General features: G+C 69.7%; 112 protein-coding genes, 3 tRNA genes and 2 other RNA genes (2 of these 117 cut by a window edge). 65 read left to right on the top strand and 52 right to left on the bottom strand.

What is annotated here, in order from left to right; all coding sequences use genetic code 11:
- A protein-coding gene (locus CRO12_RS13055; protein ID WP_097064520.1) for a response regulator transcription factor crosses the window boundary here: on the bottom strand, positions 1–666 show its 5' portion. 42 nt of this gene lie to the left of the window's left edge; only the first 666 of its 708 coding nucleotides appear in the window; it begins with the start codon at positions 664–666; the stop codon falls past the left edge of the window.
- Positions 667–806: 140 nt separating this feature from the next.
- Here CRO12_RS13055 and CRO12_RS13060 point away from each other — a divergent pair, with 140 nt between their 5' ends.
- Both CRO12_RS13060 and CRO12_RS13065 read left to right on the top strand, forming a co-directional pair.
- On the top strand, positions 807–2,414 hold the full coding sequence (locus CRO12_RS13060) for a phosphoenolpyruvate carboxykinase (protein ID WP_097064521.1): 1,608 nt from the start codon (positions 807–809) through the stop codon (positions 2,412–2,414).
- Between the two features lie 255 nt (positions 2,415–2,669).
- Positions 2,670–3,740 carry a mechanosensitive ion channel family protein gene (locus CRO12_RS13065; protein WP_097064522.1) on the top strand — a complete coding sequence of 357 codons (1,071 nt, stop codon included), beginning with the start codon at positions 2,670–2,672 and terminating at the stop codon, positions 3,738–3,740.
- Here the strand turns inward: CRO12_RS13065 and CRO12_RS13070 are convergent.
- From CRO12_RS13070 to CRO12_RS13080, 3 genes are read right to left on the bottom strand one after another with little or no spacing between them, the layout of a single operon-like run.
- Entirely contained in the window at positions 3,730–5,529 is a 1,800-nt protein-coding gene (locus tag CRO12_RS13070; RefSeq protein WP_097064523.1) for a DUF885 domain-containing protein, read from the bottom strand. The genes CRO12_RS13065 and CRO12_RS13070 overlap by 11 nt on opposite strands.
- Complete coding sequence (locus CRO12_RS13075; RefSeq protein ID WP_097064524.1) at positions 5,526–5,984, bottom strand: NfeD family protein; 459 nt, start codon at positions 5,982–5,984, stop codon at positions 5,526–5,528. Before CRO12_RS13075 ends, CRO12_RS13070 begins: the two co-directional genes overlap by 4 nt.
- Positions 5,985–5,989: 5 nt before the next feature.
- Positions 5,990–6,958, bottom strand: a complete 969-nt coding sequence (locus tag CRO12_RS13080) for an SPFH domain-containing protein (protein ID WP_097064525.1) — start codon at positions 6,956–6,958, stop codon at positions 5,990–5,992.
- A gap of 73 nt (positions 6,959–7,031) precedes the next feature.
- On the opposite strand from CRO12_RS13080, the gene CRO12_RS13085 reads away from it, so the two are divergent.
- Together CRO12_RS13085 and guaB are read left to right on the top strand one after the other, a co-directional pair.
- The gene (locus tag CRO12_RS13085) at positions 7,032–7,844 is read left to right on the top strand and encodes an HpcH/HpaI aldolase/citrate lyase family protein (protein ID WP_097064526.1); all 813 of its coding nucleotides are present in this window, start codon (positions 7,032–7,034) and stop codon (positions 7,842–7,844) included.
- Positions 7,845–8,032: 188 nt separating this feature from the next.
- The gene (gene guaB, locus CRO12_RS13090; RefSeq protein WP_097065060.1) at positions 8,033–9,493 is read left to right on the top strand and encodes an IMP dehydrogenase; all 1,461 of its coding nucleotides are present in this window, start codon (positions 8,033–8,035) and stop codon (positions 9,491–9,493) included.
- A gap of 4 nt (positions 9,494–9,497) precedes the next feature.
- Here guaB and CRO12_RS13095 read toward each other — a convergent pair whose 3' ends face one another.
- Positions 9,498–9,884: a cupin domain-containing protein gene (locus CRO12_RS13095; RefSeq protein WP_097064527.1), complete on the bottom strand. Its 387-nt coding sequence runs from the start codon at positions 9,882–9,884 to the stop codon at positions 9,498–9,500.
- An 88-nt stretch (positions 9,885–9,972) separates the two neighbouring features.
- Between CRO12_RS13095 and CRO12_RS13100 the strand changes: the two genes are divergently transcribed.
- On the top strand, positions 9,973–11,151 hold the full coding sequence (locus CRO12_RS13100; protein ID WP_097064528.1) for an RsmB/NOP family class I SAM-dependent RNA methyltransferase: 1,179 nt from the start codon (positions 9,973–9,975) through the stop codon (positions 11,149–11,151).
- A gap of 35 nt (positions 11,152–11,186) precedes the next feature.
- Complete coding sequence (locus CRO12_RS13105; RefSeq protein ID WP_097065061.1) at positions 11,187–11,699, top strand: tetratricopeptide repeat protein; 513 nt, start codon at positions 11,187–11,189, stop codon at positions 11,697–11,699.
- A 95-nt stretch (positions 11,700–11,794) separates the two neighbouring features.
- Here the strand turns inward: CRO12_RS13105 and rsmA are convergent, their stop codons facing one another.
- From rsmA to CRO12_RS13125, 4 genes are all read right to left on the bottom strand, one after another.
- Positions 11,795–12,613 (bottom strand): 16S rRNA (adenine(1518)-N(6)/adenine(1519)-N(6))-dimethyltransferase RsmA, encoded by an 819-nt coding sequence (gene rsmA, locus CRO12_RS13110; protein WP_097064529.1) that lies wholly within the window; start codon positions 12,611–12,613, stop codon positions 11,795–11,797.
- Positions 12,610–13,692: a 4-hydroxythreonine-4-phosphate dehydrogenase PdxA gene (gene pdxA / locus CRO12_RS13115; protein WP_097064530.1), complete on the bottom strand. Its 1,083-nt coding sequence runs from the start codon at positions 13,690–13,692 to the stop codon at positions 12,610–12,612. Before pdxA ends, rsmA begins: the two co-directional genes overlap by 4 nt.
- On the bottom strand, positions 13,619–14,968 hold the full coding sequence (locus tag CRO12_RS13120; RefSeq protein WP_097064531.1) for a peptidylprolyl isomerase: 1,350 nt from the start codon (positions 14,966–14,968) through the stop codon (positions 13,619–13,621). The genes pdxA and CRO12_RS13120 overlap by 74 nt, the downstream gene beginning before the upstream one ends.
- A 75-nt stretch (positions 14,969–15,043) precedes the next feature.
- Positions 15,044–17,293: an LPS-assembly protein LptD gene (locus CRO12_RS13125; protein ID WP_425443034.1), complete on the bottom strand. Its 2,250-nt coding sequence runs from the start codon at positions 17,291–17,293 to the stop codon at positions 15,044–15,046.
- Between the two features lie 145 nt (positions 17,294–17,438).
- Here CRO12_RS13125 and CRO12_RS13130 point away from each other — a divergent pair, with 145 nt between their 5' ends.
- The 3 genes from CRO12_RS13130 to CRO12_RS13140 are packed head-to-tail and all read left to right on the top strand — an operon-like array spanning position 17,439 to position 19,676.
- A complete protein-coding gene (locus CRO12_RS13130) occupies positions 17,439–18,911 on the top strand; it encodes a leucyl aminopeptidase (RefSeq protein WP_097064532.1) in 1,473 nt (490 codons plus the stop codon).
- A complete protein-coding gene (locus CRO12_RS13135; protein WP_097064533.1) occupies positions 18,908–19,234 on the top strand; it encodes a DMT family transporter in 327 nt (108 codons plus the stop codon). The genes CRO12_RS13130 and CRO12_RS13135 overlap by 4 nt, the downstream gene beginning before the upstream one ends.
- A gap of 1 nt (position 19,235) precedes the next feature.
- Complete coding sequence (locus CRO12_RS13140) at positions 19,236–19,676, top strand: DNA polymerase III subunit chi (protein ID WP_097064534.1); 441 nt, start codon at positions 19,236–19,238, stop codon at positions 19,674–19,676.
- Here the strand turns inward: CRO12_RS13140 and CRO12_RS13145 are convergent, their stop codons facing one another.
- Positions 19,677–20,453, bottom strand: a complete 777-nt coding sequence (locus tag CRO12_RS13145) for a hypothetical protein (RefSeq protein WP_097064535.1) — start codon at positions 20,451–20,453, stop codon at positions 19,677–19,679.
- 89 nt (positions 20,454–20,542) lie between these two features.
- Between CRO12_RS13145 and ndk the strand changes: the two genes are divergently transcribed.
- On the top strand, positions 20,543–20,965 hold the full coding sequence (gene ndk, locus CRO12_RS13150; RefSeq protein ID WP_097065063.1) for a nucleoside-diphosphate kinase: 423 nt from the start codon (positions 20,543–20,545) through the stop codon (positions 20,963–20,965).
- Between the two features lie 127 nt (positions 20,966–21,092).
- Here ndk and CRO12_RS13155 read toward each other — a convergent pair whose 3' ends face one another.
- Genes CRO12_RS13155 through purM form a run of 4 tightly spaced genes read right to left on the bottom strand, consistent with a single transcriptional unit; the run spans position 21,093 to position 23,726 of the window.
- Positions 21,093–21,722 (bottom strand): hypothetical protein, encoded by a 630-nt coding sequence (locus CRO12_RS13155; RefSeq protein WP_097064536.1) that lies wholly within the window; start codon positions 21,720–21,722, stop codon positions 21,093–21,095.
- Complete coding sequence (locus CRO12_RS13160) at positions 21,719–22,096, bottom strand: MmcQ/YjbR family DNA-binding protein (RefSeq protein WP_097064537.1); 378 nt, start codon at positions 22,094–22,096, stop codon at positions 21,719–21,721. Before CRO12_RS13160 ends, CRO12_RS13155 begins: the two co-directional genes overlap by 4 nt.
- Positions 22,093–22,641, bottom strand: a complete 549-nt coding sequence (gene purN / locus CRO12_RS13165; RefSeq protein WP_425443026.1) for a phosphoribosylglycinamide formyltransferase — start codon at positions 22,639–22,641, stop codon at positions 22,093–22,095. The genes CRO12_RS13160 and purN overlap by 4 nt, the downstream gene beginning before the upstream one ends.
- Positions 22,638–23,726, bottom strand: a complete 1,089-nt coding sequence (gene purM / locus CRO12_RS13170) for a phosphoribosylformylglycinamidine cyclo-ligase (RefSeq protein ID WP_097064538.1) — start codon at positions 23,724–23,726, stop codon at positions 22,638–22,640. The genes purN and purM overlap by 4 nt, the downstream gene beginning before the upstream one ends.
- Positions 23,727–23,953: 227 nt before the next feature.
- Here purM and CRO12_RS13175 point away from each other — a divergent pair, with 227 nt between their 5' ends.
- From CRO12_RS13175 to CRO12_RS13190, 4 genes are read left to right on the top strand one after another with little or no spacing between them, the layout of a single operon-like run.
- Positions 23,954–25,198, top strand: coding sequence for a hypothetical protein (locus CRO12_RS13175; RefSeq protein ID WP_097064539.1), 1,245 nt, complete (start codon positions 23,954–23,956; stop codon positions 25,196–25,198).
- The gene (locus CRO12_RS13180) at positions 25,195–25,833 is read left to right on the top strand and encodes a P-loop NTPase family protein (protein ID WP_097064540.1); all 639 of its coding nucleotides are present in this window, start codon (positions 25,195–25,197) and stop codon (positions 25,831–25,833) included. The genes CRO12_RS13175 and CRO12_RS13180 overlap by 4 nt, the downstream gene beginning before the upstream one ends.
- The gene (locus CRO12_RS13185; RefSeq protein ID WP_097064541.1) at positions 25,830–27,986 is read left to right on the top strand and encodes an RNA degradosome polyphosphate kinase; all 2,157 of its coding nucleotides are present in this window, start codon (positions 25,830–25,832) and stop codon (positions 27,984–27,986) included. Before CRO12_RS13180 ends, CRO12_RS13185 begins: the two co-directional genes overlap by 4 nt.
- A gap of 1 nt (position 27,987) precedes the next feature.
- Positions 27,988–29,484, top strand: coding sequence for a Ppx/GppA family phosphatase (locus CRO12_RS13190; RefSeq protein WP_179641031.1), 1,497 nt, complete (start codon positions 27,988–27,990; stop codon positions 29,482–29,484).
- On the opposite strand, the gene CRO12_RS13195 is transcribed toward CRO12_RS13190, so the two are convergent.
- Both CRO12_RS13195 and rnd read right to left on the bottom strand, forming a co-directional pair.
- Positions 29,472–29,744, bottom strand: coding sequence for an I78 family peptidase inhibitor (locus CRO12_RS13195; protein WP_097064542.1), 273 nt, complete (start codon positions 29,742–29,744; stop codon positions 29,472–29,474). The two genes, CRO12_RS13190 and CRO12_RS13195, sit on opposite strands and share 13 nt — an antisense overlap.
- Positions 29,744–30,916: a ribonuclease D gene (gene rnd / locus CRO12_RS13200; protein ID WP_097064543.1), complete on the bottom strand. Its 1,173-nt coding sequence runs from the start codon at positions 30,914–30,916 to the stop codon at positions 29,744–29,746. Before rnd ends, CRO12_RS13195 begins: the two co-directional genes overlap by 1 nt.
- 167 nt (positions 30,917–31,083) lie before the next feature.
- Between rnd and aspS the strand changes: the two genes are divergently transcribed.
- On the top strand, positions 31,084–32,913 hold the full coding sequence (gene aspS, locus CRO12_RS13205) for an aspartate--tRNA ligase (RefSeq protein ID WP_097064544.1): 1,830 nt from the start codon (positions 31,084–31,086) through the stop codon (positions 32,911–32,913).
- Positions 32,914–33,275: 362 nt separating this feature from the next.
- On the opposite strand, the gene CRO12_RS13210 is transcribed toward aspS, so the two are convergent.
- The 5 genes from CRO12_RS13210 to CRO12_RS13230 form a co-directional block, all read right to left on the bottom strand.
- Positions 33,276–33,497 (bottom strand): DUF4170 domain-containing protein, encoded by a 222-nt coding sequence (locus CRO12_RS13210; protein WP_097064545.1) that lies wholly within the window; start codon positions 33,495–33,497, stop codon positions 33,276–33,278.
- Positions 33,498–33,558: 61 nt separating this feature from the next.
- Positions 33,559–33,963 carry a hypothetical protein gene (locus CRO12_RS13215; protein WP_097064546.1) on the bottom strand — a complete coding sequence of 135 codons (405 nt, stop codon included), beginning with the start codon at positions 33,961–33,963 and terminating at the stop codon, positions 33,559–33,561.
- 47 nt (positions 33,964–34,010) lie between these two features.
- Positions 34,011–34,316 (bottom strand): hypothetical protein, encoded by a 306-nt coding sequence (locus CRO12_RS13220; RefSeq protein ID WP_097064547.1) that lies wholly within the window; start codon positions 34,314–34,316, stop codon positions 34,011–34,013.
- Positions 34,313–34,660, bottom strand: coding sequence for a phage holin family protein (locus CRO12_RS13225; protein WP_179641032.1), 348 nt, complete (start codon positions 34,658–34,660; stop codon positions 34,313–34,315). Before CRO12_RS13225 ends, CRO12_RS13220 begins: the two co-directional genes overlap by 4 nt.
- A 22-nt stretch (positions 34,661–34,682) precedes the next feature.
- Complete coding sequence (locus tag CRO12_RS13230) at positions 34,683–35,219, bottom strand: hypothetical protein (protein WP_097064549.1); 537 nt, start codon at positions 35,217–35,219, stop codon at positions 34,683–34,685.
- Between the two features lie 134 nt (positions 35,220–35,353).
- Between CRO12_RS13230 and eno the strand changes: the two genes are divergently transcribed.
- From eno to CRO12_RS13250, 4 genes are all read left to right on the top strand, one after another.
- The gene (gene eno / locus CRO12_RS13235; protein WP_097064550.1) at positions 35,354–36,643 is read left to right on the top strand and encodes a phosphopyruvate hydratase; all 1,290 of its coding nucleotides are present in this window, start codon (positions 35,354–35,356) and stop codon (positions 36,641–36,643) included.
- Positions 36,644–36,675: 32 nt separating this feature from the next.
- Positions 36,676–37,008, top strand: coding sequence for an FtsB family cell division protein (locus CRO12_RS13240; RefSeq protein WP_245858507.1), 333 nt, complete (start codon positions 36,676–36,678; stop codon positions 37,006–37,008).
- A gap of 117 nt (positions 37,009–37,125) precedes the next feature.
- Positions 37,126–38,175 carry a pyruvate dehydrogenase (acetyl-transferring) E1 component subunit alpha gene (gene pdhA / locus CRO12_RS13245; protein ID WP_097064551.1) on the top strand — a complete coding sequence of 350 codons (1,050 nt, stop codon included), beginning with the start codon at positions 37,126–37,128 and terminating at the stop codon, positions 38,173–38,175.
- A complete protein-coding gene (locus CRO12_RS13250) occupies positions 38,175–39,614 on the top strand; it encodes a pyruvate dehydrogenase complex E1 component subunit beta (RefSeq protein WP_097064552.1) in 1,440 nt (479 codons plus the stop codon). Before pdhA ends, CRO12_RS13250 begins: the two co-directional genes overlap by 1 nt.
- Before the next feature lie 74 nt (positions 39,615–39,688).
- Here CRO12_RS13250 and CRO12_RS13255 read toward each other — a convergent pair whose 3' ends face one another.
- From CRO12_RS13255 to CRO12_RS13265, 3 genes are read right to left on the bottom strand one after another with little or no spacing between them, the layout of a single operon-like run.
- Positions 39,689–40,345 (bottom strand): TadE/TadG family type IV pilus assembly protein, encoded by a 657-nt coding sequence (locus CRO12_RS13255; RefSeq protein ID WP_097064553.1) that lies wholly within the window; start codon positions 40,343–40,345, stop codon positions 39,689–39,691.
- On the bottom strand, positions 40,342–40,950 hold the full coding sequence (locus CRO12_RS13260) for a TadE/TadG family type IV pilus assembly protein (protein WP_425443027.1): 609 nt from the start codon (positions 40,948–40,950) through the stop codon (positions 40,342–40,344). Before CRO12_RS13260 ends, CRO12_RS13255 begins: the two co-directional genes overlap by 4 nt.
- Positions 40,951–40,955: 5 nt before the next feature.
- The gene (locus tag CRO12_RS13265; protein ID WP_097064555.1) at positions 40,956–42,899 is read right to left on the bottom strand and encodes a TadE/TadG family type IV pilus assembly protein; all 1,944 of its coding nucleotides are present in this window, start codon (positions 42,897–42,899) and stop codon (positions 40,956–40,958) included.
- Between the two features lie 73 nt (positions 42,900–42,972).
- Between CRO12_RS13265 and CRO12_RS13270 the strand changes: the two genes are divergently transcribed.
- Positions 42,973–43,629, top strand: a complete 657-nt coding sequence (locus CRO12_RS13270; protein WP_097064556.1) for a squalene/phytoene synthase family protein — start codon at positions 42,973–42,975, stop codon at positions 43,627–43,629.
- A 62-nt stretch (positions 43,630–43,691) separates the two neighbouring features.
- Positions 43,692–44,162 carry an EF-hand domain-containing protein gene (locus CRO12_RS13275; RefSeq protein WP_097064557.1) on the top strand — a complete coding sequence of 157 codons (471 nt, stop codon included), beginning with the start codon at positions 43,692–43,694 and terminating at the stop codon, positions 44,160–44,162.
- On the opposite strand, the gene trmFO is transcribed toward CRO12_RS13275, so the two are convergent.
- Positions 44,098–45,465: a methylenetetrahydrofolate--tRNA-(uracil(54)-C(5))-methyltransferase (FADH(2)-oxidizing) TrmFO gene (gene trmFO / locus CRO12_RS13280; RefSeq protein ID WP_097064558.1), complete on the bottom strand. Its 1,368-nt coding sequence runs from the start codon at positions 45,463–45,465 to the stop codon at positions 44,098–44,100. The genes CRO12_RS13275 and trmFO overlap by 65 nt on opposite strands.
- A gap of 65 nt (positions 45,466–45,530) precedes the next feature.
- Between trmFO and CRO12_RS13285 the strand changes: the two genes are divergently transcribed.
- Positions 45,531–45,962, top strand: coding sequence for a DUF488 domain-containing protein (locus tag CRO12_RS13285; protein ID WP_097064559.1), 432 nt, complete (start codon positions 45,531–45,533; stop codon positions 45,960–45,962).
- A 151-nt stretch (positions 45,963–46,113) separates the two neighbouring features.
- Here CRO12_RS13285 and CRO12_RS13290 read toward each other — a convergent pair whose 3' ends face one another.
- The 4 genes from CRO12_RS13290 to CRO12_RS13305 all read right to left on the bottom strand — a co-directional run bounded on the left by CRO12_RS13290 (position 46,114) and on the right by CRO12_RS13305 (position 50,823).
- On the bottom strand, positions 46,114–46,785 hold the full coding sequence (locus CRO12_RS13290; protein WP_097064560.1) for a spermidine synthase: 672 nt from the start codon (positions 46,783–46,785) through the stop codon (positions 46,114–46,116).
- A gap of 102 nt (positions 46,786–46,887) precedes the next feature.
- Complete coding sequence (locus tag CRO12_RS13295; RefSeq protein WP_425443035.1) at positions 46,888–47,193, bottom strand: DUF952 domain-containing protein; 306 nt, start codon at positions 47,191–47,193, stop codon at positions 46,888–46,890.
- A 44-nt stretch (positions 47,194–47,237) separates the two neighbouring features.
- On the bottom strand, positions 47,238–50,000 hold the full coding sequence (gyrA, locus tag CRO12_RS13300) for a DNA gyrase subunit A (protein WP_097064562.1): 2,763 nt from the start codon (positions 49,998–50,000) through the stop codon (positions 47,238–47,240).
- Positions 50,001–50,124: 124 nt separating this feature from the next.
- Positions 50,125–50,823 (bottom strand): SDR family NAD(P)-dependent oxidoreductase, encoded by a 699-nt coding sequence (locus CRO12_RS13305; RefSeq protein WP_097064563.1) that lies wholly within the window; start codon positions 50,821–50,823, stop codon positions 50,125–50,127.
- Positions 50,824–50,995: 172 nt separating this feature from the next.
- Between CRO12_RS13305 and CRO12_RS13310 the strand changes: the two genes are divergently transcribed.
- A complete protein-coding gene (locus CRO12_RS13310; RefSeq protein WP_097064564.1) occupies positions 50,996–52,273 on the top strand; it encodes a hypothetical protein in 1,278 nt (425 codons plus the stop codon).
- A gap of 61 nt (positions 52,274–52,334) precedes the next feature.
- Here CRO12_RS13310 and CRO12_RS13315 read toward each other — a convergent pair whose 3' ends face one another.
- Entirely contained in the window at positions 52,335–52,796 is a 462-nt protein-coding gene (locus CRO12_RS13315; protein ID WP_097064565.1) for an Lrp/AsnC family transcriptional regulator, read from the bottom strand.
- A 174-nt stretch (positions 52,797–52,970) separates the two neighbouring features.
- Between CRO12_RS13315 and CRO12_RS13320 the strand changes: the two genes are divergently transcribed.
- The 3 genes from CRO12_RS13320 to CRO12_RS13330 all read left to right on the top strand — a co-directional run bounded on the left by CRO12_RS13320 (position 52,971) and on the right by CRO12_RS13330 (position 55,794).
- Positions 52,971–54,677 (top strand): sensor histidine kinase, encoded by a 1,707-nt coding sequence (locus CRO12_RS13320; RefSeq protein ID WP_097065067.1) that lies wholly within the window; start codon positions 52,971–52,973, stop codon positions 54,675–54,677.
- Between the two features lie 2 nt (positions 54,678–54,679).
- Entirely contained in the window at positions 54,680–55,666 is a 987-nt protein-coding gene (locus CRO12_RS13325; protein ID WP_097064566.1) for a polysaccharide deacetylase family protein, read from the top strand.
- Positions 55,667–55,717: 51 nt separating this feature from the next.
- A tRNA-Pro gene (locus CRO12_RS13330) sits at positions 55,718–55,794 on the top strand.
- A gap of 123 nt (positions 55,795–55,917) precedes the next feature.
- Here CRO12_RS13330 and CRO12_RS13335 read toward each other — a convergent pair.
- From CRO12_RS13335 to CRO12_RS13370, 8 genes are all read right to left on the bottom strand, one after another.
- A tRNA-Ile gene (locus CRO12_RS13335) sits at positions 55,918–55,993 on the bottom strand.
- Between the two features lie 48 nt (positions 55,994–56,041).
- Entirely contained in the window at positions 56,042–56,800 is a 759-nt protein-coding gene (locus CRO12_RS13340; protein ID WP_097064567.1) for a phosphoadenylyl-sulfate reductase, read from the bottom strand.
- Positions 56,793–57,248, bottom strand: coding sequence for a DUF934 domain-containing protein (locus CRO12_RS13345; protein WP_097064568.1), 456 nt, complete (start codon positions 57,246–57,248; stop codon positions 56,793–56,795). Before CRO12_RS13345 ends, CRO12_RS13340 begins: the two co-directional genes overlap by 8 nt.
- The gene (locus tag CRO12_RS13350) at positions 57,241–58,872 is read right to left on the bottom strand and encodes a nitrite/sulfite reductase (protein WP_097064569.1); all 1,632 of its coding nucleotides are present in this window, start codon (positions 58,870–58,872) and stop codon (positions 57,241–57,243) included. Before CRO12_RS13350 ends, CRO12_RS13345 begins: the two co-directional genes overlap by 8 nt.
- Entirely contained in the window at positions 58,872–59,168 is a 297-nt protein-coding gene (locus tag CRO12_RS13355; protein ID WP_097064570.1) for a DUF2849 domain-containing protein, read from the bottom strand. Before CRO12_RS13355 ends, CRO12_RS13350 begins: the two co-directional genes overlap by 1 nt.
- Positions 59,165–59,953, bottom strand: a complete 789-nt coding sequence (cobA, locus tag CRO12_RS13360; RefSeq protein WP_097064571.1) for a uroporphyrinogen-III C-methyltransferase — start codon at positions 59,951–59,953, stop codon at positions 59,165–59,167. Before cobA ends, CRO12_RS13355 begins: the two co-directional genes overlap by 4 nt.
- A gap of 89 nt (positions 59,954–60,042) precedes the next feature.
- Complete coding sequence (astD, locus tag CRO12_RS13365) at positions 60,043–61,458, bottom strand: succinylglutamate-semialdehyde dehydrogenase (protein ID WP_097064572.1); 1,416 nt, start codon at positions 61,456–61,458, stop codon at positions 60,043–60,045.
- 46 nt (positions 61,459–61,504) lie between these two features.
- On the bottom strand, positions 61,505–62,860 hold the full coding sequence (locus CRO12_RS13370; protein WP_097064573.1) for a protein adenylyltransferase SelO family protein: 1,356 nt from the start codon (positions 62,858–62,860) through the stop codon (positions 61,505–61,507).
- 18 nt (positions 62,861–62,878) lie between these two features.
- Here CRO12_RS13370 and CRO12_RS13375 point away from each other — a divergent pair, with 18 nt between their 5' ends.
- The 7 genes from CRO12_RS13375 (at position 62,879) to trxB (ending at position 68,142) form a co-directional block, all read left to right on the top strand.
- Positions 62,879–63,775, top strand: coding sequence for an alpha/beta fold hydrolase (locus CRO12_RS13375; RefSeq protein ID WP_097064574.1), 897 nt, complete (start codon positions 62,879–62,881; stop codon positions 63,773–63,775).
- A gap of 34 nt (positions 63,776–63,809) precedes the next feature.
- The gene (locus CRO12_RS13380; protein ID WP_097064575.1) at positions 63,810–64,571 is read left to right on the top strand and encodes an SDR family oxidoreductase; all 762 of its coding nucleotides are present in this window, start codon (positions 63,810–63,812) and stop codon (positions 64,569–64,571) included.
- Positions 64,568–65,704 carry a glycoside hydrolase family 130 protein gene (locus tag CRO12_RS13385; protein WP_097064576.1) on the top strand — a complete coding sequence of 379 codons (1,137 nt, stop codon included), beginning with the start codon at positions 64,568–64,570 and terminating at the stop codon, positions 65,702–65,704. The genes CRO12_RS13380 and CRO12_RS13385 overlap by 4 nt, the downstream gene beginning before the upstream one ends.
- The gene (locus tag CRO12_RS13390; protein WP_097065068.1) at positions 65,662–66,207 is read left to right on the top strand and encodes a 2'-5' RNA ligase family protein; all 546 of its coding nucleotides are present in this window, start codon (positions 65,662–65,664) and stop codon (positions 66,205–66,207) included. Before CRO12_RS13385 ends, CRO12_RS13390 begins: the two co-directional genes overlap by 43 nt.
- Positions 66,208–66,250: 43 nt before the next feature.
- Positions 66,251–66,327, top strand: a tRNA-Met gene (locus CRO12_RS13395).
- A gap of 41 nt (positions 66,328–66,368) precedes the next feature.
- Entirely contained in the window at positions 66,369–67,151 is a 783-nt protein-coding gene (locus CRO12_RS13400) for an enoyl-CoA hydratase-related protein (protein ID WP_097064577.1), read from the top strand.
- A gap of 22 nt (positions 67,152–67,173) precedes the next feature.
- Positions 67,174–68,142 (top strand): thioredoxin-disulfide reductase, encoded by a 969-nt coding sequence (gene trxB / locus CRO12_RS13405; protein WP_097064578.1) that lies wholly within the window; start codon positions 67,174–67,176, stop codon positions 68,140–68,142.
- An 18-nt stretch (positions 68,143–68,160) separates the two neighbouring features.
- Here trxB and CRO12_RS13410 read toward each other — a convergent pair whose 3' ends face one another.
- Genes CRO12_RS13410 through CRO12_RS13420 form a run of 3 tightly spaced genes read right to left on the bottom strand, consistent with a single transcriptional unit; the run spans position 68,161 to position 69,847 of the window.
- Entirely contained in the window at positions 68,161–68,940 is a 780-nt protein-coding gene (locus tag CRO12_RS13410) for a hydrolase 1, exosortase A system-associated (protein ID WP_097064579.1), read from the bottom strand.
- Positions 68,937–69,578: an alpha/beta hydrolase family protein gene (locus CRO12_RS13415; protein WP_097064580.1), complete on the bottom strand. Its 642-nt coding sequence runs from the start codon at positions 69,576–69,578 to the stop codon at positions 68,937–68,939. Before CRO12_RS13415 ends, CRO12_RS13410 begins: the two co-directional genes overlap by 4 nt.
- Positions 69,575–69,847, bottom strand: a complete 273-nt coding sequence (locus CRO12_RS13420; RefSeq protein ID WP_097064581.1) for an acyl carrier protein — start codon at positions 69,845–69,847, stop codon at positions 69,575–69,577. The genes CRO12_RS13415 and CRO12_RS13420 overlap by 4 nt, the downstream gene beginning before the upstream one ends.
- Before the next feature lie 94 nt (positions 69,848–69,941).
- Between CRO12_RS13420 and CRO12_RS13425 the strand changes: the two genes are divergently transcribed.
- The 12 genes from CRO12_RS13425 to CRO12_RS13480 all read left to right on the top strand — a co-directional run bounded on the left by CRO12_RS13425 (position 69,942) and on the right by CRO12_RS13480 (position 85,173).
- The gene (locus tag CRO12_RS13425) at positions 69,942–71,429 is read left to right on the top strand and encodes an AMP-binding protein (RefSeq protein ID WP_097065069.1); all 1,488 of its coding nucleotides are present in this window, start codon (positions 69,942–69,944) and stop codon (positions 71,427–71,429) included.
- The gene (locus CRO12_RS13430; protein WP_097064582.1) at positions 71,426–72,628 is read left to right on the top strand and encodes a pyridoxal-dependent decarboxylase, exosortase A system-associated; all 1,203 of its coding nucleotides are present in this window, start codon (positions 71,426–71,428) and stop codon (positions 72,626–72,628) included. The genes CRO12_RS13425 and CRO12_RS13430 overlap by 4 nt, the downstream gene beginning before the upstream one ends.
- 124 nt (positions 72,629–72,752) lie before the next feature.
- The gene (locus tag CRO12_RS13435) at positions 72,753–73,394 is read left to right on the top strand and encodes an XrtA/PEP-CTERM system exopolysaccharide export protein (protein ID WP_097064583.1); all 642 of its coding nucleotides are present in this window, start codon (positions 72,753–72,755) and stop codon (positions 73,392–73,394) included.
- 2 nt (positions 73,395–73,396) lie between these two features.
- The gene (locus CRO12_RS13440; protein ID WP_097064584.1) at positions 73,397–74,947 is read left to right on the top strand and encodes an XrtA system polysaccharide chain length determinant; all 1,551 of its coding nucleotides are present in this window, start codon (positions 73,397–73,399) and stop codon (positions 74,945–74,947) included.
- Positions 74,948–74,954: 7 nt separating this feature from the next.
- Positions 74,955–75,869, top strand: coding sequence for a P-loop NTPase family protein (locus tag CRO12_RS13445; RefSeq protein WP_097064585.1), 915 nt, complete (start codon positions 74,955–74,957; stop codon positions 75,867–75,869).
- On the top strand, positions 75,866–77,482 hold the full coding sequence (locus tag CRO12_RS13450; protein ID WP_097064586.1) for a hypothetical protein: 1,617 nt from the start codon (positions 75,866–75,868) through the stop codon (positions 77,480–77,482). The genes CRO12_RS13445 and CRO12_RS13450 overlap by 4 nt, the downstream gene beginning before the upstream one ends.
- Positions 77,483–77,520: 38 nt before the next feature.
- The gene (locus CRO12_RS13455) at positions 77,521–78,660 is read left to right on the top strand and encodes an ExeA family protein (RefSeq protein ID WP_097064587.1); all 1,140 of its coding nucleotides are present in this window, start codon (positions 77,521–77,523) and stop codon (positions 78,658–78,660) included.
- A gap of 9 nt (positions 78,661–78,669) precedes the next feature.
- Positions 78,670–79,509 (top strand): XrtA system polysaccharide deacetylase, encoded by an 840-nt coding sequence (locus tag CRO12_RS13460; protein ID WP_097064588.1) that lies wholly within the window; start codon positions 78,670–78,672, stop codon positions 79,507–79,509.
- Positions 79,506–80,570 (top strand): FemAB family XrtA/PEP-CTERM system-associated protein, encoded by a 1,065-nt coding sequence (locus CRO12_RS13465; RefSeq protein WP_097064589.1) that lies wholly within the window; start codon positions 79,506–79,508, stop codon positions 80,568–80,570. Before CRO12_RS13460 ends, CRO12_RS13465 begins: the two co-directional genes overlap by 4 nt.
- On the top strand, positions 80,571–81,776 hold the full coding sequence (locus CRO12_RS13470; RefSeq protein WP_097064590.1) for a TIGR03087 family PEP-CTERM/XrtA system glycosyltransferase: 1,206 nt from the start codon (positions 80,571–80,573) through the stop codon (positions 81,774–81,776).
- Positions 81,773–83,293: an exosortase A gene (xrtA, locus tag CRO12_RS13475; protein WP_097064591.1), complete on the top strand. Its 1,521-nt coding sequence runs from the start codon at positions 81,773–81,775 to the stop codon at positions 83,291–83,293. The genes CRO12_RS13470 and xrtA overlap by 4 nt, the downstream gene beginning before the upstream one ends.
- Positions 83,293–85,173, top strand: coding sequence for an XrtA/PEP-CTERM system amidotransferase (locus tag CRO12_RS13480; protein WP_097064592.1), 1,881 nt, complete (start codon positions 83,293–83,295; stop codon positions 85,171–85,173). The genes xrtA and CRO12_RS13480 overlap by 1 nt, the downstream gene beginning before the upstream one ends.
- Positions 85,174–85,229: 56 nt before the next feature.
- Here CRO12_RS13480 and CRO12_RS13485 read toward each other — a convergent pair whose 3' ends face one another.
- The 4 genes from CRO12_RS13485 to CRO12_RS13500 form a co-directional block, all read right to left on the bottom strand.
- Positions 85,230–85,415 carry a hypothetical protein gene (locus CRO12_RS13485; protein WP_097064593.1) on the bottom strand — a complete coding sequence of 62 codons (186 nt, stop codon included), beginning with the start codon at positions 85,413–85,415 and terminating at the stop codon, positions 85,230–85,232.
- Positions 85,408–85,839 carry an MAPEG family protein gene (locus CRO12_RS13490; RefSeq protein WP_097064594.1) on the bottom strand — a complete coding sequence of 144 codons (432 nt, stop codon included), beginning with the start codon at positions 85,837–85,839 and terminating at the stop codon, positions 85,408–85,410. Before CRO12_RS13490 ends, CRO12_RS13485 begins: the two co-directional genes overlap by 8 nt.
- A gap of 150 nt (positions 85,840–85,989) precedes the next feature.
- A complete protein-coding gene (locus CRO12_RS13495) occupies positions 85,990–87,069 on the bottom strand; it encodes a 1,9-bis(guanidino)-5-aza-nonane synthase (RefSeq protein WP_097064595.1) in 1,080 nt (359 codons plus the stop codon).
- A 111-nt stretch (positions 87,070–87,180) separates the two neighbouring features.
- The gene (locus CRO12_RS13500; RefSeq protein WP_097064596.1) at positions 87,181–88,410 is read right to left on the bottom strand and encodes a type III PLP-dependent enzyme domain-containing protein; all 1,230 of its coding nucleotides are present in this window, start codon (positions 88,408–88,410) and stop codon (positions 87,181–87,183) included.
- A gap of 162 nt (positions 88,411–88,572) precedes the next feature.
- Between CRO12_RS13500 and CRO12_RS13505 the strand changes: the two genes are divergently transcribed.
- Positions 88,573–89,541, top strand: a complete 969-nt coding sequence (locus tag CRO12_RS13505; RefSeq protein ID WP_245858509.1) for a threonine ammonia-lyase — start codon at positions 88,573–88,575, stop codon at positions 89,539–89,541.
- Complete coding sequence (locus CRO12_RS18045; RefSeq protein WP_179641033.1) at positions 89,541–89,696, top strand: hypothetical protein; 156 nt, start codon at positions 89,541–89,543, stop codon at positions 89,694–89,696. The genes CRO12_RS13505 and CRO12_RS18045 overlap by 1 nt, the downstream gene beginning before the upstream one ends.
- 17 nt (positions 89,697–89,713) lie before the next feature.
- On the opposite strand, the gene CRO12_RS13510 is transcribed toward CRO12_RS18045, so the two are convergent.
- A complete protein-coding gene (locus CRO12_RS13510; RefSeq protein ID WP_097064597.1) occupies positions 89,714–89,962 on the bottom strand; it encodes a hypothetical protein in 249 nt (82 codons plus the stop codon).
- Between the two features lie 56 nt (positions 89,963–90,018).
- Positions 90,019–90,675 (bottom strand): alpha/beta hydrolase, encoded by a 657-nt coding sequence (locus tag CRO12_RS13515; protein WP_097064598.1) that lies wholly within the window; start codon positions 90,673–90,675, stop codon positions 90,019–90,021.
- A 105-nt stretch (positions 90,676–90,780) separates the two neighbouring features.
- Between CRO12_RS13515 and CRO12_RS13520 the strand changes: the two genes are divergently transcribed.
- From CRO12_RS13520 to CRO12_RS13555, 8 genes are all read left to right on the top strand, one after another.
- Positions 90,781–91,884: a cysteine desulfurase family protein gene (locus tag CRO12_RS13520; protein WP_097064599.1), complete on the top strand. Its 1,104-nt coding sequence runs from the start codon at positions 90,781–90,783 to the stop codon at positions 91,882–91,884.
- Positions 91,881–92,963 (top strand): cysteine desulfurase family protein, encoded by a 1,083-nt coding sequence (locus CRO12_RS13525; RefSeq protein WP_097064600.1) that lies wholly within the window; start codon positions 91,881–91,883, stop codon positions 92,961–92,963. The genes CRO12_RS13520 and CRO12_RS13525 overlap by 4 nt, the downstream gene beginning before the upstream one ends.
- Positions 92,960–93,259: a 2Fe-2S iron-sulfur cluster-binding protein gene (locus tag CRO12_RS13530; protein ID WP_097064601.1), complete on the top strand. Its 300-nt coding sequence runs from the start codon at positions 92,960–92,962 to the stop codon at positions 93,257–93,259. The genes CRO12_RS13525 and CRO12_RS13530 overlap by 4 nt, the downstream gene beginning before the upstream one ends.
- Before the next feature lie 114 nt (positions 93,260–93,373).
- Complete coding sequence (locus tag CRO12_RS13535; protein WP_179641034.1) at positions 93,374–93,664, top strand: hypothetical protein; 291 nt, start codon at positions 93,374–93,376, stop codon at positions 93,662–93,664.
- A 39-nt stretch (positions 93,665–93,703) separates the two neighbouring features.
- Positions 93,704–93,801, top strand: an RNA gene (gene ffs / locus CRO12_RS13540) — signal recognition particle sRNA small type.
- 196 nt (positions 93,802–93,997) lie between these two features.
- The gene (locus CRO12_RS13545; RefSeq protein ID WP_097064602.1) at positions 93,998–95,620 is read left to right on the top strand and encodes a DNA polymerase III subunit gamma/tau; all 1,623 of its coding nucleotides are present in this window, start codon (positions 93,998–94,000) and stop codon (positions 95,618–95,620) included.
- Positions 95,617–95,940: a YbaB/EbfC family nucleoid-associated protein gene (locus CRO12_RS13550; protein WP_097064603.1), complete on the top strand. Its 324-nt coding sequence runs from the start codon at positions 95,617–95,619 to the stop codon at positions 95,938–95,940. Before CRO12_RS13545 ends, CRO12_RS13550 begins: the two co-directional genes overlap by 4 nt.
- Positions 95,941–96,014: 74 nt before the next feature.
- Positions 96,015–96,281: a hypothetical protein gene (locus CRO12_RS13555; protein WP_097064604.1), complete on the top strand. Its 267-nt coding sequence runs from the start codon at positions 96,015–96,017 to the stop codon at positions 96,279–96,281.
- A 321-nt stretch (positions 96,282–96,602) separates the two neighbouring features.
- Here CRO12_RS13555 and mtgA read toward each other — a convergent pair whose 3' ends face one another.
- The 3 genes from mtgA to CRO12_RS13570 are packed head-to-tail and all read right to left on the bottom strand — an operon-like array spanning position 96,603 to position 99,279.
- Positions 96,603–97,328: a monofunctional biosynthetic peptidoglycan transglycosylase gene (mtgA, locus tag CRO12_RS13560; RefSeq protein WP_179641035.1), complete on the bottom strand. Its 726-nt coding sequence runs from the start codon at positions 97,326–97,328 to the stop codon at positions 96,603–96,605.
- 41 nt (positions 97,329–97,369) lie between these two features.
- Entirely contained in the window at positions 97,370–98,275 is a 906-nt protein-coding gene (rpoH, locus tag CRO12_RS13565) for an RNA polymerase sigma factor RpoH (protein ID WP_097064606.1), read from the bottom strand.
- Positions 98,276–98,331: 56 nt separating this feature from the next.
- Positions 98,332–99,279: an RluA family pseudouridine synthase gene (locus tag CRO12_RS13570; protein ID WP_097064607.1), complete on the bottom strand. Its 948-nt coding sequence runs from the start codon at positions 99,277–99,279 to the stop codon at positions 98,332–98,334.
- Between the two features lie 12 nt (positions 99,280–99,291).
- Here CRO12_RS13570 and CRO12_RS13575 point away from each other — a divergent pair, with 12 nt between their 5' ends.
- The 9 genes from CRO12_RS13575 (at position 99,292) to rnpB (ending at position 106,687) form a co-directional block, all read left to right on the top strand.
- Complete coding sequence (locus CRO12_RS13575; protein ID WP_342747243.1) at positions 99,292–99,705, top strand: M67 family metallopeptidase; 414 nt, start codon at positions 99,292–99,294, stop codon at positions 99,703–99,705.
- 67 nt (positions 99,706–99,772) lie between these two features.
- Positions 99,773–100,414 carry a histidine phosphotransferase family protein gene (locus CRO12_RS13580; protein ID WP_097064608.1) on the top strand — a complete coding sequence of 214 codons (642 nt, stop codon included), beginning with the start codon at positions 99,773–99,775 and terminating at the stop codon, positions 100,412–100,414.
- A 55-nt stretch (positions 100,415–100,469) separates the two neighbouring features.
- Positions 100,470–102,779, top strand: coding sequence for a chemotaxis protein CheA (locus CRO12_RS13585; RefSeq protein ID WP_097064609.1), 2,310 nt, complete (start codon positions 100,470–100,472; stop codon positions 102,777–102,779).
- The gene (locus CRO12_RS13590; protein WP_097064610.1) at positions 102,776–103,207 is read left to right on the top strand and encodes a chemotaxis protein CheW; all 432 of its coding nucleotides are present in this window, start codon (positions 102,776–102,778) and stop codon (positions 103,205–103,207) included. The genes CRO12_RS13585 and CRO12_RS13590 overlap by 4 nt, the downstream gene beginning before the upstream one ends.
- A 70-nt stretch (positions 103,208–103,277) precedes the next feature.
- Positions 103,278–103,643, top strand: a complete 366-nt coding sequence (locus tag CRO12_RS13595) for a response regulator (RefSeq protein ID WP_097064611.1) — start codon at positions 103,278–103,280, stop codon at positions 103,641–103,643.
- A 3-nt stretch (positions 103,644–103,646) separates the two neighbouring features.
- The gene (locus CRO12_RS13600) at positions 103,647–104,726 is read left to right on the top strand and encodes a chemotaxis protein CheB (RefSeq protein ID WP_097064612.1); all 1,080 of its coding nucleotides are present in this window, start codon (positions 103,647–103,649) and stop codon (positions 104,724–104,726) included.
- Positions 104,723–105,559 (top strand): CheR family methyltransferase, encoded by an 837-nt coding sequence (locus tag CRO12_RS13605; protein ID WP_179641036.1) that lies wholly within the window; start codon positions 104,723–104,725, stop codon positions 105,557–105,559. The genes CRO12_RS13600 and CRO12_RS13605 overlap by 4 nt, the downstream gene beginning before the upstream one ends.
- Positions 105,560–105,599: 40 nt before the next feature.
- On the top strand, positions 105,600–106,289 hold the full coding sequence (locus CRO12_RS13610; RefSeq protein WP_097065073.1) for an N-acetylmuramoyl-L-alanine amidase: 690 nt from the start codon (positions 105,600–105,602) through the stop codon (positions 106,287–106,289).
- Between the two features lie 11 nt (positions 106,290–106,300).
- An RNA gene (rnpB, locus tag CRO12_RS13615) (RNase P RNA component class A) lies at positions 106,301–106,687 on the top strand.
- Here the strand turns inward: rnpB and CRO12_RS13620 are convergent.
- The gene (locus CRO12_RS13620) at positions 106,687–107,382 is read right to left on the bottom strand and encodes a carbonic anhydrase (RefSeq protein ID WP_097064613.1); all 696 of its coding nucleotides are present in this window, start codon (positions 107,380–107,382) and stop codon (positions 106,687–106,689) included. The two genes, rnpB and CRO12_RS13620, sit on opposite strands and share 1 nt — an antisense overlap.
- On the bottom strand, positions 107,379–108,956 hold the full coding sequence (locus CRO12_RS13625) for a SulP family inorganic anion transporter (RefSeq protein WP_097064614.1): 1,578 nt from the start codon (positions 108,954–108,956) through the stop codon (positions 107,379–107,381). Before CRO12_RS13625 ends, CRO12_RS13620 begins: the two co-directional genes overlap by 4 nt.
- A 121-nt stretch (positions 108,957–109,077) precedes the next feature.
- Between CRO12_RS13625 and CRO12_RS13630 the strand changes: the two genes are divergently transcribed.
- On the top strand, positions 109,078–109,561 hold the 5' portion of the coding sequence (locus CRO12_RS13630) for a J domain-containing protein (RefSeq protein ID WP_097065074.1). The gene runs 53 nt beyond the window's last position; only the first 484 of its 537 coding nucleotides appear in the window; it begins with the start codon at positions 109,078–109,080; its stop codon lies off the right edge, out of view.

A 109,561-nucleotide genomic window follows, 5' to 3' on the forward strand; every position in this document is an offset into this window, starting at 1 on the left:
GATCGCGTCGAACGCCGGATCGACCTCGCGGAACTTGCGGCGGACGCGCTTAATGTGGCTGTCGATGGTGCGGTCGTCGACGTAGATGTCGTCCTGGTACGCGGCGTCCATCAGCTGGTTGCGCGTCTTTACGATGCCGGGCCGCTGCGCCAGCGTCTCCAGAATCAGGAACTCCGTCACGGTCAGCGTCACCGGCCGCCCGTCCCACAGCACCTTGTGGCGTGCCGGATCCATGTTGAGCCGGCCGCGATCGATCGGCGGCTGCGCGTCCTCGCTGCTCGCCGCCTCGCTGCCGCCCGCGGTCTCGACCCGGCGCAGGATGGCGCGGATGCGGGCGATCAGCAGTCGCTGGCTGAAGGGCTTGGCGATGTAATCGTCCGCACCCATCGCGAGGCCGAGCGCCTCGTCGAGCTCGTCGTCCTTGCTGGTGAGGAAGATGACCGGCACGGCGCTGCGCTCCCGCAGGCGGCGGAGCAGCTCCAGCCCGTCGAGCCGCGGCATCTTGATGTCGAGAACCGCCAGGTCGGGCGGGTTGTCGATCAGCGCCTTAAGCGCCGCCTCGCCGTCCGAATAGACCCGCGTGAGGAAGCCTTCGGTCTGCAACGCGATCGACACGGAGGTGAGAATGTTCCTGTCGTCGTCGACGAGCGCGATGGTGGCTGTCATGCAAGGCGGGTTAGTCTAAGATCCTCCCCGCCTCAATCGCCGCGCGCACATTGGTTTGACGCATAACCAATCGCGGCGTAGAAGCAACAAAGCAGAACAGGCGGCCGCGATGTCGCCGGGAACCACTGGGAGGACCATCGTTGACCAATCGCACGCCTGCGCTCGGCCTGGACGCCGTCGGCATCCACACCGATGCCGAGCTGTTCTGGAACCTGACCACCGGCCCGCTGGTCGAGCATGCGGTCCGGCGCGGGGAAGGGCGGCTCGCCGCCGACGGTCCGCTGGTGGTCGAGACGGGGCGCCACACGGGCCGCAGCGCGCAGGACAAGTTCATCGTCCGCGATGCGGAAACGGATGGGACGATCTGGTGGGGCAAGTCGAACAAGGCGATGGCGCCGGAGGCGTTCGCCAACTTAAAGGCCGACTTCCTCGCCGCGCTCGCGGCCAAGGACACGCTGTTCGTCCAAGACCTGTACGGCGGCTCGCAGAAAGGCCACCGCGTCCACGTCCGGGTGGTTAACGAACTCGCCTGGCACAACCTGTTCATCCGCACGATGCTGGTCCGTCCCGAGCCGGGGGAACTCGCCGGCTTCACCCCCGAATACACCATCATCGATCTGCCGAGCGTCGTCGCCGATCCCGAGCGCCACGGCTGCCGCAGCGACACGGTGATCGCGGTGAACCTGTCGGAGAAGCTTATCCTGATCGGGGGGACGAAATACGCCGGCGAGATGAAGAAGTCGGTGTTCGGGCTGCTCAACTATCTGCTGCCGGCGGACGGGATCATGCCGATGCACTGTTCGGCCAACATGGCGCACGACGGCAGCAACACCGCGGTCTTCTTCGGCCTCTCGGGCACCGGCAAGACGACGCTCTCCGCCGATGCCTCGCGCACGCTGATCGGCGACGACGAGCATGGCTGGTCGGACGAAGCGGTCTTCAACTTCGAAGGCGGCTGCTACGCCAAGATGATCCGCCTGTCGGCCGAGGCCGAGCCGGAAATCTTCGCAACCACCAAGCGATTCGGCACGGTGCTGGAGAACGTGGTGATGGACTCGGAGACGCGCGCGCTCGACCTCGACGACAACAGCTTGGCCGAGAACAGCCGCGCCGCCTATCCGATCGACTTCATCCCGAACGCCTCGGCGCGGAACCTGGGGCCGGTCCCGACCAACATCATCTTCCTCACCGCCGACGCCTACGGCGTGCTGCCGCCGATCGCTCGGCTGACGCCCGACCAGGCGATGTATCACTTCCTGTCCGGCTATACAGCGCGGGTCGCGGGTACCGAGATCGGCGTGACGGAGCCGGAGGCGACCTTCTCCACCTGCTTCGGCGCGCCGTTCATGCCGCGACACCCGAGCGTCTACGGCAACCTGCTGAAGGACCGGATCGCGCGCGGTAGAGTCAGCTGCTGGCTGGTCAACACCGGCTGGACCGGCGGCAAGTACGGCGTCGGCACCCGCATGCCGATCCGCGTCACCCGCGCGCTGCTCAACGCCGCACTAGACGGCAGCCTGGCGCGCGCCGAGTTCCGCCGTGACCCGAACTTCGGCTTCCAGGTGCCGGTCGCGGTACCGGGGGTGGACGCAGCGATCCTAGATCCGCGCGCGACGTGGGCCGACCCCGCCGAATACGACGCCACGGCGGCGAAGCTGGTCGACCAGTTCGTCGCCAACTTCGCGCAGTTCGCGGATCATGTCGACTCGGGTGTGCGGGAGGCGGCGCCAGTGGTGAGGGCGGCGTAGGGCCCGGCGGGTCAAGTGCGGCTGAAGCCGTACTAGCCGCTTGCGCGGCGGTGCTTTGATACGCGCCTCCGCCTGCGCTCAATCGCTATTCAGCACGCACGATGTTGTCATAGTGCCGTTCGTGCTGCGTAGCCGCTGAGCTTGTTTAAGCGGCGTATCAAAGGACCTGCTTCAGGCGCCGATCCCTCGCTGACCTTTGCGGCGATGACCGGTGGTGCCAAGGAACGTGCATGACGCAGGGCCGTTTGCGGCCCCGTGCTGGACCTCGATCTCGACCGCCTGACGCTGCCGACCTCGGTGGAGAACCTGCTGATCGCCAGCGGGGCGGTGGTGATCGCGTTGGTCGTGCATGCGGTCGCTTTCGCGCTCGCGCGTCGGGTCGCTGCACGGACGCCCGACACGCTCGACGACGCTGCGGTCCAGCTTGCCAGGCGGCCGGTGCGGTGGATCACGGTGGCGGTGCTGCTGGCAGCGGCGCGGCGTTTCCTGTCGCTGCCAGCGTGGGCGGACGAGGCGTGGCAGCTTGCCGCGGCGATGATCGTGCCCGGGCTGGTCGGCTGGCTCTGCATCACGCTGGTCCGAGTGTACGTCCGCGCGGTCGAGCTGCGCTACGACATCAGCGTCGCCGACAATCTGCGCGCGCGGCGCCGCCGCACCCGTACGACGATCCTCGGTCGTATCGCCGTGCTGCTGGTCGCGCTGGTGACGGTCGCGCTCATGCTGCTGGCGATCCCGAGCATCCGGAGCGTCGGCATCACGCTGATGGCGTCGGCGGGCCTCGCCGGGCTCGCGGTCGGCGCCGCCGCGCAGCCCGCGCTGAAGAACCTGATCGCAGGCGTCCAGCTCGCCTTCACCGAGCCGATCCGGATCGACGACGTCCTGATCATCGAGGGCGAGTGGGGCAAGGTGGAGGAAATCCGCCTGACCTATGTCGTGGTTGCGCTATGGGACGAGCGGCGGCTGATCGTTCCCGTATCGCGCTTTCTGGAGCAGCCGTTCCAGAACTGGACGCGCAACACCAGCCAGCTGCTCGGCAGCGCCTTCTTCTGGCTCGATCCGACCGCCGACATACCGCGGCTGCGCGTCAGGTTCGAGGAGATCGTGCGCGCCAACCCGCGCTGGGACGGTCGCGCCTGCGTGCTGCAGGTGACGGACACCAAGCCCGACGCGATCGAGGTGCGGGTGCTCGCGACCGCCAAGGACGCGCCCACCGCCTTCGACCTGCGCTGCGACCTGCGCGAGGGCGTGCTCGCCTTCATCCGCGACGAGATGCCGGAGGCGCTGCCGCGCGGACGGCAGGTGGTGGAGTGGAAGGCTACGCCTTGATCCACCTTTCCACGTCGGCCGCGACCACGCTGAGCGGCCGGCTGCCGCCGCCGACCACCAGCTGGTTGTAGTCCCGCACGTCGAACCGGGCGCCCAGCGCCGCCTTTGCCCGCTCACGCTGGCGATTGAGCTCGTTGTGCCCGACCTTGTAGCCGCACGCCTGGCCCGGCCACACGCAGTAGCGATCGATCTCGCTGGCGACGCCTTCCACCGTGTCGCCATTGACCTCGGCGAACCACTGCCGCGCGCGGTCGCGGGTCCAGCGCTGGTCGTGGAGTCCGGTATCGGCGACCAGCCGCGCGGCGCGGAACACCATGGAGTTGAGGTAGCCGAGCCGCCCCACGGGATCGTCGTCGTACACGCCAAGCTCGCCCGCGGTCTGCTCGGCATAGAGCGCCCAGCCCTCCGAATAAGGATTGAAGTCCATCAGCGCGCGCAGAAGCGGCAGTCGCTGGCTGTACTCGCCCTCCCAGACATGCCCGGGGATCGCTTCGTGGTAGGTGAGCGTCGGCAGGTTCCAGCGGGTGTGCGCGGCCGGATCCTTGAGGTTGATCCAGAAGCGGCCCGGCACCTTGCCGTCGATCGAGCCCGGACCGCCGTACGCGCCGGGCGCGCCCGCTTCCTCGGCGATCGCGATGCGCCGTACCTCGACATTGCCGCGCGTCAGCGTGCGAAAGGCGCGGGGCAGGCGGGGGCGGAGATCGTCAAGACGGCCCTGGATGAACGCGATGATCTCCGCGCGTCCCTTGTCACCGGCCGAGAAGGCGAAGCGGGGATCGGTAGCGAGCGCCCGCATCCGCACACCGACGCTGCCCTGCGTCATGCCGAGCGAGCGAAGGATCGGCTCCATCTCGGCCTGGAGCTCGGCGATTTGGGCCAGGCCGGTCCGGTGCAGCTCGGCCGGTGGCGCCGTGGTGGTGGTCGCGGCGCGCAGTGCCCAGGCGTAATAGCGCGCGCCGTCCGGCAGCTTCCACACGCCGGCGTCCGAGCGGGCGAGGCGGCGGTGCGCCTCCAGCTCCGCGATCTGCCGATCGAGCGCGGGGCCGACCTGGTCGCGCACGAGCGCCTCGGCTTTCTCTACCCGATCGCCGCCGTACGCGGCGGCGCGGGTCGCGAGCGAGGTGACGACGCGCGCTTCTCCGGGCGCGGTGTCGCGGGTCTGGCGAAGCTGGCGGAGCGTCACGTCGAGCGAGAAGTCGGGTGCGATCACCCCCTGCGCCCGCGCCTCGCGCAGGCGCGCCGTCTCCGCATCCAGCGCCTGCGGCCACCGGGCGAGCCGCGCTAGGTAGGCGTCGGCATCGCTCGCCCGCTCGATGCTGTGGGTCGCGTCCAGGAAGTTGGGCGTGTCGAGATACCGGCCCATGTTCTGCGCGACGACATAGGGCCCGTTGCGGAAGCCGCCGATCGCGACGTCGCCGTAGGGGAAGGCGAAGCCGTCGAGCGCCGTCTGATAGGCGGTCCGCGCGACGCTCAGATGCCTGGCGCTGTCGGGATCGACGCTCGTCGCTGGCAGCGCGTCGATCCGGCGCACGGCGTCCTGCAGCCACGCGATGCGGCGCGCGCGACCGGCTGGCGTCGGATCGGCGACCTGCCGCTTCAGCGCGGCGCGGGGACCAGTGTCGACGCCCAGGCTGGTCGCACTCTCCGGCGCGAGCCGCATGTATTCCTCGGCCAGTGTCTCTGCCAGCGCCCGGCCGGTGCGTGCCTGCGCGGCGAGCGGAGCGGGAAGGGTGGCGAGCGTCAGGCCGGCGATGCCGCTGCCGATCACGTCGCGGCGGGTGGGAGTCACGAGTGCGTCTCCAGTGTGGGCAGGGGTTCGACGGTGAGCGCGGCGCCGCTGCCGCCGGTGATCCGGGCCCGGGCTCCGGCGGGCAGGTCGGGGCCGTGCGCCAGCCATTCACCGTCGCCGACCCGGACGCGGCCAGTGCCGTTCTCGATTGCCTGGACGACCGTCACGGTCTGTCCCAGCAGACGGGCGACCCGGTCGTTGAGCAGCGGGTCGGCGCTCGCGACCGGGTTCTCGCGGTAGTATTTGCGCCCCAGCCACACCGCGATCGCCGACCAGGCAGCGAAGCTCAGCAGCTGGGCGGCGACCGGGAGCTCGGGGAACAGCAGCAGGAACGCGCCGGTGACCGCGGCGGCGGCGGCGAGGAAAACCAGGAACACGCCTGGTACCAGCAGCTCCGCCCCGCCGAGCACCACAGCGGCGACCAGCCACCAGGTGGCCAATCCATCCACCTCCATGCCGATCAGCCTTCTGCCCGGTCAGCGCGGACCCGCGGCACGCCGGGCTCGGCCGGGCGGACCGGCGCACCCGACAGCGCCTCCTTGGCGAGCTCGCCGATCCCGCCCAGCGTCCCGATCAGCTGGGTCGCCTCGACCGGGAACAGGATGGTCTTGGCGTTAGGGCTGGTCGCGAACTTGCCGACCGCCTCCACATATTTCTGCGCGATGAAATAGTTGAGCGACTGGGTCCCGCCGTTCTCGATTGCGTCGGACACGACCTGGGTAGCCTTGGCTTCCGCCTCCGCCTGGCGCTCCCGCGCCTCGGCGTCGCGGAAGGCGGACTCGCGCCGGCCTTCGGCCTCCAGGATGCGCGCCTGCTTCTGGCCCTCCGCCCGCAGGATCTCGGACGCTCGCGTGCCCTCCGCCTCCAGGATGTTGGCGCGCTTCTCTCGCTCGGCCTTCATCTGACGCCCCATCGCCGACACTATGTCGGCGGGCGGGCGGATGTCCTTGATCTCGACGCGGGTGATCTTGACCCCCCACGGCACCGTCGCGTGATCGACGACGGAGAGCAGCCGCGCGTTGATCTCGTCGCGCTTCGAGAGCGTCTCGTCCAGGTCCATGCTGCCCATCACGGTCCGCAGGTTGGTGGTGGTGAGCTGGAGCAGCGCAACGTAGAGGTCCGACACCTCGTACGCCGCCTTGGGCGCGTCGAGCACCTGGAAGAAGACGACGCCATCGGTGGAGACGATCGCGTTGTCCTTGGTGATGATCTCCTGCCCCGGAATATCGATCACCTGCTCCATCATGTTCACCCGCCGGCCGACCCGGTAGAAGAAGGCGGGGTAGAAGTTGAAGCCGGGCGACGCGGTGGTGGTGTAGCGGCCGAAATGCTCAATCGTGTATTGATAGCCCTGGCGCACGATCTTGATCGAGGCGAACAGGTAGAAGACGACCAGCGCCAGGATCAGCGCAGCGGCGATAAGACCCATCAGCAAACTCCCCCGGGGCACAGACGGTACGACTCCGCTGGCGACCCGGCCGCATCGCTAGCATAAGCACCCGATGTCCGCACCCCGAAGGCTCAGCCCCCGCTCGCTCCTGTTCCTGCCCGCGTCCAACCCGCGCGCCGTCGCAAAGGCGCGGATGCTGAAGGCGGACTGCGTCGTGCTCGACCTGGAGGATGCGGTCCCCCGCAGCGACAAGGCGGCGGCGCGGGCGGCTGCGGTGGCGGCGGTGGCCGAGGGGTTCGGGCCGCGGCTGACGGCGATCCGGATCAACGGCGTCGCGGACGGCGAGCACACCGACGACCTGGAGGCCGTCGCGGCGTCGGTCGCCGACTATGTCGTGCTGCCCAAGGTGGAGAACGCGTCGGATGCGGCGGTGGTCGGGAGCGCCTGCCGCCGCCCAGTGCTGGCGATGATCGAGACACCGCCTGGCGTGCTGGCGGCGGCGGAGATCGCTGAGGTGGCGGCGGTGCACGGGCTGATCGCCGGGGTCAACGACCTCAGGGCCTCGCTCGGCATCCCCGCCGGCGCGGACCGGGCGGGTGTCGCGCTGGCGCTACAGACCGTCGTCCTCGCGGCGCGCGCGAGCGGAGGCTGGGCGATCGACGGCGTATTTAATCTGCTCGACGACACGGACGGGCTGGTCGCCGAGTGCCGCGCGGGACGCGACATGGGGTTCGATGGCAAGTCGCTGATCCACCCGGGCCAGGTCGACGCCTGCAACCGGGCGTTCGGCCCGAGCGACGCGGAAGTGGAGGACGCCCGCGCGCTCCTCGCCGCGGCGACGGACGGCGCCGAGCGGTTCCGCGGGCGCATGATCGAGGCGATGCACGTTGCGCAGGCGCAGGCGGTGGTGGCGCGAGTTCGATAGCTCGTCACCCCAGCGAAGGCCGGAGTCCATGTCTCGACCGGTCAACGGCACCGTTGCTCCCACCCGAGACAGACACGCATGCCAGCCTGCGCTGGCATGACGGTTGAACAACCACCTAGCCCCATCCACCGCGCGCGATTACATGGGCCGCCAACCTGCGACTCCCCAAGGACCTTGGCGCTTACATGATCGACATTCCGCTCGGCCTCACCTTCGACGACGTCCTTTTGCTGCCGGCGGAGTCGAGCGTGCTGCCCTCCGGTGCGGACACCGCCACGCGGGTGACGCGCGAACTGTCGCTCAACATCCCGATCCTGTCCTCCGCAATGGACACGGTGACGGAGGAGCAGATGGCGATCATGATGGCGCAGCTGGGCGGCATCGGCGTGCTCCACCGCAACCTGACCGTCGAGGAGCAGGTTGCCGCCGCCAAGGCGGTCAAGCGCTACGAGAGCGGGATGGTCGTCAATCCGATTACCATCACGCCGGACGCGCCGCTCAGCGCCGCGCGCGCTCTGATGGAGCGACACCGGATCAGCGGCATTCCAGTGACGGAGGCATCGGGCAAGCTCCTCGGTATCCTCACCAACCGCGATGTCCGTTTTGCCGAGAACCCGAACCAGCCGGTTGCCGAGCTGATGACGCGCGACAATCTCGCCACCGTTTCAACCGGAGTGACGCAGGAGGAGGCGCGCCGCCTCCTTCACCAGCGCCGGATCGAGAAGCTGCTGGTGGTGGACGAGGACTATGCTTGCGTCGGACTGATCACCGTCAAGGACATCGAGAAGGCGGTCACCTATCCCCACGCGACCAAGGATGCCGCGGGGCGGCTGTGCGTCGCTGCCGCCACGACAGTCGGTGACGCAGGCTTCGCGCGGACGGAGGCGCTGATCGACGCCGACGTCGACCTGATCGTGATCGACACCGCGCACGGCCACAACACCGACGTCGCCCGCGCGGTCGAGCGGGTTAAGAGCCTGAGCAACCGGGTCCAGGTGGTCGCCGGCAACGTCGCGACGGCGGAGGCGACCAAGGCACTGATCGGCGCGGGGGCGGACGGGGTCAAGGTTGGGATCGGTCCGGGATCGATCTGCACCACCCGCGTCGTCGCGGGCGTCGGCGTGCCGCAGCTGACCGCGGTGATGAATGCCGCGGAGGAGGGGCACAAGGCGGGCGTCCCGGTGATCGCCGACGGCGGCATCCGCACCTCCGGCGACATCGCCAAGGCGCTGGCGGCCGGCGCCTCCACCGCCATGATCGGGTCGCTGCTGGCGGGCACGGAAGAGGCGCCGGGCGAAACCTTCCTGTACCAGGGCCGCGCCTACAAGTCGTACCGCGGGATGGGCTCGGTCGGCGCGATGGGCCGCGGCTCGGCCGATCGCTACTTTCAAGGCGACATCAAGGACCAGCTGAAGCTGGTGCCCGAGGGGATCGAGGGCCAGGTGCCCTTTAAGGGCAGCGCGCGCGAGGTGATCCACCAGCTGGTCGGCGGCGTGAAGGCGGCGATGGGCTACACCGGCTCGCGCACCATCCCCGATCTCCAGTCCCGCGCGCAGTTCGTCCGGATCACGGGCGCGGGCTTGCGTGAGAGCCACGTCCACGACGTGACCATCACCCGCGAGGCGCCGAACTACCCGACCCGCGGCTGAGCGGTCAGCGCGGCGGTCGCTTCAGCTCGACGCGGAACAGGCGAAAAGGCGCGCTACCCTTGTTGGTGATGGCGTGCGGCTCCTCGCGGGGCGACCAGATCGCGGGCGGCGGTGCGCCGGCGGGCAGAGCGGTTCGGCTTAGCTCCACCATCCGGCCGTTGCGTACCGCGTAGCGAACGTCCTCGGCCGGCTGCCACGACTGGATGTGGATGACGCTCGGCCAGCGATGCTCATGGATCGCCTCGGTCTCGCCCGGGGCGACGGTGACCTGCAGCACGCGCACCTCGTCGTTCTCGAGCAGGACGACATGGTTCCTGGGCGCGGCGACGACCGCGTCAAGGTCGGCGGGGACGGCGGTCTGCGCGGCGGCGAGCGCGAGTGCGACGAACAAGGTCCTGCCTTCCTCCTGAAGCCGCGGACAAGGTGGCCCGCCACGAAAGCACTGGCAATATCGTTTGTGACCTGCTCCACGCGCGCTCATGACCCCAGCCGCGCGAACCCAGGCCGCCATTGAACTGCTCGACCAGATCACCGTGGCCGCCCGCAACGGCGGCGCGGCGGCCGACGTGCTGATCGCGCGCTATTTCCAGCAGCGCCGCTACGCCGGGTCGAAGGATCGGCGCGCGGTGCGTACGCTCGTCTACGAGGCGATCCGGACGCTGGGCGAGCGGCCGGCGTCGGGTCGGGCGGCGGTGCTGGCGCTGGCGGCCGACAGGCCGGACCTTGCCGCAACCTTCGACGGCAGCGGCTTCGGCCCGGCGGCGATCGCGCCCGGCGAGCCCGTCGCGCGGGCAGGTCTGGCGCCGGCGTGGCTGCACGATGCGCTTCAGCGCTCCGACCTTGACCGGCGGCAGCTGCAGGCGCTGCTCGACCGGGCGCCGCTCGACATTCGTGTCAACACGCTGATGGGCACCCGCGACGATGCCGCTGCCTTGTTCGACGGTGCAGTGCCGATCGCGCACACCCCCGCCGGCTTGCGGCTGCCCGCCGACACCGACGTCGAGCGATCGGACGCCTTCGCCGGCGGGCTGGTCGAGGTGCAGGACGCGGGGAGCCAGCTGGCGACGCTCGCCACCGGTGCTGCGCCTGGCATGACCGTGGTGGACCTGTGCGCCGGGGGTGGGGGCAAGACGCTGGCGCTCGCCGCGCTGATGGCGAACGAGGGGCGGATCGTGGCCACCGACACCGACCGCACCCGGCTTCAGCGCCTGCAGCCGCGCGCGGACCGTGCCGGCGTCACGATCGCCGAGGCCCGGCTGCTTGATCCGGGCGAGGAGGCGGCTGCGCTCGACGACCTACGCGACACGGCGGACCTCGTGCTGGTCGACGCGCCCTGCTCCGGCACGGGCACCTGGCGCCGCAACCCGGAGGCGCGCTGGCGGCTCACGGCGGCGCGGCTCGCCCGGCTGCTCGAGACGCAGTGCCGGCTGCTCGACCTGGCGGCGGCGCTGGTGCGGCCGGGCGGGGCGCTTGCTTTTGTCGTTTGCTCCCTGCTCGACGCGGAGGGGCGCGAGCAGGTCGACGGCTTCCTCGGTCGCCATGCCGGCTGGTCGACCGAGCCCGTCGCGATCGGTACCGCTCATGGCGCCGGCGCGCGGCTCACCCCCGCAAGCGACGGCACCGACGGGTTTTTTGTCGCGCGCCTGCGGCGTCCGTGATAGCCAGCACGGCAATGCCTCGCTGGGAGTTCGTCATGCGGTACCTCTCGGTCACGGTCGCGATCGGCCTGACCCTCGTCAGCCTCTCCACGTCCCTGAGCGGCCAGCGGCCCGATGACCAGATCGACCCGCGCTCGATTGCCTTGCTGGAGCGCGGCAAGGCGGCGCGCGCGGCGGGCAACCTCGCCGGTGCCAACGATCTGATCGAGACCGCGCTGGTGGTCGATCCGCGCAACCGCGGCGCCTTCACGACTCTGGCGGAGATCGCGCGGGTGCAGGACCTGCCGGGCAAGGCGATCCGCCTGTACCGCGAGGCGCTGACGATCGAGCCGAACGACGTCGCGGCGCTGAAGGGACAGGGCGAGGCGCTGGTCCAGAAGGGGGCGGTCGAGCGAGCCAAGGAGAATCTGGCCAAGATCCGCACCATCTGCGGCGCGACCTGCGGCGAGGGCGCCGCGCTCGCCGCGTCGATCGCGAAGGGACCGCCCGTACGCGCAGTTGCCGCTGCCACGACGACGCCGGACAAGGTCCCGACGGCCAAGAACTGATTTCCCGATCGTCTTGCCAGCGAACGCTGGCATCTTTCCCGATAGCGGGCGCCCGTGGTCGGAGATGCCAGCGTTCGCTTGAATGACGTTGGTGCCTACGCGTCCATTGTCCGCGCGAGGCTTACGAACTCCGCGACGCTGACCGTCTCCGCGCGGCGGGCGGGGTCGATGCCGAGCATCCCGACCGCTGCCAGCGCGCCGGGCACGCCCTTGAGGCTCTGCCGGAGCATCTTGCGACGCTGGCCAAAGGCGGCTGCGGTCACCGCCTCCAGCGTCGCAAGCCGGACGCCCGGCGGCATCGCCGCCGGTGCCAGGTGCACCACCGCCGACATGACCTTGGGCGGCGGGGTAAAGGCGGAGCGGTGGACCGGCAGCGCGATCCGTGCGGTCGTCCGCCACTGCGCGAGCACCGCGAGCCGGCCGTAAGCCTCACCGCCGACCGGGGCGACGATCCGCTCCGCCACCTCCTTCTGGAACATGAGGGTGAGGCTCGCCCACCAGGGCTCCCAGTCGGTCGACAGCCAGCCGATGAGCAGCGCGGTGCCCACATTGTAGGGAAGGTTGGAGACGATGTGCGGCCGCGCCTCGAACAGTGCCGGTGCGTCGACCTGGAGCGCGTCGCCCTCAATCACGCGGAGCTTGCCGGGGTAGGCGTCCGCCAGTTCGGCGAGTGCCGGGATGCAGCGGCGGTCGCGCTCGATCGCCGTTACCCGCGCGCCCGCCGCGAGCAGTGCCCGGGTCAGGCCGCCGGGACCCGGGCCGATCTCCAGCACCTCCCGGTCGTGAAGGTCACCGGGAACGGCGGCGATGCGGGCGAGCAGCTGCCCGTCGAACAGGAAGTTCTGCCCCAGCGCCTTGGACGCCTGCAATCCGTGCCGCGCGACGACCTCGCGCAGCGGCGGCAGCGCCGTCACGAGCTCGCCCGGCGCGCGGCAGCCTCTGCCGCCAGCCGGATCGCGTGGATCGTCGCGCCGGCCTCCGCCCGGTCCTGGCCGGCGATGTCGAACGCGGTGCCGTGATCGGGCGCGGTCCGCACGATCGGGAGCCCGAGCGTCATGTTGACGCCCTCGTCGAAGTGAAGCGTCTTGAGCGGGATCAGCGCCTGATCGTGATACGGACAGATCGCCGCGTCATAGCCGGCGCGGGCACGGGCGTGGAACAGCGAGTCGGCGGCGAACGGCCCACGCGCATCGATGCCGTCGCCGACCAACTGCGCGATCGCCGGGCGGATCACCTCGATCTCCTCGCGTCCCATGGTGCCGTCCTCGCCCGCGTGCGGATTTAGACCGGCAAAGGCGAGGCGCGGGCGCGCGATCCCGAAGTCGCGGGCGAGCGCGCGGGCGGTCACCCGCGCCTTGGCGACGATCAGCTCGACGCTGAGCGCGTCCGGCACCGCGGCGAACGCGATGTGGGTGGTGACCGGCACGACGCGCAACGTCGGACCCGCCAGCATCATGACCGCATTCTCGCGTGCGACCCCACAGCGCTCCGCCACGAACTCGGTCTGCCCGGGATGGGTGAAGCCGGCCTGGTAGAGCTGCGCCTTGGCCACCGGCCCGGTCACGACCGCGCTCGCCGCCCCCGATCGCGCGAGGCCGACCGCCGCCTCCAGTGCCTCCACCGCTGCGCGGGTACCATCGGGCTGCGGCGTACCCGGTGCCACCCGCCCCGCGTCGCCGACCGTCAGCACGGGAAGCGCGCGCGCGAACACGTCCGCCGCGCGGTCGGGCGCGTCGATGGTGGCGAGCGGACCGGTCCAGACCGCGGTGATCGCGCGCGGGTCGCCGACCACGAAGAAGGGCGGCAGTGCCGCGGTATCCCGCGCCGCCCACGCCTTTGCCGCGATCTCCGGGCCTATTCCCGCGGGATCGCCGAGCGAGATGACGAGCGGCGCAGGCGACCCGGGCACCGGGCGTGCCTCAGCGATACTCGACCACCGCGTCGCGCCGCAGGTCGCGGAGCATCCGCTGCGCGCGCAGGTTGACGCGCTCATCCTCCAGCTTGGACTGGATCGCCTCGCTGGAGGGCAAACCCGCGGTCTTCGGATCGTCGCGGCCGCACAGCACCAGCGCGCGCACGCCGTCGCTCGGCGATCCGAACGGCGGGGTCGACTGGCCGACCTGCATCTTGAGCACGATCTCCTGGAGCGCAGGGGGCAGCTGACGGACCGGCACCGCGTCGTTGTCGACCACCTCCGCGCCGATCTCCTGAGCGATCGCCGCGACGCCGCCGCAGCCGTTGATGCGCTGCGTCGCCTTGGCGAAGTCGGCGGCACGGGCGCTCGCCTGGTTCTGCGTCGTGCCGCCCGGGAACTTCAGCGTCAGCTGACGCAGGCTGAGCCGCGCGTCGCGGGGATCGGCGGTCAGCACCTGGCGCTTGTCGGCAAGATAGAGAATCGAAAAACCGCCGGGGATCGGGATCGGTCCGGCGATCTGGCCGACCTGCATCTGCTGCGCCGCCTGCTGGAGCTCGGGCGGCAGCACGCCCAGGCGCACCCAGTCGAGGTCACCGCCGACCGCCTTGGTCGACGCCTCGGAAAAGTTCCGCGCGAAATACTCGAACGGCGCGCCACCGCGCATCTGCTCGATCATCTTGCGGGCGTTCTCGATCACCTCCGCCTGCCGCTCCTCGGGCGCCGACAGATAGATCTCGCGCAGGTGGTACTCCTCCGCGCCCTGCGACGCCTTGAGGCGGTCGATGATCGACTTCACCTCTTCGTCGCTCACGTTGACGAAGGGCGTGACCTTGCGACGCAGCAGCCGGTTCCAGGCGAGCTCGCCCTCGATCTGCCGCTTCAGGGAGCGATCGGACGAGCCGACGCTGCGCAGGTACTCGCGCATCTGCTCGGGCGTGCGCTTGAAGTTGCGCGAGACACGGTCGAAGCTCTGGTCGACCTCGCCCTGGGTCACCGCGATCTCGTTCGCCTTGGCTTCCTGGATCTGGAGCGTCTCGTCGATCAGCTGGCGCAAAACCTGCAGCCGCACCTCGTCACGCTGGTCGTCGGGGATGCCGGGCATGTTGTTGAGCGCCAGCGTCATGGACATGCGCTGGTCGACGTCGGTGCCCGTGATGACGCTGTCGTTGACGATCGCGGTCGGCTTGCGAACGTTCGGATCCGCCTTGCCGAAGATCTGGAGGTTGGCCGGCAGATCCAGCCCGGCCGAGCCCGGGACGCTTGCATCCGGCACGGTCTGCTGCGCCAGTACGCCGCCGCCGATCGTCAGAACAGCACATGCGCAGGCCAGCCGCGCCATCTTCGAAACCATCATCTCTCTCGTCCGCAATCCCGCATCCGCGCGTGTCCGTCCCCGCCGCCTACAACCCGAATCCGGCTGAACAAGGGCTTAGCGGCCCAAATTCTTGAACGACAGCGTCAGCAGGTAGGAGTTGCCGCGCTGCGCGTCCCCGGTCGTTCGATAGTCGCGCCGCCACGTCAGGCCAAGCTTCAAGCAATCGTCCTCATAGGCGACACCCAGGCGATGGCGAAGCGGCTCGTAGCCGTCGGCGACGGAGAGCGGGTCTTCCTCGCGGTCGGTCAGGTCGACGGTCGCCGATCCGAACACCGACCAGAAGCGGCGGAACTGCACGCGCCCGCCGATCCGCGCCTCCTCCCGGTCCTGGAGGTCCTCTGTCAGCTGGGTGATGTCGCGGTTCAGCCGAAGGTAGCCGAGCAGGAGGTAGGTCGAGCGGCTGCCGATCGTCGCGTCCACCTCGTTACGGCGCACGGCGAACCCGTCCTTGTCGAGGCGGAAGCGGTGGGTGAGGCTGACGAAATCACGGTAGCGAATGCTGGTGCGCCCGACATAGTCGGAGAAGCGGTCCGACAGCCCTGTGCCGTCGGGAAGGATGGTCGGGCGCTTGCTCAAGCGATAGCTCTGCCCCACCACCGCATCGATCGCGATCCCCGGCAGGTCCAGCGCGTAATCGAGTCCGTAGGTGACCCGCATCGAATCTTCGAAGCGGTCGTAGCCCGGAAAGCGGTTGAGCGCGAAGAGGTTGCTGTCTTCCAGATCGACGGCACGCGCATCCTCGTTCGGGATCGCGAGGTTGCTAACCTTGGGCGCGGCGACGACCTGCAAGCGCGGCGTGATCCGCTGCGTGCCGCCGAACGCCTGGCCGATGAAGGGCCAGCGCACATCCACCGCGACCGCGCCGATCGCGCGGGCGGAGAACCCTTCGTCCCCGCGGTAACTGGCAACTGCGGTGCTCAGCACGTCGTTGGCGTTGTATGCGTCACCGCGCGCGTAGGCGGTGAACGTCACCTCCTGCCCCCACCGGGTCAGCCGCCGCAAGTCCCAGCGCAGCGCGGCAAAGGCGCGCTGGGTGTCCTGGCCGTCGGTGCGGGTGAGGGCGAGCGAGTTCAGCTGGAGCTCGAAGCGCCCCCCGACGATCCCGTCGCCGAAGCGCTGGCGATAGTCGATCTCCGGCAGTGCGATCGGTTGAAGGCCCTGGCGGTCGTTGACCCTGAGGGTCTGCACCGACCAGCCGGTGATCGACAGGTAGCTGTCCGTCCCGATCCGCTCGGCGCGGACGGTGCTGCGCAGCCGGTCGTCACGCGAAATGTCGTAGCGGCGCAGAAAGGTGCGGTCGGTCGAGACGCGGATCGACTCGCTGATGCTCCAGCGCGGCGAGAGCTGGAAGCGACCGGCACTGTCGAGATAGCCGCGGAACGCGTTCTCGGTCGTCTCGGGCGTGCCGGTGACGCCCAGGTCGTCGCTGCGGCGGCTGTAGGTGCCGTAGCCGGTCGCCCGGAACGCGCCCAGCCGGTTGAGTTCGCGGTACTCGAGCTGAATCAGCGGCAGCGTGTCCGAGTAGATCCGCGGGGTCACCGTCAGGTCGCGGTTGGGCGCGAAGCGGATCAGGTACGGCAGCCCGACCTCCAGCCCGTTCACCCGGTCGATGCGGATCTCCGGCGCGAGCAGGCCGCTCGCGCTATTGCCCCCGATCGGGTGGGAAAAGCTCGGCAGCGGAATGGTCGGCAGGCCGAACACCGACAAGCGCGCGCCCGAGTAGCGGATGCGCTCGGCCGCGGGGTCGTAGACGACGCGCACCGCCGTCACCTTCCACGACGGCTCCTTGGGGCAGCCCTCGGCCGTCGTGACCGAGCAGGCGGTATAGGCCGCGTCCTCGACCGTGATGACGCCGCCGTCGTTGCGCGTGCCGCGGCGCGCGGCGATGCGGCTGCCGCCGTCGAGCACGACCAGCATGTTCTCTATCAGGCCGTCGCGCAGCGAGTCGGTCAGCTCGATGCGGTCGCCGTATGCGGTGTCACCCTGCGGGTTGGTGACCGCGATGTCGCCGTCCGCCACGACCTGCCCGGTCTTGCGGTTCCAGGTGACCGTGTCGGCGCGCAGCCGCTCGCCGCCGCGCGCCAGGCGCACGTCGCCGGTCGCGGTCACCACGTCGGCGTCGGTCTGATACTCCAGCGTGTCGGCGCTGAACTGGATTTGGTCGTCGCCGCTTGCCGGAGGAGCTTCGGTGACCGGCGGCGGCGGCGTCACGGCGCGGTCTTGCAGATCCTGCGCGGCAGCCGGGTGAGCCGTCGCAAGGACCACCGCGAGCGCGCCGATCGGCAAAAAGGCGTTACGCGTCACGGCCGCAAGCGTCTCCACACGGCCAGTCTCGCGGCCCCCAAGTGAGCGGCCCTATCGCATCGACGGGCGGCTTCGCAATCTTTGCGTCCGGACGCCAGCGTGCCTACATCGCGGCCATCCCGACGATCACCAGGAAGTTACCCGCATGAAGCTGACCTTTGCCACCACCCGCGCCGACGACGACGCGCTGTTGATCCATCCGGTGGCGAAGGGCGGGGAAGGCGGTTTTCGGCGCGCGGAGCTGGAGGAGGCCGGCAACCAGCTGATTGCGGAGGCGGCTCTTGCCGGCCGGTTCGAGGGCGACGCCGGTGCGATCACCGAGGTGTTCGTCCCCGCGGACGGGCGGGTCGCGCGGGTCGCGCTGCTCGGCGTCGGCGCAGGCGGCGAAGAGGAGTGGGCCAAGGCGGCCTCGGCGCTCGTCGCACGCTATCTGATCGGTGGTCCGGCGAGCGTCACGGTCGACCTGACCGGCGTCGGCGCGACGCTCGCCGCCGTCGCGCGGTTCGCGGCGGTGATCGAGCAGCGCAGCTGGCGGTACGACATCTACCGAACGAAGCTTGCCGACAAGCAGAAGCCGTCGCTGACGGAGGTGGTGATCGTCGGCGGGCCGGACGGCGTTGCGGACGCCTGGGCGGAGCAGAGCGCGGTGACGCAGGGCATGGCGCTGACCCGCGAGCTCGTCGCCGAGCCGGCCAACATCATTTTTCCCGAGAGCTTCGTGGAGCGGGTGACTCGCTCGGTCGAGGGACTGGGCCTCTCGGTCGAGGTACTCGACGAAGCCGCGATGCGCGCGCTCGGCATGGGCGCGCTGCTCGCGGTCAGCCAGGGCTCGATCCGGGAGGCGCGGCTCCTGGCGCTGCGCTGGGACGGGGCGGGTGCGGGTGCGCCGACCACCGCGCTGGTCGGCAAGGGCGTGACCTTCGACACCGGCGGCATCTCCATCAAGCCGGCCGCGGGCATGGAGGACATGAAGTGGGACATGGGCGGCGCGGGCGCGGTCGCCGGGGCCATGAAGGCGCTCGCGCTGCGCAAGGCCAGCGCGAACGTCGTGGGGGTCATGGGGCTGGTCGAGAACATGCCCGACGGTGGCGCCACCCGGCCCGGCGACGTCGTCACCTCGATGAACGGCCAAACGATCGAGGTCATCAACACCGACGCGGAAGGGCGGCTGGTGCTGGCCGATGCGATCACCTGGGTACAGCGGACCCACAATCCGACCACCATCGTCGACCTCGCGACGCTGACCGGCGCCATGATCGTCAGCCTGGGGAACGAGTATGGCGGGCTATTTTCGAACGACGAGGATCTCGCGCGCCAGCTGTTGGATGCGAGCACCGCGTCGGGCGACAAGCTGTGGCGCTTTCCGCTGGCCGAGGCCTATGACAAACTGATCGACAGCCCGATCGCCGACATGAAGAACGTCGGCCCGCGCGGGGCCGGATCGATTACCGCGGCGCAGTTCATCCGCCGCTTCGTCGACGAGGGCGTGCGCTGGGCCCACCTCGACATTGCGGGCATGGTCTGGTCGGACAAGGACGGCATCCACCACGCCAAGGGGGCGACCGGCTACGGCGTGCGCCTGCTCGACCGCTTCGTGCACGACACCTGCGAGGGGTGAGCGCCTGGGGGTTCCTGGCTGCCGCGATCGTGCTGGAAATCGCGGGCACCTTCCTGCTGAAGCTCTCGAACGGGTTCGAGCGCTGGGGCTGGGGGACGCTCTCGATCCTCTGCTATGTCGGCTGCTTTCAGGCGCTCGCCCCGGCGGTAAAGGCGATCCCGGTCGGGGTCGCCTATGCGATCTGGGCCGGGGTCGGGATCGTTGCCGCCGCAGTGCTCGGCGTGCTGGCGTTCGGCGAGCGGCTCTCGGCGGTGCAGCTGTTCTGCATCGCGCTGGTGCTGGTCGGCGCGGTCGGGCTGCAGTGGTCAACGGCGCGGGGGTAGCGTGCAGGTCGACTTCTACCACCTGGTTGCCAGCCCGCTGGAGCGGGTGCTGCCGCGCATCGCGGAGCGGGTGGTTGCGGGCGGCGACCGACTGCTGGTGGTCGCCGGTGACGAGGCGCAGCGGGCGAGCCTCGACCGGCTGCTCTGGACCTACGCACCCGACAGCTTCCTGCCTCACGCCCGCGCGGGCGGCGAGCACGACGCCGACCAGCCGATCCTGATCGCTGCCGACACCGCGGCACCAAACGGCGCGCGCCACGTCGCGCTGGTGGACGGTGTGTGGCGCGAGGAAGCGCTCGGCTTCGACCGGGCCTTTCACTTCTTCGACGGCGACAGCGTCGGCGCGGCGCGCGCGGCGTGGAAGGCGCTGGGCGAGCGCGAGGGCGTCGAGCGCCGCTACTGGAAGCAGGACGACACCGGCCGCTGGACCCAGGCGGCCTGATCAGCGCGCCGGCAGCCCCGCGTCATCGCGCGTGATCGGTGTGGCACGCGCCCGGTCGCCGGCGCCGTCGAGCGGTGCCCGGCCGTAGCGCGGCGGCACCGGCCCGAACGGCCGGCAGAACGGGACCTGCGAGAGGGGCTGCTCGGCATAGGGTCTCGCGGCGTCCCGGCTGTAGCCGAGGTCGAACGCCCGGACGATCTGCTGCAGCCGCACCGCCGCCAGCGTGACGAGATTGCTCTCCAGCCGCGCGGCGCTGATCGCCCGGCGCAGGTCCGCCGCTTCCTCCGTATCGATCGCGCGGCCGGGGCCGACGATCGTGTACAGCTCGCTCCACAGCTCCAACTCGCGCTCGCTGTGGCGGGCCAGCAGGTCCACGAACTCGTAGGCGCCCGACAGGTTGTCGAGGTCTGCGCGGCTGAAGTGCGACGCGGTATCGCCGAGTACGCTGTTCCACACGCCGCGCGACCACGTCCGCATCAGCGGCGATCCGGGGGACCCGACCGGCGGCAGCCGTCCGCTCGCCGCCGCCCGGTCGACGATCACCGACAGCGTGTCGAGCCGACGCAGGTAGCAGGACTCCGCCCGCTCGCGCTCGCGCGCCTGGCCCATGATCTCGCCCATCTCTTCCGCAAGCGCGCGGTGGGCGCGGAACACCTCGATCCGCCAGCCGATCTCCGTCGCGACCGCGCCCAGGCCGAGCGCGATCACGACGCCGAGCACGACGGAGCCGACCTCGCGCAGGAACTTTTGTCCTCGTTCGCTCCGCCACCAGCGCACCGGCCGCTCCCCGCTTGCCACCCTCGCGGGCGCAGCCTAAGGGCGCGCCATCTTTCCACAAGTCCAGCCAACAGGAGCCCGTGACCGTCATGGCCGCGAACCGTACCTTTTCGATCATCAAGCCCGATGCCACCCGCCGCAACCTGACCGGCGCGGTCACCAAGATGCTGGAGGAGGCCGGCCTGCGCGTCGTCGCATCCAAGCGCATCCAGATGACTAAGGAGCAGGCCGAGGGCTTCTACGCCGTCCACAAGGAGCGGCCGTTCTTCAACGACCTGGTCAGCTTCATGATCTCGGGCCCGGTGGTCGTCCAGGTGCTGGAGGGCGAGGACGCCGTGAAGCGCAATCGCGACATTATGGGCGCGACCAACCCCGCCAACGCTGACGCCGGCACGATCCGCAAGGAGCTCGCGGAGTCGATCGAGGCGAACTCGGTCCACGGCTCGGACTCGGACGAGAATGCGGCGATCGAGATCGCGTACTTCTTCAAGCCGGAAGAAATCGTCGGCTGAGCTCCAATACCGTTCATGCCGAGCCTGTCGAAGCACGTGTCGCGAGCGCTCCCGCCCGTGACACGCCGCTCGACAGGCTCAGGGCGGACGGTCAGATGTTGTGCTTCCGCACAGGCGGGAATCGGGCTTACTCCTTGATCGCCGCCGCCAGCCGCTTCGCCTCGGTCGCCCACAGCGCCTCAAGCCGGGCCCGCCCATCTGCGCCGACCCGCTCGCGGAACACCGCGCCTTCAAGCCTCAGCGCTCGTCCGCCGAAAGTCCGGCCTTCGGTCGCGAACACAAGGTCGTAGATCGCGCGGTCGGTGGCGGGGCGGTCGCCCTCGCTGATGGTGGCGGTGATCAGCAACGGCACCGTGCCGCGCACCGCGTCCTTGCCGCCGTCGGTCGCCTTCAGCAGCGCCTCCCGCACCCAGTCGGCCTCGATCCGCGGATCGACCACAGCGGTCTGCGCCGCGATCCCGAGCGCACGCGGAAAGGCGACGTCAATGCTCGCGAGCGCGGGCTGCGCCGGATCGTTCAGGCGCACCCGCTCGCCGCCGCGCTCCGCCCTGCCGATCAGGGTCGCGCGCGCCGCCTTGCGCGTGGCCGCGGCCGCCTTGGCCGCCTCAGCCGCGGTGGTGTCGCGTCGGTCGGCCCAGTTCAGCCACAGCGTCAGCGCGGCGATCAGCACGCCCGCAACCGCGACCAGCTCGCCCAGGCTGATCCAGCGGCGGCGGATCGCCCGCGCCTCCGCCTTCTCGCTCGGCATGTCGCTCACCGTCCGCCCGCTTCCAGCAGCCGGCGCGGCGCCGCCATCTCCCAGCTCTGCGCCACGCGGTCACCGATGTGATCCCAATCGGTCGCGGGCGCATCGGTGCGGATCGCGATCCATCCGGACGGACCGAGGTAGGGCGGCTTGTAGTAGAGCGCCGGCTCCCCCTCGATCAGCGCTTCCTGCTCGTCGGGACCGGAGGTCTTGACCAGCACCGCCGTTTCGCCGTCGCTGTGGTGATTGTGCCAGATGTAGGCGAAGGCCTTGCCGCCCTCGATGTGGAAGCACGGGCTGCCGTGGCTCAGCTTCTCTGCCGCGCCCGGCAGCGTCAGCGCGAGTTTGCGCAGCCGCTCCAGATCGCGCTCGTAATCGGGACTCATCGCCTCACGAACTCCGCCAGCACTGCCGGATACAGCGAATGCTCGGCGGCGAGAACTCGTTCCGCGAGCGTCTCGGGCGTGTCGCCGGCGAGCACGGGCACGCGCGCCTGGCCCAGCACCGTGCCCGCATCGAGCTCCTCCGTCACGAGGTGGACGGAGCAGCCCGCCTCCACGTCGCCGGCGGCGAGCGCGCGGGCGTGGGTGTCCAGGCCCTTGTATTTGGGCAGCAGCGAGGGGTGGATGTTGACGATCCGGTCGCGCCACCGCGCGATGAAGCCGGGCGACAGGATCCGCATGTAGCCGGCGAGGGCGATCACCTCGACCCCCGCATCACGGAGCGCCGCGTCGAACGCGGCTTCGCGCTCCGCCCGCTTGCCGGCGTGCGCGAGGGTAGGGATGCCCTGCTCCGCGGCCCAGGCAAGACCGGCTGCGTCCGGGTTGTCGCTGGCGACCAGCACGACCCGGTAGGCGTCGCCCGCGCCCGCGACGAGCGCCTGCATGTTGGAGCCGCGCCCTGAGATCAGGATGCCGACGGGTACCGTCACGCCAGGTGCGTCGCTTTCCACGGGGCCCGTGCGCTCCAGGTTTCGGCGCCCCCCGCGACGGTACAGCCACGCTCACCCGGCGCGACGATGCCGATCCGGAAGACCGTCTCGCCCGCCGCCGTCAACGCGCTCGCGACCTGCTCGGCGTTGTCCGCGGCGACGATCACCGCCATGCCGATCCCGCAGTTGAAGGTACGCGCCATCTCCTCCGGCTCGATCCCGCCCTGCGCCTGGAGGAACGCCATCAGCCGCGGCTGCTCCCACGCGTCCGCATCGACACGCGCGTGGCAACCGGCCGGCAGAACGCGCGGAATGTTCTCCAGCAGCCCGCCGCCGGTGATGTGGGCAAGTCCGTGGATAAGTCCGGCACGCAGCTGGGGAAGGAGGCTGCGGACGTAAATCCGGGTCGGCGCCATTAGCGCGTCGATGAGGCGCACGTCCTGGTCGAACAGCGCGGGGCGCGTGAGCTTCCAGCCCTTGTCGGTGGCGAGGCGGCGGACCAGCGAGAAGCCGTTGGAATGGACGCCCGACGATGCGAGCCCGAGGATGACGTCACCGGCCGTGACCCGATCGCCGGTCAGCAGCTGGTCGCGCTCGACCGCGCCGACGCAGAAACCCGCTAGGTCGTAGTCGCCGGGCGCGTACATCCCCGGCATCTCCGCGGTCTCTCCGCCGATCAGCGCGCAGCCCGCCTGACGACATCCTTCGGCGATCGAAGCGATGACGCGCTCGGCGATGCCGCCCTCCAGCCTGGCGGTGGCGTAGTAATCGAGAAAGAACAGCGGCTCTGCCCCCTGCACGACCAGGTCGTTGGCGCACATCGCGACCAGGTCGATCCCGACGCCGTCGTGCGCGTCATGCTCGATTGCGAGTTTCAGCTTGGTGCCGACGCCATCGTTGGCGGCGACCAGCAGCGGATCGGTGAAGCCCGCCGCCTTCAGGTCGAACACGCCGCCGAATCCGCCCAGGTCGGCGTCGGCACCGGCGCGGCGGGTGGCCTTTGCCAGTGGCGCGATCGCGCGGACGAGCGCGTTCCCTGCCGCGATCGACACGCCGGCATCGGCGTAGGTGTAGCTGTCGGTCATTGATCCCCAATTATCCGTTTGTGCTGAGTAGGGACTGAGTAGCTGCGCGAGCAGCGTATCGAAGGTCCGTATCGAAGCATCCCGGACGCAAGTCCTTAGATCCGCCATTTCGACAAACTCAATGGCTACTCAGGACGAACGGCGGGGATGATCCGACCCCAGTAGGATCGTCCCTAGCCACAACCCGCTTGGTTTTCCACGCCCGCTTCGCCAAAAGGGCGCGCACCATGGCGGCCCGACCCTTTTCCCGCACGCTCGAGATCGGACTGGCGGCGGCGCTGCTCGCCGGTACCGGTGCACTCGTCGCGCAGATCGAAGGCGGGGATCGCGGCGCCGCGCCGATCGACAGCTCGGGCGACCTGGAGGTCAGCGGCATTACCGTGGACGTCAGCGCGAAGACCGCGGAGGCGGCGCGGCTGACCGGCTGGCGGCTGGCGCAGCGGCAGGGCTGGGCCAAGCTGTCGCAGCGGCTGCGGGGTTCGGCGAGCGGGCTGCCAGACGGCGCGCTCGACTCCATCGTCACAGGCATCGTGGTGGAGAACGAGCAGATCGGCCCGACCCGCTACATCGCGCGGCTGGGCGTGCTGTTCGATCGCGCGCGCGCCGGGCAGATCCTCGGTGTCAACACCGCCTTCACGCGCTCGCCGCCCATGCTCGTCATCCCCGTCCTATGGGCGGGCGGCAGCGGCCAGGTATTCGAACGCACGACGCCCTGGCAGCAGGCCTGGGCGCGCTTCCGCACCGGCGGCTCGACCGTCGACTATGTCCGGCCGGTCGGCACCGGAGTCGACCCGCTGCTGCTCAACGCCGGCCAGACGCTCCGGCGTGGCCGCGGCTGGTGGCGTGCGATCCTCGACCAATATGGCGCGAGCGACATCGTCGTGCCGGAGGCGCGGATTCTGCGCGACTACCCGGGTGGACCGATCACCGGCGTCTTCTCCGCCTATTACGGCCCCGACCGGCGGCTGCTGGGGCGGGCGTCGCTAAGGGTCGCCGACGGCAACGCACTGCCCGCGCTGCTCGACCGCGGGGTGGAGCGGCTGGATGCCATCTACCAGCAGGCGATGCGCGAGGGCGGGCTGGTGCCCGATGCGCTGCTCTCGCCGCCACCCGCGCCCGAGGCGACGCCCACGCCGACGCCGAGCGCCACCCCCACGGCAGGCGCGGTGACGGAGGCGGTCGGGCTCAGCAGCGTCGTCTCCGTCCAGTTCGACACCCCGGGCGAGCAGGCGGTGAACGCCGGTGAGGCCGCCGTGCGCGGCGTACCCGGCGTCCGCAGCGCGCTCACCGCCAGCCTGGCGCTCGGCGGCGTGTCGGTGATGCGGGTCGTCTACGACGGCGACATCGCGGGCCTGCGCGCGGCACTGGAGGCGCGGGGCTGGAGCGTACAGGAGGCTGCGGGTATGCTGCGCATCCGGCGCGCCGCGGCACCCCCGGCGGCGCTCGCCACGCCGAGCCCGACGGGCGGATGAGCCAACTCGACCTGCCGCTCCCCAAGCCGGTGAGCGCGCGACCCGAGGAGTTCCTGATCGGCCCGTCGAACGCCCGCGCTGTCCACCAGGTGGAGCATTGGGGCGGCTGGCCGGTCCGCACCGCGCTGCTTGTGGGCCCGCGCAAGTCGGGGCGCAGCCTGCTTGCCCGCCTGTTCGTGGCAAAGTCCGGCGGCACCATGATCGACGATGCCGACCGCCTTGGCGAGGCCGAGCTGTTCCATGCCTGGAACCGGGCGCAGGCGGAGCGTCGCCCGCAGCTGATGGTGGCAGAGGCGGTGCCGCCGACCTGGCCGGTGCGGCTACCCGACCTGCGCTCTCGGCTGGCGGCCAGCCCGACCCTCCGGCTGGAGGCACCCGACGATGCGCTGATGGGCGACCTGCTCGACTATCTCTGCGATCGCCGCGCGCTCGACCTTCGCCCGGATCTGCGCGCGTGGCTGCTCCGCCGGCTGGAGCGCACCCACCTGGCCGTGCTCCGCGCGGTCGATCGGCTGGAGGAGGAAGCGGACGCGCGCCGCACCCGGCGGCTGTCGGTGCCGCTCGCCCGCGCGGCGTTCCAGGCGGGCGGCTTCGTCGCGGAACCGTCACGAAGCCCGGGCACTTTACTCCTGTGACCCGCCCCAACGCTGCCTCGCTTCCCGCCGACGTGACCCCGCTGCACAAGAGCGGACGCTACTTCAATCGCGAACTCTCCTGGCTCGCCTTCAACCGGCGCGTGCTGGAGGAGGCGTGCAATGAGGCGCACCCGCTGCTGGAGCGGCTGCGCTTCCTGTCGATCTCGGGATCGAACCTGGACGAGTTCTTCATGGTGCGGGTGGCCGGCCTGGTCGGTCAGCAGCTGCAGGGCGTGGAGCAGCGCTCGGCCGACGGCATGACCCCCTCGCAGCAGCTCGCCGCCATCGTGGAGGCGTGCGATGCGCTGGTCGACAGCCAGCGCGCGGTGTGGGGCGACCTGGCGAAGGCGCTGGCGGCGGAGGGCGTCGCGTTGCGCGATGCGGGCGACGATCCGGCGGTCGACGCCTGGCTGGAGAGCTGGTTCGGCGAGCAGCTGTTCCCGGTGCTGACCCCGCAGGCGCTCGATCCCGCGCATCCGTTCCCGTTCATCCCGAACGGGGGGCTCAGCGTCATCTTCGACCTGGTGCGGACGTCGGACGGCGAACCGATCCGCGAGCTGGTGCTGCTGCCCCCGGCGCTGCCGCGCGTGGTCTGCCTGCCGGGCAAGGACGCGCAGTTCGTCACCATCGAATCGATCCTGAAGCGCTTCTCGCACCGGCTGTTCCCCGGCTACGAGGTGCGCGCGGCCGCCACCTTCCGCATCCTGCGCGACAGCGACATCGAGCTGGAGGAGGAGGCGGAGGACCTCGTCCTCTACTTCAGGACTGCCATCAAGCGGCGTCGCCGCGGCCGGGTCATCCGGCTCGAGATGGAGCGCGGGATCGGCGCCGAGCTGGAGCAGGTGCTGAAGGAGGAGCTGGGCGGTGCCCAGGCGATCCTGACGGAGACGGACGGGTTCCTCGGTTTGGGCGATCTCGGCGCTCTGGTCGATGTCGAGCGGCCCGACCTCAAGTTCCCGGCGTTCACGCCGCGATTCCCCGAGCGCATCCGCGAGTTCGGGGGCGACTGTTTCGCCGCGATCCGGGCCAAGGATATCGTCGTCCACCACCCGTACGAGAGCTTCGACGTGGTGCTCGCCTTCCTTAAGCAGGCGGCGAACGATCCCGACGTGGTCGCGGTCAAGCAGACGCTCTACCGCGCGGGCAAGCAGTCGGCCGTCATCAACGCGCTGATCGCCGCCGCCGAGGCAGGCAAGTCGGTGACCGCGGTAGTCGAGTTGAAGGCGCGGTTCGACGAGGAGCAGAACCTGCTCTGGGCGTCCGCGCTCGAACGTGCCGGGGTGCAGGTCGTCTACGGCTTCATCGATTGGAAGACCCACGCCAAGGTGTCGATGGTGGTCCGGCGCGAGGGCGGCAGCTACCGAACCTACTGCCACTTTGGCACCGGCAACTACCATCCGGTGACGGCACGCATCTACACCGACATCAGCTTCTTCACGGCCGACCCGCGGGTGGGGCATGATGCGGCCGCGATCTTCAACTACGTCACCGGCTATGTCGAGCCGCAGGAGTTGCGGCTGCTCGCGATCTCGCCCCGCGACCTGCGCGACCGGTTAGTGCAGCTGATCGACGAGGAGATCGGCAACGCGCTGTCCGGCAAGCCCGCGGCGATCTGGGCCAAGATGAACTCGCTGGTCGATCCGGCCGTGATCGAGAAGCTGTACGAGGCGTCGAACGCGGGCGTGGAGATCGACCTGGTGGTGCGCGGCATCTGCTGCCTGCGCCCGGGCGTCGCGGGCATGTCGGCGCGCATCCGCGTCAAGTCGGTGGTCGGGCGCTTCCTGGAGCACAGCCGCATCTGGGCGTTCGCGAGTGGTGAGACGCTGCCCAACGACGGGGCCCGACTGTTCATATCCTCCGCCGACTGGATGCCGCGCAACTTCGATCGGCGGGTCGAGTTCATGCTGCCGATCCTCAACGAGACGGTCCACGATCAGGTGCTCGACCAGGTAATGGTCGCGACGCTGCTCGACAACGAGCAGAGCTGGGAGCTGAAGCCGGACGGCAGCTATGTGCGGGTGACGCCGGGTGAGGGCGGCGGCTTCAATCTCCACCGCTACTTCATGACCAATCCGTCGCTCTCCGGGCGCGGGGCGGCGCTCGACGAGCAGGGCGCGGTGCCGACCCTGTCGCTCCGGACGCGCCGCAACTGACGTGACGCGCCCCGCCCGTCGCCCCCAGATCGCGCCTGATCAGCGCGCCGCGATCATCGACATCGGCTCCAACTCCATTCGGCTGGTGGTGTACGAGGGCGCGGCGCGCCTGCCCGCGACGCTGTTCAACGAGAAGGTCGCCGCCGGGCTCGGCCGGTCGCTGTCGCAGACCGGCGCGATCGAGCCCGACGCGATGAAGGTCGCGCAAGGCGCGCTCGCGCGCTTCGCCTGGCTGGCGCGCGAGATGGAGGTGGCGTCGCTGCGTACCGTCGCGACCGCCGCGGTTCGCGATGCGACCAACGGCGCGGAGCTGCTGCGCCACGCCACGAGCCTCGGCCTCGACGCCCAGATCCTGTCGGGCGAGGAGGAGGCGAGCGCGGCCGGCCACGGCGTCCTGTCGGCGTTCCCCGACGCCGACGGCATCGTCGGCGATCTGGGCGGGGGCAGCCTGGAGCTCGTCCGCGTGGTTGCGGGGACGATCACCGACCGCGCCTCCTTTCCGCTAGGCGTGCTCCGGCTGGCGGCGATCCGGGCCGGCGGTCGCGGCGCACTGGAGCGGCGGGTGCGCGATCTGCTCGGATCGGCCGGATGGAGCGGGCGCGGGCGCGGGCTGCCGCTCTACATGGTCGGCGGCTCGTGGCGCGCGCTGGTGCGGCTCGACATGCACCTGACCGCCTATCCGCTGCCGGTCATCCACGGCTACGGGCTGAGCGCGGCCGACGTCGATCGCATCGCGGACAGGCTGAAAGGCATGGATCGCCCGCAGCTGAAGGCGATCACCGACCTGTCGAGCAGCCGTATCCCGACCCTCGACGATGCCACCCGGCTGCTGGGGATCGTCATGGCGACGCTCGGCAGCGAGCAGGCGGTCGCCTCCACCTTCGGCCTGCGCGAGGGGCTGCTCTACGCCGAACTGTCGCCTGAGCAGCGCGCGCAGGATCCGCTGATCGTCGCAACGCGAGAGGAGGGGCGCCGGCTGGGGCGCTTCGCGGAGCACGGCGACCTGCTCGACGCCTGGATCGCGCCGCTGTTCGCGGGCGAGCAGCCGGCGCTCGCCCGGCTACGCCACGCCGCCTGCCTGCTGGCGGACGTCGGCTGGCACGCCAATCCGCAGTTCCGCGCGGAGTACGGGGTCGAGATCGCGCTCCACGGGCACTGGGTCGGGATCGACGCGGCTGGCCGCGCGATCGTCGCGCAGGCGCTGCACAGCGCGCTTGGCGGGAAGACGGACACGCCGGCGCTGCTCGCCGCGCTCGCGCCCGCCGACGCGCTCGCCGCGGCAACGCGCTGGGGTCTCGCCATGCGGCTGGGGCAGCGATTGTCGGGCGGGGTGCCAGCGCCGCTCGAGCGGACCCGGCTGGTGCGCGGCGCGACGCTGCGGCTGGTTGTACCCGAGGGTGAGCGCGCCCTGTACGGCGAAGCGGTGGAGAAGCGCCACCGCGCTGTCGCGGCGGCGCTCGGCCTTTCTGCCGAGTTCGCGCTTGATCAGCCGCAGTAGAGGCGCGTGACCCGGTCGCGCGAGTCGAGCGCGATGTTGAGCCGATCGTCGCGCAGGTCCTGCGTCACCATCGTGTTCGGGCGGATCACCCGCACGAAGCGCGACTCGGTCTTGTCCTTGAGCCTGCGCTCCAGCCGATAGCTGTAGGGCTGGCCGATCCACGCGCCGACGGTGTCGGTGCGGCACAGCCCCGGCAGCTTGACCGGCAGGGTGCAGCCCGGGAGAGCGAGGAGCAGCAGCGCAGGGGTCAGGCGGATCATCAGGCGTCCTCGGTCCGAGTCATCTTCAGCTTGCCGCCGCGCACGGTGAAGCCGAGGCGCCCCTCGACCAGGTCGAGCGCGTCGCGGCCGAACTGGTCGTAGCGCCAGCCCTGCAGGATGGCGAGGCCGTCGCGCTGCCCGGCGGCCAGCGCCTCCAGATCGTCGCTGCGCGCCAGCAGCTTGGGCGCGACGTTGATGTCGCGGGCGCGGATCTTGAGCAACAGCTTCAGCAGGTCGGCGACCAGCGCGCCGTCCTTGCCGAGCGCCGGACCGCGCTCGTCGCGCCCGGGCATCTCGCTTGCCGGCATCGGCGTCGCGGTCTCGATCGCCGTCATCAGCCGGCCGCCGATGTCGTTCCCGGCCCAGGAGGCGGACAGGCCGCGCACCTTCGCCAGGTCGGCCTGCTTGCGCGGCGGGTTGGCGGCCAGGTCGGCGATCGTCTCGTCCTTGGCGATGCGCCCGCGCGGCAGGTTCTTGGTGCTCGCCTCGATCTCGCGCCAGCGCGCGATCGCCTTCAGCCGCCCGAGCGCATCGGCCTTGCGACTGTTGATGCGGACCCGGCGCCATGCCTCGTCGGGATCGTTCCGATAGTTCTCCGGATCGGCGAGCCGCTCCATCTCCTCGTCCAACCAGCCGCCGCGCTCGGTTCGGCGCAGCCGTTCCAGCATCTTGGGGAAGATGCGCGACAGATGGGTGACGTCGGCGATGGCATAGGTGATCTGGCGGTCGTCGAGCGGTCGGCGGCTCCAGTCGGTGAAGCGTGCGCCCTTGTCGACGACGATGCCCAGGTACGCGTCGACCAGGTTGGAATAGCCGATTTGCTCGCCCTGACCGAGCGCCATCGCCGCGACCTGCGTGTCGAACAGCGGGTGCGGCGTCTTGCCCGTGAGGTTGTAGACGATCTCCAGGTCCTGCCCCCCGGCGTGGACGACCTTCAGCACGTCCTCATTGTCGACCAGCAGGTCGAGCAGCGGTTTGAGGTCGATGCCCGGCGCCATCGGGTCGACCGCGGCGGCCTCCTCCGTGTTCGCGATCTGGATCAGGCACAGCTCGGGCCAGTAGCTGTTCTCGCGCATGAACTCGGTGTCGACCGTCACGAATTCGGACGTGGAGAGGCGGGCGCAGAGCTCGGCAAGGGTGGCGCTGTCGGTGATGAGCGGGTGAACGTGCATAGGCCGCGCGCCCTACACCCCCCCGCCCGCCTTGACAAAGGCCGGATTGAAGGGGAGGGCGCGGCCATCTTTCACACGCCGCCCCGGCGAAGGCCGGGGCCCAGTTGCAGGACGTCCTCAGCTGGACCCCGGCCTCAGCCGGAGTGGATCGCCATTGAGATGATCTGATGCACCAGTACCGTTCCCACACCTGCGCCGCGATCCGATCGGAGCACGTCGGTGAGGCCGTTCGCCTGTCGGGCTGGGTGCATCGCAAGCGCGACCATGGCGGCGTGCTGTTCGTCGACCTGCGCGACCACTACGGCATCACCCAGGTCGTGGCGGACGCGGACTCGCCGGCACTCCCGATGCTGGAAGCGGCTCGCGTCGAATCGGTCATCACGATCGATGGCGAGGTGAAGGCGCGCTCGGCCGGCACCGTGAACCCGAACCTGCCGACCGGCGAGATCGAGGTGTTCGCGCGCGGCGTGACCGTGCAGTCGCCGGCACAGGAGCTGCCGATGCCGGTCGCGGGCGACGCCGAGTATCCGGAGGACATCCGCCTCCGCTACCGCTTCCTCGACCTGCGGCGCGAGAAGCTCCACGCCAACATCCTGCTGCGCTCCAACGTGATCAGTTCGATCCGCAAGCGCATGGTCGACCAGGGGTTCACGGAGTTCCAGACGCCGATCCTGACCGCATCGTCGCCGGAGGGCGCGCGCGACTATCTGGTCCCCAGCCGCGTCCACCCGGGCAAGTTCTACGCGCTGCCGCAGGCACCGCAGATGTTCAAGCAGCTGCTGATGGTCGCGGGCTTTGACCGCTACTTCCAGATCGCACCCTGCTTCCGTGACGAGGATGCGCGTGCCGATCGCTCACCGGGCGAGTTCTACCAGCTCGACTTCGAGATGAGCTTTGTCACGCAGGAGGACGTGTTCGCCGCGATCGAGCCGGTGCTCCACGGCGTGTTCGAGGAGTTCGCCGACTGGCAGGGCAAGGGGCGTCAGGTCTCCGCGCTGCCGTTCCGCCGCATCCCGTACCGCGAATCGATGCTGAAGTACGGCAACGACAAGCCCGACCTGCGCAACCCGATCGAGATCAGCGACGTGTCCGGCTTCTTCTCGGGCTCGGGCTTCGGCCGCTTCGCCCAGATCGTGGAAGCGGGCGACGTGGTGCGCGCCATCCCGGCACCGAACACCGCCGACAAGAGCCGCAAGTTCTTCGACGACATGAACGCCTGGGCGCAGGGGGAAGGGTTCGCGGGTCTCGGCTACGCGACCCGCAAGGGCGGCGAATGGGGCGGGCCGATCGCCAAGAACCACGGCGATATCGGCATGCGCGAGCTGGCCGAGGCGCTCGGACTCGGGCCCGATGACGGCGTGTTCTTTGCCGCCGGCAAGGAGGCGCAAGCCGCGAAGCTCGCCGGGCTCGCCCGCACCCGCGTCGGCGAGCAGCTGGGCCTCATCGACCCGAACCGCTTCGAGTTCTGCTGGATCGTCGATTTTCCGATGTTCGAATATGACGAGGACGCGAAGAAGGTCGATTTCAGCCACAATCCCTTCTCCATGCCGCAGGGCGAGATGGAGGCGCTGGAGACCAAGGACCCGCTCGACATTCTCGCCTATCAGTACGACATCGTCTGCAACGGCGTGGAGCTGTCGTCGGGCGCGATCCGGAATCATCGGCCGGAGATCATGTACAAGGCGTTCGAGATCGCAGGCTACTCGCAGGCCGACGTGGACGCGAACTTCGCCGGCATGATCAACGCGTTCAAGTACGGCGCGCCGCCGCACGGCGGCTCGGCGCCGGGTATCGACCGCATCGTCATGCTGCTCGCCGACGAGCCGAACATCCGCGAAGTCATTGTCTTCCCGATGACGCAGAAGGCGGAGGACCTGATGATGGGCGCACCCAACTTCGCGACGCCCAAGCAGCTGAAAGAGCTGAACCTGAAGGTGGTGGAGGCGGTCAAGCCGGCAGCGGTGTCGGCGACCACGGGGCTGGTGAAGGCGGACTAGGATCGCGCACCTGCCCCGATCTGAGCACAGGTCCTTCGATACGCCGCTTCGACATGCTCAGCGACTACTCAGGACGAACGGGGTGGAGAGCCAGGGGGAGTGGGCCGTTCGCCCAAACCGTTCGTGCCGAGTAGAGAGCGAGTAGCTGCTGCAAGCACCGCAAAGGGGGGCGCGTATCAAGGCACCCGCTGGGCGGAACGGTCCTTCGATACGCCGCTTTGACCATGCTCGGCGGCTACTCAGGACGAAGGGACTCGTTTTTACGCCGTTCGTGCTGAGTAGCGACTGAGTAGCTGCGGTACGCAGCGTAGCGAAGGCGTGTATCGAAGTACTCGGCCTGCGGATCTCGTGTCGCATACGAGTCAGGCCGACGGCAACTCCGGCTCCAGCAAGCGGTGCAGGTGCACCAGCACATAGCGCATCTCGGCATCGTCCACCGTGCGCTGCGCGGCGGCGCGCCACGCCTTCTCGGCGGAGGCGTAGTCCGGAAAGATGCCGACGATATCGATCGCCTTCAGGTCGGAAAAATCGAGCGTCTGCGGGTCGGTCACGCGACCGCCGAAGACGAGGTGGAGCTTGCTCATGAGGGCCTCCGGGGGATTTCGCAGGTGCAATAACCCGCACATCCCCCGGGTCAAGGCGGCTTCAGGCGGCGCTCGGTGCGTCCGCGGCCGCGCCCTTCGCCGTCTTGGCGGCGTCAAGCGCGCTGGAGAAGACCTTGCGCGCGCTCTCCTTCGCCGCATCGCGGCTCAGCACGCCGGCGCTCAGCTGCTCCTTGCCGGTCTCCTTGGCGGCAGTGAGGGCGGCGACCGCGCCCTCGGCCAGCCGCTTGCCGACGGGCTTCAGCACGCGCTTCTCGCGTTCGCTGCGCGGGATCACCGCACCCGCGATCAGCCCGACGGCAAGGCCGCCGACCAGTACGCCGAGCGGGTTCGCCTCCAGCCCTTGCACCGTGCTGCGCGCGCTCTCCAACGCGGCGCCGCCACGCTCCTTCAGCTTGTCGCGCTTGCCCTGCTTGGGCGTCTTCGACTGATCGCTCTTGTCGGGCATGTCCGTGGTTCCTTGCAGTTGCGGGCGTGAGGCCCGTCGTTGATCCTCTAACGGTCCGGGCTGGCGGGGGTTTCCGCCGCGGGTTCGCGCCGCCCGAACCAGCGCAGTAGCGGTCGCCGGACCAGCAGCAGCCCGGCCAGTCCCAGCGCTGCGGCGGCGACGCCGGGCCGTGACTTGACGGCGTCGACGCCATCGGTCGCGATCGCCTCCGCCCTGGTCCGCACGCCCATCACCGCGTCCTCGGCGATCGTCTTGGGGTTGAGCCGCTGGCGCGCATGCTCGATCGATCGGTCGAGCCGAAGCTTGGCAGCATCGCGGCGGGCGCGGGCGGCGAGCAGGGCGGGGTCGGTCACGCGCCGCTTCCGAATGCAACGGCGAACCGGTCGGCGGCGAGCTTGCCGAGCACGCCCGCGATCACGAGCGTCGCGACCACCACGATGCCCGTGGCGGCGAGCGGTCCGACCAAAGTAGCGAGTGACAGGATCAGCCCGACCAGCAGCGCAATCAGCGCGGCCAGTGCGAGCACGGCGGCGACGACCCCGAAGATCGCACCCGCCTTGGCCGGGCCAAGCCGTGCGTTCGCCTCGGCCTTGACCACCGCGATCTGCGCGGCGGCATAGGCCTTGGCGTCCTCCGCCACCTGCGCCACCGTCGCGCCGATCCCATCGGGGTCGTGCGGGTCCGGCGTGTCGGTCAAGACGCGCGTGTCGCTCAACGCCTCAGGCCTCGCGGTTGGCGTCGACACCCGAGCGAAGCAGCCGCGCGACCACGAAGCCGAGAGCGGCGGCGGTGCCGACGGCAATTCCCGGCGACTTGCGGATCAGCTCGCGCGCACCGTCGAGCAGCTCCTCGACGTCCTTGTTATTGAGCGAGTCGGCAAGGCCGGTGACCTGGCTGGAGGCGGCGCGAGCATAGTCGCCGAACTGCGCGCCGACCTTCTCGTCGATAGTGCCGGCGGCATCCTCGATCGCCTTGGCGAGCTCGCCCAGCGCACCGGTCGCGCGCGACTTGCCGTCGTCGGCAAAGGCGCGGAGGCGGTCGGTCGCCTGGCCGCCGAGCTTGCTCGCCTCATCCTTGACCAGCTGGCGGGTCGTTGCGGGCTTGGCCGCGTCCGCGCTCTCGGTCGTGCCTGCGCCGGTCGCGCCGGCGTCCGCCACCAGCGCATCGCCCGGCTCGAACGTTGCGGCAACGCCCGCGTCCGGCGTGAAATCGACGTCGGCCGGCGTGGTGCCGCCGCTGTTGGGATCAGTCGCCATGGTCAAAGCCCTTTCCTTGCGTCTGCCGCGGACAACAAGGCGTGACCGCGCCGGTTCCATCGCCGTTGCCCCTATTCGCCCGAGCGGGTAGGGGCGCGGGCGAGCTGCTTCACCAAGGTTAGGAGGGTCGTTACGTGACCGCAATCATCGACATTCACGGCCGCACGATCCTCGACAGCCGCGGCAATCCGACGGTGGAAGTCGACGTGATGCTGGAGGACGGCAGCTTCGGCCGCGCGGCCGTGCCCTCCGGCGCGTCGACCGGCGCGCACGAGGCAGTCGAGCTGCGCGACGGCGACAAGGCGCGCTGGCTCGGCAAGGGTGTCGAGAAGGCGGTCGATGCGGTCAACGGGGAGCTCGCGGAAGCGGTGCTCGGACTCGAGGCGGAGGATCAGGCCGACCTCGACGCCGCGATGATCGAGGCGGACGGCACGCCCAACAAGGGCCGGCTCGGCGCCAACGCGATCCTGGGCGTCAGTCTCGCGGTTGCCAAGGCGGCGGCGGACGCGCGCGGGCTGCCGCTCTACCGCTACGTCGGCGGGGTCGCCGCGCACCTGCTGCCGGTGCCGATGATGAACATCATCAATGGCGGCGAGCACGCCGACAACCCCATCGACTTCCAGGAATTCATGGTGGTGCCGGTCGGTGCCGAGAACATCGTGGAGGCGGTCCGCTGCGGCTCCGAGATCTTCCATACGCTGAAGAAGAAGCTGCACGACAAGGGGCTGGCGACCGGCGTGGGTGACGAGGGCGGCTTCGCGCCCAACATCGCCTCCACGGCCGAGGCGTTAGACTTCATCATGGGCTCGATCGAGGCGGCGGGCTACACGCCGGGTGACGACGTCATGCTCGCGCTCGATTGCGCCGCGACCGAGTTCTTCCGCGACGGCGCCTACCACATTTCGGGTGAGGGCAAGGTCCTCGCGCCCGCGGAGATGGCCGGGTATCTCGCCGATCTCACCCGCCGCTACCCGATCTTCTCTATCGAGGACGGGATGAGCGAGGACGATTTCGAGGGGTGGAAGGCGCTGACCGACCTGGTTGGCCGCGACGTCCAGCTGGTCGGCGACGACCTGTTCGTGACCAATCCGGCGCGCTTGTCCGATGGCATCGGCCGCGGGCTTGCCAACTCGCTGCTGGTCAAGGTCAACCAGATCGGCACGCTGACGGAGACGCTGGAGGCGGTGAGCCTTGCCCAGCGCTCGTCCTACACGGCGGTCATGTCGCACCGTTCGGGCGAGACGGAGGACGCGACCATCGCCGACTTGGCGGTCGCGACCAACTGTGGCCAGATCAAGACGGGCAGCCTCGCGCGGTCCGACCGGCTCGCCAAATACAACCAGCTGATCCGGATCGAGGAGGAGCTCGGCGACGCCGCGCGCTACGCCGGCCGATCGATCCTGCGCGCACGCGGAAACGCTTGAACTTGCACGCGGATTGATTCAGAATCTCGCTCATGCCCGCCGCCGCCGTCCGCGTCCGCCCGCGCCACAGGGCGCGTACCCTGCTCCGCAAGGCGGGATTGCCGGCGGCGGCGCTGATCCTGATGGGGTTCTTCGGCTACTACGCGGTGCTGGGGCCGAACGGCGTCCTGTCCTACCGTGACTACACCCGCCAGCTGGAGAAGCGGCAGGCGGAATATGCTGCGCTCGACAAGAAGCGCGCGGAGCTAAAGAACCGGGTCGCGCTGCTCGATCCGAACGACACCGATCCCGACATCGTGGATGAGCTCGCCCGCAAGAAGCTTAATGTCGCGCATCCGGACGAGGTGATCGTTCCGCTGCGGTAAGCGGTTGTTGCGTGACCGTTGCTGAGGGGCGTCACACCGTCCCTGACCGTTGCAGGACCCGCCGAAACGCGCCTATAGGCGCGGCACTTCCCTCACGGAAACGAGGTCCCCCGCACCGTGGCCAAAGCCCCTGCACGTATTCCCGCGGCCGAGCCGCCGATCCCCAATCGCGAGCGGCCGTCCGAGCCGAAGCCGTTCGAGGCGACCAAGGAGCAGCTGCTCCAGTTCTACAAGGACATGCTGCTGATCCGCCGTTTCGAGGAGAAGGCCGGGCAGCTCTACGGCCTGGGGCTGATCGGCGGTTTCTGCCACCTCTACATCGGGCAGGAGGCGGTCGCAGTCGGGCTCCAGTCGGCGCTCGACGGCGACAAGGACTCGGTGATCACCGGCTACCGCGACCACGGCCACATGCTCGCCTACGGCATCGATCCCAAGGTCATAATGGCCGAGCTCACCGGGCGTGCCGCCGGCATCTCGCGCGGCAAGGGCGGGTCGATGCATATGTTCTCGACCGAACATAAGTTCTATGGCGGCCACGGCATCGTCGGCGCGCAGGTTTCGCTCGGTGCCGGCCTTGCCTTCAAGCACAAGTACGCCGGCGACGGCGGTGTGACGCTCGCCTATTTCGGCGACGGCGCGGCCAACCAGGGCCAGGTGTACGAGGCCTTCAACATGGCCGAGCTGTGGAAGCTGCCGATCATCTTCGTGATCGAGAACAACCAGTACGCGATGGGCACCAGCGTCAACCGCGCGTCGAGCGAGGACCAGCTCTACCGCCGCGGCGAGAGCTTCCGCATTCCGGGCATCCAGGTCGACGGCATGGACGTGCTCGCCAGCCGCGGTGCGGCCGAGACGGCGCTCGAGTGGGTCCGCGCGGGCAAGGGGCCGATCATCCTGGAGATGAAGACCTATCGCTATCGCGGCCACTCCATGTCCGATCCGGCCAAGTACCGCAGCCGCGACGAGGTGCAGGCGGTCCGCGACAAGTCCGACCCGATCGAGCACGTCAAGAAGCTGCTCGAGGCGCAGGGCGTGACTGAAGCGGATCTGAAGCCGATCGAGCAGGACATCCGCCGCGTCGTCAACGAGGCTGCGGACTTCGCCGAGAACGCGCCCGAGCCCAACCCGCAAGAGCTGTATACCGACGTGCTGGTGGAGTCGTACTGATGCCGATCGAGATCAAGATGCCGGCGCTGTCGCCCACAATGGAGGAGGGCACGCTCGCCAAGTGGCTCGTGAAGGAAGGCGACACGGTCAAGTCCGGCGACATCATGGCCGAGATCGAGACGGATAAGGCCACCATGGAGTTCGAGGCGGTGGACGAGGGTACCGTTGCCCAGATCCTGGTCGCGGAGGGCACCGACAACGTGAAGGTCGGCACCGTCATCATGCAGCTGGCGGGCGAGGGCGAGGATGCCTCCGCCGCGCCGGCGAGCGCTCCGGCCGCGGCCGACAAGGAGGACACGCCGGCCCCGAACGCGCAGGCCGACGCGACGAAGGACGACACCGTCGAGGACTCCGCGCACCCGGCGCAGGAGAAGGTCGAAACCGGCGCCCGCCAGCTGTTCGAGGCCGCGAGCCACGAGGCGGAAGTCGAGAATCCGGAGGTGCCCGAGGGTACCGAGATGGTGAAGCTGACCGTCCGCGAAGCACTGCGCGACGCGATGGCCGAGGAGATGCGCGCGGACGAGCGCGTGTTCGTGATGGGCGAGGAAGTCGCGCAGTACCAGGGCGCGTACAAGGTGACGCAGGGTCTGCTCGACGAGTTCGGCGAGAAGCGCGTCATCGACACGCCGATCACGGAGTACGGCTTCGCCGGCATCGGCACGGGTGCGGCGATGTCGGGCCTGCGCCCGATCGTCGAGTTCATGACCTTCAACTTCGCCATGCAGGCGATCGACCACATCATCAATTCGGCCGCCAAGACCAACTACATGTCGGGCGGCCAGATGCGCTGCCCGATCGTGTTCCGCGGCCCCAACGGTGCCGCCAGCCGCGTCGGCGCGCAGCACTCGCAGAACTACGGTCCGTGGTACGCGAGCGTGCCCGGCCTGATCGTGATCGCGCCCTATGACGCGCAGGACGCCAAGGGGCTGCTCAAGGCCGCGATCCGCAGCGAGGATCCGGTCGTGTTCCTCGAGAACGAGCTGATGTACGGCCGCTCGTTCGAGGTGCCGAAGCTCGACGACTTCGTCCTGCCGATCGGCAAGGCTCGGATCATGCGTCCGGGCAAGGACGTGACGATCGTCAGCTACTCGATCGGCGTCGGCGTGAGCCTGGAGGCGGCCGACAAGCTGGCGGCCGAGGGCATCGACGCCGAGGTGATCGACCTGCGCACGCTGCGTCCGCTCGACCGCAAGACCGTGCTCAAGTCACTCAGCAAGACCAACCGCATCGTGGTGGTGGAGGAGGGCTGGCCGACCTGCTCGATCGCGAGCGAAGTTGCCGCCTTCGTCATGGAGGAGGGGTTCGACGACCTCGACGCGCCGGTGCTCCGCGTGACCAATGAGGACGTGCCGCTCCCCTACGCCGCCAACCTCGAGAAGCTGGCGCTCGTGACCGCCGACAAGGTGGTCGCTGCGGTCAAGCAGGTCACGTACCGCTAGGTTTGGGCCGACCATCCTGCCGCCACCCCAGCCGGCGCTGGGGTGGCGTAGCTTCTGCTAGGTGCCGGACCTGCTCAGCAGGTCGACCTGGTCGCGTTCTCGACGTTGTAGATTTGGGTCATGTCGCGGCGGTCGCGGATCATCATGGAGGCGACCTCCGTCATCGTCTGCGACGGCGACAGCGACGTCTTGATGATCGGCTGGTACTCGTAGAAGACCTCAACGAACATGGTGCCGCCGTCCTCGGGCGCGGTCACTTTCATGCCGGCGGGGCCGACGCCGTCCATGTTGGTGCCGCTTGGCTGCCCGGCGACGCCGAACCCCGACACGTGGGTGGTCTTGTCGCCACGGCAGCGCTGCCAACCGATCTTGTAGCGGTTGGTGAGGTTGGGCCGCGCCATCGGCTCGACGCTGGAGATGATGACTCGGCCGTTCTTGAAGAGGTCGAGGTCGCCCGATTGCCAGCCGGCGCCGGTGAGCACGTCGTTGATGTCGGTCTCGCTGATCGTCTTCGCCTGCAGCATCGTGCCGGCGCCCATTCGCGCCGCATTGTCCGACAGGTGAAGCGCGATCTGGCTGATCCGCTGACGGGTGATGATGTAGTTCATCAGCTCCGTGCCCATCAGGCACATGGTCAGGAAGATCGGCAGGTAGAAGGCGAACTCGAGCAGCGCGAGGCCGCGGCGATCGTCGCGAAGCCGGCCGAGCGTCGTACGGAGGCGGGCGATCATGCGCAGTTCCTCACCACCGGCTCGGCATAGCTGCCCTGGACGTCATAGGGCTGGTTGCGCAGCAGGGTGGTCGCCTCCAGCTTGATCGACTTGCTGCCGCCGATGAAGTTGTAGATCGGCACCAGCCGCGGGTAGGTCATCTCCACCTTGTAGACGACCGCGTCGCGCGCACCGCCCTGGCCGGCGTTGCCGCCGTCGCGATCCCACACGCTGTTCAGGTTGTTGTCCTGGTACGGCTCGCCCGCGTCGCACCGGCCGTTGCCGTTGGTATCAGTCCACGGCTCGGGCTTGGCGGCGGCCGCTTCGGTAAAGGAGCGGAAGAAGCGGCGATCGATCTTGATCACCGCGTTGTTGCGCAGCGCATAGACCTGCTTGCGCACCTTATCGTCCAGCGCCGCGTTGGCCTCGATCACGTCCTGTGACTCGAGCGCGGAATCGCGCCCGACCTTCTGCACCACGCCCTGCAGCGCGGCGCGCGTGTAGAGCGTGTGCGCGAAGTCGAAGCCACCCAGCAGCAGCAGGCACATCACCGGCGCGACGATCGCGAACTCGACCACGGTCGCGCCGCGTTCGTCGCCGCGCAGGCGGCGGAGGAGCAGGGGCACGCGCATTAGTTGGTCAGCCTCAGCATGGAGATCTGGTCGGCGATGTTCTTGAACGTCTGCTGGAGCGCAGCCGAGCTCGTCGCCTTGAAGTAGCGGCCGGGCGTCGCGCAGTCGGACAGCCGCTTCTCGGTGGTGGCAGCGAGATTGCCGAAGGCGATCACCCACAGCGTGATGTTCTTGTTCTTGATCGCGGTGCACAGCCCCTCCGTCCGCTTGTTGACCTGCTGGGTCAGCGTCGGCGTGTTGGTGGTGCAGCCGTCGGTCGGCACGGTGTTCTGGTTGGTGCGCCGGCGGTCGAACCATTCGACGCCGTAGGAGGTGTAGTTGTAGTTCTCCGTGCAGGCGTCGCCGTCCGTCATGAAGATCAGGTGCCGCTCGATCTCCGCACCCTTCGGCGTGAACTCGTTCTCGTCACGGAACAGGCCGGTCGGCGAAAGCAGGCGCGCGCCCCAGATCAGGCCGATGTCGTGATAGGTGTTGCCCGACGGGTTGAGCTGATCGACGTAGCTGGTGAAGGCGCTGGCGACCGGCCACTCCTGCATCTTCCGCGCCTCGACCGGGCACGAATAGACGGAGGTGTTGTTGTAGTTGGTGGAGGTGATCTGCTCCGCCATCGTCCAGTTGCCGATGTTGCCGCCGCCGCCACTGGTCTGCGCGCGGGTGAAGATCAGGTCGGGCAGCACCATGCCCCACTGCGTGCTGCGGTCGCCCGGCACGGGGATGCTGTCGATGTCCAGGTCCTTGGCGCCGCTCGGGATCGGATCGTAGTTCGTGTCGCGCGTGGTCTCGCGCTCCTCGACGCAGCCGTCCCACCGGATGGTCTTGTCGGTGAAGTTGTTGTTGACCTTCCACTTGAAGTCGCGATTCCACGTCGAACCGCTCTTCAGCAGCGAAACGGTGACCGGCAGCTTGGCATACTTCCACTGCTGATAGGTCTTTTCCAGCTTCTCGTAGTAGCGAGTAGTGATCCGATTGCCGGAGCAGGTGCCGCCGTTGGCGCTGTTCCAGCTGGTGACGTTCACCTCGGTCTTCTCATAGTAACGGTTCTCAGCATCGACACTGGTGTAGCCGGTCTGCGAATTATAGCCGTACGCCGCCGCCGTTTGATTGTTGCACATGTTCTGCGGCACGCCGGTCTGGCTGATCGGCTGGCGCGAGCGCTCTTCCTGACGATCGGGCTTCCACTCGCCCGGCACGTCCACAGGCGCCCGGGTCTGGTAATCCCAGCTGTCGGCAAACCACTCGGGCTTGAGCAGGTAGCCGACGTTGACGTTGGTGGCGTAGGGCACGAAGCCGAAGCGGATCTGCACCTGTCCGCCGGTGCCGCCGCCGGGCGTACCGGTGGTGCAGTTGGCGTTGGTGTCGAGCCGCGCGACGATCTCGTAGAAGCACTTGACCGCGGTCTTCAGCGCCGACATCTTGTTGACGGTGTCGCCCGGCTGCGCGTCGGCCATCGACCCGGTGGTGTCGAGCACGAACATGACGTCGGTGTTGGGCAGCCGCATCTCGGCATCGCACTCGACGGCGATATTGTCGGTCTTCAGCCCGAACACACGCATCAGCGTCATCGGGATCTCGGCGGAGACCTTGCCGCTGACCTTGCCCGCGTTCTCGGTGAACTCACGCTTCAGGTCGTGCGAGGCGAACGAGCCTTCATCGAAGTTCGCATCGAAGAACAGGTTGGCCTGGGTGCGCGGATAATAATTGCTGTAAGACCAGGTGCCGCCGCCCATCGCGCGCCGCCCGGCGAGCGCGCCGGCGTCGCAGGCATGTTGCAGCCGCGTCTTCAGGATGTACATGCGGCTGATGTCCAGCCCGCCGCCGACCATTCCGATCAGCGGGATCAGCGCCGCCGTCATGACGATCATGGTGTTGGCGCGGACGTCATGCAGCAGGCGGGACAGAAAGCCCCGCGGCTGCTCGCTGCTCGGAGTGGTCGCCTTGCTCACCGGTTCTCGCTCGATTCCTGCCCCATCAATGCGTGCCCATGCGCGCGCTGGTGCTAAGGCGACTTAAAGGCCGATGGTTAATTCGCCCTTCACGCCAGAGGCTGCGGCCGACGACCCTCGCGCCGCCGAGCGCCGCGTCGTGCTGAGCTACGTGCCTGCGGACGCGCGCGCCGGCATGGCGGCACTGCTCGCGCTGGATGATCAGCTCGCCAACATCGTCCGCACCACTCGCGAGCCGATGGTGGGGCAGATGCGACTCACCTGGTGGCATGACGCAATTGCGCGGCTGGAGACCGCGGCGCCGCCCGCCCAGCCGGTGCTGGAGGCGCTGGCGTCGCGGGTCGTCCCGGTCTGCGGCGCGGCTGCGTTCCTGCCGGCGATCGACGGCTGGGAAGTGCTGCTCGAACCCGAACTGGGGGACGATGACCTCGCGACCTACGCCGCGGGCCGCGGTGCGCTGTTCGCGGCGGCGGCGGTGCTGATGGGCGAGGGGGCCGAGCGGATTGGCCATGCCGGCGAAGCCTGGGCACTCCACGATCTCGCCGCCCACGTTCGCGATCCTGCGCTCGCCGCTCGCGCCCGGCGGCTGGCGCAGGCTCGACAGGAGCGGCGGCGCTGGCCGGTGCGGCTACGCGCGCTGGGCGCCTTGACGTCGCTTGCCCGCGATCACGATCGCGCACCGGCGGTGCGGATCGGGCGTGCGCTGTGGCTGCGGCTGACCGGCTACTGACGCGGGGGCTGGTCGCGGCATCGCACTGCCGCTAGCCTCCGCGTACTTGGGGGAGTGCGGCGATGCTCAAATATCTTGCCGGGGTCGCGTCCGCACTGCTGCTGGTCGCGGCGGGCGTGTTCCTGTTTCGCTCAAGCGCGACGGCGGAGGCACCGGCGCTGGTGCCCCGTGCGACCGCGCCGCAGGCCGGTACACCATCGGAGCCACTTGCTGACGAGCCGCTGCCCGAGGCCGCGGCGCTCACCCGCGAGCAGCGGCGCTTCAACCGCTACGACAAGGATCGTGATGCGGCGATCGCGCGCGAGGAGTACCTCCAGTCGCGGCGCAAGGCCTATGCAAAGCTCGACGCGAACGGCGACGGCCGGCTGTCGTTCGACGAGTGGGCGGCGAAGACGGTCGCCAAGTTCACGACCGCCGACCGCGACCGATCCGGCAGCCTGACCGCCGCCGAGTTCGCGACGACTGCCGTCAAGCGGTCGCCGGCGCGGGCGCGGCGGTGTCCGCCGCAACAGGCACCGAACGAGGCGGATTGAGCCAGCCTGCCAGCGCCGCGCGGGCGCGATCGGTATACATGCGCTTGCGATCCGCCTTCTTCGTCCGGCCGGGGATCGGCGGCATCAGCCCGAAGTTGACGTTCATCGGCTGGTAGGTCTCGACCGCCGCGCCGCCGGTGATGTGGTTGAGGAGCGCGCCGAGCGCAGTCTCGACCGGCGGCGGCGCGAGCGCGTGCCCCAGCACCTCCGCCGCGGCGAAGCGGCCGGCGAGCAGGCCGACCGCCGCACTCTCCACATAGCCTTCGCACCCCGTCATCTGCCCGGCGAAGCGCAGGTGGAGCCGCGACTTCAGGCGAAGTTCGGTGTCGAGCAGCTCGGGCGAGCGGATGAAGGTGTTGCGGTGCAGCCCGCCCAGCCGCGCGAACTCCGCGTTCTGCAACCCCGGAATGGTGCGAAACAGCCGCACCTGCTCGGCATGCTTCAGCTTGGTCTGGAACCCGACCATGTTCCACAGCGTGCCTTGGCGATTGTCCTGGCGCAGCTGAACGACGGCATAGGGCCAGCGACCGGTGCGGGGATCGTCGAGGCCGACGCCCTTCATTGGGCCGTAGCGGAGCGTGTCGACACCGCGCTCCGCCATCACCTCGATCGGCATGCAGCCTTCGAAATAGGGGACATCCTCCCATTCCTTGAACTCGGTCTTCTCGCCGGCGAGCAGCGCGGCGTGAAAGGCAAGGTAGTCGTCCTTACTCAGCGGGCAGTTGATGTAGTCGGACCCTTCACCCTTGTTCCACCGCGACTGGAACCAGGCCGTCTCCATGTCGATCGAGTCGCGGTGGACGATCGGCGCGATCGCGTCGAAAAAGGCGAGCGCATCGCTCCCCGTCGCCGCACCGATGTTGTCGGCGAGCAGCGGGTCGGTCAGCGGCCCGGTCGCGACGATCGTCAGGCCATGCTCCGGCAGCGTCTCGACCCGCTCGCGGACGATCTCGACGTTCGGGTGCGCCGCGAGCGCTGCGGTCACGCCCGCGGAGAAGCCGTCGCGGTCCATCGCCAGCGCCGATCCCGCGGGCACGCGGTGCGCGTCGCCCTCGCGCAGGATCAGCGAACCGAGCGTCCGCATCTCCTGGTGCAGCAGCCCGACCGCGTTGTTTTCCGCATCGTCGGAGCGGAAGCTGTTGGAGCAGACCAGTTCCGCCAGACCGTCGGTGTGGTGAGCGGGTGTGGTCGTTCCGGAACCGCGCATCTCCGACAGGCGGACCCGCACGCCGGCCTCGGCCAGCTGCCACGCGGCCTCCGATCCGGCGAGGCCGCCGCCGATGATGTGAACCTGGTGCGCGATCGCGAGTTGCTCCTGTCAGAAGCGCGTGCCCAAAGCACAGATCGGCGCAAAGGGACAGGTGTGGCATGACGATCTACACCATCGGTTATGAAGGCGCGACCGTCGCGGAGGTGATCGCCGCCCTTGAGCAGGCGAGGGTCGAGCGGCTGATCGACGTGCGCCAGCTGCCGCTCTCGCGCGGGCCGGGCTTCTCCAAGTCGAGCCTGGCCGCGGCGCTCGCCGAGCGCGGAATCGATTACGTCCACTTGAAGGCGCTCGGCACCCCCAAGCCGGGGCGCGATGCCGCCAAGAAGGGCGACCGCGCGACGCTTGAGGCCGTGTACGCCGGGCAGCTGAAGTTGCCGGAAGCGCAAGCACAGGCCGCGCAGATGCGGGCGCTGGCGGCGGAGAAGGTGTCGGCGCTGCTCTGCTTCGAGCGCGACCCGCACGTGTGCCACCGCACGTTGCTGCTGGCGGCGGAAGGCGAGGGGGTCGAGGTGGTGGATCTGGTGCCGTGAAGGGCGGGGCGGGCTCAACCCGACCGTTCGTGCTGAGTAGCGGCTGAGCGAAGTCGAAGGCGCGTATCGAAGCGTCCTCTGTCTGAAGTCTTTCGATACGCCGTTCCGACGTCGCTCAACGGCTACTCAGGACGAACGGTTTGTTTGAATACTATCGTTTCTGCGCGAACCAGATGACGTGGCGCGGACCCTTGCCGTTCTGGCGGGCGCGGACGGCGATTTCCTCGACCGCGAAGCGCGCCTCCTTGAGGCGGCGGGCGAAGGCGTGGTCGGGTGCGGCCGACCACACGGCGAGCACGCCGCCGGGCCTCAGCGCGGCGCGCGCCGCCTCCAGCCCGCGCGCGGTGTAGAGCCGGTCGTTGGCGTCGCGGACCAGCCCGTCGGGTCCGTTGTCGACGTCGAGCAGGATGGCATCGAAGCGGGCAGAGCCGGCGGCGATCACCGCCGCCACGTCGGCGAACTCGACCGCGACGCGCGGATCGTCCAGGCAGCCGGCGGTCTGCTCGGCCATCGGCCCGCGTGCCCAGTCCACGATCTTGGGCACCAGTTCGGCCACGGTCACCCGTGCGTCTGCGGAGAGGCGGGCGAGCGCGGCGCGGAGCGTGAACCCCATGCCGTAGCCGCCGACCAGCAGGTGCGGGCTACGCACGTGAGACAGCCGGTCGCACGTCATGGTGGCGAGCGCCTCCTCCGACCCGCTCATGCGACTGTTCATCAGCTCGTTACGCTCGAGCACGATCATGTAATCGTCGCCGCGCCGGAAGAGCCTCAACGGCTCCCCGCCGGGCACGGGCGCGGTGTCGATGAGGGTTCGGGGGGTCATCTCATTTCTACCGTCATCCCGGCGGAGGCCGGGATCCAGGGCCACAGTCGCCGGCGTGCTTGGCTCTGGACCCCGGCCTGCGCCGGGGTGACGGTGGAACGGTCAGCCCGCAACCGGCAGCCGTACCTGGCCATCCTCGTTCCGCTCCAGCGGCGAGTAGGCGACCACCGCCAGCAGCGGCAGCTCCCCGTACAGGTGCGGGAACAGCTGACCACCGCGCGACTCCTCCCAGCGGACCTGCTCGCCGAGCGCCTCCAGGTCCACCGCCGCGACATGCAGGTCCGCCTGCCCGGCGAAGTGCTTGTCGACCGTCTCGGTCAGCTGCGCGGCAGTCGACAGGTGAATGTAGCCGTCCGCCACATCGACCGGCGCTCCGGCGAAGCGCCCGTCCGCCTCCAGCGCTGCCATCTGCTCGCCCGTCAGCACCTTGTAGGCGAGGGTGGGGCGCTCGCTCACTGGCCGTCCTCCGGTCCGGCCGCGGCATTGTCGCCGATCGTGCCGCCGTCGTCCGGGGCGACCTCGCGCGTCAGCTCGGCGGCGACCATCGCCTCCGCGGCGTTCTCGGGCTCGGGCTCCTCGTCGATTCGCGCGGCGGAGACGATGTGCTCGCCCGGCGACACGTCGAACAGCCGGACGCCCGCCGATCCGCGTCCGATCACGCGTAGGTCGGCCAGGTGGATGCGGATCAGCTTGGCCTGGTCGGTCACCAGCATCAGCTGCTGCGCCTTGGTCGCCGGAAAGCTCGCGACGACCGGCCCGTTGCGGGCGATGTTGTCGATGTTGGTGATGCCCTGGCCACCGCGCCCCGTTCGGCGATACTCGTACGCCGACGACAGCTTGCCATAGCCGTTGGCGCAGACCGTCAGCACGAATTGCTCGTGCGCGCGCAGGTGCTCGAACCGGTCGAGCGGGATGGTCGGCTCGCCCTCCTTCTCCGCCTTCCACGGCGCGAAGCGGAGATAGGCCTCGCGCTCCTCCTGGGTCGCGCCGGCACGGTGGAGGACGGAAAGGGAAATCACCTCGTCCCCGTCGCGCAGGGTCATGCCGCGCACGCCGGTGGAGGCGCGGCTCTGGAACTCGCGGACGTCCTCTGCCGGAAAGCGGATCGCCTTGCCCGTCCGCGTCGCGAGCAGCACGTCGTCTCCCTCGTCGAGCAGCGCGACGCCGATCAGGCGGTCGCCCTCATCCTCGCCCTCGAACTTCATCGCGATCTTGCCGTTCGACGGCACGTTGGTGAACGCGTCCATCGAGTTGCGGCGGACACTGCCGCGGGCGGTCGCGAACATGACGTGGAGCTTGCCCCACTCCGCCTCGTCCTCCGGCAGCGGCAGCACGGTCTGGATCGTCTCGCCCGCGGCGAGCGGCAGCAGGTTCACCATCGGCCGCCCGCGCGTCGCGGGCCCGCCCTCCGGCAGGCGCCACACTTTCATGCGGTAGACCTTGCCGAGCGTGGAGAAGAACAGGACGGGCGTATGCGTGCTGGTGACGAACAGCTCGGTGACGACGTCCTCGTCCTTGGTCGCCATGCCGCTGCGGCCCTTGCCGCCGCGCGCCTGGGCGCGGAAGGTGTCGAGCGGGGTGCGCTTGATGTACCCCTCGACCGTGACGGTGACGACCATCTCCTCGCGCTCGATCAGGTCCTCGTCCTCGATCCCCTCGGCCGCCGCGGCGATCTCGGTACGCCGGGGCGTCGCATAGGCGTCCCGGACGGCGGTCAGCTCCTCGACCATGACCTCGTACAGGCGCGCGCGGTTGGCGAGGATCTCGAGCAGCTCGGCGATCGAACTCGCCAGTACGCGCAGCTCGTCGCCGATCTCGTCGCGACCGAGCGCGGTGAGGCGGTGCAGGCGGAGGTCGAGGATCGCCCGAACCTGGATCTCCGACAGGCGATAGGTGTCGCCCGTGACCTCGGTCTCGACCGCCTCGACCAGGCGGATATAGGGCGCGATCTCCGCCACCGGCCACTCGCGCGCGAGCAGCGCGGCACGGGCATCGGCGGGGGAGGCGGAGCCGCGGATGGTGCGGACCACCTCGTCCAGGTTGGTGACCGCGATCACCAGCCCCAGCAAGATGTGCGCGCGGTCGCGGGCCTTCGCCAGCTCGAACTTCGCGCGGCGGGTGATCACCTCCTCGCGGAATTGGACAAAGGCCTGGATGATGTCGCGCAGGTTGAGCAGCTCGGGGCGCCCGCCGCGGATCGCCAGCATGTTGGCGGGGAAGCTCCCTTGCGCCGGCGTGTGCCGCCACAGCTGGTTCAGCACCACCTCCGGCGTCGCGTCGCGCTTCAGGTCGATGACGATGCGGACGCCCTCGCGGTTCGATTCGTCGCGGATGTCGCTGACGCCCTCGACCCGCTTGTCCTTGGCGGCCTCGGCGATCTTCTCGACCAGCGCGTTCTTGCCCTGCTGGTACGGGATCTCGGTCAGCACGACCGAGCGGCGCTCGCCGCGCTGCTCGGTCGTGTGGCGGCTGCGGACGATGATGGAGCCGCGGCCGCCCTCATAGGCGCTGCGGGTTCCCGTGCGCCCCAGGATCAGCCCGCCGGTCGGAAAGTCTGGACCGGGGACGATCTGCATCAGTTCTTCGGTCGTGATCGCCCCATTGGAGATGTACGCCAGGCACGCGTTCACCACCTCGCCCAGGTTGTGCGGCGGGATGTTGGTGGCCATGCCGACCGCGATGCCGCCCGCGCCGTTGACCAGCAGATTGGGGAAGCGCGCCGGCAGGACGGAAGGCTCGCGCTCCGACCCGTCGTAGTTGGGGGTGAAGTCGACCGTGTCCTTGTCGAGATCGTCGAGCAGCGTGCCCGCGACCCGCGCCAGCCGGCTTTCCGTGTAGCGCATCGCGGCCGGCGGATCGGGGTCCATCGATCCGAAATTGCCCTGGCCGTCGATGAACGGCACCCGCATCGACCAGTCCTGCGCCATGCGCGCCAACGCGTCGTAGATGCTGCTGTCGCCGTGTGGGTGGTACTTGCCCATCACGTCGCCGACGATGCGCGCCGACTTGCGGTACGGACGCCCGGCGACATAGCCGCTCTCGTACGCCGAATAGAGGATGCGGCGGTGCACGGGCTTCAGGCCGTCGCGGACGTCGGGCAGCGCGCGCGCGACGATGACGGACATGGCGTAGTCGAGATAGCTCGACTTCATCTCGTCGACGATGGAGATCGGCGTGATGTCGGACGGATCGGCGAGCAGGGTCTCGTCGGGCAAGTTCTAGTGCTTTCGGGGTTGTTGCAATGCTGTGACGACCCTAGCCGGACCGACACACACCAGCAACCCCGCGCGCCCGCGTACGCGCGCGAGGAAACTGTTCACGCTGCCGTTCCGGGCGTGGTCAGAACGGGATCTCCGCCCCGTCCCAGGCGAACAGCTTGCCCGTATCCTTCGGGCCCAGGCCGTCGATCACGTCGAGCAGCTGCACGGCCGCCCGATCCGGCGCGAACAGCGTGCCCGCCGCGACATTCGCCTGGAACGGTTTCGACAGGCCGGTGTCCACCGTGCCCGGATGCAGCCCCACGACGATCGAGCGGGGGCTGGTCCGCGTCGCCTCGATCGCGGCACCGCGCAGCATCATGTTGAGCGCGGCCTTGCTTGCGCGGTAGCCGTGCCAGCCGCCCAGGCGATTGTCGCCGATGCTGCCGACCCGGGCGGACAGCGCCGCGATCACCGGCGTGCCCGTGCGCGGCAGGAGTGGCACGAAGTGCTTCAGGACGAGCGCGGGGCCGACCGTGTTGATTGCATACTGCCGCGCGAGCCAGTCGGCATCGAGCTCCTTCAGCGCCTTCTCCGGCCCGCGCTCGCCTTCGTGGAGCAGCCCGGTCGCGATCAGCACCAGCGCCGGCTGACCGGCGGCGGCGACCCGCTCGGCCGCAGCGGCGATCGTCGCCTCGTTGGTCAGGTCGATGTGCGCGTCGCCGACGCGCGAGCGGGCAAAGCCGAGCACGGCGTCGTGCGCGCCTTCCTCGACCAGCGCGGTTTCCAGCGCGTGCCCGATCCCGCCGGTCGCTCCGATCACCGCTGCCACGCTTGCCATAGCCGGGTTATACGGCGCGGGTGCTCGGCGTCAAAGATCGGCCAAGCTGTTCAAAACGCGTTCAGTCGCATTCTGCGACGGGCAGTCGCGTGCCCGCGGCTTGAACGCCGCACGGCCCCAAACTACTGACGTTCCGTCACCCTAGCAGGGTTCCCTTCAGGAGATTGCCCCGATGAAGTCCATCTCGACCTTCGCGCTCGCCGCGGTGCTGGCCGCCGGGCTCGCGACGACCGCGACCAGCGCGCCCGCTGCGGCGCAGAAGAAGGGCAAGGAGGAGAGCGGCGCACCGCAGCTGAAGCTGTCGGACGCGGTCCGCAAGCCGGTCGCCGCCGCGCAGACCGCGCTCGCCGCCAACGACACCGCGACCGCGACGACCCAGCTCGCCGCCGCCGAGGCCGCCGCCAAGACCGACGACGAGACCTACATCGTCAATGCGCTCAAGCTGCAGATGACCGCCAAGTCGAACGACCCGGCGCAGCTCTCCCCCATCCTCGACAAGCTGCTGGTCAACCCCAAGACGCCGCAGGCGTCGCTCGGCCAGTACAACTATTTCCGCGCGCAGGCGCCGTGGAACGCCAAGCGCTACGCGGAGGCGCTGCCTTACCTCCAGAAGGCGCGCGACCTCGGCTACGTTAACGAGAATTTGACGCTCCAGATCGCCGCGGCGATGACCGAGACCGGCAATGTCGCGGGCGGCGTAGCGGAAGTGTCAAAGGCGATCGATGCCGAGACGGCTGCCGGCCGCAAGGCGCCGGAGGCGTGGTACAGCTATGCCGTCGGCAAGCTCTACGACGCCAAGTCGCCCGACCTGTCGCCGTGGCTGCAGAAGCAGATCAATGCCTACCCGACCGCCAAGAACTGGCGGACCGCGCTGCTCGTCTACCGCGACAGCCAGGAAAAGGGCGGGACCAAGCTCGACCGTGCGCAGCAGCTCGATTTGTTCCGCCTGATGCGGGCGGCCAAGTCGCTCGGCGCGCGCGGCGACTATCTCGAATATGCGCTGATCGCCTATGACACCGGCTTGCCCGGCGAGACCAAGTCGGTGATCGAGGAGGGGCGCGCGACCGGCAAGATCCCGGCGACCGACGCCAACGGCAATCGGCTGTATTCCGATGCCAACAACGCGATCAAGCTCGAGGGCTCGCTCGCCGGTGTCGAGGCAAAGGCCAAGGCAGCGGCGAACGGCAAGACCGCGGCGCAGACCGGCGACGCCTACCTCGCGCTCGGCCAGGCGGCCAAGGCGGTAGAGCTCTACACGGTGGCGCAGCAGAAGGGCGGCGTCGATGCGTCGGAGCTGAACCTCCATCTCGGCATCGCGCACTACAACGCTGGCAACAAGGCCGCGGCGAAGACCGCGTTCCAGGCGGTCACCGCGGGTCCGCGCAAGGACATGGCGGCGTTCTGGGTCCAACTGATCGACCTGGGCGTTACCCCCGGCACGACCGCCTGATCCCGGCCGGATCGATGCGGCGGGGGCGGACCGGGTCCGCCTTCGCCGCGCCGTCGGCTTGCTAGCCGACGGGGATGCCCGGCATATCCTTGGAGGTGCGAATGGTCAGCGACGTCTTGACGTGGCTGACGTTGGGCGCCGGGGTGAGCTGCGTGGTGAGCAGTTCCTGGAACGCCCGCAGGTCGGTGGCGACGATCTTCAGGATGAAGTCGATCTCACCATTCAGCATGTGACATTCGCGAACCTCGGGGATCGCGGCGACATGGCGCTCGAACGCGGCCAGATCGGCCTCTGCCTGGCTCTTCAGACTGACCATCGCGAACACGGTGATGGTGTAGCCGAGGCTGCCGGGATCGAGCGCGGCGTGGTAGCCCTTGATCGCGCCGCTCTCCTCCAGCGCGCGAACCCGGCGGAGGCACGGCGGCGCGGTCAGCCCGACCCGCTCGGCCAGATCGACGTTGGTCATCCGTCCGTCGTCTTGCAACAGCCCCAATATTTGCCGATCAATGCGATCGAACGCCATCCCACCCCTTTCTTGTCGATTCGTTGCGACAAACCTAAGAAAATTACGCGCAAACGCAATTGTCTCACATTGTTACAGGGGCGGATCAAGGCTGTTCGCTGGTCGGATCGCGCGTTAAGAACTTGTTAGGCCCATCGGCAGCCGTGCCGGGGCGATCAAGAAGGACCCTTGCGCTTGCGCTTCGACGACGTGCTCGAAACCGTGTTGTCGTCCACACACGAGACGCCGCAGGCGGCCGCTGCCGCCTGGCGCCAGCTCGTCGACCTGGTCGGACGCGGCCGCGTGCCCGCCGACGGTGCGGTGATGGAGCGGCTGCACGAACTGCGCGCGCGCGTACCCGTGACCACTCGCAGCGCCAGCGCTCGGGCGCTCGCGGGCGCGCGTCCGCCGCTCGCGCTGGTCGACCTGCTTGCCTGCGACGAGGCGAGCGTCGGCTCTCCACTGCTACGCCACGTCGAGCTGTCGCTTGCGAACTGGGAAGCCTTGCTGCCGCGGCTCACGCCGACCGCGCGCGCCGTGCTGCGTCACCGCCGCGACCTGCCGGGTGAGGTCGTGCGGGCGCTGGAGACCTTCGGATCGGTCGACTTCGTGCTTCCGGGACTGCCCGCACCCGCTGATGTGAAGGCGCCGTACAGGCTGGCAGCCCCGATCGACCCGCTCCCGACCACTACGCCGCCCGAGCCGCCGTCGTTCAAGTCGGTCGGCAGCGTCGCGCGGGCGATACCGCTGGTCGTGGAAGCGCTGCGCCGCGGGAACGACAACGACGTGCCCGCGCCGCTGCCCGATGGCACCTTCCGCATCGCCGACGTGGTCGCCCGGATCGAGGCGTTCCAGCGCGACGGCGCATCGCCCGCACCGGAGGCTCCGGCCGTGCCCGCGCGCGAGCAGTTCCGCTTCGAGGCCGATGCGACCGGCGTCATCCGGTGGGTGGAGGGCGTCGCCCGGGGTGCTGTCATCGGGCTCAGCCTGGCGACGCCGGCGCAGCCGGGCGGTACCGGCGTGGACGGTGGCGCTGCAGGCGCGTTCCGTCGACGTACCGCCTTCGCCGATGCGCGGCTGTCGCTTGCCGGCGGCCTCGCGCGCGGCATCTGGCTGCTGAGCGCCACTCCCGTGTTCGACACTGCGACCGGCCGCTTCACCGGCTATCGCGGCCACGGGCGGCGCCCGAACCCGCACGAGCAGGCCGGCGGCGCCGCCGCGCTCCGCGCCGACTCGCTGCGTCAGCTGGTGCATGAGCTGCGGACGCCGACCAACGCCATCGCGGGTTTTGCGGAGATGATCGAGCACCAGCTGCTCGGCCCGGTCGCGGACGCCTACCGCCTGCAGGCCGTCGCGATCCGCGCCGATGCGGGCCGCCTGCTCGCCGCGATCGAGGATCTGGACGCGGCAGCCCGGAGCGAGGCGGGCGCGCTGGAGCTCAGCCCCGAACCGCTCGATCCGGCCACGCTGCTCCGCCGCGCGCTCGCCGAGGTGGAGCAGCTGCGGGCCGTTCGGGACTGTTCAGTAGACCTGGTCGCGGGCGAGGGCAGGGTGTTCGCGGACCGACGCACGCTGGAGCGGCTGCTGACGCGGCTGCTCGGCACGCTGATCGGCGCGGGCGAGGCGGGCGAGGTAATTCCGGTGACGATCCGCCCTGCAAACGCGGCGGTCGAGCTGGTGTTCGGCCGACCGCGCGCGCTGGCGGCGTATGCGGGCGACGCCCTTCTTCAGATCGACGAGGAGAACAGCCCGGCCTCGCTACTCGGCACGGGCTTCACGCTGCGGCTGGTGCGCAATCTCGCGCAGGCGCTCGGGGGGACGCTGGTGATCGAAGCGGCACGACTGGTGCTCCTACTGCCCGCGGCAGCGGGGCGGATAGCGGACCAGGCTGCGAGCGGCTGAGCGTGACCGGTTACCGGCCTGACCGCGCGGCGACGGCGGACCGGGTTTCGCCATCACCCGGCTTCGGTCAGCGCTTCACGCTGTTCGTCGATACGGAGGAGGAGTTCGACTGGACGGCGCCCTTTCGCCGCGACGCGCGGGCGGTCACCGCCGCCGATGCGATCCCCGCGGCGGCAGGCAGGCTGGTGGAGCAGGGCGCCGCGCCCGTCTTCCTCGTCGATCACCCGATTGCGACCGATCCGCGCGCGATCGCCGCGCTGGCCGCCGCACTGGAACATGATCGAGTGGGCGTCGGCACCCAGCTGCACCCCTGGGTATCGCCGCCGTTCGAGGAGGAAGTGAGCGCGCGCAACAGCTTCCTCGGCAATCTGCCGCTTGGCTTGCAGGCGGCCAAGCTCGATGCGCTGACACAGGCGATCACAACGGCGTTCGCGCGTGGGCCGCGCATCTTCCGCGCCGGGCGCTACGGCCTGGGTCCGGGAACGATCGAACTGCTCGCGCCGCGCGGCTACCGGATCGATAGCTCCATGCGGGCGCACTACAGCTATGCGGGCGAGGGCGGGCCGGACTATTCCGACGTCGGCAATCATCCGTTCCGGGTCGCAGGGCTGGTCGAACTCGCCTTCACCACCGTCTTCACCGGAGCGTTGCGGCGGGCCGGTCCGTCGCTCCACCGCACGGCCGACCGGGTGCCGCGCGGCCACGGGCTGCTGTCGCGCACGGGGCTCCTCAACCGTGTCTCGCTGACGCCGGAGGATATGCCGCTCGCCGACGCGCTGGAGGCGGTGCGCGTCGCGATCGGCGATGGGCTGCCGATCCTCAACCTCGCGTTCCACTCGCCGAGTCTGGTGCCCGGACACACCCCCTATGTGCGCGACGCGGCGGACCTGCGCGCGTTCTGGCGCTGGTGGGACGCCGTGCTCGCCCTCCTTGCGCAGCGCGGCGTCGCGTCCGCCAGCGAGGGCGAGGTCGTCGCCGCGCTCGGCTGACCGCTCGGGCGCGGTTGCGCCCGCGCTCCCGCTCGGCTAGGCGGACGCCACCGGGGAGTGGCGCAGTCCGGTAGCGCGCCTGCTTTGGGAGCAGGATGTCGCAGGTTCGAATCCTGTCTCCCCGACCAAATTCTCACGATATAAGCGGTGCGCCGCGGGCAAAGCCCGCGCCGTCGGTCGCGGCGGTGGCCGCGCCGGCCGCGCGCGCCTTGTGCGCCGCGCCAGCTTCGCTGACGCATCAGCCGGCGCGCTGGTGGGCCCGGCAGGACTCGAACCCGCAACCTAGCCGTTATGAGCGGCCAGCTCTAACCATTGAGCTACAGGCCCCCAGCGGGCGCAAGCGTTACCCAGCGCCGGTCAGGCGCGCAACGCGTTTCAGCCGCGCGCGGCGGCGGCGGCGCCGACGTCGCTGGTGTGAATGCCGCACTCCGTCTTTGCGAAGCCGCGCCAGCGACCGGCGCGCGGGTCCTCCCCCGGCCGGATGGTGCTGGTGCACGGCGCACAGCCGATCGAGCCGTAGCCCCGCTCGAGCAGTGGGTGCCGGGGCAGGTCGCGCGCGGCGGCATGGGCGTCCAGCCGGTCCTTGCTCCAGGCGATCAGCGGATTGCACTTCAGCCGCTCGCCATCGAGTTCGAACGGCGGCAGCGCCGCCCGGGTTGCGGCCTGGAACGCCTTCCGCCCGGTGATGCTCGCGTCGAAGCCGGCGAGCGCGCGGGCGAGCGGGCGGACCTTGCGGATGTCGCAGCAGCCGTCGGGATCGTAGGACCAGCGTTCGCCGGCCGCATCGCGTTTGGCGATCTCGGCCGGGTCAGGCGCGATTACCCGCACATCGCTGAGCCCGAGCCGCGCGGCGAGCGTGTCACGGTAGGCGAGCGTTTCAGCGAAGTGACGCCCCGTGTCGAGGAACAGGACGGGGGTCGCCGGGTCGACCGCGGCGACCAGATCCAGGAGCACCGCAGACTCCGCGCCGAACGACGACACCACCGCGACCCGCCCGAGCAGCCCGTCACCCAGCACGGCCTTGAGCAGGTCGGACGCGTCGCTCTTGGCGAAGCGGTCGTTCAGGCGGGCGACGTCGGCCGGGCTCCAGCGCGGCGACAGGTCCAGCGTGTCGATCGGGCGGGCACTAGCCATGGCGACGCCGCCACACCGGTTCGGCCGCGTCCGCGCCGCGCTGGTACACCGCCGCATAGCGCTCGACGCTGCGCTTCAGGACTTCGGGATCGATCGCCGCTTCGGGCGCGAAGCTGTTGAAGCCGCAGCGGATCATGTGCGGCACCTGGTCGACCAGCACGTCGCCCTGCGCGCGCAACTCGCCCATGAAGCCCGCCTCCCGCAGGATGCGAGCTGCGGAGTAGCCGCGGCCATCACGAAAGCTCGGAAAGGAGATTTCCACCAGCTTGAGCTGCGCGAGGCGCGGCAGCAGCGCACGGGCGTCGTCGCCCGCTTCCAGCCGCACGGCATGGGCGTCGTCCTGGCTCAGGAAGGCCTCTAGCGTGACGGCCGGCTGCTCGCCCGCAGCGTCCTGGCGGAGGGCCGGCGAGGGATCGCCGGCGACGTCGGTCGCGTCGCGATCAGCCATAGATCACCTCCTTGAACGGCTCCATGCCGAGCCGACGATAGGTGTCGAGGAACCGCTCACCGTCTTCCCGCCGCGCCAGGTAGAGATCGGTCACCTTCTCGATCGCGTCGACGACCCCGTCCTCCGAGAAGCCGGGACCGGTGATCCGGGCGAGGCTGACGTCCTCCGCGCCCGATCCGCCGAGCAGCAGCTGGAAGTTCTCCACGCCCTTCCGGTCGACGCCCAGCACGCCGATGTGGCCCGCGTGGTGGTGGCCGCAGGCATTGATGCAACCGCTGATCTTGAGCTTCAGTTCGCCAAGCTCCTGCTGACGCCCGTTCGCGCCGAAGCGGGTGGCGATCTTCTGCGCCAGCGGGATCGAGCGGGCATTGGCGAGGCTGCAATAATCGAGCCCGGGGCAGGCGATGATGTCACTGATCAGGTCGAGGTTCGCCTCCGCCAGCCCGGCGTCGCGCAGCGCCGACCACACGGCAAACAGGTCGCGCGCGGCGACGTGCGGGAGGACGATGTTCTGGGCGTGGGTGACGCGAAGCTCGTCGAAGCTGTACCGCTCGGCCAGATCGGCCATCAGGTCGATCTGGTCGGCGCTGGCGTCACCGGGGATGCCGCCGATCGGCTTGAGGCTGATCGTGACGACGCGGTAGCCCGGATGCTTGTGCGCCGACGTGTTCTGGTCGAGCCACGCAGCAAAAGCGGCATCACCGTTCGGGACCAACGGCGATTCGACGCTTTCGAACGGCGGGTCGCCGAACATCGCCGCAATCCGATCCAGCTCGGCGAGCGGCGGATCAAGCCCGAGCGCCTTGACCGCGACGTGCTCTTCCTCGACCTGGCGGCGGTACTCGTCGGCGCCCAGATCGTGGATCAGGATCTTGATGCGCGCCTTGTAGATGTTGTCGCGCCGGCCGTGGCGATTGTAGACTCGCAAGCAGGCCTCCAGGAAGCTCAGCAGCTCCTCGGCCGGCACGAACTCGGCGATCTCTGGCGCGATCATCGGGGTGCGGCCCATGCCGCCGCCGGCAAACACGCGCGCGCCGATCCGGCCATCCCGCTTCACCAGCTGGATCCCGATGTCGTGGAGCCGCATCGCCGCACGGTCGGTGTCGCTCGCAATCACCGCGATCTTGAACTTGCGCGGCAGGTAGGTGAATTCGGGATGGAAGGTCGACCACTGCCGGATCAGCTCGGCCCAGGGCCGCGGATCGGTCACCTCATCCGCGGCGGCGCCGGCGAACTGGTCGGAACTGATGTTGCGGATGCAGTTCCCGCTGGTCTGAATGGCGTGCATCTCGACCGTCGCCAGCTCGGCGAGGATCTCGGGCGCGTCCTCCAGCTTGATCCAGTTGAACTGGATGTTCTGCCGCGTCGTGAAATGGCCGTAGCCGCGGTCGTAGGTGCGCGCGATGTGCCCGAGCATCCGCATCTGGCGGCTGTCGAGCGTGCCGTAGGGAACGGCGACCCGCAGCATGTACGCGTGAAGCTGCAGGTAGAGGCCGTTCATCAGCCGCAGCGGCTTGAACTGATCCTCCGTCAGCGCGCCCGACAGGCGGCGCGCGACCTGGTCGCGGAACTCCTCGACGCGCGCATCGACGATCGCCTGGTCGTACTGGTCGTAGCGGTACATCAGATTACCCAACTGCCGGCAGCAGGGTCGGCCGGCTTCAGTGTGAGATCGGGTCGCACCGTGGGGCCGAGCGCGCGGATACGATCTTTAATGTGGGCCGGGCGGGGACCGTCGGCGGTCGCGACCGCGTCGACCAGGTAGGGCACGTTGACCCGGCGTGCGCCCTCCTCCGCCCGAGCAATCGCTTCGCCACCATCCCCAACGTCGGTCGCCTCGGCGACGTGGCGCGACCAGCCGCTGCCCGTCCACCAAACCACGTCACCGCTGACGAGATCGTTGCCGGTGAGCAGCTTCACGCCAGCGCCTCGGCCTGGCTGGCCAGCGCGCCGAGCCGGTCGGCGGCATCAGCCAGCAACACCACCTCGCCGACGACGATGATTGCCGGGCTGACCACCCGCTCGCGCGCGATCATGTCACCCAGGTCGGCGAGCAGCGTCCGGAGCGCGCGATGGCCGCTCAGGGTTCCTTTTTCGAGCACCGCGACCGGCATGTCGGGCGCGACGCCGTCAGCCATCAGCTTGTCGGCGATCGCGGTGCAGGTCGCGACCCCCATGTAGATCACCAGCGTGCGGCCCTTGCCGGCGAGCCCGGACCAGTCCTGATCGGCGAGCCCCTTGCATTGGCCGGCGACGAAGCTGACCGCCGACGACCAGTCGCGGTGAGTGAGCGGCAGCATCGCCTCCGCCGCGCAGCCGAGGGCGGCCGACACGCCCGGGATCACCTCAACCGGCAGCCCGGCGGCGCGCACCGCCTCCACTTCTTCGCCACCGCGGCCGAAGATGAAGGGGTCGCCGCCCTTCAGCCGCACGACGACCTGGCCCATTCGAACATGCGCGATGATCAGCGCGTTAATTCCCTCCTGCGGCAGCGTATGGCGGTCGCGCTGCTTGGCGACAGAGATGCGGTGCGCGGACGGCGGCGCGATCTCCAGCACGCGCGGATCGATCAGGCCGTCATGGACGACGACATCCGCCGCCTTCAGCGCCTCCACGGCGCGGACGGTCAGCAGTCCGGGGTCGCCCGGGCCGGCACCGACCAGGATGACGCGCCCGCGCGCGGTGGGATCGAGAAGGGTGGCCATGGCTCTGGCAGATGGTCGCCGCCGCCGGGTCGGACAACGCACGCTTGCTTGGCGCGCAACTAGCGAAACTTGTGCGGGCAGGTGGGCCCTCAGCCGTCGCGCAGGCCGATGCCGATCACGCCGCGCGCCTGTTCCGCCTCGTTGCTGACCACCGGGTATGCGCAATAGTCGGCCGCGTAATAGGCGCTGGGGCGATGGTTGCCCGACCAGCCGATGCCGCCGAACGGCGCGTTGGAGGCAGCACCGTTGGTCGGACGGTTCCAGTTGACGATGCCGGCGCGGATATTGGCCCAGAACGCGTCGTAGAGCTTCGGATCCTGGCTGATCAGCGACGCGGACAGTCCGTAGCGGGTGTCGTTGGCTAGCCGGATCGCCTCGGCGAAATCGTCCGTCCGGTAGACCTGTAGGATGGGCCCGAACAGCTCGACGTCCGGCCGCTCGCGCGCGGTCGTCATGTCGATCAGCGAGGGGGTGAGGAACGGCCGGTCCGCGACCGGGCGGGTCAGGTGCCGTATCGGGCGGCCGCCGAGCGTCATCAGCGCGAGGAAGCTTTCCGTCAGCATGTCGGCGGTGTCGTTGTCGATCACCGACCCCATGAAGGGGGCGGGCTCGTCATGCGGCGCACCGACGATGATGCGGTCGACCAGCTTCAGCACCTCGGCGAGCAGGGCATCCGCGATAATCTCATCAACGATCAGCCGCCGCGCCGCCGTACAGCGCTGGCCGGCGGTGGTGAAGGCTGACTGCACCACCAGCACGGCGGCGGCGTACAGGTCCGGCGTGCTCCACACGATAATGGGGTTGTTGCCGCCCATCTCCAGCGCCAGGATCTTCTCCGGCTTGTCGGCGAACTGGCGGTTGAGCGCGATCCCGGTCATAGCGGAGCCGGTGAACAGCAGCCCGTCGATCCCCTCGTGCGCGGCCAGCGCCTTGCCGACCGCCGGCCCCCCAATCGCGAGCCGCAGGCAGCCCTCGGGCACGCCGGCCGCACGGAAGCAATCGACGAGAAAGGCCCCGCTCGCCGGCGTCTTCTCCGACGGCTTGAACACCACGGAATTGCCGGCGAGCAATGCGGGCACGATGTGCCCGTTCGGCAGGTGAGCGGGAAAGTTGTAGGGGCCGAGCACCGCCAGCACGCCGTGTGGCTTGTGCCGGACGGCCATGCGGCTGGTCATCGGGCCTTCCGACCGGCGTTGCCCGGTCCGCTCGGAGAAGGCGGATGCCGAGATGTCGACCTTGGCGACAACGCTCTCCACCTCCGTCCGCGCTTCCCACAGCGGCTTGCCCGTCTCGCGCGCAATCGTGTCGGCGAACGCGTCGGCGCGCTGGCGGACGACGTTGGCGAAGCGGCGCAGCGTCTCGATGCGGTTGGCCAGCGGCTGCGAGGCCCAGGTCGGCCAGCAGTCGCGCGCGGTCGCGACCTCCGTATCGACGTCGCTCGCCGAGCCGCGCCACAGGACCTCGCCGGTCGCCGGTTCGGTGGAGATGATCTCTGGACCCGCCATCCGGGCTACCTGCCGGGAAAGCGCCGGGCTGCCAAGTCCGCAGGCGTCATGACAGCGCGGCACCCATCGCGCGGATCGCGGCGACCTTGGCATGGAGCGGCACCCAGTCGTCCCGCTCGTCGATCGCGGACCAGATCGCTTCCACCTCGTCGATCAGCAGCGAGCATGGTTCGCCGCGCCAGTAATCATGGTCGCGCGGCTTGCGCGGCGCGTAGCCGGTCAGCGCCCCGCGCGCGTCGGCGAAGGCGTCCTCGGCCGGCAGCGTGCCGCCGAACGCGTCGAAGAAGAAGCGGTCGATGCTGCCGTTCGTGGACCGGAGCGCCTGCTCGACCGCCTGGATGACGGCACGGTCCTGCGAGTCGCCGCGAGGCACCACGCCCAGCCGCCACAGCAGCGCGTCGGTGACCGCCGCCTGGTAGCGCTCGGGGAAGGTGTCGAGGCTCGCGATCAGCGGCTCCGCATCCGCGATCAGGCGCAGCGACACTGCAAGCTGCAGCGCGTCCCAATGGATCGCCTCCGGCTGGCGCCCGAAAGCGTAGAGCCCAGCATGATCGAAATAGGCGGCGGTGAAGGCCGGGTCCCAGGTTGGAGTGAAGCGCCACGGTCCGTAGTCGAAGCTTTCGCCCGTCACGTTGATGTTGTCGGAGTTGAGGACGCCGTGGACGAAGCCCGCCGCCATGTAGCTGGCGGCGAGCCGTGCGGTGCGGGCGACCACCGCATCCAGCAGGCGGGCGGGGCCGTCCGGCCCGCCGGGCTGATCCAGCAGGTTGACTAGAACGTAGTCGACCAGTCGCGCCATGTTTTCCGCGTCGCGGTGATAGGCAAGCCGCTGAAACGTGCCGATGCGGATGTGGCTGTGGCTCAGGCGCACCAGCACGGCCGCGCGGGTGGGGGAAGGCTCGTCGTTCCGCTCGAGCGCCTCGCCCGTCTCGATCAGCGATAGGGTGCGGGAGGTGGGCACGCCCAGCGCTTCCAGCATCTCGGTCGCCAGGATTTCGCGAACGCCGCCCTTCAGCGTCAGCCGACCGTCGCCGAAGCGGCTGTAGGGGGTCTTGCCCGAACCCTTGGTCCCCAAGTCCACCAGCCGCCCGGCTCGGTCGCGGAACTGCGCGAACAGGAAGCCGCGACCATCGCCGATCTCTGGGTTGTACTGCCGGAACTGGTGCCCGTGATAGCGAAGCGCGAGCGGCTCGCCCAGGCTGCCGAGGATCGGCTCGAACCGGCCGAAGTGACGCACCCACGCATCGTCGTTGAGCTCGTCGACGCCGATCTCGGCCGCGGCCCTGTCGTTGCGAAAGCGCATGATGGCCTGCGGAAAGTCGGCGGCCGCGACGGGATCGTAGAAGGCGTCGCCGAGCGCCAGGATGGTGCGCGCGGGTGCGGGTTGCGGGTTGCCGGTCATGCGGCGATATGGGTGGCGATGGGTGACCGGCGCAATCCCGCTTTCGAGGACCGCTATTGGGAAAGCGCCGACGGCGTGCGCCTTCACTACCGCGACTACGGCGGCGGTGCCGAGGGACGCCCGCCGGTCGTCTGCCTGCCCGGGTTGACGCGGAACGCGCGCGATTATGACGCGCTTGCCCGGCGGCTGGTGCCCGACTGGCACGTGATCGCGGTCAATTTGCGCGGGCGGGGCGGCAGTGCCGCCGCGCGCGATCCGCTTAGCTACGTGCCCGGGACCTATGTCACCGACGTGCAGCGGTTGCTCGACGATCTGGGCGTCCGCCGCTTCGTGGCAGTGGGAACGTCGCTCGGCGGGATCGTCACCATGCTGCTCGCCGCCGCTGGCCGTCACCGCGTTGCGGGCGCGGTCCTGAACGACATCGGCCCGGCGATCGAGCCCGGCGGCCTCGCCCGCATCCGCGGCTATGTCGGTCGCAACGTCTGGCATCCGACCTGGATGCACGCCGCGCGCGCGCTCGCGGAGGCGCACGGCGATGTCTACCCACGCTACGGGATCGAGGATTGGCTCGCCATGGCCAAGCGGCTCTACCGGCTGAACTCGGCCGGGCGGGTCGTGCTCGACTATGACATGAAGATCGCCGAGCCGTTCCGGGTGCCGGGGAACGAGGCCGGGCCCGACCTGTGGCGTACGCTCTACCATCTCGCCGGGCGGCCGGTGCTGCTGGTGCGCGGCGCCCGCTCCGACATCCTTTCCCACGCGACGGCGGAGCAGATGCTGCTGCGCCTCGGCAGCCGCGCCGAGCTCGTCACCGTGCCCGATGTCGGCCACGCTCCGACGCTCGACGAGCCAGAGGTGCAGCCCGGGCTCGATCGCCTGCTGGCGGCGATTGCGAGGGAACCGACCCCGGCCTGAAACCTTCAGTCGCGGCAAGCTGAGGGAGTGCCGCATGACCGATCTGTCCGACGCCCATACCAAGGTGACCAGCCTCGCGGGCAAGCGTGTCTTGGTGACCGGGGGCACGACCGGCATCGGGCGGGCGATCGCCGTGCTGCTGGCAAGCGAGGGTGCCGCGGTTCACATCTGCGGCCGCACCGCTGAGCATCTCCAGGATGCGCTGACGCGCGTCGCGGAGGTGGGCACTGGCTCCGGTACCGTCGTCGACCTGGGCGAGGAGGGCGCGGTCGACCGGATCTTCGCCGAGGCAACCGCCGCGCTCGGCGGGCTCGACATCGTGGTGGTGAACGCCGCGATCGCCGCCGAGGGGCTCAGCACCATGTCGGCGGAGGACGTCCGCTACGCGGTCGCGGTCGACTTCACGGCCTATGTCATGTCGGCACACGCCGCGATCCAGCACTTCGACGGCGCCCCCGGCGACATCGTCCTGATCGGATCGGTCAGCGCCCATGTGCTCGGGCCCGGCTCCACCGTCTACGCCGGGATCAAGGCCGGGATCGCGGGTTTTGCCGAGGCGCTCCGTCGCGAGCTGGGCGAGAAGGACATCAAGGTGTCGCTGGTCGAGCCGGGCAAGACCGGCGCGGACATGCAGCTCCCCGACATCTCGGACGCGGAGCAGCGCAAGATGATCGGCGAGGAAACGATGCTGCGGGCCGAGGACATCGGGGTCGGCGTCCATTACCTGCTCACCCAGCCACGCCGCGCGGTGGTGCAGCAGCTGACCATCGTGCCGCGCGCGCAGGGCGACGAGTGACGTTCGCGGTCGACCGCCTCGTCTTCACGCCGGCGGACGTAGATCTCGCCCGCTCGCCCCTTCGCGGGCACATCGAGGCAGAGACCTACGTCCTCGGTGCGTTCAACCCAGGCATGACCCGGCTGCCGAGCGGCAACCTGCTGCTGATGGTGCGGGTGGCGGAGGCGCTTCGCAAGCCGATGTCGGGCGGGCACATCCACACCATCCGCTGGGAGGAAGGGGAGGCGGGCAATCCCGGCCGCTACCTGCTCGACGCCTGGCCGCTCGAGCATGTCGACACGTCCGACCCGCGCAAGTTCCTGATGCGGGGCGGCGGGTGGAAGGTGATGGCGCTCACCTCGCTCAGCTGGCTCCTCCCGGTCGAGCTGACCCCCGACGGGCTCGACGTCGTCGCCGTCCACTACGACCGAGCGATCGTGCCGCAGGCGAGCTATCAGTGCTACGGGGTGGAGGATGCGCGGATCAGCCGCGTCGGCGACCGCTGGCTGATGACGACCTGCTCGGTCAGCCCGGAACGGCACTCCACCACGCTCTACAGCTCGACCGACGCTGTCGAATGGACGCTGGAGGGCATCGTCCTCGATCACCAGAACAAGGACATGCTGATCTTTGAGGGGCAGGTGGACGGCCGCTACTGGGCACAGACCCGGCCGCTCGGCGACCTCTACTTCGCCTATCCGCCGGGCGCGGAGTGGCGCGCGGGACCATCGATCAACCTCGCCACCTCGCCGGACGCGCTGCACTGGAAGCCGCACGATCGCCCGGGCATCCGGCCCCATGCGGCGACGGTCTCCACGGCGCGCATGGGCGGCGGCGCGCCACCGATCCGGACGCCGCGCGGCTGGCTGACGCTGTGGCACGGGGTGGAGCCGTCGGGCGTGGTCGGTGTCTATCGCACCTACTGGTCGCTCCTCGACCTCGACGATCCGGCGACGACCGTCGCGACCGAGCATGCCGCCTTGCTGGAGCCGGCCGCGGCGCTCACCGAGACGCTGCGCGACCTCATGTACCTCGACAACGTCGTGTTCACGACCGGGATCGTCGATGCGGGCGATCATTTCATCGTGGCGAGCGGCGAGGCGGACCTCGCCTGCCGGATCACGCACGTGCCCAAGTCGGCGTTCGGGCTCTGACGCCCGCGCCGATCATCGTCTCCGCGCTGTTCGGCGCGGAGGACGCCGCCTGGCTCAATGCCGCGCGCCGGGCGCATTTTCCGCCGGAGCGCAACGTCCTCGACGCGCACCTGACGCTCTTTCACCATCTGCCGCCTGACGTGGGCGCGGAGCTGAAGCGCCGCCTGTCCGAACTGACCCGGAATCAGCCGCCCCCGCGCGCGTGGATCGGCAGCCTACGCAATCTCGGTCGCGGTGTGGCCTACGGTGTCGAGTCGCCGGAGCTGGAGGCGATCCGCGCCGAGCTGGCCGATGCCTTCGCGCCGCTGCTCACGCCGCAGGACCGGGCCGGCTGGCGCCCCCACGTCACCATCCAGAACAAGGTCGAGCCCGCCGCCGCCCGCGCGCTGCTCGCCGAGCTGAGCGCCGGCTTCACCCGCCGCCCCTTGAGCATCGCCGGGCTCGCCGCCTGGTGGTACCGCGGCGGCCCCTGGGAGCCGCTGTCGCGCCACATGTTCGCTTGACCGCCCGGGACGCCCGACCTATTGGGCGCGCCTTGCCTCTCGGGGCGGAGTAGCTCAGCTGGTTAGAGCAGCGGAATCATAATCCGCGTGTCGGGGGTTCAAGTCCCTCCTCCGCTACCAGGCACCTAGTCGCGGGCGGACCGCCGGACTATGCCCCCCGCATGACTTACGAGACGATCCTGGCAGAGCGGCGCGGCGACGTGCTGGTGCTGACCCTTAATCGGCCAGACCGGCTGAATGCCGCGCCGACGCTGATGTTTGACGAGCTTCGGCACGGACTCGCGCACCTGGACGGCGCGCGTGCGGTGTTGCTGGCCGGGGCGGGTCGCGCCTTCTGCTCAGGGGCGGACGTCGGCGCGGGAGCGCTGCTCGCAGGGGATCCGGGCGAGGCGACGCACCGGGCGCTGACCGAGCACTACAATCCCGCACTCCACGCCCTGTCCGAGCTGCCCGTGCCCGTGGTGAGCGCGGTGCGCGGTGCGGCGGCGGGGATAGGGTGCAGCCTGGCGCTCGCCGCCGACCTGTGCGTCGCGAGCGACACGGCCTACTTCCTCCAGGCGTTCGTCAACATCGGTCTGGTCCCCGACGGTGGCGCGAGCTGGGTGCTGCCGCGCCTGATCGGCCGCGCCCGCGCGCTCGAAATGATGCTGCTGGGCGAGCGGGTGCCGGCCGCACGCGCGCTGGAGTGGGGGCTGATCCACACGCTGGTGGCCGACGCGGAGCTGGACGACGCGGGCCTGGCGCTCGCGACCCGGCTCGCTGCCGGAGCGACCGTCGCAATGGGGCTGATCCGCCGCGGGATCGCCCACGCGCTCGACAGTAGCTACGTCGAGGCGCTGAACCGCGAGGCGGGCGACCAGCGCCGGGCGCGCGGCACCGCCGATGCGCTGGAGGGCGGGAGCGCCTTTCTGGAGAAGCGCGCGCCCATCTTCCGCGGCGCGTGAAAATGTCTACATCATGCCTGCCATGACCATCCACACCACCAAGATGCTGATCCTGGGCTCCGGCCCGGCGGGTCTGTCCGCTGCCATCTACGGCGCGCGCGCGGGCTTGGAGCCGATCGTCGTTCAGGGCATCCAGCCCGGCGGCCAGCTGATGACCACCACCGATGTCGAGAATTACCCTGGCTTTCGCGAGGTGATCCAGGGCCCGTGGCTGATGGGCGAGATGCAGGCACAGGCCGAGCATGTCGGCACGCGGATGATGTGGGACACGGTCGTGAAGGTCGACCTGACCCGCCGGCCGTTCCGGCTCTACGGCGACGGCGGCGACGTGTACGAGGGCGACGTGCTGGTGATCGCGACCGGTGCGCAGGCTAAGTGGCTGGGTCTCGACTCGGAGGAGCTGCTGAAGGGCAAGGGCGTCAGCGCCTGCGCGACTTGCGACGGCTTCTTCTACCGCGGCAAGAAGGTGGCGGTGATCGGCGGCGGCAACACCGCGGTCGAGGAGGCGCTATACCTCACCAACCACTCCGACGACGTGACGCTCATCCACCGCCGCGACACGCTGCGGGCGGAGCGGATCCTCCAGCAGCGTTTGTTCGCGAGCGAGAAGATCTCGACGCTGTGGAACAAGGAAGTGCACCGCTTCCTCGGCGGAGGCACGCCGGAGGGGCTGGTCGGGATCGAGCTGAAGGACACGGTGACCGGGGAGCTCTCGACGCTGGAGGTCGACGGCGGCTTCGTCGCGATCGGCCACCATCCCGCGACTGAGCTGTTCCGCGGGCACCTGAAGCTCGACGAGGACGGCTACATAGCGGTCGAGACCGGCTCGACCCGGACCAGCGTCGCGGGCGTGTTCGCGTGCGGCGACGTGATGGACAAGGTCTATCGGCAGGCAGTGACCGCGGCCGGCACCGGCTGCATGGCCGCGCTCGATGCCGAGCGGTTCCTGCAGGCGGAGGAGTTCGCCGAAGTAGCGGAAGCGGCGGAGTAGGGCCCGCTCTCCCCTTCCTTATAGAAAGGGGAGCTTTACCGCCTCAAGTAGTCGCTCTCCCAGCCAAGTCTTGTCAGCCGCGCCGGCAAAGCTGTGGCTGCTCGACGTCAACTCGACGATTTTGCCGGGGCTGCCGGCCTTCCACGCTGCCCGGAATGCCACCGCCGTGTTGTCGCGGGTCGCGAGCAGAAACGTCGCCGGAATCCCCGACGCACGCAGCGCGTCCGCCATGCGCTCGACCAGCCCTTCCGCGGACGTTGGCTTCACCACCTTCAGCAGCCCGCCCGCGAGCTTGCGCAGGTTCACGCCGCCGCCGAGCAGGCGCAGCCACTCCCGTGGGTCGCGCAGCCGCTCGGCGTAGCGGGCTCTGATCGCCGCAGCCTGCGGCAGGTCGCCGCTGCCGCTGTTGCCCGTCCACGGGTTGGCGAGCACCAGCGCGTCGAGGCCGGCCGCGGCATGGAACAGCGCTAGCGCGCTGGCCGCGTCGCAGTTGCCGAACGCGACGACACGCGTCACCCCCGTCGCGCGCAGGGCCGCGGCCGCCGCCGCGATGTCGGCGGCGCTCTCCTCGAACCCGCGGTTCTCGCCGGTCGAGTCGCCGATCCCGCGACGATCGTAGCGGAGGACAGGAACACCCTGCGCCGCGAGGTCGGCCGCCAGCAGGGCCATGCCGCGGTGTGCGCCGGCCCGGATCTCGTTGCCGCCGGACACGATCAGCAGCCCGGTGCTGCTCGCGGCTTCGTCCAGCGTGGCGACGATCGTGTCGCTTTCACACGTGATCTCAAGAACGCGCCTCATCCACCGATCCACGCGGCAATGTCGCGCGCCAGTACCGCGGCAAAGCCGGGATCATTGTCCGGCTCCGCGCGGCGCCACAGCGGCGGTCCGTCGAGCTTCAGGTCGGCCGGCTGCGCATCGCTAGCGAGTCGGACAACACGCGCGGTCGAAGGCACGGCTGGGCGAAGCTCGTCCAGCAGCGCGCCGGACACGCGGTTGCCGGCGATCTCCACCGTGTCATCGCTTGCCCCGCTTCCTGCCTGCCGCAATCTATCAAGTTCCCTGCAGAGCCCCGCGCCATCCTGCGGCGCCAGTTGCCAGCGCCCCGCCAGTTCCGCCTCGGCGTCGATCAGCGCGCCCGATCGGATCGCGACCGACCAGCGTGCTCCGGTCGCGCGGGCCGCGGCGGCAAAGGCCGCGCGCCAGCCCGCGAGCGTCGCGTCCTCCGTCCTCATCAGGCTGTCGTTGGTGCCCGGCAGGTCGGGCAGCACGCTCCCGATTCCGCCGGTGGCGAGCGCGCGCATGACGGTAACGGCAAAGGTGCGGGTTCGGTTCGCCTCCTCGAACGCCGGGAGGGCGACAATCACGACCGCGCCGGCATCCGGGCCTAGGCGGAGCATCGCCTCGCGCCCGCCAGCCCAGTCGAAGTGGCCGATCAACCGAGCGCCTTGGCTTGCGCGAAGCGGGTAAGCGCGCCGAACGTCTCCAGCGTGTCGCCGTCGACGTCATCATCTTCGATCAGGATGCCGAGCCGGTCCTCCAGCTCGGTCAGGACGCCGGCGACCGCCATTGAGTCGAGCTCCGGCAGCGCGCCGAACAGCGGCGTCTCCTCGCGGAAGGCGGCGGCGCGCTCGGCGCTGATGCCGAGCACGTCGCGCAGAACCGCACGAACCGTCTCGATCACTTCGGGTGCGCCATCGGGCAGCAACGTTATTCCCCCCAACCTTTGGTAAAGGTGCCCGCCGTTACTGGCTGCGGCGATGCTTGCCAAGCTTGCGCCCGGAGGAGTTAAGATGCCGTCGATGGTGCCGCTCGACCCCGTTCCCCAGCCGATCGATCACGTGCTGCGCGGGGTGGCCGACGCGGTCGCGCTGGAGGATCGCGGCGGCGCGCTGACCTTTGGCGAGGCGGAGCACGCCGTCGCGCGGCTTGCCGGCTGGCTCGCGGCCATGCGGTTGCCGGCGGGCGCACGGGTCGCGAGCTGGCTGCCGAAGACGCGGGAGGCCTGCCTCCTGCCGCTGGCCGCCCCGCGCGCCGGGCTGGTGCACGTACCCATCAGTCCGGTGCTGAAGCGCGCGCAGGTCGCGCACATCCTGGCCGACAGCGGCGCGGCGGCGATGCTGACCCAGCCCGCGCGGGCGGCGACGCTGGAAGCGGGCGACGTGCCTGCGGGCGTCACGGTTCACCAGGCGGCAGGCGAGGGCGATGCGCTGCCCCGCTCGGTAGCCGATGCTGATGCGCTCGCCGCCATCCTCTACACGTCCGGATCGACCGGCAAGCCCAAGGGCGTGATGCTCAGCCACGCCAACCTGTGGCTCGGCGCGATCAGCGTCGCGCACTATCTGGCGATCACGCCTGGCGACCGCGTGCTCGGCGTGCTGCCGCTCTCTTTCGACTACGGCCAGAACCAGCTGTTCTCGACCTGGGCGGCGGGGGCGCGCGTGATCCCGCTCGATTATCTGACCGCTCGCGACGTAGTGAAGGCCGTCGGGCGGCACGGCGTCACCACGATCGCCGGCGTGCCGCCGCTCTGGGTGCAGTTGCTTGAGGCGGAGTGGCCGGCGGAAACCGCGAGCAGGCTGCGGCGGCTCACCAACTCGGGCGGCGCGCTGACGCCGCGACTGGTCGGTGAACTCCGGGGCAGGTTCCCGGCGGCCGACCTCTACCCCATGTACGGCCTGACGGAGGCGTTTCGGTCGACCTACCTTTCGCCCGATCTGGTCGACGCGCACCCCGATGCGATCGGCCGCGCGGTCCCGTTCGCGGAGGTCATGGTGGTGCGCGCGGACGGCGCGTGTGCCGCACCGGGCGAGTCGGGCGAGTTGGTCCACGCGGGACCGCTCGTCGCAAAAGGATATTGGCAGGACGCCGCGCGCACCGCCGTGCGGTTCCGTCCGGCGCCCGCCTGGTCGCGGAGCGGCGGCACCGCGGTCTGGTCCGGGGACACGGTGGTGGAGGGGGCGGACGGACTGCTCCGCTTCGTCGGTCGTGACGACGAGATGATCAAGTCGGCGGGCAACCGCATCAGCCCGACCGAGATCGAGGAAGCGGTGCTGGCGGGCGGCGAGGTCCGCGAGGCGGCGGCGTTCGGCGTGCCGGACCCGCGGCTCGGCCAGGCGATCGTCGTCGTCGCGGCGGGCGACGGCTCGGCGGAGGAAGCCGTGCGCATCCGGCTGCGCCGCGACCTGCCGAGCTTCATGCAGCCGCAGCGCTTCGAGTGGCGCGACACCCTGCCGTGCAATGCCAACGGCAAGCTCGACCGCGCCGCACTCAGGACAGAACTCGCATGAAGCCGACCGGCCCGATCCCGCCCGCGTTTGCGACCCCAGGCACGCTCACCATCGCCGGGCGCAGCGCGGAGGACTGGGTGACCGAGCACGGCTCGCCACTGTTCCTCTACGATGCCGCGCAGGTGGAGAGGCGGATCGCGACGCTGCGCGCAGCACTGCCGGCCGCGGTCGAGATCCACTTCGCGATCAAGGCCAATCCGTTCCCGCCGCTGCTCGCCCGCGTTGCGCCGCGGGTCGGCGGCTTGGACGTCGCCTCGGCCGGCGAGCTGGAGAAGGCGCTGGCGGTGAAGGACGCGGCGCACATCAGCTTCGCCGGTCCCGGCAAGCGTGATGCGGAGCTGGAGGCGGCGATCCGCGCCGGCGCGACGCTTAACCTGGAAAGCGAGGGCGAGGCCGCACGCGCTCTGACCATCGCCGATCGGCTCGGGGTCGTGCCGCGGCTGGCGGTACGCGTGAACCCGTCGTTCGAGCTCAAGGGATCGGGCATGAAGATGGGCGGGCGACCGTCGCCGTTCGGGGTCGACGCGGTGCGCGTGCCCGCGCTTGTTCGCCAGCTGGTCGCGGCCGGGGCGGACTGGCGCGGCTTTCACATCTTTGCCGGCAGCCAGTCGCTGGATACCGCCGCCATTATAGAGACGCAGGCCGCTACGGTGCAGCTAGCCGAGCAGCTGATGGAGGAGGCGGGGCATCAACCGCCCCTCATCAATCTTGGCGGCGGGTTCGGTGTGCCGTACTTTGCGGGTGACACGCCGGTAGACGTAACCGCGGTCGGCGCCGCCTTGGCGGATGTGATCGAAGGCGCAACCCAGGCCTACGCGATCGAACTTGGCCGCTGGCTGGTGGCGGAGCCGGGCGTGTACCTGACCCGCGTCGTTGACCGAAAGGAAAGCGGCGGCGAGACCTTTCTGGTGTGCGATGGCGGGCTCCATCACCAGCTTGCCGCGACCGGCAACTTCGGCACCGTCGTACGCCGTAACTACCCCGTGGCACTCGCCCGCGACATCGGCAGTGCGGGTACCGAAGTAGTGTCGGTGGTCGGACCCTTGTGCACCCCGCTCGACCGCCTCGCCGACCGGATCAGCCTGCCGCATGCCGACGTCGGTGACCTCATCGCCGTGTTCCTCGCCGGTGCCTATGGGTTGTCCGCCAGTCCCCACGACTTCCTCGGCCATCCGAAACCGGCGGAAATCCTGATCTAACCTGGATCACACCTAACCCTATCTTCACCTTTTCGCTCGATATCGACCCGTAACTTGGCGGGAGTGGCGCTGTTCGACGGAACAGGGGCCGCCGTCTCCCGCACGCGAGTCGGAGATCATGCGAATGCGTTCGGGTCGAACCGCCACAACCTTTCTCACCGCCGGGGCGGTTGCCGCGCTGGTGACCGGCTGCGCGAGCGGCGGCCGCCAGGAGCTGCCGCCCGCCGCCTTCGTCCAGGCTAAGGAGGGCCCCGGCGAGGAGTATGTGATCGGCCCGCTCGATCAGCTCCAGGTCTTCGTGTGGCGCAACCCGGAGCTCTCGGCCAAGGTGCAGGTCCGCCCCGACGGCCGCATCACCACGCCGCTGATCAGCGACATGCCCGCCGTCGGCAAGACCCCCGCGATGCTCGCCGACGACCTGAAGCTCGCGCTCGGCGAGTATATCAAGGAGCCGATCGTCTCCGTCATCGTGGAGAACTTCTCCGGCACCTACAGCCAGCAGGTCCGGATCGTCGGCGCGACGGAGAAGCCGGCATCGCTGCCGTACCGCGCCAACATGACGCTGCTCGACGCGATGATCGCGGTCGGCGGCCTCAGCGAGTTCGCCGCCGGCAACCGCGCGCGGCTGGTCCGCTTCGACCGGGATACCGGCAAGCAGCGCGAGTACGCGGTCAAGCTCAACCGCCTGCTGAAGGACGGCGATCCCGCCGCCAACGTCCGGCTGGAGCCGGGCGACGTCATCATCATCCCGGAAAGCATGTTCTGACGATGGGCAGCGGATTGTTCGACGAGCTGCGCGTGGCGCTCCACGCGGTGTGGCTCCGCCGCTGGATCGCGCTGGCGGTCGCCTGGGCGCTTTGCCTAGCCGGGTGGCTGGTCGTGTCGCAGATCCCCAACCAGTATGAATCGCGCGCCCGCGTGTTCGTTCAGCTGCGCAACGTTCTGCCGACCCAGACCGGGGTCACCCAGGCTGAGCAGGCCAAGGACATCGATCGCATCCGCCAGACGCTGACCAGCTCGGTTAACCTGCAGAAGGTCGTCCGCGGGACCGACATCGCGCAGAGCGTCCAGACCGAGCGCGACGTCGCCGACCGGGTCGCCGCACTCCAGAAGGCGATCAAGATCACCTCGACCCAGGACAATCTGTTCGAGCTGTCCGCGACGATCGCCAACGCCGGCGCGTCCGATGCGGCGAACGCCGCGCTCGCGAAGCAGGTCGTGCAGAAGCTGATCGACGTGTTCGTCGAGGACAACCTCGCCGAGAAGCGCGACTCCAGCACCCAGTCGCTCCAGTTCCTCGACGGCCAGCTCGAGGTGCGTCAGCGCCAGCTCCAGGACGCGGAGGCCAAGCGCGCCGACTTCGAAACGCGCTTCCTCGGCTCGCTGCCCGGCACCGGCCCGCTGGAGGAGCGGATGAGCGCCGCGCGTACCCAGCTCGCCCAGATCGACAGCGATCTCGCGGCCGCGCAGTCAAGCCTGGCGGCAGTCAACGGCCAGATGGCGGGCACCAGCGCGACGATCGCCGGCGCGGCGGGCGCAGGCCCGAGCGCGGGGCCGGCCCGCGCGCGGGTCGCGGCGATCCAGGGCCAGATCGCGGAGGCACGCGGTCGCGGCTGGACCGACAGCCACCCGGACGTGATCGCGCTCAAGAATCAGCTGAACGCAGCGCAGGCCGCCGCCCGCGGCGAGCCGCTGGTCGGCGGTGGCGGCGCGGGCGGATCGCCCAACCCGCTCTACCTGTCGCTGAGGTCGATGCAGGCCGACAAGGCCGCGCAGGTCGCGGCGCTTCAGCAGCGCAAGGGCCAGATTATCTCGGACCTGAACGGGTTCGAGGCGAAGGTCGCGCAGTCGCCGGGTGCAGCGGCCGAGCAGAGCGCGATCGACCGCGACTACCGCGTGCTGAAGGACCAGTACGACAAGCTGCTGGCCGACCGCGAGCAGGTGAAGCTGCAGAACCAGGTCCAGACCCAGACCGACGCCGTCAAGTTCAGCGTCATCGATCCCCCGACCAGCCCGCGCAGCCCGATCGCACCCAACCGCCCGATGTTCCTGACCGGCGTGCTGATCGTCGGGCTGTGCGGCGGCATCGGGGCGGCCTGGGCACTGAGCCAGCTTCGCTCGACCTTCCCGACCGCCGCGCGGCTGGAGCGGGCGAGCGGCATGCCCGTGATCGGCTCGATCGGCGAGGCGGTGAGCGCTGCACAGCTCGCGCTCCGGGCCAAGCGGTTCCGCCAGTTCGCCGGCGCGGCCGGCGCGCTCGGCGTCGCCTGGGCGCTGCTGCTCGGGCTCGAATTCTTCCAGCGCGGCATGGTTGCGTGAGGCCCAGATGAACGACGAAACGCCCCGAGCCTTCACCGGCAGCCTGCTGGAACGCGCCGCCGCGCGGTGGGAGTTCGCACCTGCTCCGCCGGTGCAGGTCGATCCGGTGCCTGCCGCCGCGGCACCGCAACGCGCCGTGCCGGTCCTGGACCTGGTTGATCCGCTACCGCCGTTCGGCGCGCCGCTCCGCCACGCGGTTACGATCGACCGTACGCTGCTGGCGGAAAGCGGCATGATCGTGCCGGGTGCCGCGGTGACCTCGCTCGCCGAGGAGTTCCGACTGATCAAGCGGCAGCTTCTGCTCACCGCCGGGACGATCGCCGACGCTGGCAAGGCGCGGGCTATCCTGGTCTGCTCGGCAAAGCCGGACGACGGCAAGACGTTCTGCGCCATCAATCTCGCGCTCTCGCTCGCCGCCGAACCGGACCGGGAGATCGTGCTGGTCGACGCGGACTTCGCCAAGCCCGACGTCCTCGCAACCCTCGGCGTGGAGGCGCGAGGTCCCGGGCTGCTCGATGCGATCCGCGGCAACGCGCTCGATGTCGAGGACCTGATCCTTCCGACCGACGTGCCGCACCTGTCGATACTGCCGGCGGGCACGCGCTCGCACAGCGACACGGAGCTGCTCGGCAGCGCGCGCGCGGCGCAGGTGCTGCAATCGCTGTCGGCGGCCGATCCGCGCCGCATCCTGGTGTTCGATTCGCCGCCCGCGCTCGCCGCGTCGCCCGCGGCCGTGCTGGCCGGACACGTCGGCCAGGTGCTCCTCGTGGTGCGGGCCGACGTGACGGTGGAAAGCGACCTGCGCGCGGCCGTCGCGCTGCTCGACGGGTGCGACCAGGTGCAGCTGGTGCTTAACGCCGTCGCCTTCGAACCCGGCGGCCGCCGGTTCGGCAGCTACTACGGGCAGGAGCAGGCGGCATGAAGCCATACCTGATCCTCGGCGCACTCACCGCCGGCGTCGTCGCCGTGCCCGCCGACGCGCAGCGCCGCCGCGACATCACGCCGTATATCGAGGTCAGCCAGGTGGTCACCGCCGACCTGGACGGCCCGGGCAGCGACGTGCTGACCTACACCAGCGTCGCCGCCGGGCTGGATGCCTCCGTCCAGACCCAGCGCGTCGAGGTGCAGGTCAGCTACCGCTACGAGCACCGCTTCGCGTGGGACGACCCGCTGGTCGAGGACAGCATCCACTCCGGCCTCGCGCGCGGTGCGCTCCGGCTCGGCTACGGGCTGAACCTGGAGGGCGGGGCGCTCGCCACCCGCGCGCGCAGCGACATCCGCGGCGCGCTGCCCGGCAATCTCGCGGGCAACGTCGGCAATACCAGCCAGCTCTACGCCGCCTATGTCGGCCCGACGCTCGCTACCCACGTCGGCCCCGGCACGCTCAACGCCGCCTATCGCTTCGGCTACACCAAGGTCGAGGAGCCTGGACTGCTGGGGCTCGGCCCCGACCAGGTGCCGATCGACTATTACGACGATTCCACCAGCCACCTCGCCATGGCCTCCTACGGCGTGCGCGCGGGCGCGGTCGCGCCGTTCGGCCTTACGGTCAGCGGCGCGTGGACCCGTGAGGAGGGGAGCCAGCTCGACCAGCGCTACGACGGCTATTTCGGTCGCGCCGACGTGGTGCAGCCGATTACCGGTCAGCTCGCGCTGGTCGGCGGCGTCGGCTACGAGAAGATCGAGATCACGCAGCGCGACGCGCTGGTCGACGCGACCGGTCAGCCGGTGACGGACGGTTCCGGCCGTTTCGTCACCGATCCAGCTTCTCCGGTGCGTCTCGCCTATCAGACCGACGGGCTGATCTGGGACGCGGGCGTCGTGTGGCGTCCGAGCCCACGTACCACGCTGGAGGCACGAGTCGGCCAGCGCTACGACACGACGATCTACACCGGCTCGCTCAGCTGGCAGGTGTCGGCGAACTCAGGCCTTCAGATCGGCGTCTACAACGGCGTCCAGAGCTTCGGCCGCGGGCTGCGCGACGCGATCTCGGCGCTGCCGACCAGCTTCGCGACCCGGCCCGATCCCTTCTCCGACCAGTTCAGCGGCTGCGTGTTCGGCACCGGCGCCGGCAGCGCGGCCGGCGGATCGGCGGGCGGCTGCCTCAACCCGCTGCTTGGCGCGATCAGCACGGCGAACTTCCGTGCGCGGGGCGTCGACGGCGTGTTCTCGGCGACGCGCGGTGCCTACACCTTTGGGCTCGGCGCTGGCTACTTCAATCGCCGCTACCTCCTTCCGCCGCTCAGCCCCGGGCAGTTCCTCTACGGCGTGACGGACGAGGGCTATTACGGCCAGCTGTTCGCGACCCGAACGCTCGACGGCCGCTCCAGCATCGCGCTCGACGTCTACGCCAATTATTTCGACAGCGGCGTGATCTACGCACCCGACGTGCTCGGCGGCGGCGCCAACGGCTCGTACAGCTACAGCTTCGGCCGGTTTGGCGCGACCGCGTCGCTCGGCGTCTACGCCTTCGACCAGGACGGGATCAGCGACGTGTCGGGTCAGGCGCTGCTGGGCATGCGCTACTCTTTCTGAACCATTTGCGGGCCATACGGGCGCGCAGGAGCGAGACCATGTACGAAGACCATTACCGACTGAGCGGACGCCCGTTCCAGCTGACGCCCGATCCGCGTTTCTGGTTCGAATCGGCGACTCACCGCAAGGCGATGGCCTATCTCGGCTACGGTCTGGCTCAAGGTGAGGGCTTCATCGTCATCACCGGCGACATCGGCGCGGGCAAGACCACGCTGGTCGGTCACCTGACCGACACGATCGATCGCGAGCGGATGCACATCGTCAAGATCGTCTCGACCCAGATCGAGGCGGAGGAACTGCTGCGCACGGTCTGCGCCGGCCTCGACGTCGACGCGACCGGCATGACCAAGGCGGTCATGCTCCAGGCGATCGAGCGCGGGCTCCACGCCGTCGCACGCGCCGGACGACGCACGCTGCTGATCGTCGACGAGGCGCAGGCGCTGCCCGTCGCGAGCCTCGAGGAGTTGCGCATGCTCTCCAACTTCCAGGCCGCCGGCCACGCGCTGCTGCAGATCTTTCTGCTCGGTCAGCCCGAGTTCCGCGACCTGCTCCACGATACCCGGCTGGAGCAGCTCCGCCAGCGCGTGATCGCGATGCACCATCTGGGGCCGATGGCGGCGAACGAGCTCGACCCGTACCTTACGCACCGCCTGTCGGTGGTCGGCTGGACGGGTACGCCGCGGTTCGGCGCCGATGCCGTCGCGGCGATCAACGACTGGTCCGGCGGCATTCCGCGGCGGGTGAACCAGCTTGCCGCGCGCGTGCTGCTGCTCGGCGCGATCGAAGAGGTCGAGCTGTTCACCGCCGACCATGTCGCGTCGGTGATCGCCGACTTGGACGGCGATGCGGCGCCGCGGCCCGTTCCGGTCTGGCCGATCGAGGCGGCCGAGCCCGCGGCCGTCGAGGACATCACAGCGGAAGCCGAGCAGTCGACCATCTCCGACGAGCCGCCGGTGATCGAGACCGCGATGCTCGAGCAGGCGGTGGAGGAGGCGATCGCAGAGGCGACCGCGCCCGTGAGCGTCATCGACCTGGACCTCGCCCGCCGGCTGGCGGCGATCGAGCAGCGCATGGACGAGCAGGACGCGGCGCTGCGCCGCGTGCTCACGCTGATGGTCGACTGGGTGGAGGGCGGTGCCCGTCCGGACAGCGCGAGCCTGCGCCAGTCGGTCGCCTGAGCCCCCGTCATGCGCAACGCGCTGTCCGTGGACGTCGAGGAATGGTTCCAGGTCGGCGCGTTCGAGCGCACGATCCGGCGTGACGACTGGGCGGGTCTCGAAAGCCGGGTGGAAAGCAACACCGATCGCGTGCTCGACCTGTTCGCCGCGGCCGGCGTCACCGGCACCTTCTTCACGCTCGGTTGGGTGGCCGATCGCTGCCCAGCCCTGATCCGGCGCATCGCCGCCGCCGGCCACGAGGTCGCGAGCCACGGCTGGGACCACCAGCGCGTCTTCACCATGGATGCAGAGACGTTTCGCGACGACCTGCGCCGCGCGCGCTTTGCGCTCGAGGACGCGGGCGGCGTTGCGATCACAGGCTACCGCGCGCCGAGCTTCTCGATCGACGCACGCACGCCCTGGGCGCACGCCGTTCTCGCGGAGGAGGGCTATGCCTACTCCTCCAGCGTCGCGCCGCTCACCCACGATCATTACGGCTGGGCAGAGGCGCCGCGAACCCCGTATCGCCCGGTCGCGGGCGCCGAGCTGATCGAGCTGCCCGTCACCACCATGCCGGTCCTGGGCAAGACCGTGACCGCCGGCGGCGGCTTCTTCCGGTTGCTGCCGAGCGTCTTCACCGCGCGTGCTATCCGGGCGAGCAATGCCGCGGGCGCCGCCGCGGTCTTCTACTTCCACCCGTGGGAGGTCGATCCCGGCCAGCCGCGCGTCCGCGCGGCGCCGTTGCGCTCGCGCGTGCGTCACTATGCGAGGCTAGGCGCCATGGCGGGGAAGCTCGACAGGCTGGTGCGGGAACACGACTGGAGCCGCGTCGACCAGGTGGTCGCCGGGGCCGCGCGGTCGCTTTCGTGAACGCGCCGCTGCTGGAGCGCCCGGTAGCCGTGCGGCAAGCGGGCTCTGACGACGATACTGCAGTCGCGGCCTATGTCGAGGCACACGCCGACGGTACCCCCTTCCACCTTCCGGCCTGGAGCGCGGCGGTGGCCGAGGGCTGCGGCCAGCGCTCCCATTTTCTGGTGGCAGAGCGCGGGGATGGGGCGATCGCGGGCGTTCTCCCGCTGACGCTGGTGCGCTCCCCGCTGTTCGGCGCGGCGCTGGTGTCGGCGGGTTTCGGCGTTGGCGGGGGCGTGCTCGCCGACGATGCCGGTGCGGCCCGCGCGCTTGCCGCGGCCGCCTGGCGCTTCGCGGAGGCGGAGGGTGTCACTTCGCTCGAGCTGCGCGGTGGAGCGTCGCCCGACGCAGCCTTCCATACCGACGCGGTGAGCTACCTCGGCTTCGTTCGTCCGCTCGCCCCCGATGACGAGGCGCAGCTCGCTGCCATCCCGCGCAAGCAGCGGGCGGAGGTGCGGCGCTCGTTCGCCAACGACTTGACGGTCACGACCGGCGTTACTCCGCTCGACCGTGCGGCCCACTACCGGGTCTACGCCGAGTCGGTCCACAATCTCGGCACCCCCGTCTTTCCCCGCCAGCTGTTCGCCGCCGTGCTCGACGCGTTCGCGGGTGACGCCGATATCCTGACGGTACGGCAGGGCGGTGTCGCGCTCGCGAGCGTGATCAGCCTCTACTGGCGTGGGACGGTCTATCCCTACTGGGGCGGCGGTACGGCGGCGGCGCGCGGCGCGCGCGCGAACGACGCGATGTACTATGCGCTGATGAACCACGCGCGGGCGCGCGGCTGCGCCCGCTTCGACTTCGGCCGGTCGAAGGTCGGCACGGGAGCGGCGGCCTTCAAGCGCAATTGGGGGTTCGAGGGCGTGCCGCTCGCCTATCACGTACGCACCGAGGATGGCGCTGCGCCGCGCCAGGTGAATCCGCTCGATCCACGTTATGCGCGCAAGATCGCGCTGTGGAAGCGGCTGCCGCTCCCGATCGCCACCTTCCTCGGCCCGTTCATCGCGCGCGGGCTCGGCTGAGTGGGCGAGGTCCTGTTTCTGGCGCATCGTGCACCGTTCCCGCCCGACCGCGGCGATCGCATCCGGGCCTATCATGTCGTAAGGCACCTCGCCGCTCGCCACCGGGTGCATCTGGTCGCCTTTGTCGATGAAGCGGGCGAGGCGGATCACCCTGACCTGACCGCGATGGCAGCGTCGCACACGCTGGTCACGCGCACCAAGTCGCGGCCGCGCGCGGCGGTCGAGGCGCTGGCGAGCGGCCGATCCGTGTCGGTTGCCGCCTTCGCCGATGCCGCGATTGCCCGTGCGGTCGCGCGGGTGCTCGCCGAGCGGCCGATCGACGCGGTCTACGTCTACTCGAGCGCGATGGCACAGTATCTGCCGCACGGCCCGCGACCGCGCACGGTCATGGACTTCTGCGACGTGGACTCGGTGAAATTCGGCGAGTACGCGCGCGCCGCCGGGCCGGCGGGCCGCTGGCTCTACGCGCGCGAGGAGCGGCTGCTCGGCGCCTTCGATCGCGGCGTCGCCGCCGGTGCCGATGCCAGTCTGTTCGTGAGCGCGGCGGAGGCACAGCTGTTCCGCTCAATCGGCGGTACCGGCAACATTCAAGTGGTGGAGAACGGGATCGATACCGCCTTCTTCGATCCCGTCGTCGCGGTGGAGGAGGTGCCGGCTGCCGAGCCGCTGATCGTCTTCACCGGCCAGATGGACTATGCCCCGAACGTCGCGGCGGTTTCGTGGTTCGCCAACGACGTGCTGCCGCTGATCCGCGCGCGCCAGCCGACCGCCAGTTTCGCGATCGTCGGTCGCGCGCCTGTCGCGGAGGTGCGGGCGCTCGGCGAGCGGCCCGGCGTGACCGTGACGGGCGAGGTTGCGGACGTGCGCGGCTGGCTGAAGGCGGCGTCGGTCGCGGTGGCGCCGCTGCGGATCGCGCGCGGCATCCAGAACAAGGTGCTGGAGGCGATGGCGATGGCGCGACCGGTCGTCGCGACGCCTGGCGCCGCTGAGGGGATCGACCACGCCGGGACGCTGTGTGTCGCCGATAGCGAACAGGCGTTCGCGCAGGCGGTGAGCGGACTGCTCAGCGATCCGGTGCGCGCCGTCACGCTCGGCCGGGCGGCGCGTGCCCGGGTGCAGGCGCGCTACGGCTGGTCCGCACGCCTCGCCGGTCTGGACGCTCTGCTGGGCCTTGAGGACGCAGGCGAGTGGGTCCGCACGGGATGACTGCCGTGTACCCCGCCGGCCACTTCGACGCGGCGCGCGGCGCCGGGTGGAGCACTGCGCTCGCGCTGCTCGCGGCCGCGTGGACGGCGCTGCTGGTGCTGTTCCACCGCGACGTCGCCGACCTCGCCTTCATCTATTGGAATTCGACGACGTTCGGACACTGCCTGTTCGTGCCGCCGGTCATCGCCTGGCTGGTCTGGCAGCGCGGGGCCGAGGTGCGGCGGCTCGTTCCGGCGGGCTGGTGGCCCGGGCTCGGCCTGGTCGCGGCGGGCGCGGCTGGGTGGTGGCTGGGGGAGGTCGCCGGGGTCGCCGGCGCGCGGCACCTGGGGCTCGTAGTCATGCTGCAGGGCGCGGTCGCTGCCGTGCTCGGATGGCAGGTCGCCCACGCGCTGCTTTTCCCGCTCGCCTGGATGGTGTTCCTCGTCCCGTTCGGCGAGTGGCTGGAAGGGCCGCTCCAGTCCGTAACGGTCGCGATGATCGTGCCGCTGCTGCACGTCGTCGACGTGCCGGTCGCGGTCGACGGCGTGCTGCTGACCATTCCCAATGGCTACTTCGAGGTCGCCGAGGCGTGCTCGGGCGCTAAGTTCGTCATCGCCATGCTCGCCTACGGCACACTCGTCGCCAACGTCTGCTTTGTGTCGTGGCGGCGTCGGGCCCTGTTCATGGCTGCCGCGCTGATCGTGCCGGTGATCGCCAACGGCCTGCGCGCGTTCGGCACCATCTACGCCGCGCACCTCACCTCCGTCGAGGCCGCGACCGGGTTCGACCACATCGTCTACGGCTGGATCTTCTTTGGGGGCGTGATGGCGGCGGTGTTGGCGATCGGCTGGCGCTGGTTCGACCGCGATCCTGACGCCGCGTGGATCGACGTGGCGGCGCTCGCCCGGCCGGTCCACGGCACGATTGACGGCTGGACGGCGAGCGGCGGCGTCATCGGCGTCGCCACCATCGCCTTTGCCGCCGGCGTCCTCACCGTTGCGCGCGCCGACGCGCTGCCCACGCAACTGTACCTGCCGGCGGTACCCGGCTGGGCCCGCGTCGAGACCAGCCGCACGGTACCCTGGACACCCTATTACCCGACCGCCGACCATCAGCTGTTCGGCCGCTACGGCGACCAGGCGGGCGCCCGCGTCGATGTGGCGGTCGCGGTCTATGCGGGGCAGCGCGAGGGCCGTGAGCTGATCGCCTTCGGTCAGGGCGTGCTGCGTGAGAACGATCGCTGGGTGAAAGTGTCCGACGAAGCGCCGCTTGCCGGCGGCCGGGCCGAGCGGATCACCGTGCCCGGGCCGGTGGTGCGAACGGTCGTGACTTGGTATCGGTTGGCCGGAGTGACCACCGCCAGCGAGCAGCGCGTGAAGATCGAGACGTTGAAGGCCAAGGTGCTGGGCGGCCAGCAGCGCGCCGTCGCGCTCCACCTGTCGGCCGAGGGACCGCGTGCCGCCACTGCCATCGCCGCCTTCCTCGCCGCCGCGGGCGGGCCGGAGCGGATCGCCGCGCGCGTCGCGGACGCGCGCTGATGTGCGGGATCGCGGGGGTCTTCTACCCCGCCACGCCGCGCGCCGTGGATCCTCAGCGGGTCGCGGCGATGACCCGCGCGCTCGCGCACCGCGGTCCGGATGGAGAGGGGATATGGACGGCGCCGGGTGTCGGCCTCGGCCACCGCCGCCTCTCCATCATCGACGTCGCCGGATCGCCGCAGCCGATGCATGCGGGCGCGCACTCGATCGTCTTCAACGGTGAGATCTACAATTTCGCGGAGCTCCGCACCGAGCTGGAGCGCGCCGGCGCGCGGTTCACCACCAGCGGCGACACGGAGGTGCTGCTGCAGGGCTGGCGCGTGTGGGGTGAAAAGCTGCTCGATCGGCTGGTCGGCATGTTCGCCTTCGCAATCCACGATGCCGACGCCGGCCGGCTGGTGCTGGTTCGCGACCGGTTGGGGGTCAAGCCGCTCCACTATGTCGAGCTCTCCGACGGCGGGGTCGCGTTCGCGTCCGAACTGAAGGGCCTGCTTGCCCATCCGCTCGTCCGCCGTGAGGTCGATCCGCGCGCGATCGAGGACTTCATGGCGCTGGGCTATGTGCCCGACCACGCCTGCATCGTCGCGGGCGTGCAGAAGCTTTCCGCCAGCAGCCTGCTCGTGTTGGAGCGCGGCAAGTCCGTACCGGCGCCGCGCCGCTGGTGGGACATCGACTTCTCGCAGCGCGCGACCGGGTCGGTCCGCGACCTGGAGGCGGAACTTGTCGAGCGGATGCGCGCCGCCGTCACCTCGCGCATGGTAGCCGACGTGCCGCTCGGCGCTTTCCTGTCGGGTGGGGTCGACAGCTCGGCGGTGGTGGCCCTGATGGCGGAGACGTCCGCGCGTGCGGTCAAGACCTGCTCAATCGGGTTCGCCGAGGCGGACCACGACGAGACACGCTATGCCCGGATGGTCGCGGAGCGGTTCGCGACCGACCACCGCGAGCGGATCGTGCGCAGCGACGACGTCGCGCTCATCGACGAGCTTGTTCACGCGTTCGATGAGCCATTCGCCGACGCCTCCGCACTCGCCACTTACCAAGTCTGTGCCCTCGCGCGGGAGGAGGTGACGGTCGCGCTGTCCGGCGACGGCGCCGATGAGGCGCTCGCGGGCTATCGTCGCTACCGCTTCCACGCGGCGGAGGAGCGGGTCCGCGGCTTGCTGCCCGGCGATCTGCGCGGTCGCGTGTTCGGAGCGCTCGGGCGCGCCTATCCGAAGGCAGACTGGGCACCGCGGCCGCTCCGCGCGAAGTCGACGCTGCTGGCGTTGGCCGCCGACGGTGCCGAGGCTTATGCGGCGGCGGTCGGTGTCACCAGCGCGAGCGGGCGGGCGCGGCTCTACACCGATTATTTCCGTCGCATGCTTGCCGGACACCGTGGTGAGGACGCGATGGTCGCGACGATGCGGGCTGCGCCCGCGCGCACCGCGCTCGACGCGGCGCAATACGCCGATCTGCACCACTGGCTGCCCGGCGACATCCTGACCAAGGTCGACCGGACCAGCATGGCCGTCAGCCTCGAAGCACGCGAGCCGCTGCTCGACCACCGGCTGCTGGAGTTCGCCGCCACGCTGCCTGACGGCGTGCGAATCCGGGGCGGGCAGGGCAAGTGGCTGATGAAAAAGGCGCTGCAGCCGTGGCTGCCGCGCGAGGTGCTCTACCGCCCCAAGATGGGGTTCGTGACCCCGATTTCCGCCTGGTTTCGCGGGGCGCTCGCCGACGACGCGGCGGCGCTTGCGAAGTCACCGGTGCTCGGCGACTGGTTCGTGCGGGCCGAACTCACCCGGCTCGCCGACGACCACCGCAGCGGCCGGTCGGATCACGGGCGGACACTGTGGCAGCTCACGATGCTGGAGCGGAGCCTGGCGCGGCTGTTCGCCTGACCAACCATTCGTGCTGAGCCTGTCGAAGCACGTTGACCTGGGAGCGGATCGGCGGATCAGTGCAGCTTGGCGATCGACAGTCCGTCGGCCTTCGCGCGCTCCTTCACCGACTCCTCGCTGCGGGTCAGCGCCTTGGCGATTGCGCGCAGCGCCATGCCCTTCTTCGCCAGCGTGTGAAGCTTCTGCACCTCCGCCGGTGTCCAGGGTTGCTTGTGCCGCTCGAAGCCGTCGTTCTTAGCCATGGAACACCGCCATAGCGGCGTGGAGCGTCAATGCCACCAGGCAGACGGTGGAAGCCCCGAACAGCGCCAGCCGGACGATCACGCGGTTGAACGTCGCCTGCACCAGGCTGTGAAGGATGCGGAGCGTCACATAGCCCCACGCCAGCCAGGCATTGGCGCCGTTTCCCGTGCCGGTGAGCGCGATCACGCCGGCGACCGCGTAGAAGATCGTCGGCTGCTCCATCAGGTGATTGTAGTTGTGGATCGGCCACTGCGCCTTAGGCGGCAGCGCGCGGTCGGCATCGCTGCCCTTGCTGCCGGTCAGCTTGCGGACGTCGATACCCGCCGCGCGCATCGCGGGCATGCGGACCAGAATTGCCCAGAGCAGCACCACCAGCGTCCAGGCGATCAGGACGACGACCGGTTGCAGGATTGCCTGGCGCATGACGAAACAGCCTCCCCCGAGTGGTCGGGGGAGGCTGCCCTACTCGGTTGTGATTGGCAACGGTTCTGCGTTCCCGCGAAGGCGGGAGCCTAGGGTCTCGTAGCGCAGCGCTTACCGCTCTTGGCTCCCGCCTGCGCGGGAGTACAAGCCTTACGAGAAGAGCTTCGCCCAGCCACGGACCGGGCGGTCCTTCCAGTGCCCGCGGTGATACGCGTCGGACGCCAGCAGCGGCATGACCGAGCCCGCTTCCGCGAACACCATCTGCTCGATACCGGTGTTGACCTTGCCCCAGCTCGCCGCCTCCTGGAGGGTGGAGGAGGAGCAGGCGCCGTCGCGCACGTCGGCGACGGTGATCTGGACCGCGTACTTGTGGACCTCGACGTCCTCGTGGCCCAGGATCTCGGCGCAGACGACCGTGTCCTGGATAAAATTCTTCGGCACGCCGCCACCGATCATGAGCAGGCCGGTGGTGCCCGCCTCGATCTTGATCTGGGTGAGCTCGCGGAAGTCGGCGATCGCGTCGAGCATCATGTACGGGCGGCCTTCCTTGGCGGCGTCGACCTGGTGCTTGACCAGACCAAAGCCGGCCGAGGAGTCGACGAACGCCGGGCAGAAGATCGGCACGTCATGCTCGTAGGCGAGCTTGACCAGGCTGTTCTCCTTCTTGCCGTGCTCGACCAGATACTTGCCCATCTCGCGGATGAACGCGCGGCTCGAGTACGCCTTCGGCTCCAGGCTTTCCGCGATCTTGTTGATCGTGAAGTCGCAGTCCTGCAGCTGCTCCTCGTCGATGTAGGTATCGTAGATGCGGTCGATGTAGAGCGAGCGCAGCGTGTCGTCGTCCGGGATCTCGAGCGCCTGATAGTGCTTGTGACCAAGCCCCTCGAAGAAATCCATGTCGACGATGGTCGCGCCCGTCGCGACGATCACGTCGACCATGTTGCTCCGGACCAGTTCCGCGTACAGGTCCATGCAGCCGCCGGCCGAGGTCGATCCGGCGACGACCAGCACCACCGTGCAGTCCTTGTCGGCCAGCATGTCGTTGTAGATCTTGGTCGCGCGGCCGAGATCGCGGCTGGTGAAGCTCATGTCGGCCATCGCGTCGACGATCGGGCGCGCGTCGAACGACTTGATGTCGATGTGCTTGACCTGCTTGCTCAGCAGCTCGGCCTTGCGCGTGTCGTTAATGGGCGCGTTCGCGGCCGCGGTCTTGGTCAGGGTGTCAGTCACGAGGGGGTTCTCCCGCAGTCGATGCCGGCGTCGTTCAAAGGGGACGCGGAAACCCGTAACGCGGCGGAGCGCGTCTGCGCTCCGCCGGTGATCACGTGTTGCGGTTAACGGTTACAGCTTGACGACGTTCGTCCGCGCCGGCGCTTCCGCCTGGAGGTAGAGCGACGACATCGGCTCGTCCGCCACCATCACGGTCTCGTCCGAGCCGAAGCCGTTGAACGCGGTCCGCATCGCCGAGCCGTACGCGCCGAGCATCCCGACCTCGATGTAATCGCCGACCTGAATGTCCGCCGGCAGCTCGAACGGGCCGGTCATGTGGTCCAGGTCGTCGCAGGTCGGGCCGTAGAAGCTGAACGGCATCGTCTTGGCGCGGCTGTCCGGCTCGCGCAGCAGCCGCACCGGGAACCGCCAGCCGATGTGCGCGGCATCGAACAGCGCACCGTAGGCACCGTCGTTGATGTACAGCTCGTCGCCCCGGCGCCGCTCGACCCGCACGATGATGGAGCTGTACTCGGCGCACAGCGCCCGGCCCGGCTCCGCCCACAACTCGGCCGAATAGCTGATCGGCAGCGACTCGAACGCGCGATGGATGGTGTCAAAATAGCGCTGCAGCGCCTGCGGCTCCATGCCCGGGTAGACGCTTGGGAAGCCGCCGCCGACATCGACGACGTCGACCGTCACCGCCGCCTCGACGATCGCCGCGCGGACGCGCTCCATCGCCTGCGCATAGGCGTCGGGCGACATCGCCTGCGACCCGACGTGGAAGCAGATGCCGAGCGCGTCGGCGACCTGGCGGGTCGCAAGCAGCAGCGCCTTCGCCTCGTCCGGCATCACGCCGAACTTCGACGCGAGGCTGAGCTTCGACAGGTCGGACGACACGCGGATGCGGACGCAGAGCGTCAGGTCGGCCGCGGGCACGCCGTTGCACGCAGTCGCGCGGACGATCTTCTCCAGTTCCTCCATCGAATCGAGGCTGAACGTGCGAACGCCATGCTCGAAATACGCCTGGTGGATGGCCTCCTCGGCCTTGACCGGGTGCATGAAGCAGAGCGTCGCCTCCGGCAGCGTGCGCGCGACGAGGCGGACCTCGCCGAGCGAGGCGACGTCGTATTGCGTGACGCCGCTATCCCACAGGATCCGCAGGAGCTCCGGGCTTGGGTTCGCCTTTACCGCGTACATCGAGCGGCCCGGGAACTTTTCCACGAAGAACCGGGCGGCGCGTGCCGCAGCGTGCGGACGAACCAGCGTCACCGGCTGAAGCGGTGCGCCCTTGGCGATCTCAATGGCGTCGGACGCCGAATGGGGGGCAGCTAGCCCCAGCGCGCTATGATGCTGGTGCAATTCAAGGGACCTCCAATGCCAGGAGCACGCTCCCGGTCTTCAGTTACCGAAATCACTGCCTTGCGGTGGAAGTCCCATGGGGCAGCGGAGGCGGGCACATAGGTCCGGCGAACCCCCCTGTAAAGAGTTTCTCTGCGTGCTTTTTTCGGCCAAGGACCGGGCGTGACCATCGTGCGACAACCCACCCGCGCCGGGGTGCGCGACGCTGCGGCGAAGATGACGGCGATCCTGCCGCCGACACCGCTGCTCATTGCGGAGATCCGCGGCGTGGACGTGGCCTTCAAGGCCGAGTCGCTGCAACCGATCGGCGCCTTCAAGATCCGCGGCGCGTGGCACCGGCTGACCACGCTGGATGAGGCCGCGCGCAAGAAGGGCGTGGTCGCCTTCTCCTCCGGCAACCACGCGCAGGGCGTCGCCTGGGCCGCGCGGGAGCTCGGCATGCCGGCGGTCGTCGTCATGCCGGACGACGCGCCGGTGGTGAAACGCGAATCGACCCTGGCGCTCGGGGCCGAGGTGGTCGGCTGCAACCGCCTGACCGACAGCCGCGAGAAGATCGCCGCGCACCTGGCCCACGCGCGCGGCGCGGTACTGGTGCCGAGCTTCGACGATGCGTGGGTGATCGAGGGTCAGGGAAGCGCGGGCATCGAGGCCGAGGACCAGTTCAAGGAGCTGGGCTTCGACGGGATCGAGCATGTGGTGACGCCGTGCGGCGGCGGCGGGCTGGCCGCCGGGCTCGCGCTCGCACTGCCGGAGGCGCGCATCACCGTGGTCGAGCCGGAGGGCTGGGACGACATGCGGCGCAGCCTGGAGGCGGGCTGGATCGAGGAGGTGCCGGCCGACGCGCCTCCGACCGCGTGCGACTCGCTCCAGACCAGGCGCGTGTCGCAGCTGACCTTCGACGTGCTGTCCCGACGCTCGGCAACCGGCGTCGCGGTAAGCGAGGTGGAGGTGCGCGCGGCGCAGCGCTGGGCGGCAGCGAAACTGCGGCTGGTCGTGGAGCCCGGTGGTGCGGTGGCGATCGCCGCGCTGCTCGCCGGCAAGGTGGAGCCGGCCGAGAACATGCTGGTGCTGGTATCGGGGGGCAACGTCGACCCGTCCGCCTATGCCGCGGTGCTGGGTCGCGCGGACTGATGGCCAACGTTGCGCCCGCGGTCGCGATGCTCGCCGTCTTCGCGCTCACCGCCGGCGGTTTCTACCTTCTACGCGGGCGTGACCGGACCAAGGGCACGCTGATGCTGGTCTGCGCCGCGGTGATCCTCGCCAACGTCGCGATCTGGACGGTCTAACCTCGACCGACACCGCGTCAGGCAGATTTCTTGCGCTTTTTGCGATTCGCCTTGCCCGTATCCGCCAGAAGATAGGCGAGACCTACGCCGGCGGCGATTAGTCCAACCCCGAGCCCGATGAGCAACCCGCTGCCCGGACCGCCCGCTTCGGCCCGCTTCTTCGGAGTCCTCGCGACCACCGGCGGCAGCTCGCTGTGCGGCGTCGGCCCGGGATGAAGCGGGTAGGGCGACTGGTTGCCTTCGGGTACCGGCGGCTGGTGGCTCATCTACGCTCTCCTGACACGACGATGTCGAGGCGAACGCGCGCGGGGCCGCGCGGGTTTCAGCGGATCGGGCTGTTCGGATCGAGCCGCATGTCGAGGTACTTGTCGACGCTACCCATCAGCTCCTTCATCTCGTGCTGGAAGAAGTGGTTGGCGCCCGGGATCGTGTCGTGATGGATCGTGATGTGCTTTTGGGTGCGCAGCTTGTCCACGAGCTTCTGGACGGCGAGCGGCGTGACGACCTCGTCCGCCTCGCCCTGAATGATAATGCCAGAGGAGGGACAGGGCGCGAGAAAGGTGAAGTCGAACATGTTGGCGGGCGGCGCGACCGAGATGAAGCCGCGGATCTCCGGCCTCCGCATCAGCAACTGCATCCCGATCCACGCGCCGAAACCGAACCCGGCCACCCAGGTGGTCGACGCCTCCGGGTGGAAGCTCTGCACCCAGTCGAGCGCGCTGGCCGCGTCCGACAGCTCGCCGACGCCATTATCGAACACGCCCTGGCTCTTGCCGACCCCGCGGAAGTTGAAGCGGAGCGTCGCGAAGCCGCGGCGCTGAAACGTCTTGTAGAGCTCCTGCACGATCGCGTTGTTCATGGTGCCGCCCGACATCGGGTGCGGGTGCAGGATCATGGCAACCGGCGCGCGCGGGCGCGGCGCGGGTGCGAAGCGGCCCTCCAGGCGACCTTCGGGTCCGGGAAAGATGACTTCGGGCATGATGAAACCTGCTGAGGCGTAAGGCGCGTCGGCGTGGCGCGCGAGAAGTGCGGCGCTATATAAGAGGAGGTTGCTTTCGCGCAATCGGTTCGGAAAAGGTGCGTGATGGCAGCCCGTCTCTATCTTGATCACGCGGCGACGACGCCGATGCACCCGCTCGCGGCGGAGGCCGTTGTGCGCGGCATGGCCGGCTGGGCCAATCCGTCCTCGCCACACTCCGAGGGTCGTGCCGCCCGCGCCGCGCTGGAGAGTGCGCGCAACGTCATCAAGGCCGCCTATGGCTGGACAGGCGAGCTGATCCTGACGAGCGGCGCGAGTGAGGCGATTGCGCTCGCGGTGACCCGCGCGCAGGTCGCAAGCAAACTCGTGTCAGTGACGGAGCATGATGCCGTGCTCCGCATGATGCCCGACGCCGGTCGCCTGAGCGTCGCGGCCGACGGCCGGATCGACCTGGCCGCACTCGCCCGCGCGCTGGCCACGTCGCCCGCGCCGGCGCTGGTGGCGGTGCAGTGGGGCAACAGCGAGACCGGCGTGATCCAGCCGCTCCATGAAATCGGCAAGCTGGTGAAGGCGGCGGGCGGCGTTCTGTTCGTCGATGCCGCGCAGATGCCGGCCAACTGGAAGGGCGGCGACCTGCCGCAGGACGTGGCGGACCTGATCGCCATCTCCGGCCACAAGCGCGGCGGACCGGCCGGCGTCGGCGGGCTACTGGTTCGCGACCTGTCGCTGCTGCTGCCGACCGGCGGGCAGGAGCGCGGTTACCGCGGCGGCACGGAAAATGTGCCGGGCGCGCTCGGCTTCGCAGCCGCGGTGTCGATCCCGGAGAACCTGGCGGCGATGTCGGGCATGCGTGGGCGGCTGGATCAGGCGGTCAAGGCGCTAGGCGGCGACGTGGTCGCCGACGGCGCGCTCCGGGCACCGCACATCGGCTCCTACCGGCTCCCCGGACTGTCGGCGGCGGCGCAGCTGATCCGCTTCGACCTGGCGGGCGTCGCCGTCTCGGCCGGCTCTGCCTGCTCGTCGGGGACGATGCGGCCGAGCCACGTGCTCGCGCACATGGCGTGGGAGGCGGCCGCGGCGGGTGAGGTGATCCGGGTGAGTTTCGGGCGGAGTACGACACCCGCCGACATCGAGCGCTTCATCAGCGCCTGGGCGGAGATCGCGCGGGAGGCGCGCGCGCGTGCCGTACCGGCCGAAGCGGCGGCGTGACCTACCTCGACTATCAGGCCACGACGCCGCTCGCGCCCGAGGCGCTGGCGGCGATGCTGCCGTGGCTGGAGCACGGCCACGCCAACCCTCACTCGCCGCACGCCGCCGGCCGCCGCGCGAAGGCGGCGGTGGAGGTCGCGCGGGAACAGGTCGCCGCGCTGCTCCCCGCGAACGGCGCCGTCACCTTCACCAGTGGCGCGACGGAGGCGCTGAACTGGGCGTTCAGCGGCTTAGGACCGAGTCGCACCGTGACGATCGCAACCGAGCATGCCGCGGTGCTCGAGTCCGCGGAAGCACATGGCGACACCGTCGTGCTGCCGGTCGGGCAAGACGGGCTGGTCGACCTGGGCGCAGCGCGCGCGGCAATCGTGCCCGGTACGGCACTGGTCGCGGCGATGCTGGTCAACAACGAGATCGGAGTGGTTCAGCCGGTCGCCGCGCTTGCCGAACTCGCGCACGCCGCGGGCGCGCTGTTCCTGTGCGACGCGGTGCAGGGATACGGGCGCGTGCCGGTACCGGCCGACGCAGACCTGATCGCGATTTCCGCGCACAAGGTGCACGGACCCAAGGGGATCGGCGCGCTGTGGATCCGAGACGGGGTGACGCTCGCACCGCTCCTTCATGGTGGCGGGCAGGAGGCGGCAGGCCGCTCGGGCACGCTCAGTCCGGCGCTGTGCGCCGGGTTCGGAGCGGCGGCGGTGCTCGCGGCCGAGCGGGGAGCGACTGACGCGGCGCACGTCGCGACGCTTTTCGACGCGGCACTGGCGGTGCTCGGCGGTGGCTGGACGGTCAACGGCAGCGTCGCGGCGCGCTACCGCGGCAACCTGAACGTCCGGCGCGCGGGGCTGGATGTCGCGCGCCTGATGAGCGAGCTGCGCGACGTTGCTTTCTCTGCCGGCTCGGCCTGCGCGAGCGGATCGGGGCGGTCGAGTCACGTCCTGCGCGCGCTTGGACTCTCGGAGGCGGAGGCACGCAGCAGCATCCGGCTCGGCTTCGGCCGCTACACGACGCAGGCTGAGCTCTTCGACGCGCTCGGCCGGATCGACGCGGCCGCGCGCGCACAGCGGATCGCCGCGTGATCAGCGTCGTGGTGGAGGGGGCGGGCGGCGCGCGAACGCTTGCGGCCGCGCCCGGCGACGTGCTGTTGCGCGTGCTCCAGGCCGCGGGCGAGCCGCTGGAGGGTACTTGCGACGGCCAGATGGCATGCGCGACCTGCCACGTGATCGTCACCGCCAGCTTCGACCGGCTGCCACCCGCAAGCGGGGAGGAGGAAGACATGCTCGACCTCGCACCGGGTGCGAGCCGGACCAGCCGGCTGTCCTGCCAGGTGGTGCTCGCACCCGAGATGGATGGGATGAAGCTGCGGGTTCCCTGACGAACCTGCGCTGGGGTGACGGGTGGGTGAACGCCCCATTCACCGCAGCCTCAGCTTGGCAGGCGCACTCTCCCGTCATGGCCCGCGCGATCGGGCGTGTGCAGGAGAGTAGGCATGAAGATTCTGGCATTTGTGGCGGCGGGACTGGTCGCCGCATCGGCGGTGACGCCGGTTCCGGCAGAAGCGCAGAGCCGCTGGGGCTATGGCGGGTACGATCGCGGATACCGCGACGGCTGGCGTGGCGATCGTGGCTGGCGCGGTGACCGGGGCTGGCGAGGTGATCGCGGCTGGCGCGGCAACCGGGGCTGGCGCGGCCATCGTGGCTGGCGGGGGCGTGACCGGGTGCGCTGCCGCTGGGTACGCAGCTACTACGGCCCGGTTCAGCGCTGCGTGCGGTTCCGCTGATCCGGCTTGATCGCGTCCGCCCACTCCCCTATCTGGCGCGTCGGGAGTCGGGCGGACGTGGTCGTCGCCAACCTGGTCAGGTCCTGACGGAAGCAGCCACAACGATTTCGCCGCGGGTCGTTCCGGCTCCCACCGCGCATCGCGCAAGCGCGCAGTTGATCCTCTCCATGCGAGCAAGCGCGGTTGGCGGGCTGCACGGCCGACGGACGACGTGGCTCCGCCGCGGTGCGAACTCAAACACCGGCTCCGGCGCGTCCCTCGACTCCGCTCGGACGAACGGTGTCGGCGGCGAACCCTTCGACAATCCCCCGCCCACGCCTTAGATAGCTTGGCATGACCGACTTCCTCGGCCTCGACGAACCGCCGCAGCCGCAGAGCGGTGCCGCCTATCGCGTGCTCGCGCGCAAGTATCGCCCGCAGACGTTCAGGGAGCTGATCGGCCAGGACGCGATGGTCACGACGCTCGCCAACGCGATCCGGCGCGACCGGCTGGCGCACGCGTTTCTGCTGACCGGCGTGCGCGGGGTCGGAAAGACCTCCACCGCGCGGCTGATCGCGAAGGCGCTTAACTGCATCGGCCCGGACGGGCAGGGCGGGCCGACGATCGATCCGTGCGGTCAGTGCGAGCCGTGCCGCGCGATCGCGGAAGGGCGCCACATCGACGTGATCGAGATGGATGCCGCCAGCCACACCGGCATCGACGACATCCGCGAGATCATCGAGGCGTCGCGCTACGCCGCGGTCAGCGCGCGCTACAAGATCTACATCATCGACGAAGTCCACATGCTGTCGAAGGCCGCCTTCAACGGCCTGCTGAAGACGCTGGAGGAACCGCCCGGCCACGTGAAGTTCCTGTTCGCCACGACGGAGGTGAACAAGGTTCCGGTCACCGTCCTGTCGCGCTGCCAGCGCTTCGACCTGCGGCGCATCCCGGCCGAGCTGCTCGCAAAGCATTTCGCGGGCGTCGTCGCGGCGGAGGGCGTGCAGGCGGAGCCGGAAGCGCTGGCGCTGATCGCGCGCGCGGCAGAGGGGTCGGCGCGCGACGGGCTGTCGATCCTTGACCAGGCGATCGCCCATGCCGGGATCGGCGGCGGTGCGGTGTCGGCGGGCGACGTGCGCGACATGCTGGGACTGTCGGATCGCGGTGCGATCCGGGCGCTGTTCGGGCACCTGCTTGCCGGGGAGGCGGCGGAAGCGCTCCGCCTGCTCCGCCAGCAGTACGACCTCGGCGTCGATCCCGCCGCGGTGCTCAAGACGCTGCTTGAGACGGTCCACGGCGTCACGCTGGTGAAGCTCGGCACCGACCTGTCGGCGAGCCAGGCCGCCGAGGAGCAGGCGGTCATGGCCAAATGGGCGACCGCGCTCTCCTACCCGGTGCTTCACCGGCTCTGGCAGCTGCTGCTGAAGGGGCATGAGGAGGTCGGGCGCGCGGCCCTGCCGATCGAGACGGCGGAGATGGCGCTGCTCCGCCTCGTCCACGCCGCCACGCTGCCCGATCCCGGCGAACTGGCGCGCGCGCTGGCGGCCGGGTCGCCCCCGGCGGCTGCCCCGGTCGCGCCGCCGCCGAGCCCCGCGGAGGCGCCGCTTCCGGCGACGGTCGCGGCGCTGGCCGACCTGCTCGACGCGAGCAACCGTCACCTGCTCGCGGCCGGCGTTCGCAACCGGCTGCGTCCGATCCGCTACGCGCCGCCCGAGCTGGTCGCGAGCAACGCGACGCCGCTGCCGGCCGACTTCGCCCGCGATCTCGCGACCGAGCTGCGCGCGATCACCGGCCGGCAGTGGAAGATTACCACCGATGCGGCACCCGGCGAGCCGACCCTCGCCGAGCAGGCGGCGAGCGCCAAGGAGACCGAGCGTGCGGCGGTGCTTGCCTCGCCGATCGTGGCGGCGGCGCTTGAGAGTTTTCCCAACGCCGAGCTGATCGGCTGGACCACCAACGGAGTACGGCACGCATGAAGAGCATCGAAGACATCATGGCCATGGCCCAGAACGTTCAGAGCGAGCTCAGCAAGGCGCAGGCGACGCTCGACACGATCGAGGTGGAGGGCGTGTCCGGCGGCGGACTCGTCAAGGTCCGGGCGTCGGCCAAGGGCCGGATCATCGGCGTCGACATCGACGAGTCGCTGCTGCAGCCGAGCGAGAAGGGGATGGTCGAGGACTTGGTCGCCGCCGCGCTCAACGACGCACGGGCGAAGGCCGATGCGGCGTCCTCCACCGAGATGGGCAAGCTGACCAGCGGGCTGCCGCTTCCGCCCGGGTTCAAGCTGCCGTTTTGATCGCCGCTCGTCGCGGGAACAGCTCCGCTCGTCTGACGTTCAGCCCGCATCCGTAACGATGTGTGAGGTGCGTTATGACCGATTACCGCGACGAGACGACGACCACGACGACCACGACCGGTCCTGCACAGCCGAACGTCACCGTTGTCGAGCGCCGCGGCGGCGGCGGCGGGCTGATCATCGGCCTGCTGGTGCTGATCGCGGTGTGCGTCGGCGCGTATTTCCTCTTCGTCCAGAGCAACAGCGAGGTCCGAAAGAACAATGCGGTCGCGGGTGCTGCACAGGATGTCGGCGATGCGGCCAAGGACGTCGGCGATGCGGCCAAGAAGGCGGTCGACTAAGGTGTTTTCAGTCCGGACTTGACTCGGGTCCAGCATCGGCACGAGGCGACACTTTCACGTGAGCTAGGCGTCGCCGGATCACTGAACCCGCTCTTTGCCGGGGTGACGATTGTTGTAGGGCGCCGATCCCCACTCTCGTCACCCCGAAGTTTATTCGGGGTCCATGGCTCCGCAAGCGCTTCTACAGTTGCTGAGATCGACACTCGCGCATGGCCGGACCTCGGCTTGCGCCGGGGTGAAGATTAGGGTTGTACGCCTTCCTTGACTGACGCCCCGGCGAACGCGAGGGTCCAGTTCCATCGCTAGGCGGTTAACGCCACGCTATTGCAGGCACGCGTCCAGCCCGTCTCGCCGCACAACCCCGATCCGGCGGCTGATCGAATTGCCGTAGCGCCGCGTGAACCCTCGCGGCGATATTCCGGCACGCTTCTTGGGCAGCGGCAGCACCGCGGCGAGTTGCGCCGCCTCGCGCGTGCTCAGCGCGCCCGCGCCGTGACGGAAATAGCGCCGGGCGCCTGCTTCGACTCCATAGGTGCCGATCCCCGTCTCCGCGACGTTCAGGTAGACCTCCATGATCCGTCGCTTGCTCCAAAGTGCCTCGATCAGCAGCGTGAAATAAGCCTCCGCCCCCTTGCGGACGTAGCCACCGCCCTGGAACAGGAACACGTTCTTGGCAGTCTGCTGGCTGATGGTGGAGCCGCCGCGGATCCGACCGCCCTTGCTGTTGCGGTAGGCGGCGGCGGCGATCGCCTGGTAGTCGAAGCCGTTGTGGCTGCAGAAGCGCGCGTCCTCCGCCGCGATCGCCGCGCGCGGCATGTCGGCATCGATCCGCTCCAGCGGCAGCCAGTGCCGGGTGGCGCCGTGCCCGCCGACCATGTCGCCGATCATCGTCCAGGTGATCGGCGGCGGCACGAAGCGGTAGAGAAGGGTGATTGCGACCGACACGAGCAGGAAAGCGAGCACGAGCTTCAGCAGGAAGCGAGACACCCGGCGCAAGAACCCACCGGCGGGAGAGCGTCGAACGCGGTGGCGAGAAGCGGCGGCCATTACGCCGCTGCTAGCCAGCCGCAGCGACGCTGCCAAGCGGATCAGGCGCTCGCCAACATCCGCTTGCCGCCGGCCAGCCGCATCATCGCCTTCTGCAGCTTCTCGAATGCGCGCACCTCGATCTGGCGGACCCGCTCGCGACTGACGCCGTAGACCTGCGAGAGCTCCTCCAGCGTCTTGGGATCGTCGGTCAGGCGCCGCTCAGTCAGGATGTGCTTCTCGCGGTCGTTCAGGTCGTCCATCGCCTCGACCAGCATGTCGTGGCGCACGTCGGCCTCCTGCGCGTCGGCGACGATCGAATCCTGAAGCGGTGAGTCGTCGGCAAGCCAATCCTGCCACTGCCCCTCGCCATCCTCGCGCATCGGCACATTGAGCGACGTGTCGCCACCCATCGCCATGCGGCGGTTCATGGAGGTGACCTCCTCCTGCGTCACGCCCAGATCGGTCGCGATCTTGGCTAGGTGCTCGGGGCTGAGGTCGCCCTCCTCGAAGGCATCGAGCTTCGATTTCATCCGCCGCAGGTTGAAGAACAGTTTCTTCTGCGCGGCGGTGGTGCCCATCTTCACCAGGCTCCAAGATCGCAGGATGAACTCCTGAATGCTCGCGCGAATCCACCACATCGCATAGGTCGCCAGCCGGAAGCCGCGATCCGGCTCGAACTTCTTGACGCCCTGCATCAGGCCGATGTTGCCCTCCGAGATCAGCTCGGAAACGGGCAGGCCGTAGCCGCGGTACCCCATCGCGATCTTCGCGACGAGGCGGAGGTGGGAAGTCACGAGCTGCGCCGCCGCCTCGGGATCGCCGTGCTCCTGGAAGCGCTTGGCGAGCATGTATTCCTGTTCCGGCGCCAGGATCGGGAACTTCTTGATCTCGGCAAGATAGCGGTTGAGGCTCTGCTCCCCGCCAAGCGCAGGGATCGTCGCGGGGACGTTGCTGCCGGTTGCCATGATGGTGGAACTCCCTTCTGTCGCGCGGCTTCGCCGGTGCGAAACAACGACGGACGTTATACGTGAAGCTGGTTGAACAGTTCCTGCATGTCAGCAGGCAGTACGCTTTCGAACGCCAAAGCGTGGCTATTGATCGGGTGGATGAACCCGAGATGCGCGGCATGCAATGCCTGACGCGTGAAACCGAGCGTTTCCAGAACCGCGCGGTGCGCAGGCCGGATACGACCGTACACCGGATCGCCGAGCAGCGGATGACCGATCGAGGCCATATGGACGCGGACCTGGTGCGTGCGGCCGGTTTCCAGCCGGCACTCGACCATCGCCGCCTCGCGCAGCGGGCGATCGAGCCGGTAGTGCGTGACCGCGCGCTTCCCTTCCGCCACGATCGCGACCTTTTTGCGGTTCTGCGGGCTGCGCGCGAGCGGTGCGTCGACCGTTCCCGTCGGCGGGTTGGGGCGGCCGGCGACGATCGCCTGGTAGCGGCGATTGATCGAGTGCGCCTTGAATTGCCTCGCGAGGCCGACATGGGCCCGGTCAGTCTTCGCCGCCACCATCAGCCCGGAGGTGTCCTTGTCGATCCGGTGGACGATGCCGGGCCGGGCGACACCGCCGATCCCCGACAGGCTGCCCCCGCAATGATGGAGCAGTGCGTTGACCAGCGTGCCGTCGGGGTTGCCGGCGGCGGGATGCACGACCAGCCCGGCGGGCTTGTCGATGACGATCAAATGGTCGTCCTCGTAGACGACCTCCAGCGCGATCGCCTGCGCCTCGTTGTGCGCCGGCTCCGGCGCGGGCACCGTGATGCGGAAGGCGCCGCCACCCGGTGCCTTGCGTGCGGGATCGCGGATCAGCCCGTCCGGTCCCGTCACCGCGCCAGAGGAGATCAGCGCCTTGATCCGTTCGCGTGACAGGGTCGGCACCGCCTGCGCAAGCGCCCGGTCCAGTCGCCAGCCGTCCGCCTCGCCGGCGATCCGTGCTTCGATAATGGAAACCCCCCGGTCCATGTGCCACGAAAGATGGTGATGAGCCTGCAGATTTCAAGGTCGTTGCGCGATCGGATCGTTGCCGAAGCCGCTGCCGTTCCGCGGCTGGAAGTATGCGGCTTGCTGCTGGGACGAGCCGGTCTGGTGACAGGAGCGCCCGCCTGCCGCAACGTCGCCGCCGACCCCACCCGCGCGTTTGAGATCGATCCCGCGGCCCTCATCGCCGCGCACCGGGCGGCGCGAGCGGGCGGGCCGGATATCATCGGCTGCTGGCACTCGCACCCGTCGGGAAATGCGCGACCATCGGCCGCCGACGCAGCAGCGGCGCTCGACCCCAGTTGGTGGTGGCTGATCGTGGCGGGGGGCGAGGTCGGAGCCTTCCGCGTCGTTCCGTCCGGGCCGATCCATGGCCGCTTCGCGCCCGTGGCGCTCGCGGCGACGCCATGACGGCTAAGCGGTTGCGGCGGCGCGGCCATCGCGCGTAAGGCGGCCGCTTGCCAGAGGAGCCGCCGTCTTGACCATCGCGCCGATCGACTTCGCCAGCCTGCTCTGCTCGCGCCTGTGCCACGATCTGCTGAGCCCGATCGGCGCGCTCAACAACGGCCTGGAGCTGCTCGCGGACGAGAATGATCCGGCCATGCGCCAGCGCTGCCTGGAGTTGCTGGGGGAGAGTGCGCGGGCGTCGGCGAACAAGCTGAAGTTCTTCCGCCTGGCATTCGGCGCGGCAGGCGGCTTCGGCGACGCGGTCGACACGCGTGAGGCGCAGGCGGCGGTGACCGGGTTGTTCGGCGACAACCGCCGGGTGAGCATCGGCTGGATGGTCGACGAGTCGCAGCTGCCCAAGGGCGCGGTCAAGGTGCTCCTCAACCTGGCGCTGATCGGCGGCGACGCGCTGGTCCGTGGCGGGCAGCTCGATATCGGGGCGGAGCGGGTCGATGAGCAGGTCGAGATCGTGATCCGCGCAGAGGGACCGCGGATCATCCTGGACGAGGAACTGCGCGCGGCGCTTGCCGGGGAGGGCGGAGATACGCCGCTCACGCCGCGTGCGGCGGCGGCGCATCTGGTTCACGCACTGGTGGCGGAGCGCGGCGGCAGCCTGCAGGTCTCGCCCCCCGACGCGCCGCAGCTGCTGTTCGGTGCTGCCTTCGCGGCGTAAACGCCGATTTAACCAGCACCGTCCATGGTCACGGCCGAACAGGGCCTAGGGATCGATGGACGAGCTTCTTCAGGAGTTCATTGCGGAAACGCGCGAGACGCTCGACGCGCTCGGCGGCGAGATCGTCGCGTGGGAGGCGGATCCGTCCGACCGCGCGCGCCTCGATGCGATCTTCCGCTTCGTGCATACGGTGAAGGGCAGCTGCGGCTTCCTTGACCTGCCCCGCCTAGCCCGCCTCAGTCATGCGGCGGAGGACGTGCTGGCGGCGGTGCGCGAGGGGACGCGCGCACCCGATCGCGCGCTGGTCGACGCGGTGCTCGCGATCGTCGACCGGATCGGCCAGCTTGTGGAGGCGATCGAGGGCGGCGTCTCGCTGGACGACAGCGGAGAGGATGAGCTGATCGCGGCGCTGGCGGAGGGCAGCCTCGCGGCCGCACCGGTCAGTGTCGGCATCGCCAGCCGCGCGCCGTCGCGGAGCGTCCGGCTGAACGTCGAGCTGCTTGATCTCATGATGTCGGGCATGTCTGACATGGTGCTCGCCCGCAACGAGCTCGCCCGGCGGCTGCGGGTCGAGAACCCGGATCCCGACCTGGAGGCGGCGCTGGAGCGGCTGTCCGCGACCGTTGCCGAGATGCGCGACACCGTCACGCGGACCCGCATGCAGAAGATCGAGTCTCTCTTCTCCGCGCTGCCCCGGATGGTGCGCGACACGGCAGCCGCGGTCGGCAAGTCGGTATCGGTTCATGTCGAGGGATCGGAGGTCGAGCTCGACCGCGAGATGATCGAGGTGATGCGCGACCCGCTGGTTCACATCATCCGCAACTCGATAGACCACGGGATTGAGGTCCCGGCCGAGCGTCGCCGCCGCGGCAAGCGCGAGAACGGCCGCCTGTGCGTCTCCGCTCGTCAGTCGGGCAATCAGATCGTGCTGGAGATCGCCGACGACGGCGCCGGAATCGACGTCGACCGCGTTATCGCCAAGCTGGTCAGGAACGGCGCGCGCGACGAGCGCGAACTCCGGCAACTGTCGGACAAGGCGAAGCTCGACCTGATCTTCGAGCCCGGTCTTTCGACAAAGGACGAGGTGACCGAGATCTCCGGTCGCGGTGTCGGGATGGATGTCGTCCGTGCCGCCCTCGAGCAGATCGGCGGCCGGATCGAGCTCGACAGCGTGCTCGGCCGCGGGCTGACCATCACCATCCACGTGCCGCTCACGCTCTCGATCATCCCGACGATCATCTGCGGGGTTGGCGATCAGCACTACGCCATTCCGCGCCAAGCGATTGAGGAGATCGTGAGCGAGGGTGCCGAGTCGATTCGCGTTGACCGGCTCGGCGGCGGATCGGTGGTGCGGGTGCGCGACCGCCGACTGCCGCTGGTCGACCTGTCCGAGCGGCTGGCGATTCCCAGCCACGCTGCCCCTGGCGGGCGGATGCTCGCGATCGTGACAACTGGTACCGGCAGCTTTGCCGTCGCGGTCGATCAGGTGCTCGACGCGGAGGAGCTGGTCATCAAGCCGGCGGCCCCCGCGATCATGGCCTGCGGGCTGTTCGCAGGACAGACGCTCCCCGACACCGGCAAGCCGATGCTGATGATCGATTGCGCCGGCCTCGCCAGCGACGCCGGGCTGTCGTTCGTGCGCGAAGCGATGGTCGATGACGAACCCGCCGCCGCGGAAGTGTCGCAGCCACCGGCGCTTCTGTTCCGCGACCTCGACGGCGAGGTTCGTGCGATCCCGCTCGCGGTGGTCGACCGTGTCGATGGCCTGGCCGACGGCCTCATCGGCGTGAGCGCGGGCAAGCTGCGGCTGACCACCGATGGTCAGATCGTGCCGCTCGCCGCCTTTGGCGCGTGGCAGGACCGCGCCAATCTGAGCGTGCTGCGCCTGCGCGACGGCACGACCGAGATCGGCTACGCCATCGTCGAGCCGCTCGACATCGTGACCCTGCCGGCGGAGGTGCTGCCGCCGATCACCCCGGGCGTCGTCGCGGGCACCGTCCTCATCAACGACGCGCCGGTCGAGCTGGTCGACCCGCACTGGCTGTTCGCGACGCTCGCCGATGCGGCGCCGCTCAGCGATCCTGCGGCGCGTCCGCTCTGCCTGATCGACCCGGAAGACAGCTGGCTGGAGAGCTTCGTGCGTCCGATGCTGGAGCGGTCCGGCTACCGCGTCGCCGCGACCGCCGCACCGGGGGAAACGCCGGTCGCGACCATCTGCACGGGACCGAGCGTCATCAACGACAACAAGGTGGTGCGGCTGCGTCCGGAGCCGACCGGCCACGTCGACAGTATCTATCGCTACGACAGGGAGGCGATCCTGGCCGCCGTTGCCGTCCGCGCCTCGGCGTTAGGGAGCCGCACATGACCCTGTTCCTGCTTGCCCAGATCGCGGGTGCTTCGGTCGCGATCGATGCCAATCAGGTCGAATCGGTGGTCGACATCGGCGCGATCACGCCGGCCCCGCGCGCGCCCGCGATCGTGCGCGGCCTGGCCGCGCTGCGCAGCCGCGTGGTGACGGTGCTCGATCCGCGCGTCGCACTCGGCCTGCCCCCAAGCGAAACGACCGCGCGTGCGGTGATCGTACGGGTGGAGGGGCATCACTATGCCCTGCTGGTCGACGGGCTCGACGACGTCGCACCATTTGATCTGGAGCCGCTCGCCAACGGGCTTACGATCGCGCCTGGCTGGCGCGAGATCTGCCGCGGCGTGGTCACGCGCGGCGATGAACCGGTGCTCGCGATCGACTTGGCGGCACTGATCCCCGCTGCCGGCACCGGCGCGCTCGCCGCATAGCGTTAACCGGCCGCTTACGCCTGGTGTTGCACAAGCCCCTACCACTTATGGTCACGAGAGTACCGATCCCATGAAGACCTGCCTCGTCGTCGACGACTCCAAGGTGATCCGCAAGGTCGCCCGGCACATCCTCGAGACGCTCGACTTCGAGGTGCGCGAGGCCGGCGACGGTCGCGAGGCGCTGGACAGCTGCATGGCGGCGGCGCCCGATGTCATCCTGCTCGACTGGAACATGCCGGTGATGAGCGGAATGGAATTCCTGCGCGCGCTGCGTGAGAGCGACATCGCCGCCAAGCCCAAGGTCGTGTTCTGCACGACGGAGAACGGCATGGCCTACATCCGCGCCGCGATCGAGGCGGGCGCCGACGAGTATGTCATGAAGCCGTTCGACCGCGAGACGCTCGAGAGCAAGCTGCAGATCGTGGGTGTCGCCTGAGCCATGGCGCCGACCGCCCTGGGGGCGGCCGCCGGTGATGTAGCGCCGGCCCCGGTCGCCAGCGTCCTGATCGTCGACGATTCGATCGTCGCCCGCGCCGCCATCGCGCGGATCATCGATGGTACCGACCGCTTCATGGTGGCCGGATCGGTCGGAAGCATCCGCGCCGCGCTTGCCTTTCTCGACCGCCACCGGGTCGACGTCATCCTGCTCGATCTGGAACTGCCGGGCATTGACGGCCTGACCGGACTGCCCGACCTGCTCGCGAGCGGGCGCGGCGCAAAGGTGCTGGTCGTCTCCGCCGCGGCCGGCGACGGTGCAACTGCCACCATCCAGGCGCTCGCGCTCGGCGCGGCGGACACGTTGGTCAAGCCGGCGATCGGCTCCGGCGGTCGCCGCTTCGCCGAGCTGCTGGAGGAGCGCCTGTCGCGGCTGTGCGACGCGATGCCGCCGGCCGCCGCCACGGCGAGCAGCGAGGAGGCTGCCACCCCGCTGCCGCAGGTCGGGCCGTTCGACATCGTTGCGATCGGCGCCTCCACCGGCGGCATCCACGCGCTGAGCGCACTGCTGCGGGCCGTCCCGCCAAACTTCGAGCTGCCGATTCTGATCACGCAGCACCTGCCCGCGTCCTTCATGCCCTATTTCGCCGCGCAGCTCGCCGTCCTGGCCGGGCGGCCCTGTGACGTTGCGGAGAACCACATGCGGGTTCGCCCCGGCCGGCTGTTGATCGCGCCAGGCGACGCCCACCTGCGGCTGGCGCGCGTCAGCGGCGGTGCCAGCGTGCGCCTGACCCATGAGTCGGTCGCCAGCGGCTGTACGCCTTCGGTCGATCCCATGTTCGAATCGGTCGCGGAGGTGTTCGGTGCCCGCGCACTCGCCGTTGTGCTGAGCGGTATGGGTCGGGACGGAAGCATCGGTGCGCGTCGGCTGCAGGCGACGGGCGCACCGATCGTGGTGCAGGATCGCCGCTCCTCCGTCGTGTGGGGCATGCCCGGCGCCGTCGCCGGCGCCGGCAGCGCGACCGCGATCCTGCCGCCCGACGCGATCGGGCGCCTGATCGCGACACGCGGCGCCCGTCCATGAGCCACTCCGCACCGGTTCGGCCGGCAGCAGGCGGAGCGATCGGCGCGATCGCCGCGCTGCTGGAACATCGCACCGGTCAGCAGATTGCGGCGTCGCGCGCGTGGCGGCTGGAAACGTCGCTGAAGCCGCTGCTGCGCGGTCTGGGGTTCGCAAGCCTCGACGATCTCGTCGCCGCGCTCGCCATGTCGACAGACGGGCGCCTGGCCGAGCAGGTCGTCGATCTGCTGCTCAATCAGGAGACTTCCTTCTTTCGCGACACGCTGGTGCTGGAGATGGTGGCGGACGCGATCGCCGCGCGCCGGGCGGCGACGCCCGGGCGGCGGTTACGGATCTGGTCGAGCGGCTGCTCGACCGGGCAGGAGCCGCTCAGCCTCGCCATGCTGCTGGAGGAGCGGGGGCTCGGCCCGAATGCGGTTGATCTCGTCGCGACCGACGTCTCCGGCGCGGCGATCACGCGCGCGCGCGCCGGACGCTTTTCCCAATTCGAAATCCAGCGCGGCCTGTCGGTTCTCCGCATGATGCGCTGGTTCGAAAGTGACGATTTCGACTGGGTTGCGCGTTCGGAGCTGCTGCGGCGCGTGCAGTTCCGGCGCCAGAATTTGGTCAGCGACCCGGCCCCGCCCGGCCAGTTCGACCTGGTGCTGTGCCGCAATGTCCTGCTCTACTTTCCGAGCGACGTCCGTCGCGCGGTGTTCGAGCGGCTGGCGGGAGCGCTCCGCGACGACGGACTGCTGGTGCTCGGCGCGGGCGAGACGGTGATCGGGCAGACCGGGCGCTTCGCGCCGACGCCAGCGTGGCGCGGGCTCTACACGCGCACGCCAGCCGCGCGCTGACGGTTGCGTTTCGGCGCGGCCCCGCCCAATCATGGCGGCGATGGAGTTCATCGACACCCCTTCGCCCAATTACGACGACCGCCTGCTGCCGATCAGCGCCATCGTCCTTCACTACACGGGCATGGAGGACGGGCAGGCAGCGCTCGATCGGCTGTGCGATCCCGTCGCCAAGGTGTCCTCGCACTATCTGGTGATGGAGGACGGCACCATTCACCGGCTGGTCGCGGAGGAGAAGCGCGCCTGGCACGCGGGCCGGTCGCATTGGCGCGGGCTCACCGACCTCAACAGCGTGTCCGTCGGTATCGAGATCGCCAACCCGGGCCACGAGTTCAACTACACGCCCTATCCAGACGCGCAGATCGACGCGGTCGTTCGACTGGTCGCGGAGATCAAGAATCGCTGGGAGATCACGCGCGGCAACGTTGTCGGCCACTCGGACATCGCGCCCGACCGCAAGCGTGATCCGGGCGAGCTGTTCCCGTGGGGCAAGCTCGCGCGGCTCCGCCTTGCGCTCCCGCGCCCGACGAAGAACCTGCTGGACCCGGGCTGGTCGGAGGCGGGCTTCCTGCTCGCGCTCGAACGCTTCGGCTATGACGTGACGAGCCCGATGGCGGCGATCATGGCCTTTCAGCGCCGCTTCCGCCCCGAACTGATCGACGGCGAGATCGACGCCGAGTGCCGCATGATCCTGCTCGCGCTGCTGCTTCCCAAACCGCAGGGCGACGACTAAGGGCAGGGGAGCCAGAGGGTCGGGCGGCCGCCGCTTGCGTTTCACGCGAGGGGAGGAAAGTCCGGGCTCCACGGAAACGACGGTGGCGGGTAACGCCCGCCGGGGGCGACCCCAGGGACAGTGCCACAGAGAGCAGACCGCCGCTGATGCCTCGGGATCGGCGGCAAGGGTGAAAGGGTGCGGTAAGAGCGCACCGCGGCCCCGGCAACGGGTGCCGGTCGTGGTAAACCCCACCGGGAGCAAGACCGAATAGGGACGGCACACGCGCTTCGTTCCGGCGCGTCGTCCGGGTTGGTTGCTGGAGGCGGCGCGCGAGCGTCGTCCTAGAGGAATGGTCGCCCATCCCCGTCCTACCGGGACGGGGTGGACAGAACCCGGCTTACAGACCCTCTGGCGCTTATCTTGTCGTCGCCGCGACGAGCACCTCGTCGCCGGCGGCGATCCGCTCCTCCGTCGTCAGCAGTACGCGCTCCGGCCGCGGTACCGCATCGAGCGGGGTTGCCGCGTCGATCTCCATCATCGGGCGGATCAGCCCGTCGCGGATGTCGTAGACCCAGCCGTGCAGGAACAGTTCGGCCCCGGCGGCGAACGCCTGCTGCACCGGTGCGGTCCGCGCGAGGTTCACCAGCTGGTCGCGGACGTTCACCTCGACGAAGCGGTTGACCCGCGCTTCCTGGCCGTCCTGCGCGTCGATATCCTCGCGGTGATCCTCATACACCTGGCGCGCGGTATCAAGCCAGGCGGCCATCGATCCCGTCGCCGTTCCGGTGACCGCGGCCGTGCTGCCGACGCAGCCATAATGGCCGCAGACGATGATGTGCCGGACCTTCAGCGTCGTCACCGCGTGTTCGATCAACGCCATGAGGTTGTGGTCGTCGTGCTTGACCAAATTCGCCATGTTGCGGTGGAGCAGCATGTCGCCGGGCGGCGTCTGGGTCATCTGCTCCGGGCTGACGCGGCTGTCCGACGATCCGATCCAGAGGAACTCCGGGCACTGGCCGGCGGTCTGCTGCGCGAAGAAGTCGGCGCGCTCGTCGGTCAGCTCGGTCGCCCACGCCTGGTTGGCGAGCAGCAGCTGCTTGTACGTCCTCATGCGAACCGCACTCCCCGCGCGGGTGCATTGATCAGCGGCGCGCTGCGCTCGGCGATGTCGCCGCGGACGGTGACGGTTATGTCGCGGTACGAGGCGCCCTTGATGAAGGCGTTGATGATGTCGACGTTGTCGAGGTCGACGTAATTGGTCGACGACAGGTCGATCATCACGTTGGCGCCGTCCGGCACGCGACCAAGCTCGCGCTGCAGCTCCACCTTGTGGATGAAGTAGAGGTTGCGCCGCGCGCGGATCAGTACGTCCTCGCCCCGCTGCGCATAAGTGATCGCGGTGCGGAAGTTGCGCGCGATCACGAATACGAAGCCGACGCCGAGGCCGATCACGATGCCGATCAGCAGATCGGTGAACAGGATCGCGGTGATCGTCGCGACGAACGGCACGAACTGCGTCCAGCCCTGCTTGAACCGCTCGGCGAACAGCTTCGGGCTGGTCAGCTTGTACCCGGTCTGGATCAGCACGGCGGCGAGGGCCGCGAGCGGGATCAGGTTGAGGACGGTCGGGATCAGCAGCACGCTCAGCAGCAGCCACAGGCCGTGCATGATCGTCGACGCCTTCGACTGCGCATTGGCGCCGACATTCGCGGAGGAGCGCACGATCACGGAAGTGACCGGCAGCCCGCCGATCAGCCCGGAGGCGATGTTGCCGCCGCCCTGCGCCATCAGTTCCCAGTTCTTGTCGGTGGTGCGGCGCTGCGGATCGAGCTCGTCGATCGCCTTGACGCTCAGCAGCGATTCGAGGCTCGCGACGATCGCGAGGGTCAGTGCCGTGGTCCACACCGCCGGGTTGCCGATCGCGCCGAAGTCGGGGACCGAGAACAACGAGGTGAACGCGCCAAGGCTCTCAGCGACCGGCACCGTCACAAGGTGCTCCTGCTGCAGCTGGAGCGAGGGCGCCACGCTGCCGAACAGCAGGTTGAGCACGACGCCTAGCACCACCACGACCAGCGGCCCTGGCAGGAAGCGCAGCGGCCCGTGCTTGGGCTTGTTGGCTTCCCACCAGAATAGGAAGGCGAGCCCAATCCCCGCGATGATGATCGCACCCGGCGTGACCTTGTCGACGAGCGCGTACCAGATGGCAGAGAAGGTATTGTATCCGTCGGGCTGCCCGAACTCGAAGGTGCCCTCCGGCCCCCCGTCGTAGCCGATCGCGTGCGGGATCTGCTTCAGGATCAGGATCAGTCCGATCGCGGCGAGCATGCCGGTGATGACGGACGAGGGTACGAATTCGGACAGCACGCCCGAGCGGGTGACGGAGAAGAGCAGCTGGAGCACGCCGGCGAGCACGGTCGCGAGCAGGAAAGCCTCAAAGGTCGGCAGGCGCTGGATCGCGTCAAAGACGATCACGGTCAGGCCCGCGGCCGGGCCGCTGACCGAGAGCGGCGACTTAGAGAGCCCGCCGACGATGATGCCGCCGCAGATGCCGGCGATCAGGCCGGAGAAGAGCGGCGCGCCGGACGCGAGCGCAACGCCGAGACAGAGGGGAAGCGCGACGAGCGCGACCACGATGGAGGCGGGGAGATCCGCCTTCCACGTCGAAAGGAACGAACTGGGTGCCACGCGGCCCTCGCTACGGATCGGAAGCGACCGGTTTATGACGGAGCGCGCTACAATAGGTGGAGGGCGTGTTAGGAAGTGTTGCTGCCTTGCGCCGCTCCGGCCAGGGCCTATGTCGCTGCGGATGGCACGCGCGACCCGCTCAAACGACTGGGGCTTCCCACGCTGGCGCGAATACGGCGCCGAGCGCGAGGCGACGCGGGTGCGGCTATGCGATCGTCACGGCTGCGCGGAACCCGGCAACCATCCCGCGCCCAAGGCACCCAACAGCCCTGAGCGCTGGTATTTCTGCCAGGCACACGCCGCCGAGTACAACCGCGGCTGGAACTATTTCGAGGGTTTGAGCGCCGAGGAAGCGGCCGAGCGCGAGGCCAGGGACCAGCGTACCCAGGCCGGGTACCGCCAGTCCAGCCACCAGGCCTGGGCGGGTTCCGGCGACGGCAGCCGCTCGCGCGACGAGATGCGGGCGCTTGATGTGCTCGGGCTCGATCCCGATGCCGAGTTCGAGGCGGTCCGGACCGCCTGGCGCCGGCTCGCCAAGGAAAGCCATCCGGACGTGCGGCCTGGGGACGCTGACGCCGCCAAGCGCTTCCAGGCGGTACAGACCG

The organism is Sphingomonas guangdongensis (genome assembly GCF_900199185.1).
GTDB lineage: Bacteria > Pseudomonadota > Alphaproteobacteria > Sphingomonadales > Sphingomonadaceae > Sphingomonas > Sphingomonas guangdongensis.

What these genes read in the sequence shown, in the direction of transcription:
- CRO12_RS13075 (WP_097064524.1), bottom strand. Translation starts at nt 5,984, where the DNA reads ATGGAGGTGGATGGATTGGCCACCTGGTGGCTGGTCGCCGCTGTGGTG.
- CRO12_RS13080 (WP_097064525.1), bottom strand. Translation starts at nt 6,958, where the DNA reads ATGGGTCTTATCGCCGCTGCGCTGATCCTGGCGCTGGTCGTCTTCTAC.
- CRO12_RS13085 (WP_097064526.1), top strand. Translation starts at nt 7,032, where the DNA reads ATGTCCGCACCCCGAAGGCTCAGCCCCCGCTCGCTCCTGTTCCTGCCC.
- CRO12_RS13100 (WP_097064528.1), top strand. Translation starts at nt 9,973, where the DNA reads ATGACCCCAGCCGCGCGAACCCAGGCCGCCATTGAACTGCTCGACCAG.
- CRO12_RS13105 (WP_097065061.1), top strand. Translation starts at nt 11,187, where the DNA reads ATGCGGTACCTCTCGGTCACGGTCGCGATCGGCCTGACCCTCGTCAGC.
- pdxA (WP_097064530.1), bottom strand. Translation starts at nt 13,692, where the DNA reads ATGAGCGCGTCAACCTGCGCGCGCAGCGGATGCTCCGCGACCTGCGGC.
- CRO12_RS13120 (WP_097064531.1), bottom strand. Translation starts at nt 14,968, where the DNA reads ATGATGGTTTCGAAGATGGCGCGGCTGGCCTGCGCATGTGCTGTTCTG.
- CRO12_RS13130 (WP_097064532.1), top strand. Translation starts at nt 17,439, where the DNA reads ATGAAGCTGACCTTTGCCACCACCCGCGCCGACGACGACGCGCTGTTG.
- ndk (WP_097065063.1), top strand. Translation starts at nt 20,543, where the DNA reads ATGGCCGCGAACCGTACCTTTTCGATCATCAAGCCCGATGCCACCCGC.
- CRO12_RS13160 (WP_097064537.1), bottom strand. Translation starts at nt 22,096, where the DNA reads ATGAGTCCCGATTACGAGCGCGATCTGGAGCGGCTGCGCAAACTCGCG.
- purM (WP_097064538.1), bottom strand. Translation starts at nt 23,726, where the DNA reads ATGACCGACAGCTACACCTACGCCGATGCCGGCGTGTCGATCGCGGCA.
- CRO12_RS13175 (WP_097064539.1), top strand. Translation starts at nt 23,954, where the DNA reads ATGGCGGCCCGACCCTTTTCCCGCACGCTCGAGATCGGACTGGCGGCG.
- CRO12_RS13180 (WP_097064540.1), top strand. Translation starts at nt 25,195, where the DNA reads ATGAGCCAACTCGACCTGCCGCTCCCCAAGCCGGTGAGCGCGCGACCC.
- CRO12_RS13195 (WP_097064542.1), bottom strand. Translation starts at nt 29,744, where the DNA reads ATGATCCGCCTGACCCCTGCGCTGCTGCTCCTCGCTCTCCCGGGCTGC.
- rnd (WP_097064543.1), bottom strand. Translation starts at nt 30,916, where the DNA reads ATGCACGTTCACCCGCTCATCACCGACAGCGCCACCCTTGCCGAGCTC.
- aspS (WP_097064544.1), top strand. Translation starts at nt 31,084, where the DNA reads ATGCACCAGTACCGTTCCCACACCTGCGCCGCGATCCGATCGGAGCAC.
- CRO12_RS13210 (WP_097064545.1), bottom strand. Translation starts at nt 33,497, where the DNA reads ATGAGCAAGCTCCACCTCGTCTTCGGCGGTCGCGTGACCGACCCGCAG.
- CRO12_RS13215 (WP_097064546.1), bottom strand. Translation starts at nt 33,963, where the DNA reads ATGCCCGACAAGAGCGATCAGTCGAAGACGCCCAAGCAGGGCAAGCGC.
- CRO12_RS13230 (WP_097064549.1), bottom strand. Translation starts at nt 35,219, where the DNA reads ATGGCGACTGATCCCAACAGCGGCGGCACCACGCCGGCCGACGTCGAT.
- CRO12_RS13240 (WP_245858507.1), top strand. Translation starts at nt 36,676, where the DNA reads ATGCCCGCCGCCGCCGTCCGCGTCCGCCCGCGCCACAGGGCGCGTACC.
- CRO12_RS13250 (WP_097064552.1), top strand. Translation starts at nt 38,175, where the DNA reads ATGCCGATCGAGATCAAGATGCCGGCGCTGTCGCCCACAATGGAGGAG.
- CRO12_RS13255 (WP_097064553.1), bottom strand. Translation starts at nt 40,345, where the DNA reads ATGATCGCCCGCCTCCGTACGACGCTCGGCCGGCTTCGCGACGATCGC.
- CRO12_RS13270 (WP_097064556.1), top strand. Translation starts at nt 42,973, where the DNA reads ATGGTTAATTCGCCCTTCACGCCAGAGGCTGCGGCCGACGACCCTCGC.
- CRO12_RS13275 (WP_097064557.1), top strand. Translation starts at nt 43,692, where the DNA reads ATGCTCAAATATCTTGCCGGGGTCGCGTCCGCACTGCTGCTGGTCGCG.
- CRO12_RS13285 (WP_097064559.1), top strand. Translation starts at nt 45,531, where the DNA reads ATGACGATCTACACCATCGGTTATGAAGGCGCGACCGTCGCGGAGGTG.
- CRO12_RS13290 (WP_097064560.1), bottom strand. Translation starts at nt 46,785, where the DNA reads ATGACCCCCCGAACCCTCATCGACACCGCGCCCGTGCCCGGCGGGGAG.
- CRO12_RS13295 (WP_425443035.1), bottom strand. Translation starts at nt 47,193, where the DNA reads ATGGCAGCGCTGGAGGCGGACGGGCGCTTCGCCGGAGCGCCGGTCGAT.
- CRO12_RS13305 (WP_097064563.1), bottom strand. Translation starts at nt 50,823, where the DNA reads ATGGCAAGCGTGGCAGCGGTGATCGGAGCGACCGGCGGGATCGGGCAC.
- CRO12_RS13310 (WP_097064564.1), top strand. Translation starts at nt 50,996, where the DNA reads ATGAAGTCCATCTCGACCTTCGCGCTCGCCGCGGTGCTGGCCGCCGGG.
- CRO12_RS13315 (WP_097064565.1), bottom strand. Translation starts at nt 52,796, where the DNA reads ATGGCGTTCGATCGCATTGATCGGCAAATATTGGGGCTGTTGCAAGAC.
- CRO12_RS13340 (WP_097064567.1), bottom strand. Translation starts at nt 56,800, where the DNA reads ATGGCTAGTGCCCGCCCGATCGACACGCTGGACCTGTCGCCGCGCTGG.
- CRO12_RS13345 (WP_097064568.1), bottom strand. Translation starts at nt 57,248, where the DNA reads ATGGCTGATCGCGACGCGACCGACGTCGCCGGCGATCCCTCGCCGGCC.
- CRO12_RS13350 (WP_097064569.1), bottom strand. Translation starts at nt 58,872, where the DNA reads ATGTACCGCTACGACCAGTACGACCAGGCGATCGTCGATGCGCGCGTC.
- cobA (WP_097064571.1), bottom strand. Translation starts at nt 59,953, where the DNA reads ATGGCCACCCTTCTCGATCCCACCGCGCGCGGGCGCGTCATCCTGGTC.
- astD (WP_097064572.1), bottom strand. Translation starts at nt 61,458, where the DNA reads ATGGCGGGTCCAGAGATCATCTCCACCGAACCGGCGACCGGCGAGGTC.
- CRO12_RS13370 (WP_097064573.1), bottom strand. Translation starts at nt 62,860, where the DNA reads ATGACCGGCAACCCGCAACCCGCACCCGCGCGCACCATCCTGGCGCTC.
- CRO12_RS13375 (WP_097064574.1), top strand. Translation starts at nt 62,879, where the DNA reads ATGGGTGACCGGCGCAATCCCGCTTTCGAGGACCGCTATTGGGAAAGC.
- CRO12_RS13380 (WP_097064575.1), top strand. Translation starts at nt 63,810, where the DNA reads ATGACCGATCTGTCCGACGCCCATACCAAGGTGACCAGCCTCGCGGGC.
- CRO12_RS13400 (WP_097064577.1), top strand. Translation starts at nt 66,369, where the DNA reads ATGACTTACGAGACGATCCTGGCAGAGCGGCGCGGCGACGTGCTGGTG.
- trxB (WP_097064578.1), top strand. Translation starts at nt 67,174, where the DNA reads ATGACCATCCACACCACCAAGATGCTGATCCTGGGCTCCGGCCCGGCG.
- CRO12_RS13410 (WP_097064579.1), bottom strand. Translation starts at nt 68,940, where the DNA reads ATGAGGCGCGTTCTTGAGATCACGTGTGAAAGCGACACGATCGTCGCC.
- CRO12_RS13425 (WP_097065069.1), top strand. Translation starts at nt 69,942, where the DNA reads ATGGTGCCGCTCGACCCCGTTCCCCAGCCGATCGATCACGTGCTGCGC.
- CRO12_RS13430 (WP_097064582.1), top strand. Translation starts at nt 71,426, where the DNA reads ATGAAGCCGACCGGCCCGATCCCGCCCGCGTTTGCGACCCCAGGCACG.
- CRO12_RS13435 (WP_097064583.1), top strand. Translation starts at nt 72,753, where the DNA reads ATGCGTTCGGGTCGAACCGCCACAACCTTTCTCACCGCCGGGGCGGTT.
- CRO12_RS13440 (WP_097064584.1), top strand. Translation starts at nt 73,397, where the DNA reads ATGGGCAGCGGATTGTTCGACGAGCTGCGCGTGGCGCTCCACGCGGTG.
- CRO12_RS13445 (WP_097064585.1), top strand. Translation starts at nt 74,955, where the DNA reads ATGAACGACGAAACGCCCCGAGCCTTCACCGGCAGCCTGCTGGAACGC.
- CRO12_RS13450 (WP_097064586.1), top strand. Translation starts at nt 75,866, where the DNA reads ATGAAGCCATACCTGATCCTCGGCGCACTCACCGCCGGCGTCGTCGCC.
- CRO12_RS13455 (WP_097064587.1), top strand. Translation starts at nt 77,521, where the DNA reads ATGTACGAAGACCATTACCGACTGAGCGGACGCCCGTTCCAGCTGACG.
- CRO12_RS13460 (WP_097064588.1), top strand. Translation starts at nt 78,670, where the DNA reads ATGCGCAACGCGCTGTCCGTGGACGTCGAGGAATGGTTCCAGGTCGGC.
- xrtA (WP_097064591.1), top strand. Translation starts at nt 81,773, where the DNA reads ATGACTGCCGTGTACCCCGCCGGCCACTTCGACGCGGCGCGCGGCGCC.
- CRO12_RS13480 (WP_097064592.1), top strand. Translation starts at nt 83,293, where the DNA reads ATGTGCGGGATCGCGGGGGTCTTCTACCCCGCCACGCCGCGCGCCGTG.
- CRO12_RS13485 (WP_097064593.1), bottom strand. Translation starts at nt 85,415, where the DNA reads ATGGCTAAGAACGACGGCTTCGAGCGGCACAAGCAACCCTGGACACCG.
- CRO12_RS13490 (WP_097064594.1), bottom strand. Translation starts at nt 85,839, where the DNA reads ATGCGCCAGGCAATCCTGCAACCGGTCGTCGTCCTGATCGCCTGGACG.
- CRO12_RS18045 (WP_179641033.1), top strand. Translation starts at nt 89,541, where the DNA reads ATGGCCAACGTTGCGCCCGCGGTCGCGATGCTCGCCGTCTTCGCGCTC.
- CRO12_RS13510 (WP_097064597.1), bottom strand. Translation starts at nt 89,962, where the DNA reads ATGAGCCACCAGCCGCCGGTACCCGAAGGCAACCAGTCGCCCTACCCG.
- CRO12_RS13515 (WP_097064598.1), bottom strand. Translation starts at nt 90,675, where the DNA reads ATGCCCGAAGTCATCTTTCCCGGACCCGAAGGTCGCCTGGAGGGCCGC.
- CRO12_RS13520 (WP_097064599.1), top strand. Translation starts at nt 90,781, where the DNA reads ATGGCAGCCCGTCTCTATCTTGATCACGCGGCGACGACGCCGATGCAC.
- CRO12_RS13535 (WP_179641034.1), top strand. Translation starts at nt 93,374, where the DNA reads ATGAAGATTCTGGCATTTGTGGCGGCGGGACTGGTCGCCGCATCGGCG.
- CRO12_RS13545 (WP_097064602.1), top strand. Translation starts at nt 93,998, where the DNA reads ATGACCGACTTCCTCGGCCTCGACGAACCGCCGCAGCCGCAGAGCGGT.
- CRO12_RS13550 (WP_097064603.1), top strand. Translation starts at nt 95,617, where the DNA reads ATGAAGAGCATCGAAGACATCATGGCCATGGCCCAGAACGTTCAGAGC.
- CRO12_RS13555 (WP_097064604.1), top strand. Translation starts at nt 96,015, where the DNA reads ATGACCGATTACCGCGACGAGACGACGACCACGACGACCACGACCGGT.
- mtgA (WP_179641035.1), bottom strand. Translation starts at nt 97,328, where the DNA reads ATGGCCGCCGCTTCTCGCCACCGCGTTCGACGCTCTCCCGCCGGTGGG.
- rpoH (WP_097064606.1), bottom strand. Translation starts at nt 98,275, where the DNA reads ATGGCAACCGGCAGCAACGTCCCCGCGACGATCCCTGCGCTTGGCGGG.
- CRO12_RS13570 (WP_097064607.1), bottom strand. Translation starts at nt 99,279, where the DNA reads ATGGACCGGGGGGTTTCCATTATCGAAGCACGGATCGCCGGCGAGGCG.
- CRO12_RS13575 (WP_342747243.1), top strand. Translation starts at nt 99,292, where the DNA reads ATGGTGATGAGCCTGCAGATTTCAAGGTCGTTGCGCGATCGGATCGTT.
- CRO12_RS13585 (WP_097064609.1), top strand. Translation starts at nt 100,470, where the DNA reads ATGGACGAGCTTCTTCAGGAGTTCATTGCGGAAACGCGCGAGACGCTC.
- CRO12_RS13590 (WP_097064610.1), top strand. Translation starts at nt 102,776, where the DNA reads ATGACCCTGTTCCTGCTTGCCCAGATCGCGGGTGCTTCGGTCGCGATC.
- CRO12_RS13595 (WP_097064611.1), top strand. Translation starts at nt 103,278, where the DNA reads ATGAAGACCTGCCTCGTCGTCGACGACTCCAAGGTGATCCGCAAGGTC.
- CRO12_RS13600 (WP_097064612.1), top strand. Translation starts at nt 103,647, where the DNA reads ATGGCGCCGACCGCCCTGGGGGCGGCCGCCGGTGATGTAGCGCCGGCC.
- CRO12_RS13605 (WP_179641036.1), top strand. Translation starts at nt 104,723, where the DNA reads ATGAGCCACTCCGCACCGGTTCGGCCGGCAGCAGGCGGAGCGATCGGC.
- CRO12_RS13610 (WP_097065073.1), top strand. Translation starts at nt 105,600, where the DNA reads ATGGAGTTCATCGACACCCCTTCGCCCAATTACGACGACCGCCTGCTG.
- CRO12_RS13620 (WP_097064613.1), bottom strand. Translation starts at nt 107,382, where the DNA reads ATGAGGACGTACAAGCAGCTGCTGCTCGCCAACCAGGCGTGGGCGACC.